Annotated in this window: 107 protein-coding genes and 5 pseudogenes (1 of these 112 running past the window's edge); 34 read left to right on the top strand and 78 right to left on the bottom strand. The window is 41.8% G+C overall.

Translation table 11 applies throughout. The features are described from left to right. The 7 genes from RBH88_RS00555 to RBH88_RS00525 all read right to left on the bottom strand — a co-directional run. Positions 1-852: the 5' portion of a glycine/sarcosine/betaine reductase component B subunit gene (locus RBH88_RS00555; protein WP_213690487.1), read on the bottom strand. 441 nt of this gene lie to the left of the window's left edge; 852 of the gene's 1,293 nt are visible here — the first part of the coding sequence; it begins with the start codon at positions 850-852; its stop codon lies beyond the left edge, outside the window. Positions 853-864: 12 nt separating this feature from the next. Beyond that, positions 865-2,136: a serine dehydratase subunit alpha family protein gene (locus RBH88_RS00550; RefSeq protein WP_213699169.1), complete on the bottom strand. Its 1,272-nt coding sequence runs from the start codon at positions 2,134-2,136 to the stop codon at positions 865-867. 52 nt (positions 2,137-2,188) lie between these two features. Continuing rightward, positions 2,189-3,205: a TRAP transporter substrate-binding protein DctP gene (dctP, locus tag RBH88_RS00545; protein ID WP_307879744.1), complete on the bottom strand. Its 1,017-nt coding sequence runs from the start codon at positions 3,203-3,205 to the stop codon at positions 2,189-2,191. Positions 3,206-3,219: 14 nt separating this feature from the next. Then, on the bottom strand, positions 3,220-4,827 hold the full coding sequence (gene sdaAA / locus RBH88_RS00540) for an L-serine ammonia-lyase, iron-sulfur-dependent, subunit alpha (RefSeq protein WP_307879743.1): 1,608 nt from the start codon (positions 4,825-4,827) through the stop codon (positions 3,220-3,222). A 33-nt stretch (positions 4,828-4,860) separates the two neighbouring features. Next, complete coding sequence (locus RBH88_RS00535) at positions 4,861-6,165, bottom strand: TRAP transporter large permease (protein WP_307879742.1); 1,305 nt, start codon at positions 6,163-6,165, stop codon at positions 4,861-4,863. Then, entirely contained in the window at positions 6,166-6,708 is a 543-nt protein-coding gene (locus tag RBH88_RS00530) for a TRAP transporter small permease (protein WP_213690490.1), read from the bottom strand. It lies immediately after the preceding gene. 82 nt (positions 6,709-6,790) lie between these two features. Next, entirely contained in the window at positions 6,791-7,786 is a 996-nt protein-coding gene (locus RBH88_RS00525; protein ID WP_213690491.1) for an ornithine cyclodeaminase family protein, read from the bottom strand. Positions 7,787-7,973: 187 nt separating this feature from the next. Here RBH88_RS00525 and RBH88_RS00520 point away from each other — a divergent pair, with 187 nt between their 5' ends. Then, positions 7,974-8,678: a FadR/GntR family transcriptional regulator gene (locus RBH88_RS00520; RefSeq protein ID WP_213690492.1), complete on the top strand. Its 705-nt coding sequence runs from the start codon at positions 7,974-7,976 to the stop codon at positions 8,676-8,678. A 112-nt stretch (positions 8,679-8,790) separates the two neighbouring features. Continuing rightward, a complete protein-coding gene (locus tag RBH88_RS00515) occupies positions 8,791-9,531 on the top strand; it encodes a FadR/GntR family transcriptional regulator (RefSeq protein ID WP_213690493.1) in 741 nt (246 codons plus the stop codon). A 70-nt stretch (positions 9,532-9,601) separates the two neighbouring features. On the opposite strand, the gene RBH88_RS00510 is transcribed toward RBH88_RS00515, so the two are convergent. The 5 genes from RBH88_RS00510 to RBH88_RS00490 form a co-directional block, all read right to left on the bottom strand. Then, complete coding sequence (locus RBH88_RS00510) at positions 9,602-10,432, bottom strand: phosphoenolpyruvate hydrolase family protein (protein ID WP_213701611.1); 831 nt, start codon at positions 10,430-10,432, stop codon at positions 9,602-9,604. Next, entirely contained in the window at positions 10,429-11,625 is a 1,197-nt protein-coding gene (locus RBH88_RS00505) for a Tm-1-like ATP-binding domain-containing protein (RefSeq protein ID WP_307879741.1), read from the bottom strand. The genes RBH88_RS00510 and RBH88_RS00505 overlap by 4 nt, the downstream gene beginning before the upstream one ends. A gap of 88 nt (positions 11,626-11,713) precedes the next feature. After that, on the bottom strand, positions 11,714-12,451 hold the full coding sequence (locus RBH88_RS00500) for an amino acid ABC transporter ATP-binding protein (protein WP_213690496.1): 738 nt from the start codon (positions 12,449-12,451) through the stop codon (positions 11,714-11,716). A gap of 19 nt (positions 12,452-12,470) precedes the next feature. Beyond that, positions 12,471-13,139, bottom strand: a complete 669-nt coding sequence (locus RBH88_RS00495) for an amino acid ABC transporter permease (RefSeq protein ID WP_307879740.1) — start codon at positions 13,137-13,139, stop codon at positions 12,471-12,473. Positions 13,140-13,233: 94 nt separating this feature from the next. Then, positions 13,234-14,034 carry a transporter substrate-binding domain-containing protein gene (locus RBH88_RS00490; RefSeq protein ID WP_307879739.1) on the bottom strand — a complete coding sequence of 267 codons (801 nt, stop codon included), beginning with the start codon at positions 14,032-14,034 and terminating at the stop codon, positions 13,234-13,236. 260 nt (positions 14,035-14,294) lie between these two features. On the opposite strand from RBH88_RS00490, the gene RBH88_RS00485 reads away from it, so the two are divergent. From RBH88_RS00485 to RBH88_RS00475, 3 genes are all read left to right on the top strand, one after another. Further along, complete coding sequence (locus RBH88_RS00485) at positions 14,295-14,960, top strand: GntR family transcriptional regulator (RefSeq protein WP_213691721.1); 666 nt, start codon at positions 14,295-14,297, stop codon at positions 14,958-14,960. Positions 14,961-15,025: 65 nt separating this feature from the next. After that, positions 15,026-16,015: a uroporphyrinogen decarboxylase family protein gene (locus RBH88_RS00480; RefSeq protein ID WP_213701610.1), complete on the top strand. Its 990-nt coding sequence runs from the start codon at positions 15,026-15,028 to the stop codon at positions 16,013-16,015. A gap of 25 nt (positions 16,016-16,040) precedes the next feature. Next, entirely contained in the window at positions 16,041-17,351 is a 1,311-nt protein-coding gene (locus RBH88_RS00475; RefSeq protein WP_307879738.1) for a serine dehydratase subunit alpha family protein, read from the top strand. Positions 17,352-17,438: 87 nt separating this feature from the next. On the opposite strand, the gene RBH88_RS00470 is transcribed toward RBH88_RS00475, so the two are convergent. The 12 genes from RBH88_RS00470 to mscL all read right to left on the bottom strand — a co-directional run bounded on the left by RBH88_RS00470 (position 17,439) and on the right by mscL (position 30,336). Then, entirely contained in the window at positions 17,439-18,140 is a 702-nt protein-coding gene (locus tag RBH88_RS00470) for a GntR family transcriptional regulator (protein WP_213691718.1), read from the bottom strand. A gap of 85 nt (positions 18,141-18,225) precedes the next feature. After that, a complete protein-coding gene (locus tag RBH88_RS00465; RefSeq protein WP_307879737.1) occupies positions 18,226-19,410 on the bottom strand; it encodes a M20 family metallopeptidase in 1,185 nt (394 codons plus the stop codon). Positions 19,411-19,444: 34 nt separating this feature from the next. Further along, positions 19,445-20,539 (bottom strand): Xaa-Pro peptidase family protein, encoded by a 1,095-nt coding sequence (locus RBH88_RS00460; RefSeq protein ID WP_213691716.1) that lies wholly within the window; start codon positions 20,537-20,539, stop codon positions 19,445-19,447. 117 nt (positions 20,540-20,656) lie between these two features. Further along, entirely contained in the window at positions 20,657-22,186 is a 1,530-nt protein-coding gene (locus RBH88_RS00455) for an ABC transporter substrate-binding protein (RefSeq protein ID WP_213699698.1), read from the bottom strand. A 60-nt stretch (positions 22,187-22,246) separates the two neighbouring features. After that, the gene (locus RBH88_RS00450) at positions 22,247-23,434 is read right to left on the bottom strand and encodes a M20 family metallopeptidase (RefSeq protein WP_213691714.1); all 1,188 of its coding nucleotides are present in this window, start codon (positions 23,432-23,434) and stop codon (positions 22,247-22,249) included. After that, positions 23,431-24,012: a hypothetical protein gene (locus RBH88_RS00445; protein WP_307879736.1), complete on the bottom strand. Its 582-nt coding sequence runs from the start codon at positions 24,010-24,012 to the stop codon at positions 23,431-23,433. Before RBH88_RS00445 ends, RBH88_RS00450 begins: the two co-directional genes overlap by 4 nt. Before the next feature lie 12 nt (positions 24,013-24,024). Further along, complete coding sequence (locus RBH88_RS00440; RefSeq protein WP_307879735.1) at positions 24,025-25,011, bottom strand: ABC transporter ATP-binding protein; 987 nt, start codon at positions 25,009-25,011, stop codon at positions 24,025-24,027. Continuing rightward, positions 25,011-26,006: an ABC transporter ATP-binding protein gene (locus RBH88_RS00435; protein WP_374047612.1), complete on the bottom strand. Its 996-nt coding sequence runs from the start codon at positions 26,004-26,006 to the stop codon at positions 25,011-25,013. Before RBH88_RS00435 ends, RBH88_RS00440 begins: the two co-directional genes overlap by 1 nt. Positions 26,007-26,025: 19 nt before the next feature. Beyond that, a complete protein-coding gene (locus RBH88_RS00430; protein ID WP_213701607.1) occupies positions 26,026-26,877 on the bottom strand; it encodes an ABC transporter permease in 852 nt (283 codons plus the stop codon). Between the two features lie 14 nt (positions 26,878-26,891). Then, entirely contained in the window at positions 26,892-27,815 is a 924-nt protein-coding gene (locus RBH88_RS00425) for an ABC transporter permease (protein WP_213691710.1), read from the bottom strand. Between the two features lie 258 nt (positions 27,816-28,073). Beyond that, positions 28,074-29,849 (bottom strand): gamma-glutamyltransferase, encoded by a 1,776-nt coding sequence (ggt, locus tag RBH88_RS00420; protein WP_213691709.1) that lies wholly within the window; start codon positions 29,847-29,849, stop codon positions 28,074-28,076. 31 nt (positions 29,850-29,880) lie between these two features. Continuing rightward, the gene (gene mscL, locus RBH88_RS00415) at positions 29,881-30,336 is read right to left on the bottom strand and encodes a large-conductance mechanosensitive channel protein MscL (protein ID WP_213691708.1); all 456 of its coding nucleotides are present in this window, start codon (positions 30,334-30,336) and stop codon (positions 29,881-29,883) included. Between the two features lie 174 nt (positions 30,337-30,510). Here mscL and RBH88_RS00410 point away from each other — a divergent pair, with 174 nt between their 5' ends. Genes RBH88_RS00410 through RBH88_RS00390 form a run of 5 tightly spaced genes read left to right on the top strand, consistent with a single transcriptional unit; the run spans position 30,511 to position 35,969 of the window. Then, positions 30,511-32,178 (top strand): ABC transporter substrate-binding protein, encoded by a 1,668-nt coding sequence (locus RBH88_RS00410; RefSeq protein ID WP_307879734.1) that lies wholly within the window; start codon positions 30,511-30,513, stop codon positions 32,176-32,178. A gap of 5 nt (positions 32,179-32,183) precedes the next feature. Further along, a complete protein-coding gene (locus RBH88_RS00405) occupies positions 32,184-33,158 on the top strand; it encodes an ABC transporter permease (protein ID WP_213691706.1) in 975 nt (324 codons plus the stop codon). Then, a complete protein-coding gene (locus RBH88_RS00400; protein ID WP_213691705.1) occupies positions 33,158-34,354 on the top strand; it encodes an ABC transporter permease in 1,197 nt (398 codons plus the stop codon). Before RBH88_RS00405 ends, RBH88_RS00400 begins: the two co-directional genes overlap by 1 nt. Beyond that, positions 34,351-35,133, top strand: a complete 783-nt coding sequence (locus tag RBH88_RS00395; protein WP_213691704.1) for an ABC transporter ATP-binding protein — start codon at positions 34,351-34,353, stop codon at positions 35,131-35,133. The genes RBH88_RS00400 and RBH88_RS00395 overlap by 4 nt, the downstream gene beginning before the upstream one ends. Next, positions 35,130-35,969, top strand: a complete 840-nt coding sequence (locus tag RBH88_RS00390; RefSeq protein WP_213691703.1) for an ABC transporter ATP-binding protein — start codon at positions 35,130-35,132, stop codon at positions 35,967-35,969. Before RBH88_RS00395 ends, RBH88_RS00390 begins: the two co-directional genes overlap by 4 nt. Here RBH88_RS00390 and RBH88_RS00385 read toward each other — a convergent pair. From RBH88_RS00385 to RBH88_RS00315, 15 genes are all read right to left on the bottom strand, one after another. Continuing rightward, positions 35,902-37,095, bottom strand: coding sequence for an MFS transporter (locus tag RBH88_RS00385; protein WP_213691702.1), 1,194 nt, complete (start codon positions 37,093-37,095; stop codon positions 35,902-35,904). The two genes, RBH88_RS00390 and RBH88_RS00385, sit on opposite strands and share 68 nt — an antisense overlap. Further along, a complete protein-coding gene (locus RBH88_RS00380) occupies positions 37,092-37,742 on the bottom strand; it encodes a ribonuclease HI family protein (protein WP_213691701.1) in 651 nt (216 codons plus the stop codon). The genes RBH88_RS00385 and RBH88_RS00380 overlap by 4 nt, the downstream gene beginning before the upstream one ends. Further along, positions 37,735-38,610: a dTDP-4-dehydrorhamnose reductase gene (gene rfbD / locus RBH88_RS00375; RefSeq protein WP_213691700.1), complete on the bottom strand. Its 876-nt coding sequence runs from the start codon at positions 38,608-38,610 to the stop codon at positions 37,735-37,737. Before rfbD ends, RBH88_RS00380 begins: the two co-directional genes overlap by 8 nt. Positions 38,611-38,677: 67 nt before the next feature. Continuing rightward, positions 38,678-39,508 carry an ABC transporter permease subunit gene (locus tag RBH88_RS00370; protein ID WP_213691699.1) on the bottom strand — a complete coding sequence of 277 codons (831 nt, stop codon included), beginning with the start codon at positions 39,506-39,508 and terminating at the stop codon, positions 38,678-38,680. A 70-nt stretch (positions 39,509-39,578) separates the two neighbouring features. Continuing rightward, a complete protein-coding gene (locus RBH88_RS00365) occupies positions 39,579-40,661 on the bottom strand; it encodes an extracellular solute-binding protein (RefSeq protein ID WP_213691698.1) in 1,083 nt (360 codons plus the stop codon). 30 nt (positions 40,662-40,691) lie between these two features. After that, on the bottom strand, positions 40,692-41,735 hold the full coding sequence (locus tag RBH88_RS00360; RefSeq protein WP_213691697.1) for an ABC transporter ATP-binding protein: 1,044 nt from the start codon (positions 41,733-41,735) through the stop codon (positions 40,692-40,694). Next, positions 41,732-42,217: a TIGR00725 family protein gene (locus RBH88_RS00355; protein WP_213691696.1), complete on the bottom strand. Its 486-nt coding sequence runs from the start codon at positions 42,215-42,217 to the stop codon at positions 41,732-41,734. Before RBH88_RS00355 ends, RBH88_RS00360 begins: the two co-directional genes overlap by 4 nt. Positions 42,218-42,221: 4 nt before the next feature. Next, positions 42,222-43,046 (bottom strand): ABC transporter permease, encoded by an 825-nt coding sequence (locus RBH88_RS00350; protein ID WP_213691695.1) that lies wholly within the window; start codon positions 43,044-43,046, stop codon positions 42,222-42,224. Between the two features lie 168 nt (positions 43,047-43,214). Beyond that, positions 43,215-44,471 (bottom strand): serine hydroxymethyltransferase, encoded by a 1,257-nt coding sequence (gene glyA, locus RBH88_RS00345; RefSeq protein ID WP_213691694.1) that lies wholly within the window; start codon positions 44,469-44,471, stop codon positions 43,215-43,217. A 26-nt stretch (positions 44,472-44,497) separates the two neighbouring features. Further along, positions 44,498-45,691 (bottom strand): glycine C-acetyltransferase, encoded by a 1,194-nt coding sequence (locus RBH88_RS00340; protein ID WP_213691693.1) that lies wholly within the window; start codon positions 45,689-45,691, stop codon positions 44,498-44,500. Positions 45,692-45,745: 54 nt separating this feature from the next. Next, the gene (locus RBH88_RS00335) at positions 45,746-46,705 is read right to left on the bottom strand and encodes an L-threonine 3-dehydrogenase (RefSeq protein ID WP_213695196.1); all 960 of its coding nucleotides are present in this window, start codon (positions 46,703-46,705) and stop codon (positions 45,746-45,748) included. An 82-nt stretch (positions 46,706-46,787) separates the two neighbouring features. Then, the gene (locus RBH88_RS00330; protein WP_213691691.1) at positions 46,788-48,035 is read right to left on the bottom strand and encodes a dicarboxylate/amino acid:cation symporter; all 1,248 of its coding nucleotides are present in this window, start codon (positions 48,033-48,035) and stop codon (positions 46,788-46,790) included. Between the two features lie 161 nt (positions 48,036-48,196). Continuing rightward, on the bottom strand, positions 48,197-48,853 hold the full coding sequence (locus RBH88_RS00325; RefSeq protein WP_307879733.1) for a response regulator transcription factor: 657 nt from the start codon (positions 48,851-48,853) through the stop codon (positions 48,197-48,199). A gap of 14 nt (positions 48,854-48,867) precedes the next feature. Next, the gene (locus tag RBH88_RS00320) at positions 48,868-52,128 is read right to left on the bottom strand and encodes a sensor histidine kinase (protein ID WP_307879732.1); all 3,261 of its coding nucleotides are present in this window, start codon (positions 52,126-52,128) and stop codon (positions 48,868-48,870) included. A gap of 106 nt (positions 52,129-52,234) precedes the next feature. After that, entirely contained in the window at positions 52,235-52,828 is a 594-nt protein-coding gene (locus RBH88_RS00315) for a hypothetical protein (RefSeq protein WP_213695198.1), read from the bottom strand. A 155-nt stretch (positions 52,829-52,983) separates the two neighbouring features. Here RBH88_RS00315 and RBH88_RS00310 point away from each other — a divergent pair, with 155 nt between their 5' ends. After that, positions 52,984-54,168 carry an NADP-dependent malic enzyme gene (locus RBH88_RS00310; protein ID WP_307879731.1) on the top strand — a complete coding sequence of 395 codons (1,185 nt, stop codon included), beginning with the start codon at positions 52,984-52,986 and terminating at the stop codon, positions 54,166-54,168. Between the two features lie 55 nt (positions 54,169-54,223). Here RBH88_RS00310 and RBH88_RS00305 read toward each other — a convergent pair whose 3' ends face one another. Continuing rightward, entirely contained in the window at positions 54,224-55,708 is a 1,485-nt protein-coding gene (locus RBH88_RS00305) for an AMP-binding protein (protein WP_213691391.1), read from the bottom strand. Positions 55,709-55,826: 118 nt separating this feature from the next. Here RBH88_RS00305 and RBH88_RS00300 point away from each other — a divergent pair, with 118 nt between their 5' ends. Both RBH88_RS00300 and larC read left to right on the top strand, forming a co-directional pair. Further along, on the top strand, positions 55,827-56,675 hold the full coding sequence (locus RBH88_RS00300) for an asparagine synthase-related protein (RefSeq protein ID WP_213691392.1): 849 nt from the start codon (positions 55,827-55,829) through the stop codon (positions 56,673-56,675). Beyond that, positions 56,672-57,925: a nickel pincer cofactor biosynthesis protein LarC gene (gene larC / locus RBH88_RS00295; protein ID WP_213691393.1), complete on the top strand. Its 1,254-nt coding sequence runs from the start codon at positions 56,672-56,674 to the stop codon at positions 57,923-57,925. Before RBH88_RS00300 ends, larC begins: the two co-directional genes overlap by 4 nt. 97 nt (positions 57,926-58,022) lie before the next feature. On the opposite strand, the gene RBH88_RS00290 is transcribed toward larC, so the two are convergent. The 3 genes from RBH88_RS00290 to RBH88_RS00280 are packed head-to-tail and all read right to left on the bottom strand — an operon-like array spanning position 58,023 to position 61,602. Beyond that, complete coding sequence (locus RBH88_RS00290) at positions 58,023-59,156, bottom strand: alanine racemase (RefSeq protein ID WP_213691394.1); 1,134 nt, start codon at positions 59,154-59,156, stop codon at positions 58,023-58,025. Positions 59,157-59,201: 45 nt separating this feature from the next. Beyond that, entirely contained in the window at positions 59,202-60,401 is a 1,200-nt protein-coding gene (locus RBH88_RS00285; RefSeq protein WP_307879730.1) for a M20 family metallopeptidase, read from the bottom strand. 19 nt (positions 60,402-60,420) lie between these two features. After that, the gene (locus RBH88_RS00280; RefSeq protein ID WP_213691396.1) at positions 60,421-61,602 is read right to left on the bottom strand and encodes a hypothetical protein; all 1,182 of its coding nucleotides are present in this window, start codon (positions 61,600-61,602) and stop codon (positions 60,421-60,423) included. A 313-nt stretch (positions 61,603-61,915) separates the two neighbouring features. Here RBH88_RS00280 and RBH88_RS00275 point away from each other — a divergent pair, with 313 nt between their 5' ends. From RBH88_RS00275 to RBH88_RS00265, 3 genes are all read left to right on the top strand, one after another. Continuing rightward, positions 61,916-62,140 carry a DUF3343 domain-containing protein gene (locus RBH88_RS00275; protein ID WP_213691397.1) on the top strand — a complete coding sequence of 75 codons (225 nt, stop codon included), beginning with the start codon at positions 61,916-61,918 and terminating at the stop codon, positions 62,138-62,140. 76 nt (positions 62,141-62,216) lie between these two features. After that, the gene (locus tag RBH88_RS00270) at positions 62,217-63,902 is read left to right on the top strand and encodes an FAD-dependent oxidoreductase (RefSeq protein ID WP_213695609.1); all 1,686 of its coding nucleotides are present in this window, start codon (positions 62,217-62,219) and stop codon (positions 63,900-63,902) included. Positions 63,903-64,006: 104 nt separating this feature from the next. Beyond that, positions 64,007-64,426: a hypothetical protein gene (locus RBH88_RS00265; protein WP_307879729.1), complete on the top strand. Its 420-nt coding sequence runs from the start codon at positions 64,007-64,009 to the stop codon at positions 64,424-64,426. A gap of 53 nt (positions 64,427-64,479) precedes the next feature. Here the strand turns inward: RBH88_RS00265 and RBH88_RS00260 are convergent, their stop codons facing one another. The 5 genes from RBH88_RS00260 to dnaK form a co-directional block, all read right to left on the bottom strand. Then, positions 64,480-65,826 (bottom strand): FAD-dependent oxidoreductase, encoded by a 1,347-nt coding sequence (locus RBH88_RS00260; protein WP_213701564.1) that lies wholly within the window; start codon positions 65,824-65,826, stop codon positions 64,480-64,482. 14 nt (positions 65,827-65,840) lie between these two features. Next, positions 65,841-67,139: an MFS transporter gene (locus RBH88_RS00255; RefSeq protein WP_307879728.1), complete on the bottom strand. Its 1,299-nt coding sequence runs from the start codon at positions 67,137-67,139 to the stop codon at positions 65,841-65,843. A gap of 17 nt (positions 67,140-67,156) precedes the next feature. Continuing rightward, the gene (gene pepV / locus RBH88_RS00250) at positions 67,157-68,548 is read right to left on the bottom strand and encodes a dipeptidase PepV (protein WP_213701565.1); all 1,392 of its coding nucleotides are present in this window, start codon (positions 68,546-68,548) and stop codon (positions 67,157-67,159) included. Between the two features lie 31 nt (positions 68,549-68,579). Beyond that, positions 68,580-69,464 (bottom strand): DUF2156 domain-containing protein, encoded by an 885-nt coding sequence (locus RBH88_RS00245; protein ID WP_213691402.1) that lies wholly within the window; start codon positions 69,462-69,464, stop codon positions 68,580-68,582. 107 nt (positions 69,465-69,571) lie between these two features. Continuing rightward, positions 69,572-71,455 (bottom strand): molecular chaperone DnaK, encoded by a 1,884-nt coding sequence (gene dnaK / locus RBH88_RS00240; protein WP_307879727.1) that lies wholly within the window; start codon positions 71,453-71,455, stop codon positions 69,572-69,574. A gap of 210 nt (positions 71,456-71,665) precedes the next feature. Here dnaK and RBH88_RS00235 point away from each other — a divergent pair, with 210 nt between their 5' ends. Further along, a complete protein-coding gene (locus tag RBH88_RS00235; RefSeq protein WP_307879726.1) occupies positions 71,666-72,442 on the top strand; it encodes a hypothetical protein in 777 nt (258 codons plus the stop codon). Between the two features lie 81 nt (positions 72,443-72,523). On the opposite strand, the gene RBH88_RS00230 is transcribed toward RBH88_RS00235, so the two are convergent. From RBH88_RS00230 to RBH88_RS00210, 5 genes are all read right to left on the bottom strand, one after another. After that, a complete protein-coding gene (locus RBH88_RS00230; RefSeq protein ID WP_213691405.1) occupies positions 72,524-73,567 on the bottom strand; it encodes an ornithine cyclodeaminase in 1,044 nt (347 codons plus the stop codon). Beyond that, the gene (locus RBH88_RS00225; protein WP_213691406.1) at positions 73,564-74,694 is read right to left on the bottom strand and encodes an NAD/NADP-dependent octopine/nopaline dehydrogenase family protein; all 1,131 of its coding nucleotides are present in this window, start codon (positions 74,692-74,694) and stop codon (positions 73,564-73,566) included. The genes RBH88_RS00230 and RBH88_RS00225 overlap by 4 nt, the downstream gene beginning before the upstream one ends. After that, entirely contained in the window at positions 74,687-76,648 is a 1,962-nt protein-coding gene (locus RBH88_RS00220; RefSeq protein ID WP_307879725.1) for a TRAP transporter permease, read from the bottom strand. The genes RBH88_RS00225 and RBH88_RS00220 overlap by 8 nt, the downstream gene beginning before the upstream one ends. Next, entirely contained in the window at positions 76,608-77,153 is a 546-nt protein-coding gene (locus RBH88_RS00215; protein ID WP_213691407.1) for a DUF1850 domain-containing protein, read from the bottom strand. The genes RBH88_RS00220 and RBH88_RS00215 overlap by 41 nt, the downstream gene beginning before the upstream one ends. Before the next feature lie 68 nt (positions 77,154-77,221). Further along, entirely contained in the window at positions 77,222-78,199 is a 978-nt protein-coding gene (locus RBH88_RS00210) for a TAXI family TRAP transporter solute-binding subunit (RefSeq protein ID WP_213691408.1), read from the bottom strand. Between the two features lie 249 nt (positions 78,200-78,448). Between RBH88_RS00210 and RBH88_RS00205 the strand changes: the two genes are divergently transcribed. Beyond that, positions 78,449-79,348: a MurR/RpiR family transcriptional regulator gene (locus RBH88_RS00205; protein ID WP_213691409.1), complete on the top strand. Its 900-nt coding sequence runs from the start codon at positions 78,449-78,451 to the stop codon at positions 79,346-79,348. A 72-nt stretch (positions 79,349-79,420) separates the two neighbouring features. On the opposite strand, the gene RBH88_RS00200 is transcribed toward RBH88_RS00205, so the two are convergent. The 4 genes from RBH88_RS00200 to RBH88_RS00185 form a co-directional block, all read right to left on the bottom strand. Next, positions 79,421-81,535 (bottom strand): methyl-accepting chemotaxis protein, encoded by a 2,115-nt coding sequence (locus RBH88_RS00200; protein WP_213691410.1) that lies wholly within the window; start codon positions 81,533-81,535, stop codon positions 79,421-79,423. Between the two features lie 127 nt (positions 81,536-81,662). Then, positions 81,663-82,349 carry an HTH domain-containing protein gene (locus RBH88_RS00195; protein WP_213691411.1) on the bottom strand — a complete coding sequence of 229 codons (687 nt, stop codon included), beginning with the start codon at positions 82,347-82,349 and terminating at the stop codon, positions 81,663-81,665. A 7-nt stretch (positions 82,350-82,356) separates the two neighbouring features. Beyond that, on the bottom strand, positions 82,357-85,482 hold the full coding sequence (locus RBH88_RS00190; protein ID WP_307879724.1) for an AAA family ATPase: 3,126 nt from the start codon (positions 85,480-85,482) through the stop codon (positions 82,357-82,359). Next, on the bottom strand, positions 85,470-86,783 hold the full coding sequence (locus tag RBH88_RS00185) for a DNA repair exonuclease (protein WP_213691413.1): 1,314 nt from the start codon (positions 86,781-86,783) through the stop codon (positions 85,470-85,472). The genes RBH88_RS00190 and RBH88_RS00185 overlap by 13 nt, the downstream gene beginning before the upstream one ends. Positions 86,784-86,818: 35 nt before the next feature. Here RBH88_RS00185 and RBH88_RS00180 point away from each other — a divergent pair, with 35 nt between their 5' ends. Both RBH88_RS00180 and RBH88_RS00175 read left to right on the top strand, forming a co-directional pair. Next, a complete protein-coding gene (locus RBH88_RS00180) occupies positions 86,819-88,057 on the top strand; it encodes an SLC13 family permease (RefSeq protein ID WP_213691414.1) in 1,239 nt (412 codons plus the stop codon). Further along, positions 88,051-89,031, top strand: coding sequence for a cobalamin-dependent protein (locus RBH88_RS00175; protein ID WP_213695168.1), 981 nt, complete (start codon positions 88,051-88,053; stop codon positions 89,029-89,031). The genes RBH88_RS00180 and RBH88_RS00175 overlap by 7 nt, the downstream gene beginning before the upstream one ends. Here RBH88_RS00175 and RBH88_RS00170 read toward each other — a convergent pair. Further along, positions 88,969-90,153 (bottom strand): MFS transporter, encoded by a 1,185-nt coding sequence (locus tag RBH88_RS00170; RefSeq protein WP_213691416.1) that lies wholly within the window; start codon positions 90,151-90,153, stop codon positions 88,969-88,971. The genes RBH88_RS00175 and RBH88_RS00170 overlap by 63 nt on opposite strands. Before the next feature lie 117 nt (positions 90,154-90,270). Here RBH88_RS00170 and RBH88_RS00165 point away from each other — a divergent pair, with 117 nt between their 5' ends. From RBH88_RS00165 to nudC, 10 genes are all read left to right on the top strand, one after another. Continuing rightward, a complete protein-coding gene (locus RBH88_RS00165) occupies positions 90,271-90,786 on the top strand; it encodes a transcription repressor NadR (RefSeq protein WP_213691417.1) in 516 nt (171 codons plus the stop codon). A gap of 57 nt (positions 90,787-90,843) precedes the next feature. Continuing rightward, positions 90,844-91,857 carry a PTS transporter subunit IIC gene (locus tag RBH88_RS00160; protein WP_213695169.1) on the top strand — a complete coding sequence of 338 codons (1,014 nt, stop codon included), beginning with the start codon at positions 90,844-90,846 and terminating at the stop codon, positions 91,855-91,857. 261 nt (positions 91,858-92,118) lie between these two features. Continuing rightward, positions 92,119-93,756, top strand: coding sequence for a diguanylate cyclase (locus tag RBH88_RS00155; protein WP_307879723.1), 1,638 nt, complete (start codon positions 92,119-92,121; stop codon positions 93,754-93,756). Positions 93,757-93,816: 60 nt separating this feature from the next. Next, positions 93,817-94,875, top strand: a complete 1,059-nt coding sequence (locus RBH88_RS00150) for an MATE family efflux transporter (protein ID WP_307879722.1) — start codon at positions 93,817-93,819, stop codon at positions 94,873-94,875. Between the two features lie 32 nt (positions 94,876-94,907). After that, positions 94,908-95,171: a hypothetical protein gene (locus tag RBH88_RS00145; protein WP_307879721.1), complete on the top strand. Its 264-nt coding sequence runs from the start codon at positions 94,908-94,910 to the stop codon at positions 95,169-95,171. A gap of 97 nt (positions 95,172-95,268) precedes the next feature. Further along, complete coding sequence (locus RBH88_RS00140; protein WP_374047611.1) at positions 95,269-95,643, top strand: MarR family winged helix-turn-helix transcriptional regulator; 375 nt, start codon at positions 95,269-95,271, stop codon at positions 95,641-95,643. 7 nt (positions 95,644-95,650) lie between these two features. Next, complete coding sequence (locus RBH88_RS00135; RefSeq protein ID WP_307879685.1) at positions 95,651-97,222, top strand: glucan biosynthesis protein G; 1,572 nt, start codon at positions 95,651-95,653, stop codon at positions 97,220-97,222. A 12-nt stretch (positions 97,223-97,234) separates the two neighbouring features. Further along, a complete protein-coding gene (locus RBH88_RS00130) occupies positions 97,235-97,585 on the top strand; it encodes a hypothetical protein (protein WP_213692080.1) in 351 nt (116 codons plus the stop codon). A gap of 17 nt (positions 97,586-97,602) precedes the next feature. Continuing rightward, on the top strand, positions 97,603-99,699 hold the full coding sequence (gene mdoH, locus RBH88_RS00125) for a glucans biosynthesis glucosyltransferase MdoH (protein ID WP_213695277.1): 2,097 nt from the start codon (positions 97,603-97,605) through the stop codon (positions 99,697-99,699). A 14-nt stretch (positions 99,700-99,713) separates the two neighbouring features. Then, on the top strand, positions 99,714-100,496 hold the full coding sequence (gene nudC / locus RBH88_RS00120; RefSeq protein WP_307879719.1) for an NAD(+) diphosphatase: 783 nt from the start codon (positions 99,714-99,716) through the stop codon (positions 100,494-100,496). On the opposite strand, the gene RBH88_RS00115 is transcribed toward nudC, so the two are convergent. Both RBH88_RS00115 and RBH88_RS00110 read right to left on the bottom strand, forming a co-directional pair. Further along, a complete protein-coding gene (locus RBH88_RS00115) occupies positions 100,493-100,975 on the bottom strand; it encodes an HD-GYP domain-containing protein (RefSeq protein ID WP_307880093.1) in 483 nt (160 codons plus the stop codon). The genes nudC and RBH88_RS00115 overlap by 4 nt on opposite strands. A 10-nt stretch (positions 100,976-100,985) precedes the next feature. Beyond that, on the bottom strand, positions 100,986-101,669 hold the full coding sequence (locus RBH88_RS00110; protein WP_307879718.1) for an HD-GYP domain-containing protein: 684 nt from the start codon (positions 101,667-101,669) through the stop codon (positions 100,986-100,988). Between the two features lie 200 nt (positions 101,670-101,869). On the opposite strand from RBH88_RS00110, the gene tpx reads away from it, so the two are divergent. Beyond that, complete coding sequence (gene tpx / locus RBH88_RS00105; protein WP_213692076.1) at positions 101,870-102,385, top strand: thiol peroxidase; 516 nt, start codon at positions 101,870-101,872, stop codon at positions 102,383-102,385. Positions 102,386-102,456: 71 nt separating this feature from the next. Here the strand turns inward: tpx and RBH88_RS00100 are convergent, their stop codons facing one another. The 3 genes from RBH88_RS00100 to RBH88_RS00090 form a co-directional block, all read right to left on the bottom strand. Next, positions 102,457-102,750: a DNA-binding protein gene (locus RBH88_RS00100; RefSeq protein WP_307879681.1), complete on the bottom strand. Its 294-nt coding sequence runs from the start codon at positions 102,748-102,750 to the stop codon at positions 102,457-102,459. A 117-nt stretch (positions 102,751-102,867) separates the two neighbouring features. After that, on the bottom strand, positions 102,868-103,161 hold the full coding sequence (locus RBH88_RS00095) for a DNA-binding protein (RefSeq protein ID WP_213692074.1): 294 nt from the start codon (positions 103,159-103,161) through the stop codon (positions 102,868-102,870). A 207-nt stretch (positions 103,162-103,368) separates the two neighbouring features. After that, positions 103,369-103,800 (bottom strand): peptidylprolyl isomerase, encoded by a 432-nt coding sequence (locus tag RBH88_RS00090; protein WP_213692073.1) that lies wholly within the window; start codon positions 103,798-103,800, stop codon positions 103,369-103,371. Between the two features lie 123 nt (positions 103,801-103,923). Here RBH88_RS00090 and RBH88_RS00085 point away from each other — a divergent pair, with 123 nt between their 5' ends. Next, positions 103,924-104,154, top strand: a complete 231-nt coding sequence (locus RBH88_RS00085) for a hypothetical protein (protein WP_307879717.1) — start codon at positions 103,924-103,926, stop codon at positions 104,152-104,154. Further along, positions 104,100-104,600 (top strand): deoxyribose-phosphate aldolase, encoded by a 501-nt coding sequence (gene deoC / locus RBH88_RS00080; protein ID WP_307880092.1) that lies wholly within the window; start codon positions 104,100-104,102, stop codon positions 104,598-104,600. Before RBH88_RS00085 ends, deoC begins: the two co-directional genes overlap by 55 nt. Positions 104,601-104,617: 17 nt before the next feature. Here the strand turns inward: deoC and RBH88_RS00075 are convergent, their stop codons facing one another. The 15 genes and pseudogenes from RBH88_RS00075 to RBH88_RS00010 all read right to left on the bottom strand — a co-directional run bounded on the left by RBH88_RS00075 (position 104,618) and on the right by RBH88_RS00010 (position 114,418). Continuing rightward, complete coding sequence (locus RBH88_RS00075) at positions 104,618-105,535, bottom strand: dihydrodipicolinate synthase family protein (protein WP_307879716.1); 918 nt, start codon at positions 105,533-105,535, stop codon at positions 104,618-104,620. Positions 105,536-105,558: 23 nt separating this feature from the next. Further along, entirely contained in the window at positions 105,559-106,023 is a 465-nt protein-coding gene (locus tag RBH88_RS00070) for a hypothetical protein (RefSeq protein ID WP_307879715.1), read from the bottom strand. After that, positions 106,023-106,715 carry an alanine--glyoxylate aminotransferase family protein gene (locus RBH88_RS00065; protein WP_307879714.1) on the bottom strand — a complete coding sequence of 231 codons (693 nt, stop codon included), beginning with the start codon at positions 106,713-106,715 and terminating at the stop codon, positions 106,023-106,025. Before RBH88_RS00065 ends, RBH88_RS00070 begins: the two co-directional genes overlap by 1 nt. Before the next feature lie 26 nt (positions 106,716-106,741). After that, entirely contained in the window at positions 106,742-107,119 is a 378-nt protein-coding gene (locus RBH88_RS00060; protein ID WP_307879713.1) for an IclR family transcriptional regulator C-terminal domain-containing protein, read from the bottom strand. A gap of 100 nt (positions 107,120-107,219) precedes the next feature. Continuing rightward, on the bottom strand, positions 107,220-107,387 hold the full coding sequence (locus RBH88_RS00055) for a hypothetical protein (RefSeq protein WP_307879712.1): 168 nt from the start codon (positions 107,385-107,387) through the stop codon (positions 107,220-107,222). A gap of 267 nt (positions 107,388-107,654) precedes the next feature. Then, a pseudogene (gene buk, locus RBH88_RS00050) lies at positions 107,655-108,724 on the bottom strand (butyrate kinase). Positions 108,725-108,786: 62 nt separating this feature from the next. Next, positions 108,787-109,724 (bottom strand): annotated as a pseudogene (locus RBH88_RS00045) (bifunctional enoyl-CoA hydratase/phosphate acetyltransferase). A gap of 38 nt (positions 109,725-109,762) precedes the next feature. Next, positions 109,763-109,951 carry a hypothetical protein gene (locus RBH88_RS00040; protein WP_307879711.1) on the bottom strand — a complete coding sequence of 63 codons (189 nt, stop codon included), beginning with the start codon at positions 109,949-109,951 and terminating at the stop codon, positions 109,763-109,765. A 50-nt stretch (positions 109,952-110,001) separates the two neighbouring features. Further along, entirely contained in the window at positions 110,002-110,673 is a 672-nt protein-coding gene (locus RBH88_RS00035) for a phosphate acyltransferase (RefSeq protein WP_307879710.1), read from the bottom strand. After that, positions 110,663-111,765 (bottom strand): annotated as a pseudogene (gene buk / locus RBH88_RS00030) (butyrate kinase). Before buk (RBH88_RS00030) ends, RBH88_RS00035 begins: the two are co-directional and overlap by 11 nt. An 80-nt stretch (positions 111,766-111,845) precedes the next feature. Next, a complete protein-coding gene (locus RBH88_RS00025) occupies positions 111,846-112,055 on the bottom strand; it encodes an HD-GYP domain-containing protein (RefSeq protein ID WP_307879709.1) in 210 nt (69 codons plus the stop codon). A gap of 31 nt (positions 112,056-112,086) precedes the next feature. Beyond that, a pseudogene (locus RBH88_RS00020) lies at positions 112,087-112,356 on the bottom strand (HD-GYP domain-containing protein); the annotation flags it as partial. Positions 112,357-112,943: 587 nt separating this feature from the next. Beyond that, positions 112,944-113,147: pseudogene (locus RBH88_RS11705) on the bottom strand (hypothetical protein); the annotation flags it as partial. Positions 113,148-113,514: 367 nt separating this feature from the next. Further along, positions 113,515-113,676, bottom strand: coding sequence for a hypothetical protein (locus RBH88_RS00015; RefSeq protein WP_307879708.1), 162 nt, complete (start codon positions 113,674-113,676; stop codon positions 113,515-113,517). Between the two features lie 370 nt (positions 113,677-114,046). Further along, on the bottom strand, positions 114,047-114,418 hold the full coding sequence (locus RBH88_RS00010) for a hypothetical protein (protein WP_307879707.1): 372 nt from the start codon (positions 114,416-114,418) through the stop codon (positions 114,047-114,049). 759 nt (positions 114,419-115,177) lie between these two features. Between RBH88_RS00010 and RBH88_RS00005 the strand changes: the two genes are divergently transcribed. Beyond that, positions 115,178-115,336, top strand: coding sequence for a hypothetical protein (locus RBH88_RS00005; RefSeq protein WP_374047590.1), 159 nt, complete (start codon positions 115,178-115,180; stop codon positions 115,334-115,336). Positions 115,337-115,343: the final 7 nt, after the last annotated feature.

The raw sequence follows: 115,343 nt of genomic DNA, 5'->3' as shown, positions 1-115,343 counted from the left end.
ACGAACAGGTGCAACGATAACTCCAAGAAATGTTATTTTTTTCTCGTGTTCAGAGAGAAGGTCTTCTATAATGGGATTGTTCTGGTGGTGGTAAGTGGTGTGCTTGTGGCAGGGGGCCGCACAGTTTCCGCTTACCACTGCTCCGTCCATAAGCTCCGTTGGATTCATAAGCACAGGAAGACACCCCTGGGCATTGAGTCCATAAAAGTAATTGTCATGAAGCAGGCCCTGAGCGATGGTCTGACAAATATAGACGACCTTTGGTAATGCAGCATTGCTACCTAGAAGTTCAAGTAATGTTGCTGCAGGATATTCTGCCTCTTCATATTCCCCGAAATTTTTAACAGCTTCGGCAATGAAGCGAGCAGCTTTCACTCCGCCGTTCCGTACACTTCGTTCATGTTCATGTTTTCCCAGGCCAGGAACGGGCTCGAAGAGAAGCACAATATTATTTTTCTTCGAAAAGACACTATACTCTGCCCCTTTGCCAGACATGTCGATAAGCCCTTCCTGAAAATTGACAAGTTTTCCTGACGTTACGATGGCAGCACCATCAAGGACAATAGTCGTTCCTCGACCAGAAATAAAATCGGGATCACAAAAAAAGCCCGGGAAGGTGTATGTCTTTTCGTCTAATTTTGTCCGTGGTTCAATCACATCTTTTACAGGAACTATTCGTTTGCTTTCCCCGGGCCTCGCCAACTTAACATCAACACTTTGAAGCTGTTTATCTTCGAGCAGAAGAGAGATGAGTTCTTCTTTATTGATAAAAAGCGTTTTTCCCTGAATTTCTGTAACTGAACCAAATTGCACGTCTGCTACTTTAATTCGTCTCAGCTTCAAGGTTTCCATCTTTTACTCCTCCTAAGCCTGTTCGCGTTCAATAATGGCGCGACACATTTCTTCGTCGGCAGGTGCCATACCCCTTCTCGCTATTCGGCCAAGAATAGCTATAGTGTCATCTGCCCTTTCACAGACAAGGCCATCGCCTGGACGAATGGATATATCGTTCATTGCAAGATATGCAGATTCGATAGCCGTCCCTACTGCATTTGCCAATTTCATTGCACAACCAAGTTTTGCTCCATCGCATAAAACTCCGCCAATACTTCCCACAACGGTATTAATGGCCTTTTCGACCTGTTCGAAAGAACCGCCTAATTCCACCACCATACCTGCTGCTACACCCAATCCTGCTGCTATTGCACAGGCACACATGGGAGAAAGACGACCAATATGACTCTTCAGATAAATCGTTACAAGAAAGCTCAAGGCGAGTGCTCGAATGAGAACTTCTTGGTTCGCTTCAAGTTCGCGAGCCATAACAACGAGAGGAAGGGAAGCTGTAATGCCAACATTTCCACTGGTCGCACAACTCATGGCAGGCAAGCCTACCCCGTCCATACGGGCATCTGATGCAGCTGCAGTAAGGGCTTTTGCCTTAGTTATCGAATTGGCGTAAGGATAATCAAGAAAACCTTGACCAAAACGACCGCCTGCCTGCTGCTCAAGGCCAGCAAGAGCCAGGCTTTCATTCATGGAAATGGCATTATGGAGGAAGTATAAATTCTCAACAGGTTCATTTAAAGCAAATGTATAAAGATCTTTAAGGACGTAAGAAAGAATAGCGTCTTTTGAATAATCGGAAGAGGCCTTTTCTTCTACAGGTTTGCTTAATATCGTTTCATCGTTAGCTTTGACAAGAACTACATTTGTATGCGTTTTGACGATGACTGCTTGACCAATGCCCTTTGTAGTTTTTACGCTAGCATCAATGTAGAGACCGACTTCTTTACGACTCCAATCAATAGAAATAAGAGTTTTAGGTAACATATCAACAGCTTTTTTTTCATCTTCTTCTGTCACGTTATGCAAAACTTCAAGTCCAGCCTCAGCGTCGCCAGCTACAGCACCAAGAGATGCTGCAATGTCGAGTCCCATAAGTTTTGTTCCAGGAATACCTACAGCGATGGAATTTTTATACGTATCTCTATCCATTACAACAGTGACAGACTCAACTTCTCCACCAACAGCTGCACGAGCAACACTTGTCGCAAAAGAAACAGAGGTTGGACCAGTACATCCAAGCGCAGGATTAACTTCTTTTTTAAGAATAGTCAGCAACGATTCAGCCATGATACTTCCTCCTTGAAAAGCAGGGGCTTGAAGCCCCTGCCTAAAACATTTACTAATCGAGAACGAGTTTTACTGCCTCGTCGAAATTCTTTTCTCCCAATATTTTTCTCATCTCGGGCCATACTTTTTCACGTGCGTTCTGAGTCAAAACTCCTAGCTCTTCTCCGCTTAAACGTATAACGTTGATTCCGTAATCTTCCATACGTTTCTCATTGGCAGCCTGATCTGCTTCAGCCTGAGCTACTCGGCGATTTTCCATTTCAAGAGCCAATTTGGAGATAAGTGCCTGATCTTCTTTGGAAAGAGAGTTCCAAAGCTCCATATTCATAATGAGATACCACTGTTCAAAATGTGTATTTGATGGAACGTAGCATTTGATAATGTCACGGAAATTTGCATAATAGCCTTCAGCACCAGCACCAAAAGCACCATCAACGATACCTGTCTGCAAAGCTGTAAATGTTTCTGCAAATGCAAGAGGAGTTGCCATATATCCCTGTGCATCAGCTAACAATTCAAAAGCCTTTTGAGTCGGGACACGAACCTTCAACCCCTTGGATACTGAAGGATCTCCAGGTTTGTTAGGTTCTTTCATAAGAGCAGTTCCACCAAAATAGACTGGCCATACGCTAATAATTTTGAGATCCTGTTTGGCATATCTTTCAGCAGCCCAATTCATAAGAGGCGTACCGCTTACATAGTTTTTCTTAACGCCTTCCCAGTCACTAACAATATAAGGAAGGTTAAGAATCTGAAGCATTTTATCAGCGGTTGTAACAACTGGCTGAATAGCCATTTCTACAGCGCCTACACTGACTCTCTCGTGTACAACGGTGTAATCGCCAAGCTGAGCATTATCAAATATCTGAAGCTTGATACGACCATTGGATTCCTGCTCTAATTTCTCTGCAAACCATTTCACATCTTTGTCAATTGCCGTATCTGCCGGGCGGATATGAGAGATTTTCCACGTATACGATTTTTCTTTAGCCATAGCCTGCCCACCGACCATAGAGAGAGCTGCGAAAACAAAAGAAATCCCCAACAACGCTGCAAAAAACTTTTTCACTGTTACCGCCTCCTTTATGATTTGTGACTCTTTGCTGCCAATTTTGCGAACCATTTTTCTTTAAGCTTCTCCGCTGTAGGCGTTGAAGCCAAACCACCACGCATACTTCCCCTTAATTCAACAGGTAGAAGCTTTTGAACATTGATGAGAGCACCTACTACTTCGTCTGGCGGAATGATGCTTTCTATGCCCGCAACCGCCATATCGCCAGCTGCATATGCGTTAGCAACACCAATGGCATTACGCTTGATACACGGAATTTCTACTGGTCCAGCTACGGGATCGCAGATAAGCCCCAGAATGTTTTTCAAGGCCAGAGATGCTGCATGTACAATCTGACTCTCTGATCCGCCAGAAAGCTGTGCCAACGCAGATGCAGTCATAGCCGAAGCAACACCAATCTCTGACTGGCACCCACCTAGCGCGCCGGAAACAGGAGCTCTCATAGCAATTAAGGCTCCGACCATTGCTGCAACGAGCAAAGCATCTTCTATCTGAGAGCTTTCTGAATTCAAGTACTCCGCTGCTGTGAAGAGAGCCCCTGACAACACTCCACATGATCCGGCCGTTGGCGCTGCCACAACACACCCCATACACCCATTGAGAGTCATTACTCCTAATGCTCTTGCTATGGATTTGCCAACTGTAGGTCCAGACAGAGCCCGTTTTTGTTCCACTAATTTCATAAGCTTCAAACCTTCATCATGAGGCATAAGATTTCCCAGTAGAGTCAAATTTTCTTTCATCCCATCAGAAACTGATTGACTCATAACCTTCCATGCATCTTGAATTTTTGAGCGTATAAACTCTTTTGTCAGACCACTTCTTTTTGTTTCGTAGGCTATGGCAGCTTCAGCTAAAGATATCTGGTGCGATGAAGCGTAATCGATCCATCCCTGAAATGAGGAGAAAAGAGGCATATCGTCTTTCAATTTATAATCAAGCAAGCTAGAAAGAGAAAATACTCTCTTAATCCCCGTAACCTTTTCCAGTTCATTGAGTTGTTCTTTTTTTAAACTCTTTTCTGTAAGGCAGGTATATAAACAATCCTTAACATTTGAATCAGAAGAAACGCTCTTCTCGCAAGAGATAACAGAGACTTTTAAAACCTCCGAAAGCGTTTTTATTGAAAAATCACTTTCGGCAATAAAGACAACTCCGTCTTCACTTCCACGTAAAGAGATCGGGTATCCTTCCAACTCTGTCATGAGAATCTCGCCACCACCGACTGAGATTCCAACAACACGAACAGAATGCTTTTTATCGGTTAGCAGCATATCTACTGTGTTAGGATTCCTCTCTGACAGTGGTTCCAGGTGATAAGATACGGGGATATTTTTTTGCTCCGCAATAGCCAAAGCATCACCTATCTCAGGCGAATCCTCATGCATACCAAGTAAGCCACCAACTATGGCAGAGTCACTCATGTGCCCTTTATAGGTTTCAGCCAGCGCCCCGTAGAAAAAGAGGTCTACTTTTTCCGGTTCTCCTCCAAGAAAGGAACATCCCATACGTCCAATGCGAAGAACTCCTGCTGTATGAGAACTTGAAGGTCCGGTCATTATGGGACCGAGTGAATCAAAAAGACTAACGAGTCTCGTTCGATTTCGACAAAGGGTCACGCTTTTCACTCTCCTTTACAAACACGGCACTTACTACTGCACATACCCCATGAGACCAGGCAGGAAGAGCGATAGCGCCGGCCAAAATGTCGTAAGGATCATCACAGGTACATACCCTAACAGGAGGAAAGTCATGGCAGGTCGCAATATTTCTACGAACTCCACATTACCTATTTTCATTCCCAGATAGAGAATGCTTGCATAGGGAGGGGTAACACCGCCAACTGCAAGATTAACTCCGAGAATTGAAGCAAAGTGAATCGGATGAATTCCAATGGCCTGAGCCAGAGGTAAAAGCAGAGGGGCAACCAGAATAACTCCCGTAAGGTCGTTAACTATCATTCCGATAAAGAAAAGAAGGAAATTAATAAGAATTAAAAGTATGACCTTACTCTGGGTAATTCCGAACATGGCTTTGACAATAGCCTGAGGAATTTGCAGCATAACAAAGGTTTGACTCAACATGAGGCTGCACAAGATCATAACCATGATTGATCCTACCGAGATAGCGGAATCTCTGGCCACTTCGTAATAATTTTTAGCTTTAAGACCTTTATAAATCAAAAATCCTACTGGGATAGCATAGATAACGGCAACTGCCGCCGCTTCTGTAGGAGTCATAATGCCTCCATAGATACCGCCAAGAATAATAACGGGCATCATAAGAGCAGGTAAGGCCTTCCAACCACGACGGGCTATTTCGCGTACCTTTTCTTCTTTTTTAAGTTCAGGTTCCAGTTTAAGAGGAAAATGCTTGGCCCATACAAGGTTGATTACAGAAAAAAGAATGGTGACAAGAATTCCGGGACCAACTGTCGCTAAAAAGCACGCTAATATCGACGTTTCTGTTACCCACCCATAAACGATCATAATGACGCTTGGAGGAATAAGAAGTCCCAAAATTGAAGAGTCGGTAACTAGTGCTGTTGCATATCCTCTTGGATACCCCTGCTCGACCATGCGTGGAATGAGAATGGGGCCAGTTGCTGCAACACCCGTAAAGCCACTGCCTGAAATAGCTCCAATAATGGCACAGCTTATAGCGGCTACAACACCTAAACCACCACGTACTCGTCCGACAAAAACATCAACTAAGTCAAGAAGATATTTCGCAATGCCACTTTGACTCATGAGGCTTCCTGCAAAGATAAATAGAGGAACACACAAAAGAACTGGACTTAAAATTTGTTGCAACCCCCACATCATCATACCTTTCATTGAAACTCCGCCGACAATACTCATATACATGAGGGCTCCACCAAAGCAGAAAGGCAAAGGCACTCCAAAGGAGAGGAATACAACAAGAATAAGCAACGCTACAAGTGCAACAGATATCATTTAAAAAACCTCCTCTTCCGTTTGGGCCAACATATCTTTGGGTGTGTGGACAAAACTATTGAGGTGTTCTAAAAATTCAAGAACGGTGTAAAAAGTCATACAAGCCATGCTTATAAAAACCAAAGCTTCAGACCATATCATGGGGATAAAAAGAGTTGGACTCTCTTTTTGCACTCTCAACGCATATTTAAGATAGTCATATCCCCAGTAGGAAAGCCAGATAAGAACGATCCCACTTAAAACAGAAGCAACAGTTCGTACTAAATAGATTGTTTTTTGTTTTTTCATAAAAACTTCAAGCACGCGGGCTACTATTTGATTCTTATCAGCTGAAGCTTTGATGGAGCCTATGAGGTAGGCCCATGTGGTAGGAAAAAGAAGCAATTCCTCTATTCCCATAAGAGGCGCTTTAAATACGTATCTTAAAACAACCTGGCCAAAAACGAGAATAGCAATAAACGACATAAGGAAAACAAGTACCATATCTTGGGCTTGTCCCGCCCAATGCAAAATATTGCTAAAAAGGCCCTTCGGTTCAGACATGTAATTCCCTCCCCTCTCGACTTTTTAAATATGGGTGTCACACTCGCCATATGACACCCATCATGCATTGTGACGCTACTTGTTACACGAATTCATACGTCCCTCCAATGTTATTCTTACGTGCGCGCTCAAGAACAACAGAAGCAACGCCAATATCCATAGCACCTGTTCCAATAGGAATACAAAGGATTTTTTCACCGTCAGCAACTGATGCCTTTTTCTTCCCTGCGGCCAGTTCGCCAATGGTAGAATAAATGTCTTTTTCTGTAATTCTTCCGGCTATACCGAGCTCGGCAAGGGCTCCACGGTGAAGGGTCTGTCCAATGTGATCAACAATGATCTTATCAGCGTTTAATATGCAATCGTTGTCACATTCCTGGTAAGAGCCCATGGGGAAAAGCAATTTGCCTGGTTTAAACCACTCATTTTTAAAGAATTTTTCTTTAGACTGAGTTACACAAACTGCTACGTCACCACCATCGGCAGCCTCTTCAGGTGTTTCGGCAATGTGAATTTTTCCTTTCACATATGGCTCCATATCAGAAGCGTAACGCTCTGCAGAAGCTTTGCTAATGTCGTATACACGTACTTCCTCTAAATCGAAAAGTTCAGAAATAGCCATTGTCTGGGTATGTCCCTGCATTCCGGCTCCATAAAGGCTTAAACGAAGAGATTTTTTGGGATAAAGATATTTGAGGGAAACAGCAGTTTGCGCACCGGTACGCATATTTGTAATATAAGATCCGTCTAATACAGCCGTAAAGTTGCCCATTTGGGGATTAATAAGCATAATAAGAGAGGTAATATAGGGAAGGCCAGCCTTTTTACGTTCTCCTAGGAAACCTCCGGCCCATTTTATGCCTGCCGTGTCTGACCATCCGACGTAAGCTGGCATAGCGTTCATAAATCCGCTATATGGTGGGAATGGTGCCGTTTCTCCGAGATCAAGGTTAACTTTTGTGGGGTTTACAACAGTTCCATCGCCCATACCTTGGAAGGTTTTGTCGCAGGCTTCTACTACGTCTTTCATTGTGATAAGCTCTTTGATTTCATCTTGGCTCAATAACAACGTTTTCATAGAGTCTTCCCCCTTCATTGTAGTTTAATGATATTTTTGCTTTACTGATTGTAAAAGGTGCCGTATAGTAACAATGTTCTTCTGCACTGCTGTTGAACAATTGAACATTATCACAGTCATTTAATAACGTCAATATAGAAAAAATAAAAAATTTAGAAATAAATTGTATTGAATACAGGGGGTCCCTATGTTTAAACCTGCTAACAAAGCAACTTTGCATCAAAATGTACTTAATCAAATGATTACCGCAATAAAAGAAAATGAATGGGAACCGGGAAGCAAACTTCCTGGGGAACAAAGTCTGGCAAACGCCTTTGAAGTAAGCCGAAATTGCATTAGAGAAGTTTTAAAAGCTCTTGAACTTACAGGAATAGTAGAAGCGCGGGCTGGTGACGGAACTTATCTTTCTGAAAATGCACTGCGCAACATTGCCAATTCGGATCTTGTGGCTTCTCTTTTCGAAGAAAGCACACTTATGGAACTTATAGAGGCTCGCCAATTGTTGGAGGGACAACTCGCTTACTGGGCAGCACAACGTGCAAGCGATGAAGAAATAATGAATCTCGAACGCATCTTGGTTGAGGAGCCAGAAACACCAAATGTGGAAGTTCACTATCACTTTCATAATTACCTTGCAGAAATTGCAGGCAATCCTTTTCTGTTGCGTCTTCTCGATTCTCTTCGCACAGAAGTTTCTGCTCAAAGAATTGTTTTTAAATCATGGCCATCTACCGAATTAGAACTATTTAAAAAAGATCATTGGGAAATTTGTCAGGCCATAAAAGAAAGAGCCCCTGAAAAAGCTCAGGAAGCTATGATTCAACACCTTCTCCGCTCACAAAATGAAATATTAGAAAGAAACAGGAGAGAAGGCAGAAGGAAAGAAGTATAAAAAGTAATATATTTTATTATGTAGTAGAATAAGTTAAGGTTTTAATCGCTTTATTGAGTTCAATGTAGTATAAACTTAATTAGAGAAATTTATGTCAAGCAAGGAGGACTTTATGTTCAAGCCTGCAAGTAAATCAACACTTCATGAGAATGTTCTTAATCAAATTATAGAGGCAATAAAAAAAGGCGTTTGGGAACCTGGGATGAAACTACCCGGTGAACAGTCACTCGCGAAAACATTCGGCGTAAGTAGAAATTGCATCAGGGAAGTATTGAAAGCATTGGAATTATCCGGAATTGTAGAAGCACACCCTGGAGACGGAACGTATTTATCGCTAAACGCTCTTCGTAACATCGCTAATATGGAATTTGTCGCGAATCTTTTTGAAGAATCGACCTTAAAAGAACTTGTTGAAGCTCGATCTTTACTGGAAGGTCAGATTGCCTATTGGGCTGCGGAACGCGCCACATCAGAAGAGATAGAGAAGCTGGAAAAGCTCTTACTTGAAAATGAAAAAAATCCAGATGCCGATATACACAACAAGTTTCATAATATTTTAGCTGAAATGGCAGGGAATCGCTTCATTTTGAGGCTCTTGGAATCAATCAGAAATGAACTGGCAACACAAAGGCTTATCTTTAAAAATTTTAGTCCAGAAGCTTTAAAACAACATAGAAAAGAAAATATGGAAATTTGCCAAGCTATTAAAAACCGGGATTCAGAAAAAGCGCGAGAAATTATTCATAGGCACGTTTCACGTGGTCAAGATGAGATTCTGGAACGTCTTCATAAAAAATCAAAACGTACAAAGACCGAAAAAGACACTTTGGGAAGCATAAAAAACCCGAACTAAAAATTATGATAAATACAAAAAGCAGGGGAGGTTTTTGTCTCCCCTGCTTTTTGGTATTTATTGGTGTTAGTTAATATTTTATTGTTTTAAAAAGTTCTGTCTGTTTTTTTATGGCTTGTTCAGTTGGAAGACGTTCCATACTGCTTGCGCCGTAAAACCCGTTAACCTCTTTACAATGTTTTAAAATATATTCAGCATCTTCTGGCATAGCGATAGGGCCTCCGTGGCAGAGGACTATAACATCTTTACGAACGCTTCTCGCCGCTTCTGCCCATTGATCAATAAGAGGCACGCATTCTTCCAACGTTTTTGATGTCTGGGCTCCAATGCCACCCTTTGTGGTGAGTCCCATATGGCATACGATAATATCGGCTCCAGCTTCAGTCATGGCCATGGCATCTTCAACACTGAAAACGTAGGGAGTTGTAAGTAAATCCATCTCTCGTGCCATACGAATAGCTTCAACTTCGAGGGCATATCCCATTCCAGTTTCTTCAAGGTTCGCTCTGAAGACTCCGTCAATAAGACCTACGGTAGGGAAATTCTGAACTCCCGCGAATCCCAGAGCTCTCAACTCACTTAGAAAGTAGTCCCATTTTACGAAAGGGTCAGTTCCATTGATCCCAGCTAATACTGGCGTATTTTTCACCACAGGAATAACTTCTCTGGCCATCTCTTTTACAATCTCATTAGCATTTCCGTAGGCTAGAAGCCCCGCAAGAGAACCTCTTCCAGCCATTCTGTAACGGCCAGAATTATATATGACAATGAGGTCGATGCCGCCAGCTTCCTCCCACTTGGCAGAGATGCCGGTTCCTGCACCGCCGCCTATAATAGGTTCTTTCTTACTTACTTTTTCTCTAAAAAATGACATTATTTCAGATCGTGTTTTATAGGTCATTTCGCAACCTCCTTAAAATTCTGAAACAGCGCCTGAGCAAATTCCGGGTCGTTAATATGATAGGGTAAGCAGATAACTTTGCGCATGTCAGTCTGATACACCGTTTCTTCGATAGCCTCGAAAAGAACGGCATCCGCATCGGGATCATAGAAGGGCTGACCTGGAGCGTCAATCATCGAAACACCCTTTTCTGGCAACAAAAAGCGTACAGGCCCTGAACAGTGGTTAAGCTTTTCTCCGATCCAGCGTCCCATCCGGGCATTCTCATCAGCAGTAGTTCTCATCAATGTTACCTGAGGATTATGAACATAAAGATTGCGGTTTTTATATTTCTCTGGAACAGTCTCTAAAGCACCAAAATTAACCATATCAAGGGCGCCTACAGAACCAACATAGGGAATGGCCATTCGAATAATTGCTCCGAAACGATCTTCCCCAGCACTCATAACACCGCCCATGAAAAGATCACAAACTTCAGTTGTAGTCACGTCTATTACTTTCTTGAGAATACCAGAATCAATGAGCTTTTCCATAGACTGACCGCCCGTTCCTGTAGCATGAAATACAAGACAATCATATTCTTTTTCCAGTTCGTGACGAATCATATCAACACAGGGAGTGGTCACTCCAAACATTGTCATGCCTACTGGTTCACGTTCTATGGATGGCGCTGGGATCGTTGTTTTCGCCATACCGGCAATAGCATGAGCAGCATTCCCAAGCACTATACGAGATATACGATTGAGGCCAGCTACATCGGTTACAGAGTACATCATGCAAATATCGTTAGGCCCCACATAAGGAGCCACATTGCCTGACGCCACAGTAGAAACCATAAGTTTAGGAACTCCAATTGGAAGAGTTCTCATACCTGCCGTAATAAGAGAGGTTCCTCCAGAACCGCCAAGGCCAATAACGCCTGCAATGTCATTCTGTTGTGAAAGAAAAGCGGACAAGGCCTGTGACATAGCTATAATGGCTTGTCCTCGATCTGTGATAGAGCCAAGAAAATGTGGATTATCGGGGTGATGGGAAGCGACCTGAGTGTTTAAGATATCCGCGCTAAAGGAGTGTGGACGAGTGGCAACATCTACAAGAAAAGCGTCGATACCCTCTGAACGAATAAGATCTCGCACATAAAGCAATTCGCTGGATTTTGTGTCGCATGTTCCGACAACATAAACCTTTTTCATCATTCCCCTCCTCTACTATCATGATTGACTCTTTAATTATACAAAAAATAATGTCGCCATACTGAAGAGAGAAAGTATACTTGCTCTGTTATTGCTTCGTAAAACGGCTCAAAAATTGCTCTGTTCTCTGATTTTTAGGAGATGCAAATATCTCTTTAGGACTGCCAGTTTCAACAATCCTTCCCTCGTCCATAAAAACTACCGTGTCGGCCACTTCTTTGGCAAAGGCAATTTCATGAGTAACAATCATCATGGTCATATGCTCATGAGCAAGCTCGCGAATAAGGTCAAGGACTTCTCCGACAAGCTCCGGATCAAGGGCGGAAGTAGGCTCATCAAATAAAATAACCTTAGGGTTAAGCGCAATAGCCCTACCTATACCTACACGTTGTTGCTGACCGCCAGAGAGTTTGGATGGATATGAATCTGCTTTATCCTTAAGTCCGATTTTCTCTAAAATCTGAAGTCCTTTTTCAACTGCCTGATTCTTGTTTTCTTTCTTCACTATAATTAAGGCTTCTATGATATTTTCCAAAACAGTTTTATTATTAAAGAGGTTGAAGGATTGAAATACCATCGCTGTCTGTTGGCGAAGTTCCCTTATCTCTTTCTTTGCCGCCTTTTCTACATCCACCTCAATGGCACCTATTCGAATTTTTCCCTTATCTGCTTCCTCCAAAAAATTTATACATCTTAGTAATGTTGATTTTCCAGTTCCGGAAGGGCCTATAATTGCAACTATTTCTCCTTTTTTAACATTGAGGTTGATGTCTTTTAAAACTTTCAGATCTCCAAAACTTTTATATAAACTCTTAATTTCTATCATTTGACAAACCACCTAAATCTTAATTTTGAACACTTAAATTTCGTTCAATACGTTGTTGCACCTTTCCTAAAACAAGCGTTAATGCCCAATAAACAACAGCAATATCAATAAAAGCTTCTAAATATCTATAACTTGACGCCGCTTCTAGCTGGGCAACAGCTATCATTTCCGTAACACCTATGGTAAAAGCCAAAGATGAATTTTTTACTATGCTAATAAAACTATTAAAAAGAGCCGGAATCGCGACTCGTGTTGCCTGAGGGAGAATAACTCTTCGCATCGCTTGCAAATATGACATTCCTACAGAAACACAGGCCTCCATTTGTCCTTTATTGACCGAGGATATGGAACCTCGTATTGTTTCAGACATAAAAGCCGCTGCATTTAAACTCAAGACAATCAACGCTGCCGTAAAAGAAGACATATTTTTGAAACTTGGGATAACTTGCACGAATCCAAAATACATCAAAAACAATTGAGCTATGAGCGGGGTACCTCTAAAAAAAGAGACATAAACTTTTACGAAAGGGGCCAGTAACTTTACCTTTAAATCAATACACAGCGCAATGAAGACTGCCGCTAAAATACCCCAAAAAGCAGCCCCTATAGAAAGCAATAAGGTTACTTTGAGATATTTGAGCATGAGAGGAAAGAGCATGACCGCAAAATCTATATCGAACCCAGGCAATAGTGGAACCTCCAATCTTTACAAAAGCAACAAAAAGACCCATGCAGAAAAAGATGATGGGTCTTTTTGATTCTATTATTTTTGCCTCTCTCTTTTAATTTTTCGTCGTATCAAGACCAAACCACTTTTCAGAAAGGGCACTCAACGTTCCATCTTCGTGCATTTCATGAATCGTCTTGCTGATCTGCTCTAAAAGAGCCTTATTTTCAGCCTTTTTTGTAAAGGGATAGGCATTAACTTCAAAAGTGAGTCTTTGACCAAGCAATCTGAGATCAAGATTTTCTTGTTCAATGATTGTCTTTGTTTTTATCTCTCCCTGCCAGCAGGCATCTACTCGACCAAGCTCAGTTTCTTTTTCTATAGGAGCTCCATCATAAGTTTTTATATCCAGATTCAAGTTGTAGTCTTTATTGACCTGACGCAGAGTAGCTTCTCCGTTTCCTCCAAGCCAGCAGCCAATTTTTTTCCCTTTGAGATCGTCAACCGTTTTTATTGAACTATCTTTTTTCACCGAAAAATCATAATAGCTATATGCATACGGTTCCGTAAAATCATAAAGCTCTTTTCGCTTCTCTGTAATTGACATCTGGTGTGCAATCGTATCAATTTGTCCAGCATTCAACATTCCAAGAAGACCGCTAAACTTTGCTAATTTGTACTCGACTTTAAAACCATTTCTTCTAGCCATTTCTTCCCATACATCAATTTCAAACCCCTGTAACTTTCCAACTTTCGTAAATGTCCATGGGGCATAAGCTCCTGATGTTCCTACAATAATGGTCTTTCCCTGTAGCGAAGATTGTGCAGAAGCTTGATTACAACCAACCACGAAGAAAAGAGATGCTAAAACCGCAATTAAAGTAAGAAAGAATGTACATTTTGTTGAGACGCGCACTATAAATCCCTCCTGTGAAAATATATTGCATACCACATGTAATTATGCCTTAGCATTATAATATCTATAACTATAAAACAAAAGCCCCCTTCTAATTATTTATGACCTACTCTAAAAAGGTACCCATCATCGAATAAAAATTTTTAATTGACATCTCTATAATCTCTAGTATAGTTGGGATAAAATATAATATAAAATATCGTATAAAATAATTGATCCACTAGATTACCAATTAAAAATAAAGAAGGAAGGTGGGTTTTTTGTCTTTAGCCCAATTAAGCCCTATCAGCTCTGATGGAGAAAAAACAATAAAACAAAAGGTGTTAGAGAGCATTAGGGATGCCATTATGAGAGGCTATTTTGAGAGTGGACAACAGTTGCGCCAAGATGAAATTGCCTTCCAGCTCGGAGTAAGTCGCATTCCCGTTCGAGAAGCCTTAATGCAACTGGAAACAGAGGGGCTTGTTACCTTTTATCCTTATAAAGGAGCTATCGTATCTACTCTTTCCCCTGATGAAGCCAGAGAAATTTTTGAAATTCGTTTTATTCTGGAATCTGAAGCCCTGCGTTTTGCCTTTCCCCAGCTTACAGATGAAGTTCTTGATGAAGCTGAACAACTTATAGAAGAGGCTGATTCAGAAAAGGATTCTGCAAATTGGAGTGATCAAAACTGGAAATTTCACTCTTTCCTCTATCTTTATGCCAAAAGACCACGCCTTCTAGCAATGATTGAATCTTTAAACCAAAACGTTGATCGTTATATTCGCATTTATCTGAGAACTCTTAGTTTTCAATCTGAATCTCTTGAAGCTCATAGGCAGCTCATTGCGGCATTACGTAATCGAGATATTGAAAAAGCGGTATCTCTGCTAAAGGCACACTTAAAGAATGCAGAAAATCACATAATTCAATATTTAACGCGATAAGTGAATTTTGTGGAGGCATACATTTTCTATGCTAAATCTCTTTACTATCAAGGAGGATCCTATCAATGAATCATCATGAACGAATTGAACACGCTATTGCTGGAAAAGAAACTGATCGTTTACCCTACAGCTTATGGTGGCATTTCCCAAACAAAGACAGAATGCCACGAAGATTGGCTGAACTTTCCATTCATTATCAGGAAATGCTTGATCTTGACTTTATTAAGTATATGCCTTACGGAATGTTCTCCACTGTTGACTGGGGATCTGATCTCAAGGTATTTGAAGGCTTCGGAGAGCCGCCTGTAGCTGCAAACTTCCCCATCGCTACACCGGAAGATTGGGATAAAATCACACCGAGATCTGGAACTTCTGGAGAATACTCCATCGTTCTTGAATCCCAGCGCATTGCTCTTGAAGAGCTTCATTGCCAGGTGCCAATTATACAGACAGTTTTCAGCCCTCTTACAACTGTAGTAAAGATGGCCGGAGAAGAGACATTAAAGAAACATTTAGAGGAGTGCCCCGAAAAAGTTCATAAAGGACTCGAAATTATTACAGAAACGACTAAAGAGTTCGCATTGGCAGCAGTAGAAAATGGTGCATCTGGCGTATTCTTTGCAACACAGATGGCAAGCCACGATCGTTTGAACAGTGCCCAGCTTGAAGAGTTTATGAAAAAGTATGATCTTGAAGTTCTTAATGCGATCAAAGATAAGTCGTGGTTTAACGTTCTCCACATTCACGGCACGAATGTCTATTTTGAAGAACTTTTCGACTATCCGGTTCAGGCTTTCAACTGGCACGATAGAGATGATGGCCCTGCAATGAACGATGTCAGAACAAAGACCGACCGTTGCTTCTGCGGTGGCTTAAGCCATAAAAATACTCTCCCTAACGGAACAGAGGAAGAGCTTCGTGCTCAGGTTATGGATACATGGAAGCATAACAACGGTAAAGCTGTAATCTTCACTCCCGGATGCGTAGTCGATCCTAATACGCCAGAAGATCGCTTAATGCTTCTGAAAAAATTCGTTGAAGAGACAGCAAAATAAATTTACAGAGAGAAGGAGTTTACATATGATATCACTCAAAAAATTTCTCAAAGAAGAGGTTAAACCTGCATTAGGGTGTACTGAGCCCGGTGCGGTGGCTTTGGCTGTCGCTCGGGCTACGGAAGAGTTACATAACGCTCCCGTGGATTCTATTAAAGTATTGGTCAGCGGTAACATTTTTAAAAACGGAATGTCTGTAGGCATTCCGGGAACAAACGGACTTCGAGGAAACACCATAGCGGCCGCTCTAGCTGCTCTTTGTGGCAAAAGCGCTTTGGGCCTTGAGGTTCTTAAAAATTCCACAGAGAACGACGTTCAGAACGCTCAGAAAATGGTTTCTGATGGGAAGGTACAGGTTCTTCCTGACCCTGACCGAAATGGAATCTATGTAAAAGCCGATGTAAAGAGCAAAGATACAACTGCAACATGTACTATTGAAGGCAGTCATACGGGCATTGTAGAGGTAACACTTAATAATGATGTGGTTTTCTCTACCAAGTCAAACAATTCTACTGATAAAGCAGAAACTAAAAAAGAACTTTCCGCTGCCCAGGAAATATCTCAGATGCCCTTTTCCTCTGTTGTTGCTCTTGTTCAAGAAATGGATGATGAAGATGTTGCTTACGCTCTCAAGGGAGCAGAGATGAACATGACGATTGCTGAACAAGGCTTTGATGAGAATCAAATGCAAGGTTTAGAGGTAGGCAAAACTCTGAGGAAATCAGCCGCTGATTGGAAAACAATGGATCACTCCCTTAAAATTCGTGCTATCAGTGCTGCTGCCTCCGACGCTCGTATGGCCGGAGCCCCCTACCCTGTCATGAGCAGTGCAGGAAGTGGAAACCACGGAATTACTGCCATTCTTCCCATCTATATTTTGGGACGTGAGTTAGGAAAAAGTGATAGAGAGATTGCTGAAGGAATCATTTACAGCCATCTTTGCACCAGCTTTGTAAAGAGCAGAATGGGCCGTTTGAGTCCTGTTTGCGGTTGTGCCGTTGCAGCCGGTGCCGGTGCAGCTGGAGGTCTCGTGCATCTTATGGGTGGCTCTGAGGTTCAAGCAGCCAAAGCCATGGAACTTGTTCTTGGAAACCTCGTCGGAATGCTCTGCGACGGAGCTAAAGAAACATGTGCATTAAAAGTTGGAACAGGCGCTTTCGAAGCTGTTCAAGCAGCTGAGCTCGTTATGAATGGTCATCATATCGAAATGAGCCAGGGTGTTATTAACGAAAAGATTGAAGATACTGTCGCCAACGTTGTTGCCGTCAATGCCAAAGGGATGAGAGACGTAGATAGAATCATTCTCGATATTATGGCTTCTCGTACTGCCTGCTAAATTGAGTGATATCATACAGTACAAGAAATAGATATTAAAAAGGGAGCGGATTTTTGAAATCCGCCCCCTTTTTCCTTTTCAGTCTTTTTAACGGTCGTCTTCCTCTTGTGGTGAAATAACAGCTCCTCTTCCAAGTCTTCGGAAGAGCAATTCACGTAATTTGATCACTTCTTTCTTACGCAAACATTCAATGATCATATCGTGAACTTCAACACTGGCTTTCATCTGCCAATCCCGATAAAGCCATCTATCAAACGAACAACGAATTTGATAAAAAAGATTTCTAAGCATTTTCTGAGTCCATATACAATTATCCTTTGCAAGAGAGCAAAGATAGACGTGGAAAGTCATCTCTTTCTCAGCAAATTCGAATGCTTTCTTCTCTCCTAAAACGTCGCTATTTATAATCGCATATAACTCTTCATTCAGTTCTTCAAGATGCTCTATTTCCTCGTCACTTGGTCCGCCCTCTACAATAACAGCTTCCAAAATGGTATGTTCCAAAAGAACACGAAGCTTAGTTATTTCTGTAAAATCTTCCTCGCGGAAAGTCGAGACAAACCAGCCCTTATATCTTATGGAAGAAATTAAACCTTGCTCTTCAAGTTCATTTAATGCTTCTCGAACTGGGGAGCGACTTATACCCAAAATACGAGAAAGTTCTCTTTCATTGATTTGATCTCCACACCGTAAAGTCTTTTTTTCAAAAACCTGTTCTCGTATATAGCGAGTAACGAGATCTTTCAATTTCCCCTGAGAATGGGATTGGCGCCTTTGATTATCTGCCATTAATATTTCCCCCGTCTTGGTCGATTAATCGGTCGACCAAGATTAAAATATCATCTATGAATACAGTGGTCAACCTAAAAATCTGTTAATTAGCATCAATTACAAACTGCACAAAGAGAGCTGTTCCGTAAGGAAGAGCTTCTTCAGGGAAGATAAAATTCCCATTATGAAAAACAGGAACGTTTTTCCCAGGAACGCAAATTCCCATTCTGGCAAAAACGCCTTTTGGAACAACCTCAAGATATCTGGAAAAGTCTTCGGACCCCATCGCAGGGATATCTATATATTTAACGTTCTCTGATCCAATGACCTTTTTGGCGCTTGTGCGAACAATCTCAACAACTTCTGGAGAATTGCTCAGCGGAGGAACTCCATAATGATAGTCAAGCTCCGCCTTACATTTATAGCTAGACGCTACACCCTCAATAACGTCGCGAATACGCTGTTCTATGGAATTTCTTACTTCCATATTCTGGCATCTGATAGATCCCGAAAATTCAACAGTCTCGGGAATAATGTTTTTGGCAGTACCACCATGTATCTCACAAATAGAAATAACAAGGTTATCAAGAGCATCGATTTGACGAGTAATAATACTCTGAATAGCCATAACACAATTTGAAGCTGCCAGAATCGGGTCGCAGCCTATACGATGAGGATATGCTCCATGACCACTCTTCCCCGTAATTTTTGCGGTAAAGAAGTCTGATGAAGCCATATAAGGTCCTTCTCTAAGAGCTATTTCTCCTACATTGTAAGAAGAATGTCCATGGAGACCCAAAATGTAATCCACTTTCGGATTATCAAGAACACCCTGATCTATCATATATTTCGAACCGTCAAGATTTTCTTCTGCTGGCTGGAAGAGAAGTTTGACTGTTCCAGAGAAACGATCCTTCATTGACATGAGCAGTTTGGCTGCCCCGAGCAACATCGCTGTATGGCAGTCGTGTCCACAAGCATGCATTACACCTGAAACAATCGACTTATCGGGAATATCGGTTGTCTCCTGAATGGGAAGAGCATCCATATCGGCACGAAGAGCAATAACTTTTCCTTCCCCTTTTTTCTCACCTTTTATAATTCCCAAAACGCCAACATTAGAACCAAGGGGAATCATTTCTACTCCCATTTTTTTCAGTTCGGACTGAACAAAGGCTGTTGTTGCAAACTCTTTCATGCTCAGTTCTGGTTCTCTGTGAATTTTACGTTTTGCCTCAACTATATACTCTTTTATATCAAGAGCTTTCTGAAGAATTTCAGAAGCCATCACAATCGCCGTCCTTTCGTTATTTCATATATCCTTACAGAATAGTGAGTTCCTTCGGAAAGAGATTGATAACCTCTCGTCCCGATTCTGTTAACATCACCAAATCCTCTATACGAACTCCAAATTTTCCTTCGAGATAAATTCCCGGTTCTATGCTGAAACAGTTGCCCTCAACAAGAGGAGTTTCATTTGCCTGAGAAATATAGGGACTCTCCTGACCATCCATACCAATACCATGTCCTAAACGATGGGTAAAAGCTTCTCCGTATCCATGTTCAGTAATAATATCCCGAGCTGTGCTATCAATATCCTTGGGGATAGCCCCTATCTGAACTTTTTCTTCTGCGGCAAGTTGAGCTTCCAAGACAATTTCATAGACTTTTCTTTGTGTATCTGTAGGAGCCCCAACAAAGAATGTTCTGGTCATATCATGGCTATATCCATCGTACCATCCGCCAGAATCTACCATCACTATGTCTTGTTTTTCTATAAGGCGATTGTTATCTCTTCCATAATGGGCTCTGCCGCTGTTAATACCCGAAGCAACGCAAGGTACGCGAGGAGAACCGCCATGAGATTCATGAAAATTCATAATAAATTTAATGATGTCTCTCTCGTATATACCAGGCCGAATATATGTAGTGAGAGCTTCCATCATTTTATCGTTCATGGAAGATGCTTTTCTCATAAGTTCTAATTCTTTTTTATTCTTAATGGAACGCATAGGTGCCAGAAGGAAGAAACCGTTAACACACTCCACATTTAATCCCTTTACTGCATCAATCATGTCGCCGGCCTCTATTCCTCGAGAAAAGGCAATTCGGCAAGAAGAAGAGAGACCTACAAGCTGAAGTCCCTTTTTAAATGCGCCTTGGAACCAGTCAGTGTCATTCCATTCCAAAATAGGAATATCGTCTTCGATACTTTTCATATCTGTTCTGTGAAGAGAGGGGCATAAGAAAAAACTCTTTCCTTCTCTGGTAACAAGAGCACCTTTCAGCCGTGAATCTGGATGAAAGTTTAATCCGGTCATATATTTCAAATCAGAAGAGGGGGCAAGAAAAACAGCGTCCAGCTCTTTTTGGTTTAGAAGTTCCACTAGTGTTTGGAAACGATTATGATCTATCATTTTTTCCTCCTGCTATTCCTCTGATCATGAGGTTGCCAATAAAGCCGAAAAACCTGCTTCGCCTTGAATACAAGGCGAAGCAGGATTCATAAGATCAATTGCTCGGAGAAAGAAAAATTAATCTGCTAAAGAAAGGTTCCCCAAGTAATTCAAACGACCGTCATAAAGGTCTTCTACGCCTACCAAATCTTTTCTGGCGCCATACAATTCGTGAGGCACTGCAAGAACAACAACAGGGTGAAGAACATCAAGTCTATCCCATGCTTTCTGGAAGAGCTCTGTTCTCTTTTCAGTATCTATTGTTATATTCGCTGTATCGATATATGTATCAAGTTCTTTATCGCTCAATAATGTCCAGTTTGAAGAGTTGACGTTTGAAGAATGGAAAAGAGGAAGCCAATACTGTCCAGCGTCGCGGTTTGTCTGCATTCCCCATCTGCTGATAAGAAGATCGTGTGTATGTTTCTTCACGTGATCGTCAAATACAGCTGATTCGAAAACCTGGATATTAACTTTAATACCTATCTGAGCAAGCATAGACTGAATGACTGTAGCTCCATTTACCTGATCTTGGAAATTGCTGACCCAGAGCTCTAATGTCATGCCATCTGGATAACCTGCTTCTTTAAGAAGTTCTTTCGCCTTCTCAAGGTTGTAGGGATATGTCTTCACATTCTCCGGGCTAAAGGTACAGGCAGAAAGCAGTGGCCCGTTGGGAATAGAAGAGGTTCCCTGGTAGACAACAGCGTTATAAGCCTCTTTATTAACAGCATACTCAAGAGCAAGGCGAACCTTAGGATCGTTAAGAGGTTTCTTCTGTGTATTCATATCAAGGAAAGTCAAAACAAGTCCCGGAGCTTCTACAACTTTAACCTTTTCAGACTCTTTCAATCTCTGGCAGTCATTGGGTGGTACAGAGTAGATCATATCTACTGTGCCTGTCTCAAGAGCAATAACTCTGCTGCTATCGTCAGGAAGAACGAGAATATTGAAGTTCTTGAAGTTCGGTTTTTTGCCGTGATAGTCTTCAAAGGCTGTGAGTTCAATTCGCTCACCTTTTATCCAGCTCTTAAATTTGAAGGGGCCTGTTCCTACTGGGTTACGGAAATACTCTTTGCCACCTTCTTCAACGGCTCTTTTACAAAAGATACTGGCGTAGGGGTGCTTCATAGAGTCAAGCCAGCCACCAACAGGACCGCGGGTTCTTACAATCACCGTATATTTGTCGATAATCTCAAATCCCTCAGGATCTATGAATTTGCCCTTTGACTTGGCGAAAACAGATTCAGATGTCGTTACACGCTTCAGAGAATACACTACATCTTCTGCTGTAAGTTCATCTCCGTTATGGAACTTTACACCTTTTTTGAGATAAAACTTGTACGTGTGATCGTCAAGAATTTCCCAACGCTCAGCCAACACCGGAACCAATTTTTTGGTTTTACCATCTACTGTTACAAGAGGCTCATTAATATGTTTAGTAACAGCAAATGACATGGTGTCCATAGCCTTCTGAGGATCGAGGCTTTTCGCGTCTCCCGGAAGACCGAGAGTGAAAGTATCCATCGTAGCAGCGAAACCAGCGGTTGCGACTACGAGTAACATAGCTGCAGCAAAGAACAAGTGTAAAAATTTCTTTCCCTTCATATCCCTTCACTCCTTAAAAAGTAGTAAGTAATGCCAAACAAAAGTGAGTAAAATCAAATTTTACCGCAAAGCATCAAGTGTCGCGGCTGCCATCACCTCCATGCCAATAGGAATAGCTCGATCATCTATATAAAAATCTATTGAATGTGTTGGACAATGGGGCCCACCAGGAGTTCTGACTCCTAATCTGAAAAAAGTTCCAGGAGCCTTTTCCAAGAAATATGCGTAATCCTCCCCTCCCATAGCGGGTGAAGGCAAATCTACAACTCTCTCAACTGATTCAATATCACGACAAACTCTTCGAACGCGATTTACCCATTCCTTGTCAACGCATGTCGGGATTATATTGGGCGTTATTTCCACTGTGACTTTTGCTCGTAACGCTTGCCCAACATTCGTCGCAATTTCTCTGACTCGCCGATGGAAACGTTCCTGCGTCGTTTTGCGGAGATAACGAATGGAACCCTCAATAACGACGGGACCTCCTATATAGGCATTTGATATTCCACCTTCGATGCGACCAAAAGTTACAAAAGCACAATCGGTAGGAGCCAGCTCTCGTGAGCCTAGACTCTGAAGTGTGGTCACTATGGTTGAAGCTGCCAGAATTGTATCGACTCCATAGTGAGGATATCCACCATGAGCCTGTTTACCCTCTACAGTAATCTTTATTCGGTCAATACCAGCAGTCATGAAGTCATCTCGAACGCCTATTTCTCCCAGGTATATATCTGGAAGGGCATGGAGGGCCAACACTCCATCAACGTGGGGATTTTCCATTACTCCTGCTTCTATAAACTCTTTACCACCGCCTGAAAGCTCTTCGGCATGTTGAAAAAAGAATTTCACACACCCTGAAAACTGATCCCGCAATTCACTGAGGAGCCAGGCTGTACCAAGCAAAATAGCAGCATGAGAATCATGGCCACAACCATGAAAAACTCCATCTTTTTTAGAAGCATATGAGACTCCGGATTGTTCTTGAATCGGCAATGCGTCAATATCTGCACGAAGACCAATACAGCGCTTTGGCCCGTTTCCCGTTCCATAAAGTTCAGCACAGATACCCGTTTTGCTTCTTCCGATTCTTTGAATTTTATCGACATTAAAAGAACGAAGTTTCTCTTCTATCAAATTGGATGTCTCAAATTCACAAAAACCTAATTCAGGGTTCTGATGAATCTGATGTCTCCACTCAATGACATCTTGTGCAAATTCCTGAACCTTCTGAGCAAGGATAGAGTTCATTTTTTGATCTCCTTTATTTCTCTTTGCTGAATATAGGCCACTGCTTGCCTATAGACATGCTCATCGGGGCAATAAATTCGCATAAGAGTGCCTTTTGTTCCTTTCAGGAAGATAACGTGCATTGTATCCATTGTCTGGAAGCAACGCACGTCACTCCATTGAACTTTTTTGGTAACGTTACGTTTAAACTTCTCTATAGCGTTTACTTGAAAGGGACGCCAGTGCATACTCTCTCTCAAAGAAAACCTCTTCCCTTTCATGCTTTCGCTATATGCATACTCAGGGTCGAATCGATAGAGAACCACGTAATGATTTGGGAAAAGCAAAAAAGCAACAATCAAAAAAGCTCCAACTACGAAAGCAACAAGATAATTGGCAAAAAGAACAGCAGAACGAATATATGCCCCACTCATCGACTTGCCGAAAAATGCCTGAAGCAAAATGACAAGAACAACAGCAAGGCTCCACAAAATCACGGAAGAAATTCCCATATCTAAAAGTATGAGAGGATTTGTTCCTATGGGTACACCTGTAAACCATCGCATGTGTTCTGATGTCTGTTCGGCATTTGAGCGCATAATTTTTCTCCGTTATTTATGACGTTCTAGATGTTTAGTAAAGTGACACGAAACGAAGTGCCCTGGTTCTATCTCATTAAGAAGCGGCGTTTCCTTCGTGCATATATCCTGACGATAGGCACAACGTCCTGCAAAGCGACATCCAGCTGGAGGATTAATTGGACTAGGGACATCACCTTCAAGCAATATTCTTTTCTTTTTGTTGTCTAAATCCACAACGGGAACAGCTGAAAGTAAAGCCTGCGTGTAGGGATGAAGCGGTTCTTTAAAAAGTGCTATATTTTCAGCCTTTTCAACAACCTGCCCCAAGTACATAACAGCCACTTCATCAGAAACGTAACGAACAACACTCAAATCGTGAGATATAAACAGATAGGTGTACTCACGTTCTTTTTGCAAATCGCCAAGCAAATTGAGAATCTGAGCCTGAATGCAGACATCAAGCGCCGAAACGGGTTCGTCAAGCACTATAAAATCAGGATCAAGAGCAAGGGCCCTGGCTACTCCAATGCGCTGACGACGACCACCGTCAAGCTCATGAGGAAAAGAAGTAGCAAGCCTCTCGGCAAGTCCTACCGTATCCATTAATTTTTTAATTTTGGCATCTATCTCTTTTTTGCCTGAGCATGTCTTGTTAATCAACAATGGTTCGGCAATAAGCTGAGAGACAGACATTCTCGGATTCAATGAAGAGAAGGGATCCTGAAATACGATCTGAGCTCTTTTTCTGAATTCGTTTCTTTCTTCTTTGTTATATTTAAGAGTATCTTCTCCATCAAAAAGAACTTCTCCGCCCGTTGCTTCAATAAGACCAATGACAACTCTTCCCAGTGTTGACTTTCCACAACCGGATTCTCCGACTAATCCCAGAGTTTTCCCCCTTGGGATCGAGAGGTTGACATCATCTACGGCATGTAAAAGGCCCTTATGGACGTTGAAATATTTCTTAAGATGCTTAATCTCTATGAAAGTTTCTGTTTTTTCGACCTGTGCACACACTACGGCCGCCTCCCTTCAACACCCAATGGGAAATAACAATCGACAAAGTGATTGGGCTCATACTCTTTCATGCCACAAGCTTTTTCGTGGCAAATATCCCGAGCATAGGGACAACGGGGGGAGAAACAGCACCCCTTCGGCAAATCGGTAGGATCGGGCGGCAACCCAGGAATAACATGTAATTTTTGGCTAATATCACTATCAAGGCTAGGGACAGCATTAAAAAGGCCCTGTGTGTAAGGATGCATGGGTTTACTGTACAAACTCCGAATATCTGAATACTCGACCAAACGGCCAGCGTACATAATCGCTACGTCATCGCAGATCTCAGAAACAATTCCCAAATCGTGGGTAATTAAAATCAATGACGTGTTAACAACAGACTGAAGTTCTTTAATAAGCTCCAAAACCTGTGCCTGTATTGTTACATCGAGAGCCGTAGTTGCTTCGTCTGCAATCAAAAGACTTGGCTTACATGCAAGAGCAATGGCAATACCTACCCTTTGGCGCATTCCGCCGGAAAACTGGTGAGGGAAATCCTTTGCTCGTTCTGTGCGTATTCCGACAAGCTTCAACATTTCAAGAGCACGTTCGTGAGCTTGTTCTTTATTTAAGTCAGAATGGAGTGAAATCATTTCCATTATTTGTTCTTCAACAGTCATAATGGGGTTAAGAGAGGACATGGGATCCTGGAAAATCATAGCGATCCTGTCTCCACGAATATGCCGCATTTCGGCTTCGGTCATTTTCATAATATCCTGACCTTCGAAAATGATTTCTCCGTTTGTTACTTCTCCAGGAGGAGATTGAATAAGGCGAAGGACGGCAAGAGCTGTGGTAGTCTTACCCGCTCCAGTCTCACCAACGAGACCAAGAGCTTTTCCCTTGCGCAGAAAAAGATTCAGGTTATTTACAGCTTCGACAACACCCGAATCTGTATTAAAACGCACGGAAAGATTGCGAATATCAAGAAGGGGAGAGTTATCATCTACCATGTTCGTCATTTTAGTACACCTACCGTTTCTGCTTCGGATCAAGGGCATCCCGAAGTCCATCGCCAACGCAGTTCAAAGCCATAATGGTGATCATAATTGCCAATCCGGGAGCAATACTTAAGTACGCACTGTTTCTGAGATACGGTCTCGCAGCAGAAAGCATTCCACCCCATTCCGGATAGGGAGGCTGAATACCCAAGCCAAGGAAACTTAATGTAGCTGCAAAAAGTATTGCGTTTGCGACACTGAGGGTAGACTGAACAATCAGGGGTGCCGCACAGTTTGGCAATATATATAACAAAATGATGCGCGTATGACTCGCGCCCATAGCCCGCGCCGCTTCAATAAACTCCATTCCCTTTATCGAGAGAACGGAAGCTCTCATCAGACGGGCAAAACGAGGAATTGATGTTATACCAACAGCTACCATCAGGTTGAACAGACCAGGCCCAAGGGCGGCAGATATAACGATTGCCAAAAGTATGGTTGGGATAGCAAGTTGGATATCCATGATACGCATCAGGAAGTTATCAATTTTGCCACCAAAATATCCGGCAATAGCTCCGATAGCACCACCTGCAATAAGAGAAATTGAAACAGCGATCAGACCGACTTGCAAAGAAACCCTTGAACCGAAAATAATTCGGCTGAGAACATCTCGCCCAAATTCGTCGGTTCCCAAAAGATGGGTCGTGGAAGGCGGTTTACGGATCATCATGTAGTCTTGGTCAGCATAACCATAAGGAGCAACTTGATCTGCAAATATGGCCATACCTATCAATATGAGAAGAATAACAATACCAAGCACTGCAAGATAGTTTCTTCTCAACCGTATAAGGGTATATTTCATCATAGAATTATTTTTAAACATTGAGCTTCCCACCTCTATTTCACATGAATACGAGGGTCAACAAACGCGTAGAGGATATCTGCCGTTAAGTTGACAAGGCAGAACGCGATAGAAATAAAGAGAACGCCACCTTGAATGATGGGATAGTCGCGCATATTAATAGCCTCTAACATGAGACGGCCCACGCCAGAGATGGAGAATATAGCTTCTGTAACAATAGAACCGCCAAGAAGCATTCCAAATTGCATACTAATGATGGTAAGAATGGGAATCATGGCATTTGGCAAAGCGTGGCGCATAATGACGATACTCTCTTTTTGACCCTTGGCACGAGCGGTACGAATATAGTCTGAGTGAATAACCTCTAGCATACTCGACCTTGTTATTCTGGCTATGAGGGCTACGGCAGATCCGGACAACGTAATAATGGGCATAACCATCTGGCTCACCGTATCGAATCCCATGGATGGCAACCATCCGAGATACACTGAAAAAGCAAGAATAAATAGAAGGCCACTCCAGAAAGTAGGCATAGAAACACCGAGAAGGGTTATAAGGGTCGTAATACTATCCAAAATAGAATATTGACGTATTGCGCAAATAACCCCCAATGGGATTCCCACCAAAGTACTAAAAGCAACAGCCCAAAAGGCTAGTTTCATAGTTACCGGAATGCGTGAAGCCAACTCCATAGAAACAGGGCTCTTCATCGCGTACGAGTACCCAAGATCCCCATGGAAAACTGCCCGATAAAGATAGCGCCCCAACTGAACAAAGAATGGGTCATCCAAACCTCGTTCAGCACGGAATGCTGCGACAGTCTCGACGGTCGCCTCTTGACCAAGAGCAATTTGCGCAGGATCTCCAGGAGTAAAGTACAAAATCGTGAAGATGATAACCATGACACTTAGAACAACGGGTATGAGTAGCAAGATTCTTCGAAAGACATACCTAAGCACAAATAACCACCTCTCACTAGAAGCATGATTTATATATAGAAAAGCGCGCTCAAAAAAACTTCTGTATGCTTTTTAGTCAAATGGTCGACCGGTCGACCATTTGAAAATTAGTCTATCACGCTCCATAACACCGGTCAATTAAAATCGATTTTCCACCTCTCTTATCTTTCTTTATTGAAAAGAGACGATTATTTAGGAAGGAAACCTCCTTTTAGAGAAAAGCCCTTTTACACATTATGTAATGTTTTACTATTTTGTCTAATTTTCAGGAGCAACTGCTGAACCGCTGCGCCGAAATGACCCCACTCCTTTTATACTACCGTTTTCTTGAACTTCAATCATATTTAATCCCCCGAAAAACATATCCGGATACTCATAGACTTTGACAACGTGTCCAAAAAAGTTCTGAAGGCAATCAACTGTCTTCGTTGAAAAGCCCTTCTCCATTCGCAATTCTGGATATAGAACATAGCCTACAAACTTTGGAGACTTTACAGCATCTTCTAAAGACATATCAAAATCAATAAGATCGACAATAATCTGAACGAGGGTAGAAACGATGCGACCTCCGCCAGGAGTTCCGAGAACCCAAGCAACCTTTCCGTCTTTTTCAATAATTAACGGCGCGATTGTTGTTCGTGGACGTTTGCCACCTTCCAGATAAAGAGGAGCACCATATGTAGCATCTCCACTAAAATTATTTAACTCATTATTAAGGAAGAAACCGTTAATCCAATATCCTGTTCCGAAAAAATCAGATATGGTCTGAGTACATGAAACAACGTTCCCATCTTTATCCATAACAGCAAAGTGAGTTGTTGTTGGTGATTCAACAGAAAAAGCTTCTTCCTTTTCAATAGATTTCGCACGTGTAGATGTTGTATCTATTTCTTGTAGAAGTACATCCGTAAATCCTTGGTTCTCTTCAAAAGGCAAAGGATTTCCGTATCGTTTTTTCCAACTTTGCGGTAAAGAAGCTTTCGATAAGTTAATTTCCATAAATCGACGCTCTGCATATTTTTTATCTGTCAAAGCTTGCTTAGGTAAAGAACTGAAGTCTCGATCACCAACGTATTTTTCCTGATCCAGAGCTGTCAAAATAAAAACTTCCTGCATGATATGGATTCTGAGGGGATCATCCCAGTCAAAGGCTGACATGTTGAATTTTTCCAAAATATTCAAGGTTTCGATAAGACGCGGACCGCCTGCTGGCATATCTGAAACATAAATATCATATCCACGATATGTTCCATGAAGAGGTACTTTTTCAATTACACGATAGTTTTGAAAATCTTCTTTTCTGAGCCAACCTCCGTTTTTTTTCATAAAAAATTCAATGGAATCAGCAATAGAGCCATTATAGAAAGCTTTTGCTCCTTCTCTGCCAAAGATACGAAGTGTCTCTGCTAAAGAGGGATTTGAATACCAATCTCCTTCCTCCCAAGGTAAAATGCTCTCTTTCAAAAAGCCCTGAGCTGAACGAAGAAGCTTTTCATACTCAAGAGTTACAGCCTGAGCAAACTGTTTATTCACTGCAAATCCATCTTGCGCCAAATGAATTGCCGGTTCAGCAAGTGCTTCCATAGGCATAGTTGCTGCCTTTTGGTGAATGTACTCTAAGGCTGCCGGTAAGCTAAAAACTCCAACACCTTTTAACGTCTGCATTGCCTCTGCAAAAGAAAGACCAGATTTTTCTATGCTTCCATATGTTGCCATTCGCGGCGCCACGCTTCTAAAATCCAAAGCGAAGCGATTGCCATCAGCTGTTCGGGCAACAATATATCCTTCTCCCCCCAAACCTGAACCGTAGGGTTCCACTACACCTAAAGCCAGGCTGACAGCTATAGCAGCATCGAAGGCATTGCCACCCTTTTCCAAAATTTCCGCACCAACTTTGGCCGCATCAAAATTCATAGCGACAACCATACCCTGAGATGAAAGGGCCGTCATCGCCAAAGATGGAGTTGCAATAAATGCAAATGTAAGAGCAATTGCAGAGACGAAAACCACTGCAAAATTTGAAAGTTTCTTCATTAGACTATTCACCTGTTCAGATCATAAAATATTATTTTTCCAAAGTTGAAGTACAAGCAGGACACCGTAATGCCTTTTCTGGAATTTCAGTAAAACAATAGGGACATATTTTAACAGGTGGCTTAGGAGCTGGTGCTGGCGGTCTTCGTAGACGATTTAAATTTTTAACCAAAATAAAAACAGCAAAAGCCACAATGAGAAAGCTGATTACAGAGTTTACAAAAACGCCGATATTCATAGTAATCGCCCCAGCCTCTTGCGCTTGAGCCAAAGAAAGATATGGGCCTGGAGTTGCTCCCTCTCTGAGTACCATAAAGATATCTTTAAAATCCACATTACCAAGCGCCATGCCAATAGGAGGCATAATAACATCCTTCACTAAAGACGATACGACACCTCCGAAAGCACCTCCTATAATGATGCCTACAGCCATATCCATTGCATTTCCCTTAACTGCAAATTCTTTAAACTCCTTTAAAATAGCCATCTCATCCCTCCTTCACTAAAGAAGCATTACAAATAGTATGCCTATTATAAAACTAAAATATAGAACGTGAGTAAGGAAGCATAACGTAAACTTTTTTGAAAACTTCATAAGAATCTTCCCATTTTTTGTTAGAATAAATGAACAATGTTATATGCATTCTCCGGGGGTGAAAATATGAAGCGTTTCTTTATATTATTCAGCGTTGCTTTTCTGCTCAGTTTGTCTTTTCCCCAAGAGGGGTACAGTTTTGATATGTCTCTGTTTAGAGGCCCTAAAATCAAGGATCTGTACCTTGTCATTATTCGTGATCCTGACGCTCAGCTTTTGGCCCTCGAAAAAGATGAAATACAGATGCTTACAGATATTGCCCGTCCCGCTGATATAGAGCGATTATCACAAAATGCATCAATTCAGATGTCATTGGCAAAAGGCTTTCATGGTTTTTTCTTCGGAATGAATCTTCGAATGTTTCCGTGGAATCGGCAAGAACTCAGACAAGCTGCATGGGAAGCTATTCCCCGCGAAAAGATAGTTCGTGATCTCTTCTCAGGTTACGCAGAGCCCCTTTCCACATTTTTACCACCTGCTTCTCCCTACTATGAAAAAGATGTTATTCATTATTTTTCTGATCCGGAGAAGGCTAAAAAAAGGTTGAAAGATGCCGGTTGGACGTGGAATAACAAAGGAATTCTTACAGATCCAGAAGAACACCGAGAGCTACCTCCAATGAAGATGCTCTCTCCCACAGCTCAAGTTTCACCGACAACGGCTGAAATAGCTGAACGGATAGCAACGTCTCTACGTGCAATTGGAATTCCCCTAGAGGTAGAGCCTATGGACTTTTCAGCCATGATTGCCCGTCTTGACGAACGGAAGTTCGATACGTATGTTTTAGCATGGCAAATGACTCGCGATCCCGATTCTCTTTTCGCTTTTTATCATTCTTCCATGGATGTACAAGGCGGCTATAACATTTCTGGAATATCCCATCCTCAACTTGATGATGTTGTATCTCGACTTCGATGGGCCCCTGACGAAGAAGCAGCTCGAGAAGCAGCTTCCGAAAGCCAAAAGCTCCTTTCAGAACTTGTTCCTGTTATTCCAATTTATAGTAGATATTTTATTACGGCGGCCACATCATCGTGGAAGGGATATGTTACAACGTCTTATACGACAGCTGATAATATTTGGAGTCTTTTCCAGTTGGAACCTGCGCAGGGCTCCATGAAACCTCTCCGATGGGTTTTACTTGACGAGCCACGCTCTCTCAACCCCCTTGATACGAGTTCTGCCTACGACTGGAATGTATTGGCCTTTATCTATGATTCTCTTCTCGCTATTGATCCAGAGACGTTAACAGATCTTCCTTGGGTAGCAGAATCATGGTCTGTCGATACCGTGAAAAAAGATAAACATAATGTTACCCAACTTACATTTCATATGAAGAAGGGGATGCTTTGGCAGGATGGACGCCCATTAACCTCATCAGACGCAGCCTACACTATTGAATATCTGAAAAACCATCAATTACCCCGCTATTACGATTCGGTACGAGATGTAGAAAACATTGAAACTCCCGATGCTCAAACTCTTATTGTTACAATGAACTCTACAAGCTACTGGCATCTTCATAACATAGGAGGCCTTCCTCTCTTTCCCCGGCACGTTTTAGAGCAGGTGAAAGATTGGCGGAGCTGGAAACCATCTCAAACATGGCTTGATAAAGAGAAAAAACTAACTCAGCTTATGGGGTCAGGTCCGTTTATCTTTAGAGAATACAGGCCTGGGGAGTATGTACACCTCACGAAGAATCCTCTTTTCTGGCTCTTAAATAACCGGTGACAGAAATGAAAAGCTACTGGTGGCGACGTATCGCAGGTTCTCTGCTCGTCTTGTTTGTGGTTCTCATTTTAAATTTTTTTCTCTTTCGACTTATGCCAGGAGATCCTGTAGCAACCATGCTCGACCCTCGATTCTCTCCTGAGGCGAAGGCAGAACTATCGAAACTTTACGGCCTTGATAAGCCCTTGAGTTTTCAGTTTTTGCTTTACCTTAAGCAAATGATAACTTTTAATTTCGGCTACTCCTTTTTAACGGGACGTACCGTATGGGAAGAATTGGCAACCCGTCTTCCCAACACGATTACTCTATTGGGGAGTGCCCTCTTACTTTCAGCCTTTCTGGGAACTTGGCTTGGCATACAGGCGGCTTTAAAACGTGGTAAATGGATCGAAAAGATCGTTCTTTGGAGTGGAGCTGTCTCTTTTTCTTTCCCTTCGTTTTTTGTTCAGTTGCTGCTTCTTCTCATTTTTGCGTATGCCATTCCCCTTTTCCCTTTGCGGGGAAGTGTTTCTGTTCCTCCTCCCATTGGATTCTGGGCTCAGTTAACAGATTATATATGGCACTTAATCTTGCCTGTGGGATCGCTTGTTCTTCTGGGATTCGGGGGATGGGCTCTCTATGTTCGCAATCTTATGGTTAAAGTGCTAAGCGAAGACTTCATTCTTATGGGAGAAGCTCGGGGACTTCCTGAAAAACATATTGTCTGGAATCACGCTTTTCGTACACTGCTTCCTCCTCTTCTAACGATTTTTCTTCTTTCGTTACCTGGCATTATCTCTGGAGCCGTCATTACAGAAACAGTCTTTTCCCTCCATGGGGTAGGCCGTTTTCTGCTGGAAGCCATTACAGGGCAAGACTACCCATCGGCAGGTGCTTCCTTTTATCTTCTGGCCCTTCTCACTATCTTTTGCAACCTTGCCGCTGACCTTCTCTACGGTATAGTCGATCCCCGTGTTCGTTTCGAAAGGAGAGGGCGCTAATGATGAGCCTCTTTCGACGATGGAGTTTTTTACTTCTTCTCTTTATAGCAGTTTTGAGCATTTTGGCCCCTTTTTCATTGTCGGTTTCTCCCAACCAAGAGGTTGCACCACCTTTTTCAACACCATTATGGCTCAAGAGGAATCTTCCTCCCACAATGAAAATAACTCTTTCAGAAAATATCCTGAAAAAAAATATTGCCTGGCCCTACAATCCTCCGACACAAATTCATCTTTCAGGTGAGATAACGCTCTCTGTTCCATCTGCCCTTGTTCTCGAAACTCCGACACAAAAATTTGTTTTGCACCACTTAACTGTTGGGAAAAATACTTTTGACATAGACGGACGAGACCTTTCCTTTAAACAAAGGCTTAATTTTTCTCCTTTCGCCCAGATTCCGAGCGAACTTTTTTCAGAAAAAGGTGAATATATCTTTCGCGTCGAACCTGATTTTTCAGCTCCACCGGAAATGAGAGGAACGATAACATTTGATATTAAGGGAGGACGGTGGGGCCTTTTAGGAACCGATCAACGGGGAAGAGATATTTTTTCGCTCTTCATTGCCGGAATCCGTGTTTCTCTCATTGTGGGAATATCAGCAACACTTTTGGCCTCCCTGCTCGGCCTTTTCTTCGGTTTGATCAGTGGCTATGCCGGCGGCTGGACAGATACCATCATTATGAGGGGTGTCGATATTCTTCTTTCTATACCCATTCTTCCCATTCTTATGGTACTTGCCGCCTATTGGGGAAAGGGATTATGGCAACTCGTTCTTATCTTATCGCTCTTCTCGTGGATGGGAACAGCACGCACTGTCAGAGCCATGACTTTATCTCTCCGCGACAGTAGTTATATAGAAGGTCTTCGTGGTCTCGGCGCGCCGACCTTTTACATTCTCTGGCGACACCTGCTTCCAGAGACTCTTCCACTACTTCTGGCCAACATAGCACTCGGTGTTCCAGGTGCTATTTTAGCCGAGGCGGGAATATCTTTCCTCGGCCTTTCAGACCCCAGAATCATTTCGTGGGGAAGGATGCTTCACGAAGCCCATTCTTTCGGAGCTTTTACCCGTGGAGCATGGTGGATGCTTCTGCCCCCTGGTCTTGGCATAACCCTACTCTGTCTGATTTTTCTTGATCTCGGGAAATTTCTTGAAGAGCAGATTGACCCCCAATTGAAGGGAGCACTTAAACAATGATACAAATCATCGATCTTTCCATTACATATATAACGCCATCAAAAAGCGTATTTGCCGTAAACAACGCCTCACTTTCTATTCCCAAGGGGGAAATCATCGGTCTTGTCGGAGAATCCGGCAGTGGGAAAAGTTCTTTACTTATGGCTATTCCAAGGCTTCTTCCTTCTAATACTGAAGTCTCTGGAGCTATTCTTCTTGACGATCTCGACATTCTCTCTCTTAAAAAAGACACTCTCAATACCATACGTTGGAAAGAGATTGCTCTTATTCCTCAGGGAGCCATGAACTCTTTTACGCCAGTATTAACTATCGGGAAACATATTGAAGAGGTTTTGACGTTTCACATGGAACTTCCACCCCATGCAATAAAGCAACGATGTGAAAGGGTTATGAAAGAAGCTGGGCTTGATGCATCATATCTTAATCGTTATCCCCATGAGCTTTCGGGGGGACAGAAACAACGGGCAGCTATAGCCACAGCCTTAGCATGTAATCCAACGTTTCTTCTTGCCGACGAACCAACTACCGCTTTAGATGTCATTACCCAAAGAGAGATAGTAGAAACACTAGCTACATTAACAAAAGAGAAGGATATGGGGCTTCTTTTCGTCACCCACGACCTTCCTCTTGCTGCCCAAATCTGCGATAAAATCGCCGTTATGCATGAGGGAGAAATAGTGGAAAAGGGTTCTCCTGAAGAAATTGTGAAAAATCCGCACCATGAGCACACCAAACAACTTGTAAAAGCATTACTTCATTTGGAAGGTGAAGAGATATGACAAACACAATTTTAACGGCAAATAAGGTCAGCCTCTTCTACCCCTCAAGAGACCCTAAAATGGAGGGCATTTGGGCCCTCAAAGATATTTCTCTTATTTTGAAGCAAGGTGAAAGCCTCGCTTTAATAGGAGAATCTGGGAGCGGGAAGACATCTTTGCTTAGGGTTATTCTTGGACTCATTCAATCGACGTCAGGGTATGTAGAGCTTTTTGGCGAAAATATCAATACATGCACACACCACTCTTTAATAGAGCTACGTAGGAAATGTGGGTATGTTCCTCAAGATCCTTATGGGAGCCTTCCTCCAACTCTTTCTGTTATAGATGCCGTTGCTGAACCCTGGCTTATAGTTTATGGACGAAAGAGTCGCTTGGATGCGTATAGTAAAGCACGTCACCTTTTACATACGTTAGGTATAACTGAAGAGAGGCTGCTCTTTTCTCAAGTGCGCTTCGGCTTATCTGGAGGTCAACGGCAACGAGTGGCAATAGCCAGAGCCTTGATTCTTGAACCTCGACTTTTGCTCTGTGATGAGCCAACAAGCATGCAGGACGCTTCAACACGAAGTGAAATTATCGAAGTGCTTAACAAGAGGGTAAAAGAGGGAATGTCGATGATATTTGTTACCCATGACCTCTATCTGGCCAGAGCGGCAGCCAGCCACGGCATGGTCTTGCTCAAAGGAGAGTGTTGTGAAGAAAACAGCACAAAAACTCTTCTTACCGCCCCCCAACACAACTACACGAAGGCCCTCGTAGCTGCTCTTCCTACGCTTTCTTCCGCCATACAAAGAGACTCAAGAACAAACCTCCTGCACAACCTATACACCCCATAAAAGCCAACATATTGCCCAATCCGAAGATCGATCCGCCGTAGCTCATAAGAAAGGGGGTAAAGATAAAACCGAACTCGATAAGCAGTGTTCCTGCAGCAACTCCTTTAGGCCTAAGCCTCTCAGGAAAAATATCGGGCATAAGAGCCAATATCATTGGAAACCCAATTCCCATTCCTAAACCATATATTGCTCCCAATAGGAAGAAAGAGTGGTTAGAGGAGGCAAAACGTGTCACGATAACAATAGCCCCCATTAAGGCTATGGTAAAACCGCTGCCAATTTTTCTATCAAGCTTATCCATAAGGCGAATGGCGAAAAGACGTAAAAGAAGGGCAACTCCGGCATTGGCAGCCATAAAGGAAGAAGCAATCAAGCCGCGAGAACGGATAAAAGCTGGCATATACTGTAACGTGGAAGAATTGAGGAAAGACCACGATAAAAGGGTGAGCACAAGAGGCCAGAAACCCGGAACATAAAACATTTCCTTCCAGCTTCCCCAATTTTCTTCTTGTTCAGAGCTACTTTGTGTCAAGTATGTATCCTCTGTCTCTTTACTTTCTTTTTTGAGATCTTTCAATCTCGGAAGCTGTTTTGACACTGCAAATGTTGCTATAGCAATAATTGGAGCAAGAGTCAGGAAGGCAAAGGTTCCTACTTTAGAAAGGAAAAACTCACTCAAAGGAAGCACTGAGAGTTGCGGCAAAACATAGGCAATGGCTATCCACGCATAGAGACTCCCTCGGCGTTCCGAAGGAATACTCAAAGCCTGATACGTGGTTACGGCGACCATAACTATTCCATAAAAAAGCCCCACACTCCCCCGAATAACCATAAGAGAGCTAAAAGAGTTAAAGAAAAGAAAGGGGAGAGAACAAACAAAAAGCAATAGAGAGGCAAAAAGAAGGCTTTTGCGAACACCAATCCTCTCGCTCATCAGGCTTCCAACAGGACGGATCAGAGTTGAAGCCACGCTGAAGATACTCATAAGCCATCCTGTCAAAGCGAGAGAAATACCTTGTTGCTGCAAGGCCACGGGGTACATAAAAAACATAGAAACATAGGCCTGCCCAAGATAGGTTACGAGCCAGCAGAGCCAAAACGTTCTACGATCAAGGGTTGTTGTCACTTCATGTTCATCTCCTGCGACTTCTTTTTCAATGCTGCATCCAAATGCTTACATCGTCTGCGATGCACAAAAGCAGGACACGTACACGCCCTATGAAGAATATCTACGGCATAATCTTCTGTACCATGAGCGATGAAAAGAGTGTCAGTAATCTGCTCAAGGAGGGAAAGGTCAAATTCAACACTTCGATTTCGCCCTGTTTCTACCTTATCAACCACTTCTACAAATTCTATTGTTTCCATCTTCTTCGCACCGTAGTGGTCGTCTATCGCCTCGTTTGAGAGTCTGTCAGCGTCACTATTTTCATTTCTCGGAACCCATTCATAAGAAAGATTTTTTCCACGCGACAACTCTTGGGCCCTCTGCCAGAGTTCTTTAAGATGAAGGCTATTAATCTTCCATTCCTTATTCATTTGGCAAACAACAAGACGACTATCCCCTCGGATAGTAACACGCTGAAATCCCCTATTATCAATTTCCCGAAGCAACATAAGAAGAGCTTCATATTCGGCTTCATTGTTGGTTTTGGAGCCAAGATAGAGCTTTTGTTGCCAGATAATATGATTATTTTCGTCGTATAAAAGGGCCCCTGCCCCTGCATCGCCAGGATTGCCCCGTGATGCACCATCAAAATGACCTTTAAGCATCGTCAATATCACCATTTTTCTGTCCAATAGACTTGAGAAAACGCAATGTTGCATCTTCCCAGCGAGGCATGTATATACCTAATGTATCGAGAGGGAAAGGATCAAGAGCGCTCATAGAGGGCCTTTGCGCAATGGGTCTGAACTCATCGCTCTGGACCTGATATATATTCTTTGTCACACCAAGCTCTTTCAGCGCAAAAGAAGCCCAATCATATTTGCTGCATCGCCCACTACACGAAAGATGGTAGACTCCCCATGCACGAAGAGATAAGAGATCCATCACTCTTTCAGCAAGGTCTGGAGCATATGTCGGGCTTGATATCTGATCTGATACAACTTTCAATTCGTTTTGTTCCCGACTCAATCGCAAAACCTGTTTCAAAAAGTTCGACTCTTCTTTTCCCTCAGGACCAAAAAGCCAGCTTATTCGTACAATAAGAAATCGATGGATGTGATTTTTAACAAAATCTTCACCCAGAAGCTTTGTTCGGCCATAGACGTTAATTGGATCGGGAGTGTCAGCAATGGTCCATGAACGTACGCTTTTTCCATTAAAAACATAATCTGAACTGAATGTCACAAGGGGAATGTTCTGTTCTTCTGCTGCTATAGCTAAATTTTTAGGGCCAATAGCATTAACAAGATACGCATCTCGCCAGTTCTGTTCTGCCCCATCTATATCGTTCCAGGCTGCGCAATTTATGATTACATTGGGCTGATCTTCATGTATTCGTCGCCGAACTCTGGAAATATCCGTTATATCTAGTTCCTGACGGGAATAGATGGTGAAAGGCAGGTCTTCTTCCTTAAAAAGACGCTGAAAGGCAAAAGCTAACTGGCCGCCACCTCCCGTTATAAAAAACTTCATGCCTCTCCCCTCCCTAGTGGTAGTATTCAAAACATTCTATCACAATGAGAAGGGGATTTTAGAAGAGCTATCTTTCCTTGGCGGCAAAAAAGCGCTCGTAAAGCATGATAACCAGAGTGGTTACCACGGCAAGAACAACGGCTATGGCGTCAGCCCGCCCAATATCTACAGAAACTTCTGAAACGTGAGTATAAATAACAAGAGGAAGTATTTTAACTCCTGTTCCCGTAAGAGCAAAAGCTGTACCAAAAGCTCCCATACTTACCGCGAAAAGAAGAGACGAACCTGCAAATATTGCTGGCCCCAACATGGGCAGAAGAACTTTAAACAGGATAGTGGCACGTGAAGCACCTAAATTCACCGCAGCTTCAATAAGGCTCCAGTTTGCGTTACTCCATGCAGCTGTCATGGTAAGAATCATTCGAGGGATCAAAAAGTAGAGATACGCAACAACAAGACCTCGCCATGTGAAGAGAAAGGCTGAAAATTCTAAAGCATTAATTCCAAAAAGACGACTGAATATCATGGTAATGAAGCCGCTCGTTCCTAAAAGGATAATAAACATGAAACCAATAACGAGGCCACTGAAGGTAAGAGGAACAGCTGTAAGAGCCATAAGAAAACGATGAAGTCTCCCTTTGCTCTTATAAACAACGTATGAAAGAGGTAGTCCGATAACAGTACCTAACACAGCAGTAGAAAGAGAAAGCATAAGGCTTGTTCCCAGAGATTCTCTATAAAGTTTTTTCGTAAAAATCAAAAGATAATTGGCAAGAGAGAAACCTCCATCCACAGTCACACTTTCTCCAAAAACCAAGACAAGCGGATATATAAGAAACACCCCCAACAAAAGAATAAGGGGCATCAGAAATAAAAAAGCTGTGCTTCGTCGTTCCACCTACGTTCAACTCCTTCAAAAAGAGGGAAGCGGCAAAAAAGAGAGCCGCCTCCCTTATTTATTGCTATTTCTAGTTTTCGCCTAAAACCTTGCTTCCCCATTTCTGGGCAGCTTCTTTCTGAACTTTCTGAGCGGCAACCCAGTCTACATTCTTCGCCTTCTCGTACTCAGAAGCAGGAAGGAACTTATCTACAACTTCTGCAGGAAGCTCTACGTCGTCACGAATAGGACGTACATATCCTTTGGCAAAGGTCTGCTGGCCTTCGTCAGAAAGAATGTAGTTCAGCCACAATTTAGCACTGTTTGGATTGGGAGCACCTTTGGCCATGCTTATGGCATAAGGAGATGTAATTGTTCCTTCTTCTGGAATCACTATTTCTACGTCATCACCAAGACCGGCAATATATTTTGCACGATATCCGTTCCAGTCGTAGGTAATCCATACTGGAATTTCTCCCTTAATGAACTTATCAAAGGGCGTAGTCTTCTCGATCATACGTACATTATTGCTCTTTTGAAGTTCGGCAAGATAGTCGATACCAGGGTCAAGATTCTCTATAGATCCACCATGAGAATAGGCTGTAGCAATTACGATTGCATATCCGATTCCAGCTGTTCGAGGATCAAGATATACGATGGATTTTTTAAATTTGGGATCAAGAAGAGCCTTCCATGAAGTAGGGGCCTCTTTTACCAATCTCTTGTTGACTACGAAAACTACAGTCCCTTTGTGAATAGAGAACCAGTTTCCTTCGGGATCTCTAAGGATTTCAGGAATTTTATCGAAGTTCACTGGTTTGTAAGCCTGAGTTACGCCTCGTTCCTTTGCAAGGGCACCGAAAGGCATAAAGTAATACGCTGTGTCAGCCTGAGGGTTATTAAGCTCTTTCTCAAGGCGAACAACAGTAGCTCCACTGCCCAGGTCGTTATAAACAAGTTTGATACCATAACGGGCTGCAAAACCATCGAAAAGGCCCTTCCAGTTAGCCCATGTAGGCCCTGTATCGTAACTGCTCAAACCTTTTTCCTGTTTTGCCATTTCCCAAAGTTCCTTTTCTCCAGCATACATTTCCTGGTCAAAAGCAAATGCTGCCCCACCAACAAATGTAGCTAAAGCCATTACTAAAAGAGCTAGAATAGCTATTTTTTTCATTGTTTCTACCTCCCTTGATATTTTTTATTTTTATTCTAGAACGTGCCCATCTTCCGGAGTAAAAGTCAAATGAATGGTTGAGCCCATTTCAACAGAAGTCGTTTGCATGTTAAGAGCATCAACCAATAGGCGTTCTTCGCCTATTGCCACGGCAATACGAGAAAGAGGGCCAAGAAAGACTCTTCCTTCAACAACTCCAGTAAGCACGTTATTATTTTCTATAGTTTCTGCAATCTTCAACCGCTCTGGACGAATCATAATTTTATACTCTCCTGAAGGACGGTTGTTCAGACAGGCCAAACGCACTTCCGTGTCTCTCCAGCGTCCACATCCACTTCCATCGCTTGTTATGCTTAAGATATTATTTACCCCAACAAAATCAGCCACAAAGAGAGATTGAGGAGCTGCATAGATATCCCAAGCCGTACCTACCTGCTCAATTTTCCCTTTGTTCATAACGGCGACTCTGTCTGAAATAGAAAGGGCTTCCTCCTGATCGTGCGTTACGTAAATTGTCGTGATTGCGCTCTCTCTCTGTATTTTTTTAATCTCAAAACGAAGGGCATTTCTTACCTTTGCATCAAGTGCGGAAAGAGGCTCGTCTAAAAGGAGAACATCCGGACGTATGGCCAAAGCTCTTGCCAAAGCTACACGCTGTTGTTGACCGCCCGAAAGTTGGCGAGGAAAAGACCTCTGCTTGTCAGCCAACCCCACCATCTCTAAGAGCTCCAATACTCTTTTTTCTATTTCAGATGCAGCTACTTTACGAACTCGAAGTCCAAAGGCAACATTCTCAAAAACATCCAGGTTGGGGAAAAGGGCATAATTCTGAAATACGAGGCCAACCTGACGATTTCGGGGCCCTGTATTCGTCTTATCTTCTCCGCCGATAAAGATGTGCCCTTCTTCAGGGGCAAGAAAACCGGCAATAAGTCTAAGTGTTGTTGTTTTTCCACAGCCTGAAGGGCCGAGAAGAGAAAGAAATTCTGCTTTTTCAACACTCAATGATATATCGTTTACAGCCGTAAACCGACCGAATCGTTTTACGACGTGTTGAAGGTCTACATTACTCACTCGTTTTCGTTCCTTTCTTCTTTAAGTTTTTCTAAAGCCATAGCTACGGCTTCTTCAGGCGTTTGAGCATGAAGTAATGGTGCAGGCTGCCCATTTTCGTCACAAATCTGCCATGTTCCGAGAGCAATTACAGTGCGCCCCATTTTGAGGGCAAAACCTATCTCTGACAGAGTTCCATAGGCCCCTCCAATAGAGATAACCACTTCTCCAGAGGAAACCACAACAGTGTTGCGAGCTTCACCAAGACATGTAGACAGAGGAAATGTTACCCATTTATTGGCTTCAGAACGGTCTCCCGGCAAAATCCCGATGGAAAGTCCGCCTTTTTCGGCCACTCCTTTACACACGGCCTCCATAACTCCACCGCGTCCTCCACAAACCACTACACAGTTATGCTCCGCAAGAAGCCGGCCTACTTGATACGCATTGTTCCAAATAGCCTGATCTGCGGTAGATGTACCGATTACACTAACTATTCTCATATTTTCAACTCCCAAGAAGGGTCTGTTTGTGTCCTGATTTACCAAAGAGTGCTCCCAATCCCATAACTCCGAAGAGGGAGAAGAGTGAAAGTCCGGCTAAAACTGTCGTTGCTGCACAAGCAAAACCAGTACTTACATAAAATGCCTGATATAAAACTACGGGGTATGTTTGACTTTGAGATCCTGTAAGCATTACTGAAAGCTGAAATTCTCCAAGGGACATAGCAAAAGTCATAAGAGCTCCGGAAACAAGGCCCGGTAATAAATTAGGAACCAGAACCCTTCGCATCATTATCATGGTATCGGCACCAAGAGATGCCCCTGCTTCTTCTAAGGTTTTCCAATTGATAAGATCCATATTTGCCATGAGCGGACGAAGCATAAAGGGAAGGGTATAGACCATATGAGCTACTACCAAGATTTGCCACGTTCCGATAAGGGAAAACCCTGGCCAGTTGAAAGCCTGAATCATACCCAATCCCATGACTACAGGAGGAATGGCAATGGGCAGAAGAATTGTAAAGTTGAAAAGAGAACGTAACCATCGCTTATCTATAATGTGCACTGCATAAACAGCGGGAAGGCAAACAAAGGCATTTCCAATCACTGTTAAAAAGGCAACAACAAGGCTTCTCTTCAAGGCATCAATATACATTGGTTGAGAGAAAAGTTCTTTATACCATGACCACGTAAAACCTTCGGGAAGCAGCGTTCCAAACCATTTGGCTCCAAAAGAACCAACGAGTATGAGAAAAATGGGAGCCAGAACATATGTAAAATAAACAACACCTAATGAAAAAGACAACGAACGACGAACAAACGAATGCAAAGTGTTTCCTCCATTTTCTTACAACATTTTATTTCTGTATCTCTACAAAGTTTCTAGCGGAATCCGGACCAAAGAATACACTGTAAGGTCAAAATCTTCAAGTTACAGGTCTGTAAAAAAATAAGGTCGGGAATAAATCCCGACCTTAAAAAGAAAAGAGTGTCGTTTTTATAGCCCTGCGTAGAGGGGATATTTTCCACAGAGCTCAAGGACTTCTGAGCGAATTCTTTCCAACACCTTTTCGTTTTCTACGTTTGTTACAACATCATCTATCCATTTTGCAATCTGTTTCATTTCTGCTACACCGAATCCTCGCGTTGTAACAGCTGGCGTTCCAATTCTGACGCCACTTGTAATGAAGGGGCTTTGAGTATCGAAGGGAACAGTATTCTTATTGGCAGTGATACCCGCCTTATCAAGAGCAGCCTCTACCGCCTTACCTGTTACTCCACGACTTGTAAGATTGATGAGGATCAGATGATTATCTGTTCCTCCTGAAACAAGATGGAAATTATGCTGTTTCAATTCTTCTGCTAAAACTGCGGCATTCTCTATAACTTTCTTCTGATACTCTTTAAATGAAGGACGAAGAGCTTCTTCAAAAGCCACTGCCTTCGCCGCAATGATATGCATAAGAGGACCACCCTGCATTCCGGGGAAGATACTCTTATCAAGATCCTTGGCGTATTGCTCTCTGCACATGATCATTCCACCGCGGGGACCACGCAGAGTTTTGTGCGTTGTAGTCGTTACAAAATCACAGAAAGGAACTGGGTCTTTATGAAGGCCAGCAGCGACCAGGCCTGCTATATGAGCAATATCAAACATGAGAAGAGCGCCAACTTTGTCGGCTATCTCTCGAAACTTTTCCGCATCTATTTCGCGAGGATAAGCACTAGCGCCACAAACGATAAGCTTCGGATGATGTTCAAGGGCAAGGCGTTCTACCTCTGCAAAATCTATTGTTTCTGTCTCTTTATTTACTCCATAGGGAATGATGTTATAAAGCTTTCCAGAGAAATTAACAGGTGAACCGTGGGTCAAGTGCCCACCATGAGCCAAATTCATGGCCAATATGGTATCTCCAGGCTGCAAACATGTGAAGTAAACTGCCATATTTGCCTGGGAACCAGAGTGAGGCTGAACGTTAACATGGTCGCAGCCAAAAAGTTTTTTGGCACGATCCCGAGCAAGATTTTCTGCTTCATCGACAATGTGGCATCCACCATAATAGCGATGTGCAGGGTATCCTTCCGCGTACTTGTTTGTCAACACAGATCCCATTGCGCACATAACTGCAGGGGACACAAAATTTTCCGAAGCTATTAACTCTATACCATGCTCCTGACGTTCTCTTTCCCTAGTTATAACATCGGCTATCGCTTGATCTGTCTTTGTAAGTTCTTCCCATGCTTTTTCAAACATACAAAACCTCTCCTTTCACTCTACGCCTATCTTGATGATGAAATGATCTTCATTTCCTCCCCAACAAGCTGAAATTTCTCAAGGGCAAAATCAAGATCTTCTCGTGTATGTGCAGCCGAGACCATCACTCGAATACGAGCTGTTCCCATAGGTACCGTGGGGAACGTAATGGCACTGGCAAATATTCCCTCTTCAAAAAGTCGGGCACTAAACTTCTTTGCATCAAGAGCTTCTCCAATAATAACCGGGGTAATCGGAGTTTCGCTATGTCCGATATCGAATCCCATATTCTTCAAGCCCTCTTTAAGATAGCGACCATTCTCCCACAGACGTTTCACTCGATCTTCGCTCTTTGAGAGCTCTTCAAGAGCTGCCATATTTGCTGCAAGATCGGGAACTGTCATAGCGCTGCTGAAAAGATTGGGGCGAGCTTTTTGACGCATATAGTCAATAACATCCGCATTACCCGCTACAAATCCTCCAACAACACCAAAAGCCTTTGAGAGCGTTCCGACTTCTACATCTACTCGACCGTGAAGATTAAAATGATCAACTATCCCTCGTCCGCCTCGACCAAGAACTCCTTCTCCATGGGCATCATCAACCATAATCATGGCACCATGTTTTTCTGCTACTTCAACAAGTTCTGGCAGAGGAGCAATGTCTCCGTCCATAGAGAAGACACCATCTGTAATAACAAGCTTATGGCAATCATGTTTATCATATTTCGTCAGCTGAACATCAAGGTCTTTGGGATCCGCATGTTTAAAGCGTACAATTTCTGCCCTGCTTAAACGGCATCCATCAATAATAGACGCGTGATTCAACTCGTCGCTAAAAATAAGATCGTTTTTATTAACAAGTGTTGGAATAGCTGCGAGATTGGCGCAAAAGCCAGATTGAAGCAACATTGTCGCTTCGGTTCCTTTAAATTCCGCCAACTTCTTTTCAAGTTCAAGATGAAGAGCTAATGTTCCGGCTATTGTCCGAACTGCTCCCGGACCAACTCCCCATGTATCAACATATTTCTTTACAGCTTCTTTAAGAGCCGAATCGTTACAAAAGCCCAAATAGTTATTAGAGCAGCAAGAAAGATATTTCTTCCCGTTCATTTCGACCCAGGCTCCTTGGGGACTGGAAATTACAGGAATATTCGTATATAAACCTTCCCGCTTCAATCTTTCGAGTTCTTCCGTAATAAAAGCTTTTTGTACCGTCATACATCCTTCCCCCTTCTTACGAGTCACATGTAACTCGGTCTTTACTCTTCTTTCTTATTTTGCTTTTTTAAGAAGTTTCTCCTCTAAGTGAACCAACATATCTTTCGTCATCTTATCAAGATCATATAGAGGGTTAAATCCCCACTCTTCATGGGCCGCACTCACATCAAGAGAGTTAGGCCACGATTCGGCTATAGATTGACGAACAGGGTCCACATTATATCCAAACGTAAAATTGGGCATAAACTTTCTGATAGAGGCAGCTATTTCTTCAGGGTCAAAACTCATAGCAGAAATATTAAAAGCATTACGGTGCTTCAGTCGTGATGAATCCGCTTCCATAAGCTGTATTACTGCATCAATGGCATCTGGCATATACATCATGTCCATATAGGTGCCTGCCGCAATAAAAGAATCATAATGTTTATCTGTTACAGCTTTATAGTAAATTTCTACCGCATAATCCGTTGTTCCTCCACCTGGTTCCGTTTCATAAGAAATAAGGCCGGGGAAACGCACTCCTCGTGTATCGAGATTATATTTTTTATGATAGTAATCACAAAGAAGTTCTCCCGCCACTTTTGTAATGCCATACATAGTTGTTGGCCGCTGGATTGTATCTTGTGGCGTGTGATCAAGAGGGGTATTAGGCCCAAAGGCCGCAATGGAACTTGGGAAAAATACAGAACACCCTTTTTCTCTTGCAATTTCCAAAGTATTAAAAAGTCCACCTGCATTTATTTGCCAGGCAAGCTGAGGTTTCATTTCTCCAACAGCCGAAAGAAGACCTGCCAAGTGCATAACGGTATCTATATTATATTTTTCCACAAGATTGGCAAGAGCATCGCTCTCTCGAACGTCAAGAATTTCGAAGGGGCCATCGCCGAGTTTTTCCACACCTGCTGTCTTAATGTCTGAACCTACAACATGAGCAGCTCCATACTGTGAACGTAACTTTTTAACTAACTCTGTTCCAATTTGTCCCAAACACCCTGTAACTAAAATGTTTTTCACTACTCATTCCTCCTTCACAATTCATTATGATGAATTGCTAAAACAAAAAGAAGGGACCTCCGAAGAGGTCCCTGAATATACCTTATTCTGTATATGCTCCTGACGTTGACGTCGACGTTGACGTCGTCATAGTTGATGACGATGACGACGTTGATGTTGATTCTTTACCTGCAATCTTATTTACAATCAAAGCGATGGCTCCATCACCTGTGATATTACATGCCGTGCCAAAACTATCCTGTGCCAGATAGAGTGCGATCATAAGCGAAAGCATAGTGGGATTGAAGTGAAGCATTGATTCAAGCACCCCCAGAGCTGCCATAACAGCACCGCCCGGTACTCCAGGAGCGGCAACCATTGTTACGCCAAGCATGATGATAAAGGGGAACATTGTCGCAAAGGAAAAGGGCATTCCATGAAGCATCATGACGGCCAATGCGCAACTCGTTAACGTTATTGTACTTCCTGAAAGGTGAATTGTAGCACACAAAGGAATAACAAACTGCGCAACACGTGGAGACACATTATTCTGTAACGTCTGTCTTAACGTCACGGGAATTGTAGCTGCGGAAGATTGTGTTCCGATAGCTGTCAAATAGGCAGGAATCATGTTTTTAATAGCTTTGAACGGGTTGGTCTTTGCTACTGTACCAGCCACAAAATACTGTAAAAGAATAATAGCAACGTGAAGAGCGATAATAACCACATACACTTTGAGGAAAACTGCCATTAACATCTGAACTTCACCAGCCTGGGTCATATTGGCAAAGATACCGCAAATATGTACAGGAAGAAGAGGAATAATAATGGCACTGATAAGCTTCTCTATAATATTCTGGAACTCGTGCATTACTTCATTAAGACGTTTCCCATCAATAACGGCCATACCAATACCCAACGTGAAGGCAATGAGCAAGGCACTCATAACCCCCATGAGTGGCGGCATTTCAACTTTGAAATAGGGAGCAAGAAGCGCTTCTCCAGGGTTTGATGCCGATGCCAGCATACTGCCCTCCTTTATGATATTGGGGAAAATGATTGAATCAACTCCATAAGCTAAAGAACCTGCTATAAGAGTTGAAACATAGGCAAGCACCACGGTAACTAACAAAATTTTACCGGCACTCTTCCCCAAGTCGCCAATACCAGGAGCCACAAATCCAACAATGATAAGAGGAATAACAAAGCCCAAAAAGTTACCAAAAATCCCATTAAACGTAGCTAAAACCCTTATCACCACTTCAGGCATAAAAGAACCGATTATAATACCTAAAATAATAGCGATGATAAGACGTGGAAGAAGACCTAGCTTTTTTTTCTTTTCCTGCATGCGACTGCACCCTCCTTTGTATTGTACTGCATTTACCAATAATAGGTACAGCCTTACCCTCTAACCATCGGAAAAGAACTGAAAAAAACAAGCTTCGTTTTCACAAAAGCTGATTTTTCTCAGCAAAACAGGAAACAGACAATAGTACCTAAGAACTACAACTAGTGCTGACTCGGAGAAACGAGCCCCTTTCGAATAGCATATTTTACCAGATCAGCTATAGTTTCAAGCCCTAATTTTCGCATAAGGTTCTGTCTGTGGGTTCCTACCGTTTTAATGCTTACATGAAGCAAATCGGCTATTTCTCTGTTCGTTTTGCCTTCTGCAAGATACATCAACACTTCCCGCTCTCTCGTTGTCAATTTTTCTTCATTCGGAGAGGAACCTTGCTGAACAAAATGAATGTACATTTTTGCAACGATGTCTGATACACTCGGGCCAAGATACACCCGGTCATTATAAACTGTTTTAACAGCTTCAACCAACTCGGAGGAAGCACAATCCTTCAATAAAAATCCTTTTGCGCCAGCTTTAAACATCTCAGAAATAAAGTTTCTATCAGCATACATAGACAAAGCAACAACCTTTGTTCCTGAAGCCCTTTTTTGAATTTCTTCGGTTGCCTCAATACCGTCCATTACAGGCATTTTAATATCCATAACAACAATGTCGGGGCGTAAAGATTCCGCAAGAGCAACTGTCTCTGAACCATCCTTGGCTTCAGCTATAACTTCTATTTCAGGATGTCTGCTTAAGAGAAGCCGCAAGCCTTCACGTACAATCTGATGATCATCTGCAAGTAAAACCCGTATTGCCATGGCAAGATACCTCCCTATACATTAAAGGAATCAGCCGGCACAAAAAGGGTGATTCGTACCCCTTTGTTTTCCTTTGACTTAATAATCATATAGCCTCCCAGAGAACAGAGTCGTTCTCTCAAGCTAAAAAGCCCAAATGACTGCTTATTGGTTATTCCTTCATCTATATTATGCGTATCAAAACCTCTTCCTTCGTCACAGACTGTCATCCGAATCATCTTTCCAGAATACGACGTTTTAACATACGCCTTATCAGCACCAGAGTGTTTAGCAACATTAAGCAACAATTCATGAAGGGCCCTGAATAAAAATGCCTTTAAATCATCGCTCATTTCTTCTGGTAACCCCTGGTTTTCATATAAGATACTTAGACTGTAGTTTTCCTGCATCTTTTCGGCAAGCCACTCTACTGATGCAGCAAATCCCAAACGATATAAGATAGGGGAGCCTAACTCGAAAGTGAGTGTTCGAGTGCTCTTGATAGATTCCTCAAGAGAAGACAGTATTGCCGTCACTTCGTCTTTTTGAGAATCATCGTTTATTCCCTCTTGAAGCAATGCCAGTCGAATCTTTGTTAAGGCTAAATTCTGACCTATGGAATCGTGAACTACTTCCGCTATTCTACGTCTCTCTTTTTCTTCGGCCATAGAAAGAGCAGAGGCGAGGCTTCGCAATTGATTTCGATATGTTTCTTCATGATTTCGAGCTTCCTCAAGTTTTTTATTTATAAAACGTAATTGTTCATTTGTTCGTTCCGTTACAATACGTAGCCGCTGCTCCGTCTCTTTTTCCTGCCTGTTCATAAGATATTTTCGAATAAACCAGAGTAAAGCGAGAAGGAGAAAGCCATATCCAGTATAAGCGAGAGGCGTCTTCCAAAGAGGAGGGATTACCTCAATGTCGAGTTCCGTTCCATCCTGATTCCACACTCCATTATTATTTGAACCTACAACTCGAAAAGTATATTCCCCCGGAGGGAGGTTAGTATAATAAGCAAAGTGCCTGTTTCCAGCATTGACCCAATCTCTATCTAGCCCTTCAAGTTTGTAGCGATATTGGTTAGACTCAGGGTGTGTATAGTCAAGAGCCGAAAAGTCTATTGAAAGAAATTTATCGCTATAATTTAATATAACCCGTCGTCTTCCTCCCGCAGCCCAAAAAGGCTGAACTGGCTTGTTCATTACAAGAACCTCATTAATAACAATAGGCGGCACATGAGAATTTTCCCAGACATCTGTTGAAAAAAAGCTGTTACATCCGTTGATACCACCAAAATACATTCGGCCAAAAGAATCCTTAAAGGTCGCTGAGGCATTAAACTCTTTTGCTTGAAGGCCATCCCCAAGATTGTAGTTTCTTACCGTATTCATTCTGATGTCATAACAAGAAAGTCCATTGTTCGTACTTATCCATAAGTTGCGGTAGTTATCTTCCAAAATGCCTCGAATCGAATCTCCCCTAAATCCATCTTCTTTTGTTAAGAGCAGAAATTTTTTGCTGGTTTCGTCGAATTGGCATAACCCCACATCTGTGCCCAGCCAAAAAACGCCCTCTCTATCTTCATAAATAGAGAAGATCCGATTGGCAGGAAGACTCTTGGAATTAAGAGGATCATTTACATAGTGTTCTACTCTGCCTTCAACGGGGTTAATTCTAAAGAAGCCGTTATTTGATGTTCCTATCCATAAATTATGGCGGCTGTCTTCAAAAAGACACGATATGATATCCTCTCTTAAATACGAAGCTTCGTCTGCTGACCAGGGAATGGCTTCAAAAAGGCCTGCTTTTCTAACGAAACGATAGAGACCTTCTGATGTTCCTACCCAAAAGGTACCTTTAAAATCTTCTAAAAGTGTCGTGATCTTATTCGATCCCCCAAATGAAGACGGGAAAAGAGTATTTTCATAAGTCGTAAAATTGCTATCTACCTTGTTATAACGACAGAGTCCTCTGTCAGTTCCTATCCATATGTCGCCTGCTTTGTCTTGAAAAATAGAAAAGACCCTATTGCTCGCAAGACTATGCTCATCATCTATATCTGATAGAAAATGTTGTGTTTCACCTTCCTTGGAAATAAGCTTCACTCCATTTCCAAATGTTCCTATCCAGAGATTATCGTACCCTTCTTTATAGATGGCATAGACATTATCTCCTGCAACTTCACGAAGAAGAAAAGATTTACCGTTATATCTCTGAAAGGGACGTTTCAAATGAAATTTTTCAATGCCTTTGGAGTGGGTTCCCAACCAGACGATGCCAGTGAGGTCTCCCAGAAAGATTGTATCTTTTCTGTCTCCGTGTATAGAGAGTATTTTATTGTCCCGCAAAGCCCTGGGATTATTTTGCTCATGACGATAGACAAGGGCCTCTTCCGTTGCACGGTCAAAACGCAGTAAACCTCCGCCATCAGTAGCTATCCACACATCTTCAAAGATATCTTCGTAAAGGCCTGAAATGGCATGAATAGAAACATCTTCTCCCTTCTCTTTTAGGGGAACTTCTTCAAATTTTTCCTCTTGGGGGTAGAATCGATAGAGTTTTCCAGAAGCGGTACCAATCCATAAGAAGCCTTTTCTACCCTCAGTTATGGCAGTAACAGGTAGGGCTTCTTTTGAATGAGCATAATATGGGATAAACGTATCTCGTTTCGTGTGGAAGTTCAGTGCCTTATTGGTACCAACCCACAATTGATGCTTTGAATCAACATAGAGGTTTAACACTCCCTCTCCGCTAAATCCTGAAGAATCATCATCAAGGTATATATTCCACGTCTCTCTTTCAGGGTCAAAACACCCCAGACCATTCTGAAACGTACCAACCCAGATATACCCCTTTTTATCTCCTATTACATGAGAAATGAGATCGTCAGGTGGAGAAGAAGCATCTTTCGAGTATCTATATGATTGAAAAATTTCTCGAGAGGGATCAAATCTATTAAGACCCCCTCCAAATGTTCCTATCCAGAAAATACCATTTTTATCTTCATAAAGAGACGTGACCATATTGTTCGAGAGACTATTTGAAGAAAAAGGTTCATGACGGTAAACCCTGAAACTATACCCGTCATAGCGATTTAAGCCACCATTTGTTCCAAACCAGAGATACCCTTTATGGTCTTTTAGAATAGTATTTACTGTCGTTTGCGAGAGTCCCTCCTCAAGGGAGAGATGTTCGAAAATAATCTCATCCCGTCCTTGAGCAGAGGAAGGCAAAAAAAGCAACAGAAAGAAAAGGCTTATGAGAAAAACCTTATTTCTTATCTTGAGCCACGTCACATATGTGCCCCCTTGAATAAAGGTAGAATGGATATTGCCTATTCTATCATGATCACTTATAGCTATTATCTTTAACAGACTCCGAACCGGAGTCTTCTTTTCTTTATCAAGAACGTCGTATCTCTACTTGTCCTTCTCTGGGGAGAATGGGCAGACTATAATTTTCTAAAAAGGACTCAATTTTATCAGGAGCTATAAACGCACTGCCGCCTCTCCATTCAACATATACCCAATGATCAGGAGTTCCCCGTAAAATCTGATTCCCTTTATACCAACCTTGTTTTTCCATCTCCTCTGTAAACTTTTGAGAACTTTCAATCACATTATGCGCTTCTGTGGGCCAATAGCCGTCATCTCCCCACATATAATTCCGGCTTTCAAAAAACCATGCAGATTTTTTATATTCCACGTAGGTAAAAGTATCAGGAACAAGATTATCTTCTATGTAGAGGAAACTATGTCTGGCTTCTGAGCGAGTTCCCTTAGCCGAATAGGTCAACTTCTGACGAAGACCTTGAGGGAAAGAACTCTCATCTTCCTCAATAAAAAATGTCAATGGAGTATTAGGAGTTTGAAGCGATTCAGGAATCTCTATTTTTTCTGTTTGTTCTGACGATTGTGCCCAAGAAGCAAATGGCAAGAAAAAGAATACACAGCAAACACAACAAACAGACAACAGATGAAGGAGCCTTTTTACCATCAATATCACCTCTTTATAAATATTTTCTGACGAAAGAACGGTAAGACGTGTAGAATATCAGGATAAAGAAATTTTTCACGCCGTATGATAATTTAGACATTCATTATTGCAAATTTAACAAGAACTATTATGTATTATAAATGAGGAGGATTTTTATGCGCAAAGAGGAAATTTACGCTAAAGCACTATCTGCCCATCAGGAATCCAAAGGGAAAGTTGCCATTACGAGCAAGCTTCCCGTAGAGAGCATGGCCGATCTGGCCATTGCCTATACTCCAGGAGTTGCCGAACCTTGCCGTGAAATAGAAAGGAATCCTGAAGCCGTCTATGACGTTACGTCAAAAGGGAATATGGTTGCCGTCGTTACCGATGGTTCTGCCGTTCTCGGACTCGGCGATATCGGACCTGAAGCAGCATTGCCCGTTATGGAGGGAAAAGCTGTTCTTTTCAAACGTTTTGCCGGAGTCGATGCCTTTCCTATCTGCATCAAATCACAGGACCCTGACGAAATTGTTCGGACTACAGCTCTTATTACACCAGCATTCGGTGGCATCAACCTTGAAGATATCTCTGCTCCTCGGTGTTTCGAGATTGAGCGACGCTTAAAAGAGATCTGCGATATCCCCGTTTTTCACGATGATCAGCATGGAACAGCCGTTATCGTTCTCGCCGGTCTCCTCAATGCCTTTAGATTGGTGAAGAAAAAGATAGAAGATGTGAAAATTGTTATGAGTGGTGCCGGAGCGGCGGGAATGGCTATTTGTCGTTTCCTTCTTTCTGCCGGGGCTGTGAATGTTATTTTGTGTGACCGTAGCGGCGCCATTTATGATGGCCGTCCGGAGCATATGAACTGGGCCAAGGAAGAGATCGCCAAAGAGACCAACCCCAACAAAGAGAAAGGTTCTCTTGCAGATGTTTTGAAAGGAGCCGACGTATTTCTCGGCATATCCGCGCCTGGAGTTCTCACCACTGACATGGTAAAGACAATGGGCAAAGATGCCATTATCTTTGCTATGGCCAATCCTACGCCTGAAATTTATCCTGATGAAGCTCAGGCTGGCGGTGCTGCTGTTATTGCTACAGGGAGAAGCGATTTCCCGAACCAGATCAACAACTGTCTTGGTTTCCCTGGCATTTTCAGAGGCACTCTTGATGTTCGCGCAAGCACAATCAACGAAGAGATGAAACTTGCTGCCAGTAAGGCTATCGCTGAGCTCATTTCTGATGATGAACTCACAGCTGAAAGAATTATTCCCGAAGCTCTCGATCCTCGCGTTGCTCCGGCTGTTGCCAAAGCTGTCGCAGAGGCAGCCAGAAAAACAGGTGTAGCTCGTATTTAATACTCATAAAGAGACATATAAAGAGGGAAAGGCATTTTGCTTTTCCCTCTTTATATTATTCTTCTTGTTGTTCTCTCAATTTTCGCTTTAAGACTTTACCTACACTTGAAAGTGGAAGTTCTCGAACAAAACGTATCTTTCGAGGAATTTTATAATAGGCCAATTGTTCCTTACAAAATGAAGTAAGTTCTGCAGAAGAAAGACCGCTATTTTCCTCTCTAATAACAAAAGCAACCGGGATTTCACCACTTACAGAGTGCCTTTCTCCAATAACAGCGGCTTCTTTCACATCAGGATGACGCTTGATAACACGCTCAATTTCCTGAGGAAAGACATTGAAACCACTAACGATAAGCATATCGCTCACCCTGTCGAGAATAGTAATGAAACCATCTTCATCAAGGTTAACCATGTCTCCTGTGTTAAACCAGCCATCGGAAAAACGTTGTTCAGTCAGAGTTGGGGCTTTTAAGTATCCCGAAGTTACTGATGGTCCTTTAACCCAAAGAACACCTTCCGAACCTTTGGGAAGAGAATGCCCTTCTTCATCTCGTACATCGAGAGAGTAACCAGGCAGAGCCGGCCCTACCGTTCCTTCTTTTCTCATAGAGTCGTTAGGGTTGCACGAAACCACTGGAGAACACTCGGTGAGCCCATAACCTTGATAAATAATAACGCCAAAGGTATCGCGAACACGTTGTTCCAATTCTGGTTCCAGAGCTCCACCGCCTGTCAGTATATATTGGAGAGATGATGGTAAAATTTCTCCTCTGCTGACTGCCCCCAAAAGAAAAGGCAACATGGATGGAACTGCAATAAGAACGTTTGTTTCAGATTCACGAAGAGCATTGAAAAAGTTACGCACAGGCATAAATGAAGAGACAATAACTTCTTTAAGTCCCCATAATATAGGGAGCAAACCACAAATGGTATATCCCAATGAGTGGAAATTAGGTAATACGTTTAATAAAACCTTTCCCTGCTCAAAACCTTCTATTGTTGTCTGGACTTTCGATGTATTGTCATAAAGATTAGCATGGGTAAGAGGAACAGCTTTCGGATCGCCAGTCGTACCTGATGTGGCAAAAATTACGGCAATGTCAGAGTCACCCTTTTCAATATGTTTGCCTTCAAGAGAAGGAATCACCCCATCAAGGGAAGCAACTGTCCAAGGGTACGAAGAGAGGGCAAGGGCCTCGGCAATCACACCTGTATCACTTGCTGTTACAGCCCCCCAGGGTCGTATATGATCAAGCATAGCGAGAACTGAATCTTTTCCCGTGCGACTGTTTAATGGAACGATCGTTCCGCCAAGCACCCATACGGCTAGAGAAAGATAAAGGACGAGGGGTGAGTTAGGAAGAAAAACAACAAGGCGATCTCCTGCTGTAAATCCTTTTTCTTCCAGGTTTTTTTTGCATAACTGTACTGCATTCAAAATAGCATCTCCTGTTATCCAGGAGCCATTCCACCAAAGAATTCCACTTTCTCTATCCTTTTCTAAATGGGCTAAAGCAATTTCTTCTAAGCGTTTTGTCATACGAGCCCCTTCTTTCCCTATCAAATGGTAATAGAATACCACGGATGGAAAATGTGGTGAACCAGAGCAATATAAAATGATACAATCATGGATGTTTGAAAGAGAGCAGGTGAGAGAGTTGAGTTATACCATCTTAAAAAGATATTTTCCCGAGAGTGTGCTAAAAAAGCTGAAACAGTCTCAACGATGCGTTGTTTCCTTTTCTGGCGGAGTTGACAGCACTGTAATTGTAGCTGCAATGGCCTCTATTCTTTCTCCTAAAGAAGTTCATGCCGTCATGTTCCGATCCTTTTTACATTTTCCCGAAGAGATGGAACGAGGACGATTATACTGTTTGGGTCTTGGCACAACCCTTCATCAAATTCCTGGTCCTGAAATTGATGTACTTGAGGTTATGAATAATAGCAGAGCTCGTTGTGGCTTTTGCAAAGAAGCCCGTGCAAGAGAACTTCTTGATTTCGCCAAAAAGCTTGATGCTGACCTTGTTTTAGAGGGCTCAAACGCTGACGATCTTAAGGATTCTACTCGTCTGGGAACAAAAGTGCTTCAAAAAATGCCTGAAATTTACTCACCTCTTGCAAAGGCTGACCTTTCTAAAAATGAAGTTCGGATGCTCGCGAAAGAATTGGGAATAACATGGTGGAACGAAGCAGCTACAGCGTGTCTTGCCACTCGATTTCCTGAGGGGCACCGTCTTTCCGCTGTGGAATGTTCGAAGGTCGCAAGATCTGAATGGGCCCTACGTCAGGCAGGCTTACCCCAAGTTCGTGTTCGGGTGTTCGGAGAAATGGCGTGTGTACAAGTACCCGTTCCTCTCTTGAAAGAAGCTCTTGCCAAAAGAGAAGAGATTCTGGGGATAATAACTCAAGAAGGATACAACCACGTTATGCTCGATCTTCAGGGGTATGAATGGGGCAGAAAGTGGATCAAAGAAAAAGAAATCGCAGGAAGGACGGACTCTGAATGAAAATTCTTTATCTGGATTGCTTTTCCGGTATCTCCGGAGATATGTTTCTTGGGGCTCTTCTTGATTTAGGACTCGACAGAAACGAGTTTCTCAGAAAAATGGAGACAATTCAAATGTTTCCGGGGCATCACCATCACCATGATCATGACCACCATCATCATCACGATGTTGTCGGCTACGAAATTCATATAGAAGACGCTGTGAAAAAAGGATTTTCAGGTGTTAATGTTACTGTTACCACAGCAGAAGAGCATCCACACAGAGGTTTATCTGATGTCTGCGCCATTATAGATAATAGTGGACTTTCTGACGATGTAAAAGAGAAGAGCAAGCTCGCCTTCAAAGTACTTGCTGAAGCAGAAGGGAAAGTTCATGGGCTTCCTCCTGAAGAAATACATTTTCACGAAGTAGGAGCTGTTGACTCTATCATTGATATTGTCGGAGCTTTTGTTCTTATGGAAATGCTTTCACCAGATATTGTTATCTCGTCTCCCCTTAACGTTGGGAGCGGAACAGTGCAGTGTGCTCACGGCATTCTTCCCGTACCAGCGCCTGCCACTGAAAACCTACTCTGTGGAATACCTATTTATTCCGCAGGAACCCCCATGGAACGAGTTACTCCCACTGGCGCACTTCTGGTAAAAACATTTGTTAGTCGTTTTGGGACGTTACCCGAAGGAACGATGCTCAAAAATGGACGTGGACTGGGTGATAGAGACAGCGATATTCCAAACTTTTTACGAGTATCCCTTCTAAAGGGAATGGAGGGAAAAGACTGTGCTTCAAAAGGGGGGAAAGAGCCCTTTCTTCGAGACACAGGCATTGTTCTGGAAACAAATATTGATGATATGAATCCTCAATACTACGAACCTGTAATGGAACGTCTCTTTGCTGCAGGGGCTATGGATGTCTGGCTTGATCCCATTATTATGAAAAAAGGACGTCCGGCCATTAGGCTTTGCTGTCTTATTCCTTCTTCTCTTGAAGAAAAAGCTGCGGAAATCATCTTGAAGGGAACGACAACGTTAGGCCTTCGTCGTTACACCGTAGATCGGATAAAGCTTCACCACCACATTACTCCTATAGAGACAGCCTTTGGTCTTGTCCGCATAAAAGAAGCTTGGTGGGGAGACGAAAGACTTCGCCTGAATCCAGAATACGATGACCTTAAACGAATTTCAAAAGAAACGGGTATTCCTCTACACAGTTTGCGAGAAGAGATACTAAAGCAAATTGGAGAAATACACTAAAAGAGACGCGTTAAAAAGAAAAGCCCTTCCCTAGAGAAAATCAGCATGGAGAAGGGCTTTCACTTTTCTTTGTTCTGTCATTATTACACTTCTTTTTTTATCGAGACATTCCTCTGGCCAAAATTTCGTACTCTTCTGCTACTTCGCCATTCCTCACCCCATAAATAACCGAATATAGATTACATGTAGGGCAGGCATGGTTAGGTATTATTTCCACTTTATCCCCGATTTCAAAAGACATATCGTGAGGGGGCGTAAAGAGAGCGTGTTCGTCTGACAAACTCTGCAATGTAACAGATGGACGATTCTTCAACACGCCAAACCCGTGGCTTGATGTCATTCCTCCATGATGAGTGTAGTATGTAAGAGCTTTTGTTCCAGCATCAAGTACAACTCTATCAGGAGCAGGACGACTTATTACCGTAGCAAGAACAGAGAGCGCGCAATGGTCATAGGTTCCAAGAATTCCTGCCTGATCAGCGTCTAAGAATATATACGTACCCGGCCTGATTTCGGTAACTCCCGCCAAAATCTCTGAAACGAGAAGAGAGGGCGTAGATCCTATACTGACAACTTCTACGGGAATACCCACACTCCTAATGTACTCTGCCGTTTCAAGCATTTGACTTTGACTTTGTTGAGAAATTGCCCTGATCGCAGATAATGACTCGGCATTATAACTTTGACCGTCATGGGTAAAAATTCCCATCAATGTAACGGAATCCCTATAACGAATAAGCTTTGCCAATTCAAGGGCTGTCTCTTTTGAAAAAACACCGGTACGATGATATCCAGTATCTATGTCTATCATGACATTGAGGGGATGAGGTTCCCCGTCAAAGGTTTCTGCAAGCATCTTAATATGTTCAGCGCTATCGACACCAACAGCAAGATTTGTTTTACGAGCCAAAGCGAGAAGACGATCCATCTTTATATCTCCAACAATTTCGTTAGCAATAAAAATGTCAGTTATCCCCGCAGCAGCCATAACTTCAGCCTCTCCAAGTTTGGCCACTGTAATTCCCTTCGCTCCAGCAATCAGTTGCTTTTTGGCAATATCTGGCGTTCTGTGTGTCTTTATATGAGGACGGAGAGAGACACCGGCATTTTGCGCTTTTTGTTGCATCCAGTGAAGGTTTCTCTCCATAACATCAAGATCTACAAGAAGCGATGGCGTATCAATATCCATAACCTGACAACCTCTGAACGGTTCATGAAGACACCTCATCATATTTTCCACCTCATCTTTCTTCAAAAAGCGTTTCTCTAATCCCCTCTACTTTTTGAAGGTCTCAAGAAAATGACAGGCAAAAGACGATAATAACGCAACTCCATTAACTAAAACTTCGTCATTCGTTCGGAACTTCGGATTATGATGCTGCGCCTCTGTCCCTTTTTCCGAGTCCCCCATTCCAAGGAAGAACATGACTCCGGGAACCTCTTCCTGGTAGAAACTGAAATCTTCTGATCCCATAACTATGGGAAGTTCTTCAAGAGCCTCTTCCCCCATTATTTTTCCTGTGACACCTTTAAGGATGTTTACCATTGCTTCATCATTCACAGTTACAGGGTAGACAGGGATAAAATCTACTTTAACCTCGCAACGAAGAGCAGAAGCAATTCCTTCTGCAATTCGGCGTATCCGGTCGCCCATACTTGCTCTGATCTCAGGATTTGTTGTACGAACGTTCCCCTGAATATAAGCTGTTTCAGGAATAATGTTGGGAGCACTTCCCGATTCGACTTTTCCTACGCTTAACACTACAGTTTCCAGAGGATCTATTTCTCGACTCACCACTGTCTGAGCTGTTGTAATAATGGTAGCAGCAGCGATAGTCGGATCAATAGCTTCATGAGGCCGTGAGCCGTGTCCTCCCCGTCCTTTAACTTCTATTTCCCAAATATCGGCAGAGGCCATCATTGCTCCACTACGAAAACCAACCTTTCCCGCTTCAAGAGTGCTCCAAACGTGAAGACCGCAAATACCATCGACACCGTCAAGAACCCCTTCCTCTCGAAGCTGCTTTGCTCCAGAGCGCACTCCAGATTCTTCTGCTGGCTGGAAAATAAGTCGAACTCGACCTGGCAACTCGTTCTTTAAAGAGGCAAGTACATTGGCAACCCCTAAAAGGATAGCGGCATGAGCATCGTGTCCGCATGCATGCATAACTCCATCACACGTAGATTTCCATGGATCGTCAACAGCTTCCTTAAGAGGCAATGCGTCTATATCTGCTCGAAGAGCAATCATGGGGCCATCTTCTTTTCCTGTAAGATCTGCGGTTACACCTGACCCTGTACCACCAAAACCACGGCGGATATTCTCATAGCCCAATTCACGCAAAACAGATTCAATCTTTTTTGAAGTCTCTTCTTCTTTCCATGACAGCTCTGGGTGAGCATGAAAATCATGACGAAACTCTATAACTTTCTGCTCTATCTCAGAGGCTAAAGCACATACTTTTTCTTTATTCACCGTTATAGCTCCTTTCAAATTAAAGAAGTTTCACCAAGAATCCCGCAAGGAATACTGAAGCGATGGTCACTGTCGTAAAACCAGAGACAAGCATTTTAGGAAGAATACCTGTCAAAATATATTCTCTCTCCTCTGGTGTTTCTCCTACGGCGTTAGCTACTTCCTGTGAAACAATAAAAGTTCCGGGGAAGCCAAAAAGGCAGCAAACACCAACGGCAAGACACATTTCCCATGTATACCCCAAAAGTTTGGATGCTGCAAACGAAACAATAATAATTCCGACAAGGGCAATAACAAAGGCAATGGCTATAGGCGTAATTAATGAAGCAACCATTTGAGGAGTTGCTTTGCTTAGGCTCATAAAAATGGGAACTAAAAGGGCAAAAAGAGCGAGTCCGGTAGCATTCGCCTTATCGAGAATCTTATGCTCAAGAAAACCGATTTCGTAAAAAATAATGCCGAAAATAAGAGCCATAACAAATTGATTGATCACACCGCCGAGAGCCTTGGCACATATGACAGCAAGCCAGCCTGCAAGCATTGCTTTCATGATGAGAATAAAAGGTGTCTGTAAGTTTTTCGGAGTAGCAGGGAATAACCTCCATGTCGGCTCTTCGGGGTTACTTTTTGCCTTGCCTTCCTTATCACCAGCAAAGGCTTCTCCATTTATGAAACGCTGGCGTAAACGTCGACCTTCTCTGGAAAGACAGACAGAAGCGATGGGAAGTCCTACAAAATTCTGAAGGACAAGAAGCAACGTTATAAAAACGAGAACGGTTTCAAGACCTTTCGCTTTAGCAGCTTCGCTCATAATAAGGGTAGCGACAACACCTCCAGAAATTGGTCCTGCTGCAGTTACTGCAAATTGTTTTCCTATTATAGGCGATCCAATGACAAAAAGAGCAATAGCTGCAGCTACAATAGCAGCAAGAGCAATGATAACAGTTTTCCATTCATCCTTAAGATCACGAAGTTTCATTAATGTTCCCATATGGATCATCAACGTAGGAATAAGGGCCAAGGCAAACTTAACAATAACGGCATCTTCAAAGAGAGTTTTAGGAATGCCAAACCAAAATCCCACCATAAAAATAATGCCTGACACAAAAAGCATTGAACATATGGCCTTTGTTTTTTGAGCGACAAAATCGCCTATAGCGTAGACCAACGCTATGACCAGAAGTGCTGTTACTGAATTCATAGAGACTCCTCCTTAAAAGTATAAGTTATTAAAGAAAAAAAAAGCCAGGGCCCCCGCCTTTGGGGGTCCTGGCCTAGAAGCGCAAACAGTACCTGCGCCAGTGGCTAGAAAGCCCCCTCGCTTCGGTACCAAAATCCAAAAAAGAAAGAAATTGCCTTCCTATTTATAAAATCAAAATGTATCATCAAAATATCGAACCTCTTTTGAAAAGTTTCTCTTTTCTTACCACGATTCTTTCATGCCGTCAAGAATTCCTTTTCATGATATTCTCTATAACATAGTTTTTATACCGAATTGAGGAGGATTTATTCTTATGAAATGTCTTGCAACATTCTACGTAACAAGTATGGCTCTTATGTTTGAAAAACTATGCCGAAAGGAAGGAATGGACGTAAAAATCGTTCCCGTTCCTCGTAAAATTTCAGCAAGTTGCGGCCTGGCATGCAGCTATCCTTGCGATAAAGAGGAAACTGTACGTGCCCTTTGTGATAAGAAAAAAATCGAAGTTGCCGGTTTTCATACTATGGAAGAAGAATAACCCCCTAGACAAAACCTCCATCCTGTATAACAATGAGGAGATAATACACGGTGGGGTATAAAAGGGAGGGAATCGCGTGTCTAAAAAAATAGTTATCGTAGGTGGCGTCGCGTGCGGTGCAAAGACAGCCGCTCGTCTTATGAGAATCGATCCTGATGCAGACGTTACAATGATCGAAAAAGGTGATTTTCTAAGTTATGCAGGATGTGGATTACCGTATTACGTTGGAGACGTCGTAAAAGACTATAAGGAATTAACGTCTACGCCTATCGGCGTTGTACGCGACGCAGGATTTTTCCGAAAGGTTAAGCACGTTGATGTTCTCGTTCGCCATATGGCTACACGCATTGATCGCGAAAATAAAAAAGTAGCTGTTACTGACCTGAATTCCGGGGAAGAAAAAAAGCTCTCTTATGACACTCTAGTGCTGGCCACAGGAGCAAGCCCCATAAGACCCCCCATTCAAGGTGCTGATCTGGAACAAGTTTTTACCCTTTGGAACATGCCAGACGCCCTGGCCATGAAAGCAGCAATTGACAGCGGATCTATTAAAAGTGCTGTCGTCATCGGTGGTGGGCTTATTGGGATGGAAGTTGTAGAAGCACTTCATAACAGAGGAATTCACGTATCTGTTATCGACGTTCTGAAAACCCCCCTACCAGCGATGCTGAATGAAGATTTCGGTCACCTTATGATGAAAGTTCTCGCACAAAAGAACATTGATTTTTATGGTGGAGAACGAGTAACTGAAATTATGGGGGAAGGTGGCGTTGTTACGGGAGTTAAAACCGATCAGCGCATCATTGATGCAGATATGGTTTTAATGGCCATTGGCGTTCGTCCTAACACTCTTATGGCTAAAGAAGCAGGCCTTGATATAGGAGACCGCGGAGGTATTCTTGTTGATGAACATATGAGAACAAGCGATCCCTATATTTATGCTGGAGGGGATTGCGTTGAGGTACGAAATACATTAACAGGAGCAACAACATGGCAACCTATGGGGTCTGCTGCCAATCGTCATGGTCGGGTAATCGCAGACAATATAGCTGGCATGAATTCAACTTTTAATGGCGTTATCGGTACAGCCGTTATGAAACTCTTTGAATATACAGCAGGAAAAACCGGTTTAAATGAAGCTCAAGCCCGAAAATCCGGATATGATCCAGTAGCAGTTACGGTAGTTGATGCTGATATACCCCACTTCATGCCAGGTGCGAGCATGCTTACTTTCAGACTTGTAGCAGATCGAAAAACACGAAAAGTAATCGGAGGCCAATTTTTTGGTCCGGGAAAAATTGATAAACGTCTTGACGTTTTGGCAGCTGCCGTAACTGGAGAACTTACGGTAGACCAATTAGCAGATACAGATCTTGCTTACGCGCCGCCCTATTCCACGGCTCTCGATCCTCTTACCCATGGCGCAAATGTACTTCGCAACAAACTTGACGGACTTCTCAAAAGTTATAGCCCCTCTCAGTTGCAAGAACGAATGAAAGGATCTTCGACGCCACTTCTTCTCGACGTACGAACAGCACCTGAATTAGAAAGTCAGGGACGCATCCCTTATGAATTCGTTCATATTCCGTTGGGAGCTTTGTGGGATAAAGCTCCAGAGTTGCCAAAAGATCGTGAAATTATTGCTTTCTGTAAAATTTCCGTACGCGGATGGGATGCCTACTCCATTCTCAAACGCCTTGGATTTAAAAACATTGCGATTCTGGAAGGTGGCATTATGGGCTGGCCCTATTCCTTAAACTAGAAGTCGGTAGAAATGCTTAATCATCATTGCATATTCTCACGATACCTAAACTCCCCCAGGGTTTTAAAATATGATTACCAACTGAAAAGGAGGAGTTTTTAACTATGAAGAAGACTATTTTTCTTATTACAATTGTGGCTCTCGTAGCGTTAGCTGGAGCAGCTTGGGCTCATGGAGGGAACTGGAGCAACAGAAGTTTTGGATTTGGTCCCAGCGCTGGTTGCAATATGGGATATTACAATTCGGAGGGACCAGGATACGGCCCTGGGTACGGTCCTAGAGCACATTTCAGGAACTCCGACGGATATCGCTATAATAGAAACGTAAATGTTCCACAAGAGATACAGAATAAGTGGAATGAAATGAGAAGAGCTAGATTGGAAATGCAGCTGGAACTTTCACAGCCTCAGATCAATAGAGAAAAAGCCAGATCTCTTCATGAGAAAATTCTAGGCTTTCGACAGGAAGTTTCTCGCTGGATGTTCAACCAGAGACTTGATGCTACAACTCCACAATCGAATTAAATTTGAAAGAGGGCCTTTAAGGGCCCTCTTTTCTTGCCTGATTACAGTGTATTTTACAATAGCTGACGTGCCGCAATTTGAATAGGATCCCACGGTAGAGAAAAAGGCGGCGCATAGCCTAAGTCCAGATCAATTAGCTGACGAACAGTCATTTGAGCACTAATAGCCGTAGCCACAACGTCTATTCTTTTAGCTGCTCCATGAGCGCCAACAATCTGAGCTCCGAGAACACGCCCACCAGGAACTTCTGCAATCATTTTCACATGAATATCTCCCGCACCGGGATAATATCCTGCTTGAACTTTGCTCTTTATTGTCACCGTTTCGTAATGGAAATCGAGATCTTCAAGTTCCTTTTCAGATAAACCCGTTCTGGCCACTTCGAGATCACAGTGCTTACTTACCGCAGTTCCTACAACTCCTGGGAAATGCTCTTTTCCGCCAGCCATATTTATACCGGCAATTCTGCCCGTCTTATTGGCAACAGATCCTAGGGCCACCCAAAAAGGCTTATTTGTAACGAGATGCCACGTCTGCGCACAATCGCCAGCAGCCCAGATATCCTCGATCTCCGTTTCCATCATTTGGTTTACCAAAATAGAATCCTTCACGCCTAGGGGTAATCCGGCCTCTTTAGCCAATTTAGAGTGCGGACGAACGCCGAGTCCAAGAATAACAATATCAGCAGGAATATTTCGCTGGTCAGTTATAGCAGCCTTAATACGATTATTATTATATTCAATAGCCTTAAGGGTTTCTCCAAGGTAGAGAGATGTTCCTACGTGCTGAATAGCATCGGCAATATGGTCTGCCATATCTATATCGAAAGTATTCATAACCTGAAAAGAACGGTCTACGAGACTAACATTCATACCTCGTCGGCAGAAAGCCTCCGCCATTTCAAGACCAATGTAGCCGCCTCCTACAATTACAGCTTTTTGAGGATTGTTTTCTTCAATAAAACGCTGAAGTCTGAGACCATCCTGCAAGACACTTAACGAAAAAACGCCCTCTCCGTCAATTCCTTCTATGGGGGGACGAATTGGCTCAGCCCCAGTAGCAAAAAGCAGAGAATCAAAAGACTCTGTAAAAAGTTTACCTGTCTGTATATTTAAGACTTCCAGTGTCCGGGCTTTAATATCGACACTAAGAACTTCATGGAAAACAAAGGCTTCAATATTTTTTTTCGCCATGAATTCTTCTGGCGTACGAACAATGAGTTTTGTGTCATTTTCAACAAGCCCGCCTATAAGATATGGCATACCGCATGCTGAATAGGATGTGTGAGGGGAGCGTTCGTATACAACAATTTGAGATTTAGGCTGTAACTTTCGTATTTGTCCTGCTGCTGTCATTCCCGCCGCATCGCCACCGATAATAACGTACTTCTCCCGTTTCACCAGGGCACCTCCTTTTAATCAATAAGATGAAGCTTTTTGTAGACGGGTTCAGCATATTCCCAAAGAACGGGATATTTTTTCCATAACCATCCTCCCATACCAACACATATAAAGCCGCCACATGCCAAAGTAAGAGGAGCATCTATTTTTGAGGCCAACCAACCGGCGAAAAGACTTCCGAAAGGAGCGATTCCCGTTAATGCTACGATGAAGAGACTCATAACGCGCCCCCTCTTATCATCGTCTACAAGTGTTTGAATCAGCGTGTTTCCGGCAACCATAGAAGAGATCATGGTAAACCCTATGCCTGCCATAAGAAGCAAAGAAAAAGGGAACCACCGCGAGAAGGCAAAAAGAGCAACGCATATGCCGAATCCAGACATGGCGAGAGCCATTATTTTTCCTAAACCTACAGGGGTTTTACGAAGAGCAAGCATAAAGGAACCACCCAATGCTCCCATTCCACTTGCAGCTGTAAGAAATCCCAGTGTCTGAGGACCACCTGACAAAATATCCTTAGCAAAAACCGGAAGCAAAACAAGGTAGGGAAGTCCAAAAAAGCTTACGACAACAAGGGCCATCAGCGCAGCACGAATAGGGAAAAAACCCCGAACATAGGCAATCCCTTCGAAAAAATTTTCAAGGAGAGGCCTTTTCTCCGTAAAGGTACGACCTCCACGTTTCAATCTCATCGCAAAAAGAGCCCAAAGTGTCGCACCGTAACTGAAACCATTCATCAAGAAACAAATTCCTTCCCCTACTAACGCTATAACAACACCAGCCAGAGAAGGTCCAAGCAGACGGGCCACATTGAATAAAGACGAATTTAATGCGATGGCATTTCCTAAATCTTGCCTGTCTTCCACCATATGAATAATAAAAGCCTGTCGCGCAGGAATTTCAAAGGCATTTACCACTCCCAACAACACACTGAGAACAATAATATGCCAATAGGTAACTACTCCGGAAAGAGTAAGAATTGCGAGAAGAAAGGCGTGTACCATGCTTAAAATCTGACAAATGATAATGACTCGGCGTAAATCCCAGCCTTCAAGATATACGCCTGCAAAGGAAGCCAGAAAAAAAACAGGAAGCTGTCCAACAAAATCAACGGCACCAAGAAGAAAAACAGAGCTGGTCAATCGATAGACTAACCAGCTCATAGCTACTCTCTGCATCCAGAGGCCAGATAAAGATACGACCTCTCCTCCGAAAAAAAGCCTGTAATTCCTGTGGCGAAGAGCCCTGCTTAATTGTTGTAACCTCTCACAATACAGATCAAACCCTTTCCAACAAGGCCTTTTTTCGTTCATAACGTCTACTCCTTACGTTAACGAGCTAATTCCACCATGGCGTGAGCCATTATTTTTACGTTTTTCACCAAATCTTCAATAGACCAACATTCGTTTTCTTCATGAATCGTATATGTTTGTCCGGGGAAAATTGGCCCAAATGCAACTACGTTTGGCATAGCTTTAGCATACGTTCCACCGCCAATAGCCAATAATTCTGCTTTCAACCCTGTCTGATCCTCATAGACCTTTTTGAGAGTCTGAATCAATTCCGATTCCGGATCAACATAAAGGGGTGCTGCATGTCGAACATCTGCAACCTCTATACCTGCATTTTCCAGTGTTTCCGTAAGAAAGGGCAACACTTCTTCCCGCTTTTTCGTTACGGGATAGCGTAGGTTCAAAGTAAATGAAATGCCTGAATCGTCGCCATGCATGGTTCCAAGACAGACAGTCAATGGCCCAGAAATGCTGTCTTCCATAGCAACTCCCAGCGAAGTCCCATCAGTTTCAAAACCAACAACCTTTTGAAGAGCCTTCACAAAAGATGCTTGTTCTCCACCTAAGTTTACTTTTGACAAAATATCGATAAGACAAAGTAAAGCGTTTACACCAAGTTCAGGAGTGCTCCCATGAGCTGGAAGTCCTTGAATTGCAATATCAAGGGTTCCGCTAGAGCTATCCTCTACAATTTTAAATCCGCTCTTTTCGGGTCCATTCCATGAATCAACAATAGAGGCAAGACGTTTTCTATCCTCAGCCGACGCCTTAAGAAGAACACGAGCAGTAGCAGCCACTACGTTAGGAGCCACTCCTCCCTCTATAGATACTACGCTGACAGCCCCTTCCCCTTTAAAAGGAGCCTTGCATGTTATTGTCAAAACACCCTTCTCGGCATAGATAATCGGATATTCAGCATCTGGAGTAAAACCTGCAGCCGGAAGTTCCTCTGTCTGAACATATCGCTCCATACACTGACTTCCCGACTCTTCATTCGTTCCGAAAATAACTCGAATACGTCGTTTTAAAGGAATACCAAGCTCTTTAATAGCTTTAAGTGCGAAAAGAGCTCCAATAGTCGGCCCCTTATCATCGAGAACGCCACGTCCCCATATTTTTTCATCATGAATATCGCCGCCATATGGAGCGTAGGTCCATCCACTTCCTTCTGGAACAACATCAAGGTGTCCTAAAACAGCAACTATCTCCTCGCCGTCACCCCACTCAGCGTACCCTGCCATATTATCTACGTTCTTCGTTCGGAAACCCATACTTCCCGCTAAATTTAACGCATGGTCGAGAGCACGTTTCACTTCCTGTCCAAAAGGAGCATCTTTCTCTGGTGTTCCTGCAACACTTGGAATGCGAACAGATTCTTGTATAGCTGAAATAAGATCGTCTTTCAGCCCGTCGATGGCTTGGTTGAGCATGTATGTCCCTCCTAGATCGTTTATATATATATTATGCACCCCACGTTACTCGATATTTCTTAAGAAAAGTAGCAGGGTTATACGACATTTTAGCCTTTCTGATGCCTTCGCTTCCCATATCCTGCTCACGGTTGACCCACTCAAAAGAATGGGCGCTCTGATCAAGAAAAATCTGGTTAATCGCCTGATAGACGCCTTTATAATCAGTCATTCCCTTTTCGAAATGAATAACAATTGTTTCGTTATCAATACTCTCGGCCACTGTATAGGCAACCATTTGATCCTTCACAGAGAGAACACCACCTGAAATAGACGGCATTTCTCCCCAATGCTCTAGTACACGGCGAATAGCGCAACTTTCTGCTTTTAACCCTGGAGAATCATCACAATTACGCCACTCACACCATTCTTTTTGTAATTCTATGATATGCCCTATGTTTGCTAGGGTTATTGGGGAATAAGAATAGTCATAGCTACGAATAAATTGTTGCAAAAGATTTTTTTTCTTATGGAAACGATTACCTGAAAGTTCAATAAGATCAGATACTCGATAAATATACTCCCACTCTTCTCGTTCTTCTTCTAATTGTATATCGTCACCCAGACTTTGCTGTAAAATATTTGCCAAATTTTCAGGAACTCTATCAAATACAACACCGTTGGGAAAGAGTTTTGAAAGAACATTTCGCCAGTCTATACTATGCCATGATCCTACAGGAGCCCACTGAATAGATTCTGAAGAAGTAGTTCGAAGCCAGCAAAGATCAGCTTCAAAAGCCCATTCATACTTTCTGTCATTATGCCAGGCCCAAAGATTAATAAAGCTATAATCAGAGGCCTTCTGAGGAGTGAGATTGTATAAATGGAGATAATCATCTCGTCTCTCTAACGTTATAGGTTCAAAAGCAATGGTCACTCGTCTCCCCCCTTCATATATAGGTATTATACCTTTAAGATGTACAAAAAAAGGCCGGTGCTCTTTCACCGGCCCTTCTGAGGCTTACCAAACCTCAACTATATTCCTCAACTGTTACAATCTTGATCGGGATCAGTAAATTCTGCATCGACAACATCTTCCGTTTGTTTGTTCTGATCCTGAGATTCTTGCTTTCCACTTACTGAAGATACAACCTGTAAAACCTGCTGTAATTCTGAAATATTAACTCTCATACTTTCTGCATTTGCTTCAGAATTTTTAAGCAGTTCCTTTGATTCTTCCAGCACGTTACGTGCTCTTGCTTTCTGCGTTTCTTCTAAAACACTCTCTTTGTCCGCCAACTCTTTTTCCAACCTGTAAGCGAGAGTTTCAAGTTCGTTTCTTGCGTCAGCTTTTTCTCGTTTTTTCCTGTCTTCGGCAGAGTGTTCCTGTGCCTCATGTATCATTCGCTCAACTTCACTTTTATCGAGATTGGTAGACCCTGCAATGGTGATCTGTTGAACCTTACCTGTATCTTTATCTTTGGCAGACACCTTGAGAATTCCGTTAGCATCAACATCAAAGGTAACTTCTATCTGAGGAATGCCCCGAGGAGCTTTTCTGATCCCTTCAAGTTTAAAGTTGCCAAGGATTCTATTATCTGCCGCCATTTCCCGCTCTCCCTGAAGAACGACAATATCTACTGCGGGCTGGCTATCTTCCGCTGTCGTAAATATCTCTGTTTTTCTATAGGGAATCGTCGTATTTTTATCTATAATTTTTGTCATTACTCCGCCCATGGTTTCAACGCCAAGAGAAAGAGGAATAACATCAAGCAAAAGGACATCCTTCATTTCGCCCTTTAAAATACCACCCTGTATAGCAGCACCTACAGCTACCACTTCATCGGGATTAACTGACATATTCGGATTTTTTCCACCCGTAAACTTCCTTATAAGAGCCTGTACCGCCGGTATTCGCGTAGAACCACCGACAAGAACAACTTCGTCTATATCTGAAGGAGAAAGTTTTGCCGCTGCTAATGCATCTTGCATCGGCTTAATACAACGTTTTACAAGAAGCTCTGTAAGCTGATCGAATTTGGCCCGTGTAAAGTTCATACTGAGATGTTTAGGGCCCGTGGCGTCAGCTGTTATAAAGGGTAAGCTGATTTCCGTAGATGTTCTACCCGAAAGTTCGCACTTCGCTTTTTCAGCCGCTTCATAAAGCCGTTGCAAGGCCTGCCTGTCGTTTCTTAAATCTATGCCATTTTCTTTCTTAAATTCGTCAGCGATGTAATCAACTACCACCTTATCGAAATCATCACCGCCAAGATGGGTATCTCCAGAGGTAGAGAGGACTTCAACAACCCCTTCCCCTATATCAAGAATAGAGACATCGAAAGTTCCTCCGCCAAGGTCAAAAACTAGAATCTTTTGCTCTTTTTGCTTATCCAGTCCATAGGCTAGGGCAGCCGCCGTAGGTTCGTTAATGATACGAAGTACGTTTAACCCGGCTATTGTTGCGGCATCCTTCGTTGCCTGGCGCTGGGCATCGTTAAAATATGCAGGAATAGTAATAACAACATCTGTGATATTTTCTCCCAGATAGCTACTTGCGTCATTAACCAACTTTTTAAGAATCTGTGCACTTATCTCTTCAGGAGCATATTCCTTACCAAACACTTCAAAACGTACGGCCCTATTCGGACCTTCCTTAACTTTATATGGAACGATTTTCATCTCTGAAGTTACTTCATCAAAAGTTCGTCCAATAAAACGTTTTACAGAAAAAAGAGTGCCATCAGGATTTAAGGTTGCCTGCCTCTTGGCCATTGCTCCTACTAATCGCTCATCGTCTCTCGTATAAGCAACCACCGATGGCGTTGTTCGACTTCCCTCAGCATTTGCAATGACAATAGGAGATCCTCCCTCTACTACAGAAATGACAGAATTGGTCGTTCCAAGATCAATACCGACTGCTTTCTTCATCTAATCATCCCTCCCGGTATTACTGACCTTTGTTGACCAATAAATATTACACTTCTTCCCCCTTTATTGTCAATATTGGTCAAAGCAAATTTTAAAAATAAAACATAAACAAAATATTTTTGTGCTTAATTCTTTCATGTATAATTATCTCATGATTCTGAGAAAAGAGGTGAACGTATGGAGCATGCGCTTAACGAGAGATTCTTTCTAGTGAAAAAAGAAAAGGGAATTCGCAAGAATGTATTATGTACTATGCGATTGCTTGCAGAAAAAGACACACCTTCGGCCCTTGACCTCCATAGAAAAATTACTCTGGAAATTGGCGACGAAAATATTTTTTGTGCAGAGCATACTATTGAAGAAAGTATTCTTGGCAAAGGTTTTGTTATTGGTATTTTCGATAGTGATTATCTTGTTGCGATACGAGCCATCTCTTACGGGGGAAAATATATGGAGGAAGCTCAAAAAGATTTACAACTTCATCCCTCTGAACGAGATCATATTGCCGTAATGGATTTTTGTATAACGGAAAAAGCTTTTCGCGGGAATTACATTCAACATTTTACATTCCTGAAAGCCGAAGAAATCCTCTACCCTGAACGATATCACCTTCATAGTACTATATCTCCTTTGAATATTTTCAGCCTCAGGAATGTACTCCGTTCCGGGTTTTTGATTGTTGATTTAAAAGAAAAATACGGAGGCTATCTTCGTTTTATTCTGCATAAGGACATTCGGACATTACCTCATATATACACTCACGAGCATATTGAAGTTCCTCTCGAAGATTACGATAGCCACCTCGCACTGCTTTCCATGGGATATTATGGGTATGCTATTAAGGGAGGGTATACCGGGTTTTCAATTGTCTACGGAACAAAAGTAGCCATTCGCCAGACAACAGACAACGAAGAAAACGAGGATATAGTTCAACTCATGCAAAAGCGGAAATCTTCTTCTCATAAAATTCTTCCTCAAGATTACTAATGTTTTACATCTAAATAAAAAGGGGAAAGAGCGTAAATCCTTTCCCCCAAATTGCATATAAATACAGATCAGAATAAGCCATCAAACCCAATAGGGTTCTTCCCACAATGTAAGTTTTTGACCTTTCCTGAGCGTTAATGCACGATCATAAATCTCTTTTGCAACAATAATATCTTCTATGCCCATTCCTATTGCGTTATAGAAAATAATCTCGTTATCATTTTCCCTGGCCGCTTTTTTACCATTGATTATTTCCCCTATATTCCCATGGAATCGCTCTTTAGAAAGTTCCCCGGCCAAAACCATTTTGGCAATAGTCTGTATTCCCCTATGAATAACTCCATCCCAATCATCAGTAACAATCTTTTGGGCCTTTCTCACCACATCAAATTCGTATTCATAGTTACCTACATTTGAAATAAAAACCCCATCTTCTACCCACTCAGCTTTGACAATAGGAGAAACTGCCGTTGTGGCACTAACAATAACATCTGCTCCCTTTAAAGCTTCAGGAGCAGATACGCAGGCTTCTATGTGAGCATCTGGAACTTCTTCTCTCGCTTTCTCGATAAAAGCTTTTACACGGTCCATCGATATATCATAGACATGAATTTCATTAATTCCGGGAAGAGCTGTCTTAACAGCCATCATTTGGGTATGATTCTGCGTTCCTGCACCGATCAGACAGAGGACTTTTGAATCTTTTCTGGCAAGATATTTTGCAGCGACACCAGTAGCAGCCCCTGTACGCATGGCACTAATCACTGTACCGTCCATTACAGAAAGAGGGAAACCTGTTTCAGCATTATTGAGAATGGTAAGGGCTGAGGCTCTTGGCATATTATAGTGACGCGGATTCATAGGCTTACTGGCTATCCATTTTATGCCTGCGACATCTACATCTCCTCCAACATAGCCCGGCATGGCATTAATACGCCCCGTCTGTGCTTCGGAATCGGCATCTCCCCAACGCAGGGCAACTTTATCTGGCAAAATCGTCTCTCCCTTATCACGGAGGGAAAAAAGTTTTTCTATCTTATTCATCACCATTGCCATGTTAGTTACTCCACAATCTATTACATCCTGTTGCGTCAAATATAAAAATTCTACGCGTCGTTGAGTCATGCTATTTCCCTCCCTTTCTCCACATCTTTAGGAAATGGAGTACCGTCAGTAACAAATTTTTTTAAGTCTTCAACAGATACGCCTTCAAGTTTAAGACGTGCAAGAGTTCTGCCTCTCTCTCGGTAATCCGTTTTATGAACTAAATTTGCAAGATCAATCATAAGATTCATTGTGGGAGTGGGAACTCCAACAATACGTCCAAACTCTGCTAATGGAACAAGGCTCATTGGAACATCTTCTGAAATATATCGTGCGAAAGGATTTTTTGGCGCTTCTATGCCACGATATCCTTCCTGTTTCTGAACTGCTTCATATATCGACGTTCCATCCATATGAGGAATTTCATAGACATCTTCAAGCCATTCAATACATGTCATTGTCTCAATACCGAGTGCCGAAGCAACAGCAACACGTTCTGCATCTATCCGTTCTAAAACATTGCTGACACAAGGAGTAATTCCATCCATGTAATACTCAAAGAGATCTTTTCCCTCTATTCTTGCAATATTGAGCAATGCCGGTGTAGGGTGGAAAATTGCTCCAATATTTAAGAAGCTTGTCTCCAGCACATTTTCAGCGGCAATAAATTGCGGATAATATGGCAGCATTTCCGCCAAAATTTCTTTTGTTTTATACGCAGGTAAAGCAGCAAGTTCCATTTCTTTTTTCACTTTATAGATAGTAACTTCTGCCGCTCCTGTCTTTCGACACGCGTAAATTAGAGATTGAGTCTCGGCAACAATAAAGTCAGCCTCGGGATTTACATCTTTTGCAGTCAAATAAAACTCTAGAGCACCAGCTGTTCGTCCAGGGTTCAGAATAACTTTTTGACCCTTTGTCAAATATGGTGCCATCTTCGTAGCAAGTTCTCTATGTGCAAAAGCGGGAGTCACAACCAAAATGACATCGCATCCATCCATAACTTCCGGAATACTTGTTGTGATTACATCAAACTTTGCAAAACCCGTGAGAGAAACGCCTTTCAAAGTCACCCCACCTGCAGCCTGTATATCTTCAATAGCTGCTGGAAATTTATCAAAAACATGTACGCTACATCCACGCAGGGACAAATATGCCCCCATACTTAAACCACCATTGCCAGCTCCAAGTACTGCGACTTTATTCAAGAGAATTCACCTCGTCCCTAGCTTCATATCGCTTTTTTCTAGCAATAATTTGAGATAAAAGAATTACAGAAAGAATCACCAGACCAATGACGTCGCCAAGCCAACCTGGATCAATAAGACATATTGCCGCTACTCCAGCAACAGCTCTTAACAAGAGGGGAAGTCGTCCCATTAAATACCCCTCCAATGAAGCGGAAAGGGCTACGACCCCTAAAGTGGCGGTAATAATAGCTGTTGTGGCCGAACCAAGAGAGGTGTTCAGCAATAAAATTCGAGGAGAAAGTGCAAAAACAAAGGGCAAAATAAAAGCGGAGGAAGAAAGCTTAAGCCCTTGAAGTGCTGTCTTTACAGAATCGGCCTTGGCTATAGCTGCGGCAAGATATGAGCTTAGAGCAACAGGAGGCGTTACTGACGCCATACATCCGAAATAGAAAATGAAAAGGTGGGCGGCTACAACTGGAACGCTGAGTTTTACAAGGGCCGGAGCAACCATAGAGCCTAAAATAATGTAAAGAGCTGTGGTAGGCATGCCCATTCCCATGATAATGGAAGCAATCATGGTAAGTAACAAGGCCAAGTGAAGCTGACCTCCTGATAGAGCGATAATAAAATCAGCAAATTTAAGGCCCAAACCTGTCAATGTAACGGTTCCGACAATAAGACCTGCAACTGCGCATGCTGCAATAACACTTAAAGCACCTCGTGCCCCTAAGTCCAAAGCCCTTAAAAAAGATTTAAGAGACATTCGTGTTGCCTTTCTGAAAGAGCTTGTAATGATTACAATGAGCACCGCTGTAACAGAAGCCTTAATCGGAGAATATCCCGCAAGCAACATATACACTATGCTGAAGGGAGCTAAAAGCAAGAATGCTCCATCTTTAAACACCTTTGAAAAGACCGGCAGTTCACTCTTTTTCATTCCAAAGAGACCGAGCTTCGCAGCCTCCATATCGACCATGATAAAAACGGCAACGTAATACAAAATAGCCGGTATTGCAGCATGAACAATGAGTTTCCCATAAGGGACACCTGTCATTTCTGCCATGATAAAAGCAGCGGCTCCCATTATAGGAGGCATAATTTGTCCTCCAGTGGAAGCAGAAGCCTCTACACCACCAGCAAATTCCGGTTTATACCCTACGCTTTTCATCAATGGAATGGTAAATGTTCCGGTGCCTGCTACATTTGCAAAAGAACTGCCCGAAATCGTTCCCATTAACCCACTTGCAAGAACCGCAGCTTTTGCAGGACCTCCTCTGAAACGCCCTGTCAGAGAAAAAGCCAAGTCGATAAAGGCCTGTGCACCACCAGTTTCTGTGAGGAATGCCCCGAGAAGAATAAATAGAAACACAAAAGTCGCAGTTACATAAATAGCTACGCCGTATATACCTTCACTTGTCAGGAACATATGTTCAACAATACGTTCGACTCCGTACTGTCTGTGCCCAAGGGTTCCAGGTATCAAGTGACCGAAAAAAGCGTAGAGAAGAAAACATATCGCGACAATAACAAGGGGCCATCCCATAGTTCGACGAGTTGCCTCCAATACAAGAAAAATCATAACTGCCCCTATTACAATATCTCTTGCGATAGGATCTCCCATTCGGAAAACAATATTCATATAGTCCAATGTGAGGTAAGCCCCCACAGCCAAACTAAAAACTATTGCAACTATATCCCAGATAGGGAGTCTGTTTTTTTGTTTACTTGTTGCAGGAAAAATGAAAAACGTCAATGCCAAGGCAAATGCTAAGTGTATAGCCCGGTGTTGAAATTGAGGAAGCATATGTATCCCTGACGAGTACATGTGATATAACGACATACATATTGCCAAGATAGAACATATTTTTGCGGCTATCCCCGTCAAATTCCTCTTTTTTTCAAACTTTTCATTGAGTTCTTTAAGTTTTTCCTCAGGAGTAAGATTCTCCTGTTCTTTTTTCTTGAAAAACATCGGACTCACCTCGCGTCAAGTACTCGAAATACGACATTTTCTCGGCTGATATATCCATGCGTTCCATATCATTAAAGTAATTTTTTAAATTGATATCTCTGTGCCCTCCATCCAAGAGCAGGCGTGGGGCTGCTACGTAACTAACTCTGAAAGGAAGCAGGCTCAACGGGATATTAAGGCCACGGATAACCATAAATCCATTTTCAAAGCGTACTTCCTGCTTACATGTAGAAGGAACACCCCACCCTAAATCCTGCAATCGTGTTTCAACTACATGAAGCATGCCATCATCGTTAACTTTGTAATATTCATATACAGGCGTCAGGTGAACAGAGTGCCTGATATACGTAGCGAAGGAGTACCCCACAGATACTTTTTGCCGATACAACACGCGACCTGTCTTGTAATTTTTTATATTGAGAACAAGAACGGGATAAAAGAAAAGAAAATAACAAATTAAAATTACACTCGAAAAAATGAGACTTCCCCAAAGTCTTTTTCTCATTTTTTTCATCCCCAATGATGAAGAGGGGCACAAGGGCATACCCCTCTTCAGAAGTCGTTATCGAAACCTTATTCGATAACCCAACCGCTTACATCTACACCTTTTTCTTTGTAGTATCTTGCGGCACCTGCATGAAGAGGAATAGACATAGCGCTCAGAGCCGTCTCAAATCTGATCATTTTTCCCTGAGCATGAGAATCGGCAAGAACGTCAAGATGTTCGAAAAGAGCCTTTGTTATTTGATAGACGGATTCTTCGCTCAAATCTTTACGAGCAATAAGCAAAGCCGGGCTTGCTACCGCAGAAACATCTTCGTTAACACCACGATAGGTTCCACCAGGAATGGTAACCATTGTCAAATAAGAGCGATCTTTCAAAAAATCTTTCATGATATTGGAATCAAGAGAAAGAAGGTTAACGTCAAGGGTAGTAGAAGCATCGACAACTGCAGATGTAGGAATACCCGACCCTATAATGGCACAGTCAATAAGACGATCTTTCAAAGCTGTAACAGCTTCACCAAAATTCAGGAATTGAGGGGAAATTTTATCATAGCCTAGGCCGTGAGCTTCAAGAACCATCTTGGCAGTTCTTTCGGTTCCGCTTCCAGGAGCACCTACGGCCACCTTTTTACCAGCCAAATCCTTAATGCTCTTTAAATTGGAATCTTTTAAAACGACAAATTGGAAAATTTCAGGATAGAGACATGTAATGCCACGAATATTTTCCACAGGTTCTTTTTCAAAGGGAGGCTGTCCGCTAAAGGCACCGTAACTCGTGTTAGAAGCACCCATCATCATTTCGACGTTGCCCTCACGAATCATTTTCAGATTCGCAACAGAAGCGCCCGTTGATTCTGCCGTAACTTCAATATCCGGTACATATTTGGTTATGATAGAAGCAATAGCTGAACCTATAGGGTAATACGTTCCGGCCGTTCCCCCGGTAGCAAGCGAATAACGCTCTACGGCCATGGCTGAAAATGACATTCCCAAAACCAAAACCATCGTGAGAAAAACAACAAAACCTTTTCCGTACTTACGCATCCTTTTTCCCCCTTAAAATAATGATATATTTATTAAATACAAAGTTGATCTTTGCCACAAAAGGGATTTGAGATATAAATAACAAACAGATTTATCAATCTTTTGATATATAAAAGTATCAACATGATATAAAATGATATTTCTAGATTCATATTACGGACACTATAATTTTATTGGCACCGAAAGTCAACATAATCGGCAGGTTATTTGTTCAAGTATACATTATCCATCAATGAAGGGAGGCATATTATGCATAATCGGAAAAACAAAAATTTAATCGATAGAAATGAGAATGGGAAAGATATTTTTGAGCATATACGGGCCATTCGTCAAAACTTGCCCTCTCAGCAGAAAAATGTCTGCGATTATATTCTTGCCCACTATCAACAAACAGCATTCATGAAAGCTGAGGAAGTAGCAGCAGCTACACAAACGAGTACAGCTACTGTTATTCGAACAGCAGGAAGCCTTGGATTCAAAAGTTACACAGCACTCAAAGAAGAACTGCAGCACGTGCTTGTTTCATCTACAACACCCCCTCCTCTTGATCGTTTGAGAGAGAATATTACAGGAGATTCAAGTTTGAACGTTCTGGAACAAGTAATAAAAGATAATATACAAAGCTTGCAATCTCTTTATAGCCAACATTTAGCAGAAAGCTTTCCTCAAGCGATTCGTACGATAAAAAAAGCTTCGAGAATCTATATTCTCGGACTCCGTTCAACTCGAGGATTAGCTGTTTATCTTCATGCACTGCTACACCAACTCTTTAAAAATATCTATCTTGGGGATGCATCAGGATCGGATAATCTCTTTGATGAACTTTATGATATGGATGAAAACGATGTGCTTATCGCTCTGATGGCGGGAAGTCCGCACTATACGAAGAGGACTATTAATGCTGTGAAGTATGCTCATGAGCATTCAATTCCTGTTGTACTCATTACTAACAACCTTTCAAATGTTGCGGCTCCTCTTGCTTCAGTGGTGCTTCTTGCTCCACAAAATACGAACCATTATTCAACAGTAACACTTTTAACAATTATTGATGCCCTAGTTTTTCAACTTGGACGTGTTAAAGCCGAAGACGCAAGGCCCAAACTTGAAGAGCTCGGTGAGCTCTTGTTAAAAAATGATATTTCAGTTTAAAAAAGCTACGATGGGATTTATCATAAACATGTCCCATCGTAGCTTCAGAGAAAAAGTTTCAGTCAAGACTGTCTATAAGGTAGCTAAAGACTTTTCTTCCTCTTCTAATTTAAAACGAGCAACGGCATCTTCCATTGCACGGCTGAGAGTAACCATCTCTTCTGCCGACTGAGCAATAGACTCTGTTACTTTGGCCTGATCCTCAGTTGCCTGAGTAATCTGCTTCATTTGATCAGATATTTCCTGTCCCGTACGTGCAACGCTATCCATTCCAGCTGTCATCTCCTCTGCACTTGCGGATTGTTCTTCCATCGTAGCTGCAATGCTCTGGACATGATCCGAAACCTGGGCAACCTGAACAACAACATGATCAATAATATCTTTAGTCTCTTTTGCCTCTTGCACCAATTGAACCATGTATTTTTCTGCACCTTCCTGGTCAGTCAGCGCTTTTCGACTTCTTTCGCTAATTTCAATAATAACGTGATTTACTTCTTCCGCAGATTTCGCCGATTCCTCGGCAAGTTTACGAACTTCCTCTGCTACAACAGCAAAACCTCTGCCCGCATCGCCAGCTCTTGCAGCCTCAATGGCAGCATTTAATGCGAGTAAATTCGTCTGATCTGCAATAGCGGTAATAGTACTGACAAAACTTGATATTTTCTCGACAGTATCGGCAAGAAGACGAATAGCCTGACCGACATTACCCCCAGCAGTCGATGTTTCGTCGATCAGAGTGCTCATTTTTCGTACCGCATCTCCGCCTCGTTCAGCTGCATTAGCAATATTTACTGCGCTTTCTCCAGCTTCAGATGCAGCTTTTGCTCCTGTCTGGGCAGCGGCAGCAACTTCTTGAATGCCTGCATTAGCCTGCTGTGTGGCAGCAGCAGAATCTTGTGTTTTCATTTCTGACTGTTTAACCAATTCAGAAACCTGCTCTACAGCAGCAGCAGACTCCTCTGAGGCAGCGCTCATATCTTCAGCCTTGTTCAAAACTGTTTTCGAGCTTCTCACAATTGCAGAAACTATGCCAGATATGCCTACGACCATAGCGTTGAGCGCGTCTACTATTGCCCTTATTTCTACTATTTTCGAGTCTGTCTCTAGTCGAACAGAAAGATCGCTATTCTCTGTAATATATAGAGCCTTTTTGGCCACATCCTGCAGAGGCTTTGTCATTTTTCTGATAACCCATGACGTTATGATAATCGCCACGAATAAAACAACAACCGCAATAAGAAGGGTAGCCTTCTTTAAAGCAGCTACTGGAGCAAGGGCTTCTGATGCCGAAGCCTGAGTACCTAAAACCATTCCATTGGGAAGGGTTGCGTAAGAAACAGCAATAATATCTCCACGCAACTTTGATTTGAAACGCCCCTGGGGCTCTCGTTTTATTTGATCCCAATATTGGGCGTAGTAACCATTCTCTATCTCATCCAGCCCTTTGCCCATAAAGGCCTCGACAGGATGGTAAAGGAAATTTCCTTCTTCATTCAAAAGCCACACATATCCCGTATCATAAATTTTTTCTTCCCGTAGCTTGTCAGGAATAAATTGCGCGTCAAAATCCATCCCCACTACGGCAAAGACTTTGCCATCTTTCAATACTGGCATAGAAAGAGTCATAACATACATGCCATTTGCCTCTTGTGGGTCTCCCCATACTGGTTTTTTACTATCCAAAGCTCCCCAAAACCACTCTGTCTCAGGGTTATTGCGATTAAGCAAATTTGTAATACTTTCACTATCCTCAATAGATTTAAAAGAAGATTTTGCATCTTTACGAGATAGTGTTAAATCACATATCATTTGCGTCTTTAAAACTTCGGGGTTTAAGGTAATAAAGACTTGTCTCACATGAGGAAAATCCTCTGCTAAAAGTTGAAGAATTAAAGAAATATCCGATGTAAATGCAGACCATTGCGATGGAATTGAAGCCATATCGCTTTTATCGAAGTACGCAGCAACATTATTCTGGATATCTCGAACAGCTTGTGTAAATTCCATAAAAACACCATTGAGATTTTCTGCATTTTCCTTTGCTACTGCTGATTCGTAATAAATCGACATGTTCGTTAAACCGCGACTACTGATTCTTACAGAACCAACTGCGATTATCCCCACACTTATTATTAAAAAGCCTACGACAAGAGCAACGATGCGTGTTCCCAACCTGTTGAATCCCACTTCTTTCCCCTCCAAAAATACAATATACATTGTCCACCATAAAGACGAACTTAAAGGCATATTTAATCAAAGAAAGTGTGGGAAAACAATTTTAGTTCTTTTTGTTTTATTTTAGTTCTTTTTGTCATCAATGCAGTAAAGAATATAAACGGAGGGGGCGCCCTTTCGGCGTGTATTGATTGAAACTCATTACTTCACCAATTTGGCATAAATACGATAAATATTTCCAAACAGTTGACCGGGCTAATTTCGTTTTTTTAGCGATATCTGACGCAGATAAGGGAACGTTGGTTTGCCGTAAAACGTCTCGTATACGAGAAAGAGTCTCATTATGAAGTCCTTTGGGTAGACCTTGAGATGTAAAGTGAGATGACATTCGAATTCGTTTTAAAAGATCAATATTTTTTTGATTCCATTTTGGGGAAGTATTGACAAGAAAAGAATGGTAACAACGATATCTGTATAAACTTTCTCGGTACCGTTCATATGTAAAAGGTTTGGCAATATAATCGAAAGCTCCCATACGAAATGCACTAACAATGGAGTCTCCCCCAAGTTCATGGGAAACAACTATAACATCAACCTTAGGCCTGAGATCCTGAAAAAGAACAGCTAACTGCTCAAAGCTCTCTTCAGAACTAAAAGGATCTATAATAGCGAGGTTCACAGAATATCGGTTTAATATCTGCTCAAAACGAGAGATCGTATCCCCATGACCAACTATTTCTATTCCTTCGACAGAACCCACAACGTTGTATGTTATAGAAAGAGCCTTCGGATCTGGATCATAAAGAGCAATCCATACTGGAGTCATTTTTACATCATACTACATCCTCTAAATGAGAAAAACTACCGTTATTCATTGTAAAAACACTGACATTATTTTCTAAATTTTCCTTAGCTTGATAAAAAATGTTTACTAAATCTCTTCGACATGAGAAAAGGAGCACTTGTTGGTGTAATGCAATTTCCATAAGTGCTTTTAGAGCACCTATCTGTCTTTTCTCATCAAAACGAACAAGAACGTCATCAAGAACAAGAGGAAGAGGTTCCATCCTTTTCCCATAAAGAGTCGCCAAAGCAAGCCGAATAGAGAGATAGACTTGATCGGCAAGACCACTGCTCCAAATATCTTCTTTTTTGCGAAGCAATCCGTTTTTTTCTTCTAGTTCCACTGAAAAGCCTCCCTGCTCCGAAGCTGTAGAAAGAAGCGTATATCTATCATCCGTCATAAGTTGCAAGTATTTTCCTGCCTTTTTAAAAACTTCCGGTTGTCTTTCTTTTTCATGTTTTTGCCGGGTTTGTTCCAGAACATAGCGACATATAACAACGGATAGCCATTCTTTCAAAGTACGTCGAAGTTCTTCTGTTAACGCTTCTCTTTCTAAGAATAGCCCACCAAGTTCTTTATTTTTTTCGAGTTCTTCGAGCCTATTTTTCAAATGACCTTGTTTTTGGTTTAGTTCTTCTAATTTATCTGCAAGGAATCCTTTTTTCTCCTCTTTCTCCTGTTTATAGAGATGGGCTTCTGCCGGAGATCTTTTTTCAAGTTGACTTAGAACCTGCTCTAGATATTCTTTTCCACCAGATATAGCAAGAAGAGACATTTTATTATTTTCAATTGCCTCTTTTAATTTCTTGGCTTCTTGCCATTTTTCAGCCATATTTGTAAATTCATTCTCATTTCTGACACCTGTTTCTTCGAAAAGCTTTAACTTACTTTCTTGAATTTGACTCAAAAAAAGAACGTTTCTCTTGTGAGACTCTATTAACTGCTCTTTTTCTATTTTTATAGCCGTTAGTTTCTCTTTTTGTAGCTCAGTCTCATCAAGCAAAGAAGTAAGAGTGTCGATACAAGAGACAAGAGAGCTATTTTCAAAAACGGAAGACAACGGCAAAACTTCTAATATAGTTTGAAGTTGTCTTCTTTTTTTCTCAATATATTCCTGTGAGGAAGAGTAATCTTTTTTCATCTCCTTAATTTTTTCAAGATTCTGGCGAAGCTGTTTTATATGACTTTCAAATTCACTCCAATGCTCAATTTTCAACTGTTTAGGAGAACCTGTTTCTTCAAGAAAAGAAGTCCATTCTTGTCTGAGATTGTGTAAAAGGTCTGCTGTTTCATCAAGTTCTCTCTGACAATGATTCATTTTCTTTTCGCAAGATGCTACCTCCTCTGCAAAAGCATCTCGCAGCTGTAGGGATTGCAAATATGCTTGTACATTCTCAAAACAACTATCGATATATTCTTCTACTTCTTCAAAGCATACAGATTCTTGTGGAGAAGAAAGGAAGTTTATCTCTTGCAGCCTTCTAAGAAACTCCTTTTCTTGCTCCTTATCTCTTTTTTGTAAAGAAGAAGAAAAATCTTCTTTAATTATGATTTCCCGTTTTGCGCGAATGTACGGTATCAAAAGAGTAAAAGCTGCAACAAAAAGCGTACTCCCAACTATAAAAGATGGGGACCACGTACCAAAAAAGCCTAAGACTAACATTACAAATCCCAAAAGAATCATCAAAAAACTCAAATTTTTATATTTCATTTTTGACAATAAAATATCTATATTCTTTGCTTCTGCTTCCATTTGAGCTTGAAGTTGATCTCGCTCTTTTACAATTTGTCGCAAAATTGACCTGCTCTTTTTTATTTCTTCAACAGACATGGGGGGCAATTGTTCCTTCCTTTTTTCTACCTGGTTTTCATGCGATAAATAAAGACTCTTTTTCCCCTCTAATTCTTTTTGTGCCTGTTCTAGTGCCTCGTTTCTCGTTAAGTATTGAAGCTCAAGTTTGTCGTTTTTTTCTTTTATGTCGCTTCCTTTTTTCGATATACTAAAGGAAACATCTAAAGACTCCAGATCGTTTACTGTCCAATCTTTACACAGTTCTTTTATTTTTTTTACAAGATGTAGCTCATCATCTTCAATTTCATCCCCTTTTCTTTTAATACACTCCTCTTCTCGAACTATTCTGTTTCTGTCTTGTGAAATAGAACGAATACTCTCTTTGCACTGAAGAACTTTTTCAATGGAAGGGAGGTCAAACTCTTTCAATCTCTCTTCAAGTTTGCATGTTTTCGTCTCAAGTTCTTCCAATTCTTCTTTTCTTTTTATTTCTTCATTCTGCATCTCAAGAAAACGTTGGCAACCATCATCAGGAAAAGAAATAGCAAACTGTATCTTCTTCAATTTTTTTTGGGCTTCAAGCATCTCTACCCACGGGGTGCGTGCTTTCTCTGCCCATTCAACAAGAGATACATCATGATAAAGAGATGAGAGTTCTTTGCGTATTTTTTCTATGCCAAGACTATTTGCTTCTATCTCTTTCTTTTTTTGAAGATACTCATCTTTATACTGTTGAAGACTTTCTATACGCTTATTCGCTCCCCTTATTTTCTCTAAAAGAATATTTACTTCCGTCGAAGACCGCCCACGACCTTGCTCTTTATAAAGTTTTTTCTCTCTTTCTAAAAGTGAAGAAATGAATGCGGGGAGAGAGGCCGTTCCCAAACCAGCTCCGGCAGAAAAGAAACGACTCTGTATTGCTTGTTCGTTAAGTGGCTTGATTTTTTGCATATCTTCAAGCCCAATAGCAAAAATACGCTCATACGCTTCTTGATCTATATATCCTAAAATGTCTTCTATTGTCCTTTTTCTGTTTTTTTCTGAAAAACTAATTTTTTTCCCGTTCATGCTCAAACACAAAGACTCTCCATTGAAAGCTTCTATAGTTAACTGCCCTCGTTGATTTCCTCCATCTAGAGGAAGATATAAATTACGATTTGAACGCCCGTCAGGACACCCGAAAAGACAATAGCGAAAGAAATTCATAAGGGTTGTTTTGCCACTTTCATTCTCTCCAAGAATGAGGGATAACCCTGGAGGGAAACGACCCGTTACATTTTTTAACTGACCAAAACCTTCAATATTGAATTCTACAAATCGCATAAGAGGTTATCCTCCCCTTGAAGCAACCCATCTAATCCTTGTACCATTGCTTTTTCAACAATTTCTCTTATTTCTTCTGCGCTAAGTTCTTCTAAAAAAGAATCAAGTTCTCTGCCTCTCCACCGTGTGGTTCCAAGTGCTTCATCTATAACGGAGAAAAAGTTTTCTCTGCCGCAACATTCTGACTTGAAAGTATCCATTTCACGAATAAAATCACCAATAAATGATTCTGTCTTCCGCATATTTTCTATTGGATAGAGTGGATGCACTCTATTCTGAATGCGTTCAAACCAAACAAAATCAGAAAGCGTTTCTTCTGTTTTATTAAGTTCTTCAGCCATTTCTTCCAAATACCCTTCGCGTGATAAACGGCGGGAAAGAGATGTATTCCCTGTAAGAGTAACTCGAAGCATAATGCCTCTTTTCTCAGCTATTGTCCGATGTTTTTCTCGAAGTGCATGGAGGGCTTCAAAAATATCTTGATCTGATTCTAAATGAGAGGTATCTATTTCTTCTTCTTCCCAACGAATCTGATCCGTGGGACAAAAAATAGATTGAATTGCCCTTCCTGCACTGACTTTTACAAGATAGCATCCATGAGCCCCTGTCTCACGAATACTTCTTCCCTGAATCGTTCCTGGATAAACAACAACAGGATCTTGCCGAGATATTACAAGAGGTCTATGGATATGCCCTAAAGCCCAATAATCTATTGAAGATTGTCGGAGGTCATCGAGAACACAAGGAGCATAATTCGCGTAATCTTGTATTCCGCCTGCATTGCAGTGAAGAAGAGCTATATTAAAACCTTCTGCACCCTGAATAGATTCCGCCATTTTACGAGCAATATTCTTATTCTCTTCACTCTCTGGATAGCTATATCCAATAATATTGCCAATGTTCAAACCATCTTTTGTCTGCAATGGAAAAACTTCTACCTCATTCTTAAAACGAAAGACCTTATCAGGAAGGGCTAGTTTTGCCTGGTCTCCATTGAGAGGATCATGGTTTCCATGAACTATATAGGCAGAAATTCCGGCATAACTTAAGCGAACAAGTTGCTCTCTGAGAGCAATCTGAGCACTAAGACTTCGATCTGCGCTATCATAAAGGTCCCCTGCAAGAAGTACAAAATCTACTTTTTCCTGAAGTGCTAAATCTATAATCCTTTCAAAAGAACGAAATACAGCTTTACTCAATTTTTGAGCAATAACTGGCGAATATGAGCGAATTCCTCGAAAAGGACTATCTAGATGTAAATCAGCACAATGAAGAAAAGTAAAATCTTGTTGGAGTCCCATTTTATTGCCTCCTATCTTCTGCTAGACTCTTCTACATGACAACTCTAATGGTTGAAAATGGACTTGTATATGTTATTTTCATTCTCGTATATCTTGGCATGATCATCGGTCGCTTTCCCAAGTTAGCTCTCGACCGAGCAGGTATAGTTTTACTCGGAACTATTTTTCTGCTTATTGCTGGTCCTTTTTCCAAAGAATCACTTTTATGTAATATAGATATCTCTACTATTATGCTTTTATTCGGATTTATGATTATCTCTGCTCAACTTCGTCTCGGAGGTTTTTACACTCTTATAACCCGGAAAATAGCCGCTTTCAATGGCTCTCCTCAAAAATTTCTGGCTATTCTCATTATTGTATCAGGGTCGCTTTCTGCTCTTCTGTCAAACGATATTGTATGCCTTGCAATTACGCCTGTTTTAGGAGAAATTTGTATAAGGAAAGAATTGAACCCTCTTCCATTTTTTCTTGCGCTAGCCTGCTCTGCAAATATAGGATCTGCTTTAACTCTTATCGGCAATCCTCAAAATATGCTTATAGGACAAGGACTTAATCTTCCTTTTGCTCATTATATGTTTTTTGTCCTTCTACCTGTGGGACTTTCTCTTCTTACTCTTTGGGGGCTTGTATGCCTACTATATAGAAAAAAGTGGGATAAACACCTTTCTTTGCCTCAAAATGTTGAACTTCCTTTTCATGCTTGGCAAACTGTAAAAGGAATTACGATACTTAGCGGGGTTATGCTCCTGTTCCTCTTTTCCCCTCTCCCCCGAGACTACATTGCTTTAGGAGCTGCCGCCATTCTTCTTACAAGCAGAACAATGGCTTCTCACAAAGCGCTTAATCTAGTTGATTGGCAGCTAATCATTCTTTTCATTGGACTGTTCATTATCAATGGAGCCTTCGCCAAAGTCGGAGGACTTGACGCTATAGAAAGAGGTCTCCACTATGTTGGAATTTCTTTACACCATCCGAGCTGGCTATTCTGGTGTACAGCTACTCTCTCGAATATGGTTTCAAATGTTCCTGCAACAATGCTCCTTCTTCCCCTCGCAAAGACTCATATGGCTGGACCAATCTTAGCCCTCAGCAGTACATTTGCAGGAAATCTACTCGTCGTTGGAAGTATTGCTAATATTATTGTTATAAATGGAGCCAGAGAGATGGGACTTTCCATATCATGGAAAGACCACGCACGACTCGGCATTCCCGTTACACTGGCAACTCTTTTTATCGCCTGGGGATGGATTCTTGTAGGAGGAAAAGTATGGTAACAATTTGTTTCGGAACAGTTGCACCCTCTTTAGAAAATGTCGGAGGGGAAATAATTACAAGATGCCTCCGAAAAACAGGGTATACAGTTATAGATCTTGGAGAAAATGTTACTGCTCAAAAAATTGACAAAGTTATCTCTAAAACTAATCCAGATCTTATAGCGTTATCGTGTTCTGATACAAGCTGTTTCGAAAACATGGAAAAGATTATTGTCATAGCAGATAAAAATAACATCCCTGTTCTCATCGGAGGAGCCGCCGCTTCTCTTCACCATATCGCACTTTTACGCACGGCTTTACATACTCCGTTTGTCTATTATAGCCGCAATGCTAGCGATGTTCTTTCAGTGATTGAAAAAGCATTAAAACATGAGAAACCCGATTCGCCCAAATCCGGTACGGGAAGAGTTTTTGAGCTTTCTGGCAAAGAAAAAAATATATCTGACGCTTTGGGATTTTCAATTTTGGAAGGAAATATAGAAGATATCGTTATTCGAGAAGGAACCCGCCAATGGTGTGGAAATTGTCCGGGCAACCTTAATCATACGTGTCCCTTAAGCAGTGGATATACCATTCAAAAGTCACTTGAGGAAAGTAAAACTTTCATCCGACACTTTCGAAAAGTCTTTCTTATTTGTCTGCCTGTCCTCTCAAAAGAAGAACGAGAAATACAACGAGAAAGGCGAAAAGAAATATGGCTTGGTATGAAAAATTTTGAGCTGCTATTCTCCAAACGTTATTCTGATATCCTCCTCTTTAAGCTCCCTATACAATGTCCACTTTGCGAACCTCAAGACTGCCTTATCCCAGAAAAAGAGTGTCGCCAACCAGACTATCAATTTCCCATGCATGAAGAATACAATATTGATATGATGGAAACAGCTCGTACAATTGCAGGAGACCGTTCTACTCTAGAAATGTACGCCCTTCTTCTCGCTGATTCTTTTCCAGACCAAAAAATAAACGAAGAATGAAGCCCCACACGCAAAAAGAGAAAATCCTCTGAAGGCCCATGAAATGCCAACTAATGCTGACGCATATCCAATATATATGGGTAAAAGCGTCCAACTAATATCCATCGAGAAATAAACCATCGAAGAAGCTCGCCCCCTAAATCGTTCTGGGATCATATCTCCAATTAGAGCCAGATGAGTAGGGTATCCATACCCTACTGCCGCCCCATACAAAAGACCAAATAGAGCAATTACAATATTACTATTTGCAAAAGATGCCCCGAAAAGGGCAAGTCCCATTCCTCCGAAGGAAGGTGCCGCAATCATCATTCGTGAAAAATGGCGATAGACTCCCGTACAGAAAAGGCGAACGATAATAGCCCCTACAGAAATAGCCATCATAAAAATAGAAGGATTAAGCCCTCTGCCTAAGGCAAGACTCGAAACATAGGCAATAGATGCATCTGTTAACCCTAAAAAAAGGCATGAAATTAAAAGGAATTTTACAGGTGTCTCTTTAAAAAGCATAAGATACGATGTTTTATTCTGTTGGCTGAAAGAAAGTTCATCTTGCACCGGTGGTAAAAAAAAGGCCATGCATATAGCAGCAAGAGCTGCTACGGGAGCCATAAGCAAATAGGGCAAATTCCACCCCCTACAAATGAAAAATTCAGAAAGGGGTATAACAGTAAAAGAAGTTAAAACTCCACCTATACTTGTAATAGAAAAAGCTGTTCCTCGAATTTGCTCTGGGATAACAAGAGATTGATATGTTGTCGTCGCTACAACAAATACACTGAACCCTGCCCCCATAAAAAGCCGAATAAAATAAAGGACTGCAGGAGTATGCCTCGTTAAAGCAAGAGAAAGGGAGGAAAAGAAACAAATACTTCCAGCAGTAACCATTGTTTTTCGAATGCCAATACGTTCTATGAACCATCCCGCAGAAGGACGCGTTACAGTAGCAGCAAGATAAAAGGCACTGATAATCCAACCAACACACTGAGGCTGAAAACCTATATTACGCAAAAAAGGCGGCAGCATAAAAAAGATATGAGAATAAGAAAAAACAGAGAAATAAGTAAGAAGAATAAGAATTATTCTGCCTCGCCATGTGGAAAGTGCTGGTTCTCCTGTTGTCATCGCCTTTCACCTCCTTTTTAGACACCATACGACCCGCCTCTCTCTTTGTAAAGTCTTTTTTGTGAAGAAATATGTTTATGGGCTATAATTAAAAAGATACGTAAGGAGGTATAAGACGTGAATGGGACCAAACGGAGAGAACAAATTTTCGAACTCTTAAAAGAACGAAATGATGCCATAAAAGGAAGTGAGCTTGCTGAAATTTTAGGAGTAAGCCGACAAGTCATCGTTCAGGATATAGCCCTCTTGCGAGCCGAAGGACACTCTATAGTAGCAACGCCTCAAGGATATATGATTATGACTCTGAAACGTCCATCTTTTATGAAATCTGTGATGTGTGCCCATACGGGAATCGAAGAGATGAGAGACGAATTATATATTATGGTCGATAATGGAGCTACAGTTGTTGATGTTACAGTTGAACATCCTGTATATGGAGAAATTGCAGGAAACCTCATGCTTAAAAATCGCATTGATGTTCAAAATTTTATTTCTAAAGTTATCCATACGAAGGCAGAACCCCTCTCTATCCTCACTGGAGGAGTCCACTTCCACACACTGGAAGTTTCTGATGAAGACTCTTTCCAACGTATTATTGCCAGTTTAAAAGGAAAAGGGTACTTGATGGATTAGAATAAACAGCTTATACTCCTTTACATGTGTCAAGACACCTGTAAAGGAGCTGTTGAAATGTCGATCCATAAAAATATTCGCACTTACGCTAGTTCAGTTTTGAACGGCATGGCTTTAGGATTATTCGCTTCTCTCATTATTGGACTTATTCTTAAACAACTGGGAGTTATTTTTTCCATTCAACTCTTACAAAATTTTGGACAGATTGCCCAATTATTGATGGCCCCTGCCATAGGAGCAGGAGTTGCCATAAGCGTAAAAGCTCCATCTTTGGGTATTTTCGCATCAACTATTGCGGCAACAATCGGGGCAGGGAGCATACATCTATCTGCTCAAGGAGCACTCCTTTCTATTGGAGAACCTATGGGAGCTCTTGTAGGAAGTTTAGTCGGAGCTGAAACAGCTAAGTTTTTCTCCGGCAAAACTAAGGTGGATATTGTTGCCATTCCAGCAGTAACAATTCTTGCAGGAGGTTTTGTTGGTCATATTGCCGGCCCCTGGATCGCGCAGGGAATGAACTTTCTTGGAGCACTAATCAATACAGCAACTCAGCTTCATCCTTTTCCAATGGGAATTTTAGTCTCTGTTTTTATGGGCATTATCCTTACGCTTCCCATAAGCAGCGCCGCCCTGGCCATTGCTCTTGGGCTTAACGGACTTGCTGCTGGAGCTGCAACAGTGGGATGTTGTTGCCAAATGATAGGTTTTGCCGTTCAAAGCTATAAAGATAATGGAGTCGGAGGACTTATTTCTCAAGGTATAGGAACCTCTATGTTACAAATACCCAACATTATTCGTAACCCCTGGATTTGGGTTCCTCCAATTCTATCTTCTGCAATCTTGGGCCCTCTTTCCACTACTCTTTTCTCTATGGAGAATAATAAAATCGGCGCAGGAATGGGAACAAGCGGATTGGTGGGACAATTCGGCACATTAGCTGTTATGGGGAAAGCCGGCTGGACAGGAATAATCTTTCTCCATTTTTTACTCCCAGCATGTATAAGTCTCTTTTTCTGCTATGCGCTCGAAAAAAGCAACAAAATTAAACCTGGAGATATGAAGTTGTTATAAAAACTTGCCAAAAGATAAAAGCTGTTGTTTCTTAGAAGAAACAACAGCTTTTAATAAATACATATTCTTTTATTTTCCGCCCTGAAAAGCATGTAACATTAAAATAACATTGAATATATAATGATTTCTATCCTTAAAAATTAAAAACGAATAAAACAAGTCTCCAGCCTCTTTTCACATCCTCCCATTTTCAGTAAAATTTTAGGAATTATTGTGTCTTTTAAAGATATTTTGACTTTTCCCTACCAGGAGTGTGATCTTTTGCCTAACACGAGCAATAACAGTATGCGTTGGGAAGTAGGCAAAAAATTTTTGCGCCGTTTTGTTTGGGTTATTCCCCTTTTATTAGTCATACTATGGCTAATAGGCCATCTCTATTCTTTAGAGATCTCCCAACAACAAGGTCTTTTAGAGAGCCTTGAACAGCAATTTAGTCTTTCAAGGCTTGAAGTTGTTCGTCAACGGATGAATACCGTCTATAGAGATCTTCTCTTTTTAGGACGGATATGCAATCATCAATACAATGATGGTGTTATGACATCTGCCGAGCAGGAAGAACTAAAAAAAATTTTCTTTTCTTTTATGAAAAATAATCCCCTCTACGATCAAATTCGCGTACTAAATGCGTCTGGACAGGAACTTGTTCGTCTCAACGCAGGCCCTGAGAATCCGATAGTCGTTCCTCAGTCGGAACTTCAGAATAAGGCCAATAGGTACTACTTCAAAGATACGATAAAACTCGAAAGCAATGAAGTTTATATGTCTCCCCTAGATTTAAATATAGAAAAAGGGGTATTAGAAATGCCTTATAAACCTATGCTTAGAATTGCTACCCCCATCTTTACTCAAGATCATCAAAAGGCAGGAATTTTTGTTTTAAACTATCTTGCTAACGATTTATTTTCCCTTCTCGAATCTTCATCTACTGTGGCGGATGTAATGCTCCTTAATAGTGATGGTTATTGGTTAAAAAACACAAACCATAACCTTGAATGGGGGTTCCAAATTCCAGAAAGAAAAGAAAATAACTTTTTTAAAATATACCCTGAAGAAGCAGCGATTATCTACGCCCAGGAACAAGGTCAAATTGAGTCGCCACGGGGTCTTTTTACATTTGTAACGATAGACCCTCTTCAGACTAAATTGTCAGCGCAAGGATCAACTTTTTATAGATGGAAACTGGTTTCGATGATTCCTTCTCTTATTCTTGAAGGGCGAAGGGCCTCTATTCGAAATCGTTTCAAGATTATGGCCGGGATAATTGTAGTTCTCTTCTCTCTCGGCGCAACTCTTTTTATTATGGAATATGAACGTCGCAAAAAAATTCTTGCTGACTTAAAAGATAAAACCCGTGAATTAGAGAAGGTCAATCTCACACTCAATGCAATGGTTAAAAAGACCGAATATGATGCCATGATAGACCCCCTTACTGAGTTATGGAATCGGCGGTATATGATTAAGCGTCTTGATGAAGAAGATACACGCATAGAACATACCCAAGGAAGTGCATGTATCGCCATTATAGACTTGGGAAATTTTAAAAAAATTAATGATACGTATGGTCACGCACGTGGTGACAAAGCGCTTGTAGAAATAGCATCTATTCTAAGAAAAGGGTTGCGGCAAACAGATTATGTTGCTCGTTCGGGAGGAGATGAATTTTTAATTTATTTTGCTGACCTTCCTCTTAAAAAAGCTGAAAAAATAATGGAGCGAGTCTATAAAAGAATTACGCAACGACATATTGCGGGGGCCGATTTCGCTATTTACCCCGATTATGGAGTTGCTCATTGTCCGTCTAATGCACCGACTCTCACAGAAACAGTTAAAGTTGCAGACAAAAGAATGTATGAATTTAAGGCTCATCGTAAGAAGAGCATGGCCGACACAGAAAGATAGTTGCGCATGCAACGAATATAATCTATACTATTTCTCTCAATTAACATGGGGGGAATGTGTATGGATCGGCGGGATTTACTTGCAAACGAACAAATAGGACGATTATTGTGGAGACTTTCTCTGCCTGCCATTATCGGAATGCTCGTACAAGCATCATATAATATTGTAGATGCTATTTTTATCGGTCGGGGCGTCGGCCCACTCGGTCTTGCTGGAACAGCTATTGTTTTTCCTCTTCAGCTTCTATCCACATCTTTGGCTATCACAATAGGAGTAGGCGGCTCCTCTCTTATTTCAAGAAGTCTAGGGGCCGGAAAACATTCTTATGCAAACAAGGCCCTTGGTAATATGGTATTTCTTTCCTTCATTTTTAGTTTTTCTCTTTTTTCCATAGGCTTTTTTACGCGTCAATATATTCTTCGCCTTTTCGGCGCAACGCCAGCAATTTTTCCTTACGCGGAAGAATACCTTGAAGTCATACTGTTCGGATTACCCTTTGTCGGATTTGGAATGGCAGCCAATCACGCGGCGCGATCGGAAGGAAATGCCCGAGTAGCCATGATAAGCATGCTTATATCGGCTATTCTTAATATTATTCTCGATCCTATTTTTATCTTCAAATTAAAATTAGGAATTCGGGGAGCCGCTATTGCTACAGTGCTTTCTCAAATAGCAATGGCAATATGGATGGTCCATTACTTCTTCTTTTCGAAAAAGAGCCTGCTTTCCCTTTCTTTATCATCAATTACTCCACAATGGGAGACTATAAAAGAAATTCTTTCTGTAGGAGTATCTGAATTTGTACGAATGGCTTCTGGAAGCATTATTATTGTTTTTCTCAACAATAGTCTCATTTATTATGGAAGTGACATCTCTGTTGCTGTGTATGGTATTTTGCATAGAGCACTCTCCTTTTTCTTTATGCCTATTATTGGTGTAGCACAAGGCCTGCAACCTATTCTCGGCTTTAACTACGGTGCAGGAGACTATAAAAGAGCACGAGATGTTACCCACCTTGCCATAGGTGCTGCTTCTATCATAGCTTTTATTGCTTCTGTCATTTGCTGGTTTATGCCTGAAAAGGTCGTGGGACTTTTACAACAGATTCTCTTCTTTTAGAAGAGGCAAGTTGGGCTCTTAGAATTGTTACCATGACCTATTTTTTAGCTGGTTTTCAGATTACAGGCTCTTCAATGTTTCAAGCTTTGGGAAAAGCTCGGGCATCTCTCATTTTATCTTTGAGCCGACAAGTTATTTTCCTTATCCCCTTTCTCGTCGTTCTTCCGCGTTTTTTCAATCTTCAAGGGATTTGGTATTCTTTTCCCATAGCTGACACTTTGGCTTTTCTTGTAACATTTTTCCTGGTTTCTAAACAGCTAAAAGTGCTCAAAGTAGAAAGGGGTATTTCTAAATAATGGATTCCAAACAGCCTCATATTGGGCGATGGATATCATGTCTATACAGGCAAATGCAATGCTTACTTGACCGAGCTTTTGAGCCTTTTGGGCTTGGATATGGCAATTATGCTTTTTATTGGTTCTTCGGCGTCAAGATGGTCAGACACAAGAATATTTAAGTAGTGAACTTGGCTTTGACAAGGGGACAACAGCGAGGTCTCTTAAAAAGTTAGAACAGCTTGGTTATATTCAACGAAAACGAAGTAAAATAGATGGAAGAGCAAATCAAGTTTTTCTTACTCATAAAGGGCAAAATGTGCTACCATTCGTTGAGCAAATTCTAGCAGATCTCATGACAGAAATTTTAGGAGATATGACTGCGAAAGAAAGACAAATTGCTTGCTCATTAATCTATAGAATGGCGTCAAATGCCCTTTCACTCAAGCATTCAGAAGGAGGCAAGACGTCATGTTTGTTTAATAAGGAGTGATGGATATATGTGTTTAATGAAAATGAAAACCTATACAGTTCTATGTTTAGTTATTCTTACTCTCTCTTTTATATCTACACCAATTTTTGCCTCATCTCAGGAAGGTTTCGGCCTTGCTTTCGTAAGCCATAAAGCTCAGGATTTAGCCTCAAAACCTTTTGAAGAGCCTAAAGACTCCGTGCCAGAAGAACTCATGAAGTTAAGCTACGATCAATGGAGAGATATTAGATTTCGTTCTGAAAAAGCGCTTTGGCAAGAAGATAACCTCCCTTTCTCTGTACAATTTTTTCATCTTGGCATGTTCTATAACAGAGCTGTTCAGATACATATTGTTGATGGGAAAAAGGTTACCCCTCTTTCCTTCTCCCCTGAAATGTTCGATTATGGCAAGAATCAGCTTGATTTAAAAAAACTTCCACCAGATCTGGGGTTTGCCGGATTTCGTATTCATTTTCCTATTAACACGAAAAAATATGCTGACGAAGTCGCCGTATTTCTTGGCGCCAGCTACTTCAGGGCCGTAGCTCAAAATCAGCAGTATGGACTCTCGGCCAGGGGGCTTGCTCTAGACACAGGATCCTCAACAGGGGAAGAATTCCCTTGGTTTAAAGAATTCTGGCTTGTAAAACCATTAAAACAATCTTCTTCAATGGTCATGTATGCCCTCCTTGATAGCCCCAGTTGTACTGGTGCTTATAAATTTACAATTATTCCTGGGAAAGAAACTCAGATAGATGTCATCTGTAATATTTATAGACGCAAAGAAATTCAAAAAATTGGTATTGCTCCTTTTACCAGCATGTTCTTGTATGGGGAAACAGAGAATGGCCGCCCCGGTGATTTTAGACCTGAAGTACACGATTCAGACGGACTTTTGATAGAAACAGAGGACGAGCAGTTAATATGGCGTCCTCTTATCAATCCAGCTCGTCTTTTGATAACCAAACAAACTGAAACACCAATCAAAGGTTTTGGATTAATGCAAAGAGATCTTAATTTTGATCATTACCTCGACCTGGAAGCACGATATGAAAAACGGCCAAGTCTTTGGATTACCCCGCAAAACAATTGGGGCAAAGGTCATGTCGAATTGATAGAAATACCTTCAGACAGTGAAATCAACGATAATATTGTTGCCTACTGGGTTCCCGAAATCGAAGAGGGGACATCTCTTCACCCTCTTACCTTTACATATACCATGGAATGGTTAACTCCTGATGTAGATAAAGAAAGAATAGCCAGAGCTTCCCATACACGGCTTGTAAAGGAAAAAGAAGAGGGAGCCTATCGTTTTATTATTGATTTTGAAGGGAAAGAGCTCAATGAAATACCCGCAGATACTGGTCTGGCAAGTGACCTTAACGTTGAGGGTGACGCCACTCTTGTGGAGCGCCAATTGCTTAAAAATATAGTAACAAGTGGTTGGCGGTTAAGTTTTAAGATATCGGTTCCCGTGGAAAAAATAAAAAGTGTCGTTCCTGACCGGAAACCTGTCGTAAAACTTTCTGCTTTTCTCAAAAAAGGGGAAAACATTCCCACCCCTTTAACTGAAATATGGACCTATGACTTCCGCCCCTAGAGGTGAACCATAATGATAGAAAAATCAGAAGGTTGGCAAATTGCCAGAGATAGAGTGCTTCTTTACGTTCGAGCTATGGATCTTCCCCCTTTTCAAGGGCTGGAACTTGCGCTGCAAGCATTAAAAGAATCAAATGCTTCAAGTATTGATGAATCTATGAATGCCCTTGAACGTTGTATTTTAAGCAAGGAATTGCAAGCAGAAATTCTTGACGAAGAGGGAAAACACATTGCTTCGATTCCGCCAATGAACAGAGGAACAATGGTCTCGAAAAATTTTGATCGCATTCCGTGGCTTACTGCAACAAAGAAATTTATGCGACGATGGATGCGAGATCTCTTCGGTCCATCTCGAACACGATAAAGAGAGGCTTGTTAATTATGAGCACTGATACTCTCGAAATTAAATGGACTCGAGCCGCCAGTTGGAGAAGAATTCTGCTTTTAGCTCTTATTCTTCTTCCTACATTTACGGCAAGTCATTATATGGCCGGAGTGCTTCCTTATAAAGGAGCAACCCTTCTGGAAATAGCCCTTGTTGTCGTTTTTGGAATTCTTTTCGCATGGATATCCATTGGTTTCTGGACAGCTATGCTGGGCCTTTTTGTCTTGATTCGCCATAAAGACCAATTTTCATTTTCTCAGGCTTTAAAGAAGCAGCCTCTTTCCATAGAAGACACTGAGGCAAAAACGGCTATTCTCATACCTATTTATAATGAAGACGTACCTCGCGTTATGGCCGGAGTACAGACAACACTTCAGGCATTGCGCAAAACCGGATTGAGCCACATGTTTCATATTTTTATTCTCAGTGATACGACAAACCCCGACATTTGGGTTCATGAAGAAATGGCATGGTATAAGCTTTGCCAAGATGAAGATGCTTTTGGAACGATATTTTATCGTCATCGTAAAAGTAATGTGAAGAGAAAGAGTGGAAATGTCGCCGATTTCTGCAGACGATGGGGTAAAGATTATCGATATATGATCGTATTTGATGCTGACAGTGTTATGTCTGGAAAAACTTTGGTACAAATGGTTCAGGCTATGGAACTTCGTCCGGATATAGGGATTCTCCAAACACCTCCCGCCGCTGTAAATCGGCAATCTCTTATTGCTCGAGTACAGCAATTCGCTAATAGAGTATACGGCCCTATTTTTGCAGCGGGCCTTCATTTTTGGCTTTTAGGCGATGCTCAATATTGGGGACACAACGCCATCATACGAGTTGCTCCCTTTATGGAACATTGTCAACTCCCTCGTTTACCAGGAAAGGGCCCATTGGGAGGAGATATTCTGAGCCATGACTTCGTAGAAGCTGCCCTCATGAGAAGGGCTGGTTATGGAGTTTGGCTTGCCTACGATATGGAAGGCAGTTATGAGGAAACTCCACCCACTCTTCTTGATGAACTGAAGCGAGACAGACGGTGGTGCCAAGGAAATCTGCAACATTTACGGCTTATTTTCACACGAGGATTTTTCCCTGTTCATAGAGCTCTTTTCGTGAATGGTGTAATGTCGTATGGTTCAGCCTTGCTTTGGCTTGTTTTTCTGATTCTAAGTTCTGCTGAAGCCATTACCGAGGTTCTTATTGAGCCTCAGTATTTCCCTTCTGCGGAGATGACTCTCTTCCCGCAGTGGCCTGTTTGGTACCCAATGTGGGCCATCACTCTTCTAGGATCAACGGCCATCGTTCTCTTTCTTCCCAAAATACTTAGTATCGCGTATATTATTTTCTATACAAAAAAGGCACATCTTTACGGAGGAAGCGTTCGTCTCACGCTAAGCATGATCATTGAAACACTAACATCGACGTTGTTGGCACCGATACGTATGGCTTTTCATAGCCACTTTGTCGTAATGACACTTTTGGGAAAAGCGACAGGTTGGGGCACACAAACCAGAGATGATAGAGGAACCACGTGGAATGATGCTTTTCAGTACCATATCAGCCAGACTCTCATTGCTTTGCTCTGGGGAAGCATCCTTTACGTCTTTAATAGGTCTTTCTTCTGGTGGATGCTACCAATTTTAGGCCCCATGGCTCTATCTATACCTATTTCAGCCTTTTCAAGTCGTGTTTCTTTTGGACAAAAGTTAAAGAAACTTTTTTTGCTCATAACTCCAGAGGAAACAGAAGCTCCTAGCGAACTTGCAACAGTGGATGAAAATATGACAAAACCAGCTTCCTATTCTCCCTTGCCCCTTTCACAAAATGAAGGTTTTGTTCGGGCTGTCGTTGATCCCAAAGTTCTTGCTCTACACACATCGCTCATTCTTAGACATCGCGTCGCCGCCCCATCTATACGGCAAAGACGGGAAGACATTCAGAAAAAAGCCCTTGAGAAAGGACCAGAGGGACTTTCAGCCAAAGAAAAGATGGAATTACTACGAGACCCAGACCAATTACGAGAACTTCACCGCAAAATTTGGCGGATCCCTAATTGGGAAAAAGCAGCCAAATGGGGTATAGAATAAGGAGAGAGTGTTATATGGAAAAGAAGAGTTCACTCTTATTTATCTTTCAAAAGGAGACCATTCTTGTCAGAAAGAATTCCCCTGTTACGATACCTAAATATTCAGAGAGGGATAGTATCCCCATCTCTTTTATTCGCCAGGGAGAAGTCGGCTCACCTAAAGGGAACGGTCATTTCTGGGCAGAAGCAGCGGCAGAAGAGCAAGCTCCCTCGGGAATGGAATTTGTTCCTTTGCGTGGGCTTTACGAAGTTCTGGGAGATGCCCTTTTTCCCATTGCCGGACAAGCTTTTCAATTAATGTATTGGCGTCGCACGACACGTTACTGTAGCAGTTGTGGGCAACCTCTACAAGAGCACGCTGTAGATAGAGCTATGGAGTGTTCCACATGTAATTTAGTTATCTACCCTACAATTTCACCGGTTATTGCCGTAGCCATAGAAAAAGATGGGCAGCTTTTGCTTGCTCGAAGCCCCCATTTCCCTCCCAAAAGATACAGTATTCTAGCTGGATTTGTTGAACCAGGCGAAAATCTGGAAGAGGCTGTGGCTCGGGAAGTAATGGAAGAGGTAGGAATAGAGATTAAAAATATTCATTATTTTGGAAGTCAACCATGGGCATTTCCCCACTCTCTTATGGTCGGTTTCACTGCTCAATGGAAATCAGGGAATATACATATAGACGAAAAAGAAATAGAAGCTGCTGAATGGTACACTCCTGAAAACCTGCCATCAATACCGACACAAGCAAGTATTTCTGGACGTCTTATATTAAACTATTTACATAAATATGGATATTAGTGAAACTCTCGAAGAGTGAAGGAGTCTTTACGTTTGCCAATATCATCTATTGTGGAACGGATAAACAAGTGTGCATTATCGGCAAGATCTAAAACCATATGATCATCATATCGATCTCCATATTCGTCTGTCTTCAAAAGGACTCGCGGGCGAAGAATACTTTTTTCACCTGCTGCAATAACAATACCAACACGATTATCTGATAATTGAACAATTGTTCCCGGAGGGTACATCCCCACAGCGTTCAAAAAAGCGGTAACTACTGTTCTATCAAATTGATACTCCGTATTTTCTATAATGATAGAAATAGCTCGGTGCAAAGGAACGGATTCTTTATAAATACGAACTGTAGTAAGAGCATCATAAACATCAGCTACAGAAGCAATTCGAGCTTCAATCGGTATCTCTCCTAATTTCAGACCATAGGGGTAGCCTGTTCCATCAATTCTCTCGTGATGAGACTCTATCACTGTAAGAATTCGTTCATCATCAATACCTAATTGTTTTGCAATACTCGCACCATATACAGGGTGTTTTTACTTCTTCGAATTCATTTTCAGATAAACGAGATGGTTTGTTCAAAATGGAAAGAGGAAGTCGGGCTTTCCCCAAATCGTGAAGTAGCCCTCCTGTTGTTACAGCTTCTACAAGACCAAGATTTTCTGGAAAAAGACGATATGCGAGAAAACCACTTAATAACGCTACATTAAAGGAATGAACAAACGTATATTGATCCTGCTCTCTTACACTACCCAATGAAAGTAAGATTCGAGGGTTCTTTGTAATGCATTGCGCAAGCAACCTTCCAACTCGTAAAAGAGGAACAAGGCAGACTTGAGAGACCTCTCCTGATGCGATGGCACTGAAAATACGACGAACTTCATGAATAGTTTGAAGGGCAATTCGCGAATCGACAGGATTTGAAGGAAGATCCAAGGCTTCCAGAACATCAAAAACTTCTCCAAGGACAAAATCAACATCCTCTTTAACAGTTACGTAACAAATTCCGCGCTCCTGAAGTGTATTGGCAAAAGACAAGCGTGAATCCCCCAGTTTAGAGAGATTCATCCCTTTAGGAACTAATAAGGCTCCTCCTGGAGACAATACGTCTTCTATAATCACGCCAGAACAACAAGGGATATCCCATACTGGAATCCGCCGTGCCAAGTTCATTGAACGCCCTCCACTTTACAGTGTGCGCTACGCCCCCGTTTTCTAAAAATACCTTAGATTACATTTTGGTTATTTTTTCATATACCTATTTTATTTTACACATTTTTCATATTTACGCCACTATTTTATCAGGGTGCAGTATTCAAATATTTTTATGATAAAATTAAATACTGGTATGAAGTATATGGAGGTGACTTTTTATGGAAAAAACAGGAATCGTAACTATGAAGGGAAATCCGTTAACCCTTATTGGCCCTGCTCTTTCGATAGGTGACAAAGCTCCTGAATTCAACGTTCTTGACCAGAATCTAACTTCGAAAACTCTACGCGATTTTTCAGGATGCATTAAAGTTATTTCTGTAACCCCGTCACTTGATACCCCCGTCTGCGACTTGCAAATCCATTGGTTCAACGAAGATGCTGCCAATCAACCTGATGACGTAGCCATCTTAAATATTTCAATGGATCTTCCTTTTGCCTTAAAACGTTTTTGCGCTACCAAAGGCATTGAAAGCGCTATTGCTCTTTCTGACCATAGAGATGCCTCTTTCGGCACAAATTGGGGTGTTTTGATTAAAGAACTTCGTTTACTTACTCGTGCCGTCTTTATTGCAGATAAAGACGATATTATTAGGTATATAGAAATCGTTCCAGAAGCTACTAACGAACCAGATTATGAAAAAGCTCTTCAAGCTCTCGAAACAATAGTTCGCTGATGCTACGCAAAAAGGCAGGAAACCGGGATTTATAAATACCCCGTTTTCTGCCTTTTTTCTTTAATAACTTATTAGTCTTTTACTTCTTCGATTGTATCTACCTGAATATACATCTCGCCACTTCCAGCAGAAGAGCGAAGTTTCCCTTCGACGCGAACAGGCGTCCCTTCCTCATGAGCCAATACCCAAGCCTGCTCAGTGGAACCAAACGCCCGCATCAGAAGAAAATCGTGGCGAACGTTGCCATCTTCCCATGGCGTATCCTGTTTTACCGCAAAAGCAACATACTTTCCCATACGGCTGACTTGCTCTTTTTCGCCTTCAATAAAATGTAATACTCCAGTTATTTTTACGTTATTTTCCATCATTTTGCCTCTTCCAACTCCTTTACCTTGCTTCGTATGGAGAACATATATACCACGAACAGGACATTTTCGCCAAGTGCAACAAGGCCACGAAAAAAGGGAGGCACAAAACCTCCCTTAAATTTCTTCTATCGCCCGAACAAGAACATACATCTCTCCGCTGCCAAGTGACGAACGAACATCTCCTTCTACTCGTACAGTCGTGCCCTCCTTACGGCTCAGAACCCATTTTCTCAGTTCCGGTTGATACGCCCGCATAAGTAGAAAATCGCGCCGGGTACTCCCATCGTCCCAAGGGGTTTCTTGCTTTAGTGCAAAGGTCACATACTCACCCAACCTATTTTGAAGAATCTTTTTACCCTGGACGTGATGCAGAGTCCCGGCCACCGTAACGATGTTCTCCGTCAGCATATGCACATCACTCCTTGCGGCTGGATTTTGAGGAATATATATTCCTCTTTTTTATTTTTTCTTTTTCATATTATTTATTATTCTACCCTTACTTTACACTGGAAAAAGTTTTGTCTCAAGCCTACAAAAGAAATGATTCTGTATGATAGCACCCTTTTATAAGCGAAAACCCCCGAGAGGCTAAGCATTCCTTCGGAGGTTCCCTTTTTATTCTTCGATTTCCACAATTGTTATTTCGAACGTAAGCGCTTTTCCTGCCAGGGGATGATTGGCATCAAGCATCATGCCTTTCTCACTCACATCCACAACTAAAGCATTGAAAACATGCCCATCTGGTGTTTGGACTTGTAACACTTCTCCAGTCTTGGGTTCAAGATCACCTGGAATATGCTCTGCAGGGACCTCGGCCATCAAATTAGGCTCATATTCCCCATATGCTTCTGCTGCAGGGATTGTAACTGTCTTAGAATCTCCGATAGACATATCTAAAACCGCTTTATCAAACCCTTCAATAACCTGGCCTGCGCCTACTGTAAATTTTAACGGATCACGGCCTTCTGAAGTGTCGAATACTGTACCATCATCTAAAGTGCCCTTGTAATGCACTGATACCGTGTTACCTTCTTTTATCTGAACCATGAGGGCCTCCTCTCATCTCCTTTTATAAGGAGTGTTGTCTTATTCTACATGGTGACGTAGCGTCCGTCAAAAGGCATTTTTATCAAGAATGGTATAGTTATAAAAAAGATCGGAGGGGTTCGCATGGATTTCAAAAATGTAGAAAAAATAGTAGACAATACTCTGCTTAAACAAACGGCAACGTGGGCCGATATTAAAAATTTTGTTTTAAAAAGCTTACCTTATCATTTCAGATCTCTCGTTATTCCTCCTTTTGCTATTGAAAAAGTTATTCACTCTTCTCTTTCTAAAAATATCCCCTGTTTTTCTCCGCCGTTGTTGGGTTCCCTCTTGGATATACTTCGATTGCCATAAAATGTTATGAAATTGACATGTACAAAAATCTGGATAACGCTCTTTCGGACCTTGATGTTGTTATTAATATTAATAATGTGAAGTCGGGAAACTGGAACGAAGTAGATCAAGAGATGAGTGAACTTTGCAAATCTGCCAAAGGAAAGATTCTTAAACTGATTATAGAAACACCTCTTCTCTCCTATGAAGAAATAGAACAAGTGTGCCGTATCGCTCTGAATCACAAAGGAATCCATTTCATAAAAACAAGCACAGGTTTTTGTGGAAAGGATACTACTTTACAAGAGGTGGAAGTTATCGCAAAAACAATCAATGGAGAAAAAGGAATAAAAGTATCTGGCGGTGTTAGAAATCTAGCTCAAATTCAGGCTTTCATTGACGTAGGAGCAACCATTTTCGGTTCAAGCTCGGGCATAAGTATAATCGAAGAGGCCAGGAAAAGATAATCCCTGGCCTCTTATTTTCAATATTCTTTTCCTTCAATTCGAGAGAAATGGGAAATCGTCCTGTCATAGATTCTTTGAATCTCTTCTCTCATTGTCTCAGTGGCTGGGAGAATCGGCAATCTTGGTTTTCCGCCCCAATATCCTGCCATTTCCATAGCGGCTTTCATGCCTCCAATACCAAAACGTCCCGTAACAGCAGCATTAAGCTCAAGCAATCCCAATTGAAGTTCCCTGGCTTTATCGAGTTCCTTATTGTTCCAGGCGTTATAAAGGGATACACAATATTCAGGAACCACATTAGCAACTGCGAGAGTTCCACCAACTCCACCAAGTAGAAGGGTAGGAAGGAGAAAACTTCCTGATCCTGCAAAAACCGAAAATTTATTTTCTTTTGTCCCAGCAATAACTTCAGCTATTTGAACAATATTTCCAGAGCTATCTTTAATTCCCACTATATTGGGATGCTTAGAAAGAGCTACTGCTAGAGATGGGGGGATATTGACTCCGGCATTTCCAGGCATGTTATAAAGCATAATCGGGATAGGAGAGGCATCAGCTATAGCAATAAAGAAATTTTCAAGTGTCTGAGAATTCATATCTTTTTTAAAAAAGTGAGGCGTTATTACAAGGGCAGCATTTGCCCCTACATCTGCACATCGCCTGGTAAGTTCTATAGTATCTCGAACAGACTCACATCCTGTTCCCGCAATAACTCTCATTGAGGAAGGAAGGGCTTTTCTCGCCGTTTCAACCAAGGAGACTTTCTCTCCCATATCAAGCATAACAAATTCGCCATTACTTCCGAGAATAACCAGACCGGCCAGACCTGTTTTACTAAATTTCACAGTATTCTCTTTATATTTCTGAAGATCAATGTTACCTAAGTCGTTAAAAGTCGTCGCTACTGGAGCAAAAATACCTCGTGGTTCAAACATAAGAGATACCCCCACTCTAAAAATTAATGTTCTTCCACCAATCCTTTTTGCAAGACAGCCAATCCTTTCCCTGGTTCAATATCCATTCCGCAACGCATAGCCGTTCGCTCTACTGCGGCAATAGCAGAAACTAGAATATGTTTATCAACATTGCCCATATGCCCCATTCTAAAACCCTTTCCTGCAAAATCTCCAAGACAACCAGCTGTCTGCGCTCCTTCTTCAGCCAATATTTTTCTAAATGTGGCGTCATCAACAACGCTTCCTTCTGGGTAAAGGTAAACTGAAAGGGTCGGCGCACGGAATGCTTTCTCTGCGGCTACGTTAAAACCTAACGTCTCAAGAGCTCCATCAAAGAGATCGGCCTGGCGAAGATGGCGTGCATAGCGTTCAGCAATTCCTTCTTCCTTTATGATTCGTACAGATTCTTTAAGTGCCCATACGAGATTAACAGCGGGAGTTCCCCAATATTTAGAGGGATCATGCATTACCGGAAGCCATTTTTCAAAGTCTGCGTATGACTCGGGGATTGTCTCAAGAGAACGTCTTTTTCCACTGCTTTGGTACTTGCCCAAAGGATTGCAAGGCCAGGGGCAACTCCAAAAGCTTTTTGTGAACATGTAAGAAGAACGTCAATTCCCATTGGATCAACATATTCTTCTGCCCCTGCAGATGCAGCAACACCATCGACAACATAAAGAGCTCCGTGGGCTTTAACAACTTTTCCAATAGCTTCGATGGGAGCCATAACGCCAGTAGACGTTTCCACGTGAGTCACTGTAACCACATCGTATTTTTTTTCGGCAAGCTTTTTTTCCACATCTTCAGCTGTAACAGATGTACCCCATGGGGCAGAAAGAAGTTCGACATCAAGCCCCTTTCTCTGGCACATATCAATAAAACGATCTCCGAAAAAACCATTGGAACAAATGAGAACACTATCGCCTCGTTTGGTAATATTAGCTATGGCCATCTCCATAGCTAATGTTCCTGAACCTGCAATAACGAAAACTTCGCCACTACACTTCCAGAGTTCTTTCAAATCAGCCAAAACTTCTTTGTAATCCTGAACAAAGGATGAGTCACCAAAAGCTACTGTCTCTCTGCCCATTTGATCTTGGATGGAACGGGTTACGGGAGTGGGACCTGGAATCATTACTAACTTAGGGGTTTTAAGCATTTCATGTTCCTCCTTCGCCTTGAAGCTTATTTATTTTTAAATCTTTTTTGCTCATATTGAAGCAATGCGCTACTTATGGCTTGCGCTGTTTTATGAACCTTATCACCATAGTCAGTTATCATTGCAGAATCAAAACGATATACGGGCGCAGAGAGACTTAACCCTCCCAATGGTTTTAAGCTACCATTTACAATAACAGATCCAACACATCGAAGGCCTTTCTCATTTCGTTCGTTATCCACTGCATATCCTCTTAGTCGAATTTCTTCTAACTCTTCATGAAGTTCCTGTGTTGCATCCACACCTAAAATACGACAAACATCCTCCCACTGAAGAGAGGACAGAATAGCCTTACCTGCAGAAAGGTTAATAAGAGAACCTTTTACTCCTACACGAGAATGCATTCTTACCTGATAAGGACTTTCAAGCTTATCGATATAAAAAAGTTCTTCGCGGTCAAATATAAAGAGATGAATAGTCTCTTTGGTTTCATGATTCAGATTTTCAAAGAAAGGGACGTGCTATCTCAGAAAATACAACTTGAGAGCGATATGCATCAGCTAAAAAAAGAGTAGCGGGCCCTATCTCATATCGCCCTTCACGCTCTGTTACGACTCTATGTGTTATGAGACTGTCGAGAATGCGATATACTGTTGCCTTCGGCAAATCCACGCTCTTAGCGATCTCTGTTACTCAAGCGGTTCCTTGGCGTGTCCCATAAAGAAAAGAATAGAAAAAACACGATCTATAACGCGTATCTGACTTTTGTTTGGGTTCTCCTTATTTTCGACCATTCGTTTCACTCCATGAATTTAAAATCTATTATATGAAATTATTTCTATGGTAACATTATACGAATTTTCTGTAAACATAAAAAAAGGGACAGCCGGCTACGACAGTCCCTCAAAATCATGTTAAAACCTGATTCTTTATCTGTTTTTAGCGGTACTCTTTCGCTTTTTCAACTCCTTGAAGAACACGAAGGGCCCCTTCCGCAAGAGCCTTCATTTCGTCCTCGCCAGGATAGACTATTACTGGAGCAATAAATGATACTCGTTGACGGATTTTCTCAACGAACATTTCACTATAGGCCAAACCTCCTGTTAGGACTATAGCGTCTACACATCCCTTTAGAACAGCTGAACAGGCACCTATTTCTTTAGAAATCTGGTATGTCTGGGCTTCAAAAATAAGGGATGCCTTCTCGTCATGATCTTCAACGATTCTACGTTGAACTTCCCGTAAATCGTTTGTTCCAAGATGGGCAACAAGACCTCCTCCACCAACCATACGCTTCAAAAGGCTGTTAAGATCATACTCTCCACTAAAGGCTAAATGGACTAATCCACCTGCGGGAAGGGAACCTGATCTTTCAGGTGAAAATGGACCTTCGCCATCAAGGGCATTATTTACATCAACGACTCGGCCGTGATCATGGGCACCGACCGATACGCCTCCTCCCATGTGGGCAACGATAAAATTACAGTCATCAACTTTTTTACCAATCTCTGCTGCAGCACGTCGCGCAACAGCTTTCTGATTAAGAGCATGAAATAAAGACCGCCGTTCAATCTCGGGCAAACCGGAAAGACGAGCTTCGGGAATCATTTCATCAACAACCACAGGATCGACGATAAATGCTTTGTTGCATCCGCCTTCCTGCGCTAAGTGAATCGCTAGAGGAGCACCTAAATTACACGCATGAGAACCATATCGGCACGAACGTAAATCATCTAACATAGGCTCGTTTACAACATACGTTCCGCCTGGAATAGGTTTTAGCAAGCCGCCACGTCCTACTGCAGCGTCAAGAGAGGATAAATCCGTATTGTGAGAATCTAGTGCCTTTCTTATTTCATTGCGACGGAATTCTTCTTGATCTGAAATTGAGGAAATCGCTTAATGTCATCTACGCTATATCGTTGAGTGTCGCTCCAAAGCTCTGTTCCGTCTTCATAAAGAGCTACTTTTGTGCTCGTGGAACCAGGGTTAATTGCTAGCACTCTCATTTTTTTCCCCCTCAGTTTTTAAGAAGGGCTACATTATGTAGCCCTTCCATATATTAAAATTATTATTTTTCTTCAAAGGATGAAAGGAGAACTGCTGCTGCAATGGAAAGGAGTTTAGCTCTGGGTGAATCTGCTCTGCTTGTAAGAATAACTGGAGCAGCTGCTCCAAGAATAGAATCCTGCTGTCTCATTCTTTGAGAAGTAAACAAGAGCCTTGACCATCATATTGCCAGCCTCAATATCTGGAACAAAGCAATACATCAGCCTTACCAGCCACAGGAGAAACGAGACCCTTTGTTTTAGCAGACTCTTCACTTACAGCATTATCAAGGGCAAAGGGACCATCAACAACACAATTCTTTATCTGACCTCTGCGATTCATCTGAGTTAAAGCAGATGCATCTATAGTGCAAGGCATATCGGGATTAACTACTTCGACAGCTGCTAAAACAGCAACTTTAGGTTCCTCAACGCCAAAAGCCCTTGCAAAATTGACAGTGTTCTGAAGTATATTTGCTTTAGCGGGAAGGTCAGGATACATATTAAAGGCCGCATCTGCTACAAAGAAAACTCTGTCATATCCTTCTACTGAATGGAAATAGCAGTGTGAAATCGTGTTTTTGCCTTTTCTAAGACCAACTTCCTTATTAAGCATTCCCCGAAGAAAATGATTGGTATGAAGCTGTCCTTTCATATAGATGTGTGCCTGACCAGAAGATACTTTTTCAACAGCCGTCATAGCCATTGCAGATTCTCCTCTGGGCTCATCCACAACCTCATAGTTAGCAAGATCAACACCTGCTTCTTTAGCTGCTACTTCAATCTTCTCTTTGCGTCCAACGAGAATTGCTTCAGCAATGCCAGCAACACGAGCCTCTTCAATAGCAGAAAGCAGACCCGCATCTTCTGCCATTGCAACAGAAAGTTTTTTCGGCCCTTTTTCTGCACCTATCTTTTTCGCATATTCAAGTAACTGAGACAAAGAACGAATTTGTTCCATGAGTATAAAGAACCTCCTTATATAGATTAAAAATATATTTATTCCTTACTTGCAACGACAGCACCCAAAGCTATGGAGAGCAGTTTTGTTTCCATTGAATCAAAACGACTCGTCAAAACTATGGGTTTTTTCGCTCCAAGGATAACACCTGCCCCGCGTCCACCTGTCATATAGAGCAATACTTTTCCGATCATATTTCCTGCTTCAATTGAGGGAACAAGCAACATATCAGCTTTTCCTGCAACAGGAGAATCTATATTCTTTTATTCGAGCGGCCTCATCGCTTACCTGCGTTATCAAGAGCAAAGGGGCCATCAACAGTACAACCTTTGATTTGTCCACGTCGGTTCATTTGTGTCAAAGCCGCAGCATCTAGGGTGGCGGGCATATCGGGGTTTACAACCTCAACGGCTCCCAACGCAGCAATGAGAGGATTGCTCACACCAATCTTATGGTAACATTTTACAGCATTTTCAATAATACCAACCTTAGCATTTAGGTCAGGATACATATTCATTCCACCATCAGATATTCCTAAAATTCTGCGATCGAGAAGTGGTATTTCGAAGAGGAAAAGATGAGAAAGTAAAGAGCCTGCACGTAGCCCCCACTCTTTGTTCAAAACGGCATGAAGCAAAACAGCTGTCTTTACAAAACCCTTCATTAACAAATCAGCATCTTTCGATGAAACCATTTGCACCGCTTTTTCTGTAGCTGCGTAGTCATTCTTTTCATCTACAAAAGAAAGTCCCTCAAGGTCAAAACCATGCGCTTCCGCTTTTTTCTTAATTTGTTCAGAATCTCCAACAAGAATCCCATTAATTAATCCTCTCTTATGGGCTTCGCAAACTGCTCCAAGAACATCGTCCCCATAAGGGCAAGCTACAGCTAGATTCATGCGTCTTCCTGTTTGGCATAATTCAAGCAGAAAGTCGAGATTATGCATCATGTCTACCACCGCCTCCTGCAACCCTTTGTTCATAATTTTGAGCTTGCTCCTCGCCTCTTAACACACGAAGAGCCCCCTCAGCCAGCGCCTTCATTTCGTCTTCCCCTGGGTAAACAAGTACTGGCGCAATCCATTGTATTCTCGTCTGTAACAACGCGACAAAATCACTATCATAAGCGACTCCACCAGTAATAAGAATAGCGTCTACGTCTCCAGACATAGCAATTGCCTGAGCCGCAATTTCTTTAGAGAAATGATATGCCATTGCTTCGTAAACAAGCTTGGCTTCTTCATCTCCAGATTCAATTCGCTTTTTTACCTCTCGAACATCGCTGGTTCCAAGATATGCCTTCATTCCCCCATTACCAACTAACCTTCGAAGTAAGTCTTTTTCGCTGTATTTACCACTAAAACAAAGCCTGGCTAAATCTCCGGCAGGCAAGCCTCCAGCCCTTTCTGGTGAAAAGGGACCGAAATCATTTCCGCTGTTAAGATCGACCATTCGCCCCTGACAATGAGCACAAACAGTTGACCCACCTCCTATATGCGCAACTACAACATTTAACTTATTCCATTCTCGCCCAAGATCTTTAGCAGCACGACGAACTGTCGCCTTGATATTAAGGGCATGGGCTAGCGAAACTTTAGGAAGCTCAGGGAAACCCGTGATACGAGCGATATCGTTCATTTTCGTCAACAGCGACAGGGTCGACAATAAAGGCAGGAATATGACGAGGTCGGGCAATGGCATCAGCGATGATGCCGCCAAGATTCGATGCGTGTTCCCAAGGTTTACCTACTTTAGACGTTTCAATAATGTATCATCAACGGCAAAAGTCCCACCAGGAATAGGATCAACAAGACCTCCTCGCCCAACAACTGCACTAAGTTTATCAAAGAAGAACCATGAGAAAAAGCCGCTCTTTCAATTGTGGCAAGGCGAAATTCAAATTGATCCGCTATGGCTTCAAAGTGTGCCAACTCGTCAGGATCATGCCGAACCGTTTCTCTCCACTGTTCCTCATCATCATGAAACCAGGCAACCTTCGTGCTTGTGGATCCAGGATTGATGGCTAACACTTGGAATGCCATAAAACGACCTCCCTTGATTATAATTTTGCCTACTCTCACTATTGCTCTACTTTATATATTATTGAATATCTTTTTATATTTTATCCCAAAAAACTCATTTGTTTCTTCAAAATTGAAAGACATGCATCTACAACTCTACTATCAAACCATATATTCCGTTTTTTCTGTATTTCTTCCAAAGCTTCCTCAATGCCCAGTGCCGGTCGATAGGGACGAAAAGAAGACATGGCTTCTACAACATCTGCTACACAGATTATTCTGGCTTCAATAGAAATCTCATCGCCTTTCAACCTACGGGGATACCCAGTTCCATCTATATGTTCATGATGTTTGCCTCACTATATCAGCAATGGGCCATGGAAAATCAATAGCAGAAAGGATATTTGTCCCCAAATTTACGTGATTTTGAATAATGGTAAATTCTGCCTCGTTAAGACGTCCAGGTTTGCTCAAAATTGAGGAGGGGATAGGGATTTTACCTATATCATGAACAAGGGCTGCGTAATAAACAGCTGTTATTTGCTCTTCTGTAAGATTCATTTTTTCGGCAATCCTTCTTGCAAGCAAGGCAACTTTTTGCTGATGATCTGCTGTGTAGGGATCCTTTTATTTCAAGTAATCGGCTCATTAAGTGGAATGTCTCTTCAAATGTTTTCGATAGTAGCTGTATATTTTTTTTAAGCACCTTTTCTGTTTCATTGCGTAAAAAAGCAGAACTCAACAAATGAGAATAAATTCCTAAAAGCCCCTCAATAATATGTTCATTTTCATTATTCCGCACAAAAACGCTACAGATACAACCAGCAGTGATCCCTTCTTTTAAAAGAGGAAAAAGAACCATCGTTTCATTCTTACGAGGCAATAGAATTGCATTCTTCTCTGAGGTGTTCCAAGTAAAGGGACTATCATCCAAAGAAAGGAAAGGCTGAGACTTCAATGTTCGCCGCAAAGGTTCCGTCTCATCAAAAGAGAGTGTAAAAAAGCTATCTTTTTCTTTCTCTCTCTCGTGCCTGACATATGCTCTTCCGTCTTCATATTCGCTTCCGCTAAAGAGAAATATAGCCATATATCGGGCATTTAAAAAAGTCTCAATTCATGAAGAGATGTATAAATAACATTTTCGACCTCTTGTCCTTTAACAAGTTGAGCTGAAAAGGAGGAAATGATTTCTTCGGACTTTAAGTGCTTACGGATAATATTTTCATTTCTTTACGAGAGGAAATATCAGTGTAGATACCGTAACTACCACGATATACCCCGTTTATCATTAAGGGAAAACCTGAAATTGATACTGGGATAACATTTCCATCTTTACATACTCTTGATGTTTCATTTTCCGATATAACGCCCCCCAATGTCGTTATGCGTGTAAGATTTTGGGCGTGTTGTTGTAATGTCCCTCCTTTTTGTCAAAAGGAAGTCAATTTCTTTACCTTTAACTTCATCTCGACGCATAGCTGCAAAGCCATTCGAAGGAAGCGCACGATTAGCCCGCAGAATCTCACCTTTAAAGCATTTGTAAGGATTCAGTTCCGTGGGGGTATGAGTTTTTCAAAAAGTTTTTCTTAAATGCTCTGTCTCTTTTCGTAATTCTGATATTTCTTTTTTAAGCAACTTATCATTAAAATGAAGAGCTGGAACCAGCATTGCAAGAATAATTATTATGGCAATATTTATACCTATGATTCATACTATACCGATAAAAAAGTTTCACCAGTTCACCAAGCAGAAGTGTCTTTCTTGGCAAAACTACGAATAGAAATCACATTGTTGCCGAAGTTCCGAATAATTAGCCATAAAGACAGGGATATCCTCCCCTATTGGAATAGATGCCGGTGCCTTACCTTTAAGTATTTCTATGGCAAGCTCCGCTGCTTGCTTGCTTCCGTGATGTTCTGCTCCGCAAGACACTCCCACCAATGGCTCCATTTCCAACCATCATTTCCCACACGGAAAAGATCGGGAAAGAAGTCTCTTTTTGTATAAAGCAATCGTTTCATCGGTGGGGAAAAAATGTCCTTTCACCATCTTGAAAGTATATTAATAGGAAAATAATTGTTTGAGGCGGAAGTTTTTGAAGCTCCGTGGCTAAACTTTCGTGGAGAGGCAATCCAATTAAATCAATTTGGCATTAATTTTATCTTTAAAAATCTCATTTCTTCTCGTAGCTGATTTATAACCCACATTCCTGTTGATGATAAATCCGCAAATAACAGCAACATTTTCTGTAGAAGGGAACATTTTTAAGGCAAGATTCATCGTCCCTTGATATCCAATTTTTCTATAACTCCAGTGCTGTAAGACTATCTATTTCCACTGGCAGAGAATCTCTGCTGTTCACCCCGCAAAAATACAACAGGGACATGAGGGAAAATTCGCCTGCCCAGCATGACGCATAAAAAGTGTAGGCATCATCATCGCTACAAATCACAACATCTGGAGTTCTCTTTTGGTACTTTAAACGAAGAGTGTTTTCCAGAAAGAATGTATACCGCTTAGGACTAGATCTTTTGGCATCAAGATACTCAATGAAAACTCTAGTGTTTATGTCACTTTGAAGAAAAGTATTTAATACTCCTCTGCTTATTCCATCGCTCCACGGGAAACCTTTATGATAAGAATGAAGAAGAAGAATCCAAGCGTTCTTGAGCATAGGCTCCTGTAGGAAGGTAAAATAATACCCCTAAGATAAGCGAAATAAAAAGGACTCTGCCTTATCTTTATCCTAAAATATGCAGCTCTATTGCTTGTTTTTTTGCCGCCTTCGAAGAAAAAAAAGCAGGCCGCCCCCTTCCCCTTTTGCTTGCACATATATATTAATAATACCATTTCTCATGGCTTTCAAAAAGAGATGCAACATACAATCTTCCACGTTATAATGGCAAACGGCGTCAGAGATCGAAAGAGGTGACAATTGTATGAATCTTTGTTATTACTCGACGGGAAATTTTTACCCCTCAATGAAGCTCAACTTCCTGTAACTGATTTAATTATCCAGCGAGGCGTTGGAGTATTCGAGACAATATGCACTCACTCAAGAAAGCCACTCATGTTGACTCCTCATCTTTAAACGTCTTGAAGGATCGGCTGTTTCTTCGTCTATAGTCATGCCCCCTACCCTAGAGAACATTGCTCGCATTATTCGTGAAGGAATTCAAAAAATGGGATGCGAAACAATGATTCGTCCCTATATTACTGGTGGAGACTCCTCTCGGTGAAAACCATCTTTCATCAATGAACCAAGATTTTTTGTAGTTTTTGAAGCTGTACAAAAGCCTAATCCAGATATCTATATAAAAAGGAGTCATGCTCCACCCCATAAATGCAGAGCGGTACCTTCCAAGCACAAAGAGCATAAATTATATGCTTTCTTTCACTGGGCAAAAAGAATGTCAAAGGAGCTTATGAAATTTTGTATTGTCCAGAAGGAGAAATCGTAGAAGGAGCCCACAGCACCTTCTTTCTCGTAAAAAATAAGTATCTTATTACGGCGCTAACAAGTCGGGCTCTCTCTGGTACAACACGGCAAATTATACTTCTGAACTTGCTACAGAGAGAGTATTCCAGTTGAAGAACGA

It is taken from the genome of Aminobacterium sp. MB27-C1 (assembly GCF_030908405.1).
Lineage (GTDB): Bacteria > Synergistota > Synergistia > Synergistales > Aminobacteriaceae > Aminobacterium.
This window is presented reverse-complemented; position numbering and strand designations above follow the sequence as displayed.

Bases quoted from the DNA above. Each gene is read 5' to 3' on its own strand.
- RBH88_RS00040 (WP_307879711.1), bottom strand. From the start codon at position 109,951: ATGTTGCTTGTTCCCTCAATTGAAGCAGGAAATATGATCGGAAAAGTA.
- RBH88_RS00380 (WP_213691701.1), bottom strand. From the start codon at position 37,742: ATGCTTAAAGGTCATTTTGATGGTGCATCACGGGGCAATCCTGGCGAT.
- RBH88_RS00095 (WP_213692074.1), bottom strand. From the start codon at position 103,161: ATGCTGACGGAGAACATCGTTACGGTGGCCGGGACTCTGCATCACGTC.
- RBH88_RS00325 (WP_307879733.1), bottom strand. From the start codon at position 48,853: ATGGCAATACGGGTTTTACTTGCAGATGATCATCAGATTGTACGTGAA.
- RBH88_RS00455 (WP_213699698.1), bottom strand. From the start codon at position 22,186: ATGAAGGGAAAGAAATTTTTACACTTGTTCTTTGCTGCAGCTATGTTA.
- RBH88_RS00180 (WP_213691414.1), top strand. From the start codon at position 86,819: ATGACAACTCTAATGGTTGAAAATGGACTTGTATATGTTATTTTCATT.
- mscL (WP_213691708.1), bottom strand. From the start codon at position 30,336: ATGGCTATTTTAAAGGAGTTTAAAGAATTTGCAGTTAAGGGAAATGCA.
- RBH88_RS00450 (WP_213691714.1), bottom strand. From the start codon at position 23,434: ATGAACTCTATCCTTGCTCAGAAGGTTCAGGAATTTGCACAAGATGTC.
- RBH88_RS00205 (WP_213691409.1), top strand. From the start codon at position 78,449: ATGCATAATCGGAAAAACAAAAATTTAATCGATAGAAATGAGAATGGG.
- rfbD (WP_213691700.1), bottom strand. From the start codon at position 38,610: ATGAAGTTTTTTATAACGGGAGGTGGCGGCCAGTTAGCTTTTGCCTTT.
- RBH88_RS00130 (WP_213692080.1), top strand. From the start codon at position 97,235: ATGATAGAAAAATCAGAAGGTTGGCAAATTGCCAGAGATAGAGTGCTT.
- RBH88_RS00100 (WP_307879681.1), bottom strand. From the start codon at position 102,750: ATGGAAAATAACGTAAAAATAACTGGAGTATTACATTTTATTGAAGGC.
- RBH88_RS00210 (WP_213691408.1), bottom strand. From the start codon at position 78,199: ATGCGTAAGTACGGAAAAGGTTTTGTTGTTTTTCTCACGATGGTTTTG.
- RBH88_RS00135 (WP_307879685.1), top strand. From the start codon at position 95,651: ATGTGTTTAATGAAAATGAAAACCTATACAGTTCTATGTTTAGTTATT.
- RBH88_RS00430 (WP_213701607.1), bottom strand. From the start codon at position 26,877: ATGTTTAAAAATAATTCTATGATGAAATATACCCTTATACGGTTGAGA.
- RBH88_RS00435 (WP_374047612.1), bottom strand. From the start codon at position 26,006: ATGGTAGATGATAACTCTCCCCTTCTTGATATTCGCAATCTTTCCGTG.
- RBH88_RS00280 (WP_213691396.1), bottom strand. From the start codon at position 61,602: ATGAATTCAGTAACAGCACTTCTGGTCATAGCGTTGGTCTACGCTATA.
- RBH88_RS00190 (WP_307879724.1), bottom strand. From the start codon at position 85,482: ATGCGATTTGTAGAATTCAATATTGAAGGTTTTGGTCAGTTAAAAAAT.
- tpx (WP_213692076.1), top strand. From the start codon at position 101,870: ATGGAAAAAACAGGAATCGTAACTATGAAGGGAAATCCGTTAACCCTT.
- RBH88_RS00310 (WP_307879731.1), top strand. From the start codon at position 52,984: ATGCGCAAAGAGGAAATTTACGCTAAAGCACTATCTGCCCATCAGGAA.
- RBH88_RS00400 (WP_213691705.1), top strand. From the start codon at position 33,158: ATGATGAGCCTCTTTCGACGATGGAGTTTTTTACTTCTTCTCTTTATA.
- RBH88_RS00550 (WP_213699169.1), bottom strand. From the start codon at position 2,136: ATGGCTGAATCGTTGCTGACTATTCTTAAAAAAGAAGTTAATCCTGCG.
- RBH88_RS00315 (WP_213695198.1), bottom strand. From the start codon at position 52,828: ATGGTAAAAAGGCTCCTTCATCTGTTGTCTGTTTGTTGTGTTTGCTGT.
- RBH88_RS00195 (WP_213691411.1), bottom strand. From the start codon at position 82,349: ATGACTCCAGTATGGATTGCTCTTTATGATCCAGATCCGAAGGCTCTT.
- RBH88_RS00465 (WP_307879737.1), bottom strand. From the start codon at position 19,410: ATGGCTTCTGAAATTCTTCAGAAAGCTCTTGATATAAAAGAGTATATA.
- RBH88_RS00230 (WP_213691405.1), bottom strand. From the start codon at position 73,567: ATGACTCAACGACGCGTAGAATTTTTATATTTGACGCAACAGGATGTA.
- RBH88_RS00410 (WP_307879734.1), top strand. From the start codon at position 30,511: ATGAAGCGTTTCTTTATATTATTCAGCGTTGCTTTTCTGCTCAGTTTG.
- RBH88_RS00175 (WP_213695168.1), top strand. From the start codon at position 88,051: ATGGTAACAATTTGTTTCGGAACAGTTGCACCCTCTTTAGAAAATGTC.
- RBH88_RS00305 (WP_213691391.1), bottom strand. From the start codon at position 55,708: ATGACAAAACGCTTAGAAGAAATTGCTTTAGCCCATTTAGAAAAGGAT.
- pepV (WP_213701565.1), bottom strand. From the start codon at position 68,548: ATGCTCAACCAAGCCATCGACGGGCTGAAAGACGATCTTATTTCAGCT.
- RBH88_RS00035 (WP_307879710.1), bottom strand. From the start codon at position 110,673: ATGATGCATAATCTCGACTTTCTGCTTGAATTATGCCAAACAGGAAGA.
- RBH88_RS00510 (WP_213701611.1), bottom strand. From the start codon at position 10,432: ATGACCTATAAAACACGATCTGAAATAATGTCATTTTTTAGAGAAAAA.
- RBH88_RS00470 (WP_213691718.1), bottom strand. From the start codon at position 18,140: ATGGCAGATAATCAAAGGCGCCAATCCCATTCTCAGGGGAAATTGAAA.
- RBH88_RS00070 (WP_307879715.1), bottom strand. From the start codon at position 106,023: ATGCATGATCCCTCTAAATATTGGGGAACTCCCGCTGTTAATCTCGTA.
- RBH88_RS00475 (WP_307879738.1), top strand. From the start codon at position 16,041: ATGATATCACTCAAAAAATTTCTCAAAGAAGAGGTTAAACCTGCATTA.
- RBH88_RS00215 (WP_213691407.1), bottom strand. From the start codon at position 77,153: ATGAGAAAAAGACTTTGGGGAAGTCTCATTTTTTCGAGTGTAATTTTA.
- RBH88_RS00520 (WP_213690492.1), top strand. From the start codon at position 7,974: ATGTTTAAACCTGCTAACAAAGCAACTTTGCATCAAAATGTACTTAAT.
- RBH88_RS00075 (WP_307879716.1), bottom strand. From the start codon at position 105,535: ATGTTTGAACCACGAGGTATTTTTGCTCCAGTAGCGACGACTTTTAAC.
- ggt (WP_213691709.1), bottom strand. From the start codon at position 29,849: ATGAAGAAACTTTCAAATTTTGCAGTGGTTTTCGTCTCTGCAATTGCT.
- RBH88_RS00090 (WP_213692073.1), bottom strand. From the start codon at position 103,800: ATGGTTCAGATAAAAGAAGGTAACACGGTATCAGTGCATTACAAGGGC.
- RBH88_RS00355 (WP_213691696.1), bottom strand. From the start codon at position 42,217: ATGAGAATAGTTAGTGTAATCGGTACATCTACCGCAGATCAGGCTATT.
- RBH88_RS00145 (WP_307879721.1), top strand. From the start codon at position 94,908: ATGACCTATTTTTTAGCTGGTTTTCAGATTACAGGCTCTTCAATGTTT.
- RBH88_RS00170 (WP_213691416.1), bottom strand. From the start codon at position 90,153: ATGACAACAGGAGAACCAGCACTTTCCACATGGCGAGGCAGAATAATT.
- RBH88_RS00530 (WP_213690490.1), bottom strand. From the start codon at position 6,708: ATGTCTGAACCGAAGGGCCTTTTTAGCAATATTTTGCATTGGGCGGGA.
- larC (WP_213691393.1), top strand. From the start codon at position 56,672: ATGAAAATTCTTTATCTGGATTGCTTTTCCGGTATCTCCGGAGATATG.
- RBH88_RS00525 (WP_213690491.1), bottom strand. From the start codon at position 7,786: ATGAAAACGTTGTTATTGAGCCAAGATGAAATCAAAGAGCTTATCACA.
- RBH88_RS00290 (WP_213691394.1), bottom strand. From the start codon at position 59,156: ATGATGAGGTGTCTTCATGAACCGTTCAGAGGTTGTCAGGTTATGGAT.
- RBH88_RS00085 (WP_307879717.1), top strand. From the start codon at position 103,924: ATGGATTTCAAAAATGTAGAAAAAATAGTAGACAATACTCTGCTTAAA.
- RBH88_RS00505 (WP_307879741.1), bottom strand. From the start codon at position 11,625: ATGAAAAAGGTTTATGTTGTCGGAACATGCGACACAAAATCCAGCGAA.
- RBH88_RS00150 (WP_307879722.1), top strand. From the start codon at position 93,817: ATGGATCGGCGGGATTTACTTGCAAACGAACAAATAGGACGATTATTG.
- RBH88_RS00330 (WP_213691691.1), bottom strand. From the start codon at position 48,035: ATGCAGGAAAAGAAAAAAAAGCTAGGTCTTCTTCCACGTCTTATCATC.
- RBH88_RS00010 (WP_307879707.1), bottom strand. From the start codon at position 114,418: ATGCTCAAGAACGCTTGGATTCTTCTTCTTCATTCTTATCATAAAGGT.
- RBH88_RS00160 (WP_213695169.1), top strand. From the start codon at position 90,844: ATGTCGATCCATAAAAATATTCGCACTTACGCTAGTTCAGTTTTGAAC.
- RBH88_RS00405 (WP_213691706.1), top strand. From the start codon at position 32,184: ATGAAAAGCTACTGGTGGCGACGTATCGCAGGTTCTCTGCTCGTCTTG.
- RBH88_RS00265 (WP_307879729.1), top strand. From the start codon at position 64,007: ATGAAGAAGACTATTTTTCTTATTACAATTGTGGCTCTCGTAGCGTTA.
- RBH88_RS00445 (WP_307879736.1), bottom strand. From the start codon at position 24,012: ATGCGCTCAAATGCCGAACAGACATCAGAACACATGCGATGGTTTACA.
- RBH88_RS00255 (WP_307879728.1), bottom strand. From the start codon at position 67,139: ATGAACGAAAAAAGGCCTTGTTGGAAAGGGTTTGATCTGTATTGTGAG.
- dnaK (WP_307879727.1), bottom strand. From the start codon at position 71,455: ATGAAGAAAGCAGTCGGTATTGATCTTGGAACGACCAATTCTGTCATT.
- RBH88_RS00365 (WP_213691698.1), bottom strand. From the start codon at position 40,661: ATGAAAAAAATAGCTATTCTAGCTCTTTTAGTAATGGCTTTAGCTACA.
- mdoH (WP_213695277.1), top strand. From the start codon at position 97,603: ATGAGCACTGATACTCTCGAAATTAAATGGACTCGAGCCGCCAGTTGG.
- RBH88_RS00480 (WP_213701610.1), top strand. From the start codon at position 15,026: ATGAATCATCATGAACGAATTGAACACGCTATTGCTGGAAAAGAAACT.
- RBH88_RS00275 (WP_213691397.1), top strand. From the start codon at position 61,916: ATGAAATGTCTTGCAACATTCTACGTAACAAGTATGGCTCTTATGTTT.
- RBH88_RS00515 (WP_213690493.1), top strand. From the start codon at position 8,791: ATGTTCAAGCCTGCAAGTAAATCAACACTTCATGAGAATGTTCTTAAT.
- RBH88_RS00185 (WP_213691413.1), bottom strand. From the start codon at position 86,783: ATGGGACTCCAACAAGATTTTACTTTTCTTCATTGTGCTGATTTACAT.
- RBH88_RS00500 (WP_213690496.1), bottom strand. From the start codon at position 12,451: ATGATAGAAATTAAGAGTTTATATAAAAGTTTTGGAGATCTGAAAGTT.
- RBH88_RS00060 (WP_307879713.1), bottom strand. From the start codon at position 107,119: ATGCATTCTCGTGTAGGAGTAAAAGGTTCTCTTATTAACCTTTCTGCA.
- RBH88_RS00340 (WP_213691693.1), bottom strand. From the start codon at position 45,691: ATGACGGTACAAAAAGCTTTTATTACGGAAGAACTCGAAAGATTGAAG.
- RBH88_RS00220 (WP_307879725.1), bottom strand. From the start codon at position 76,648: ATGTTTTTCAAGAAAAAAGAACAGGAGAATCTTACTCCTGAGGAAAAA.
- RBH88_RS00110 (WP_307879718.1), bottom strand. From the start codon at position 101,669: ATGAACTTGGCACGGCGGATTCCAGTATGGGATATCCCTTGTTGTTCT.
- RBH88_RS00535 (WP_307879742.1), bottom strand. From the start codon at position 6,165: ATGATATCTGTTGCACTTGTAGCGTTGCTTATTCTTGTTGTATTCCTC.
- RBH88_RS00065 (WP_307879714.1), bottom strand. From the start codon at position 106,715: ATGCTTAAAACCCCTAAGTTAGTAATGATTCCAGGTCCCACTCCCGTA.
- RBH88_RS00460 (WP_213691716.1), bottom strand. From the start codon at position 20,539: ATGATAGATCATAATCGTTTCCAAACACTAGTGGAACTTCTAAACCAA.
- RBH88_RS00390 (WP_213691703.1), top strand. From the start codon at position 35,130: ATGACAAACACAATTTTAACGGCAAATAAGGTCAGCCTCTTCTACCCC.
- RBH88_RS00395 (WP_213691704.1), top strand. From the start codon at position 34,351: ATGATACAAATCATCGATCTTTCCATTACATATATAACGCCATCAAAA.
- nudC (WP_307879719.1), top strand. From the start codon at position 99,714: ATGGAAAAGAAGAGTTCACTCTTATTTATCTTTCAAAAGGAGACCATT.
- glyA (WP_213691694.1), bottom strand. From the start codon at position 44,471: ATGTTTGAAAAAGCATGGGAAGAACTTACAAAGACAGATCAAGCGATA.